This is a genomic window from Thalassomonas sp. RHCl1 (assembly GCF_947387555.1).
Lineage (GTDB): Bacteria > Pseudomonadota > Gammaproteobacteria > Enterobacterales > Alteromonadaceae > Thalassomonas.
On the sequence record NZ_CANDNZ010000011.1, the window covers coordinates 1 to 115,343 of the forward strand.

Genomic DNA, 115,343 nt, shown 5'->3' on the forward strand with positions numbered 1-115,343 from the left:
GTGGCTATAGCTCAGTTGGTAGAGCCCCGGATTGTGATTCCGGTTGTCGTGGGTTCAAGTCCCATTAGCCACCCCATCTTTCTTCTATAATCCTTTTAAATTTCCAATAAAAACTATCAGATGTAAAATAACAGGCTAATGCTGCTATAGCTTATGCTGTGTCATATATCATCAAAAAGAAGCAAATAATAAAGAACTGTCTGTTATTTTGCTTGTGCCTATTCCCGTTATTCACATCGACGAAAAAGAGGCTATTACTTGCCAAGTCGTCTTATATCCGGGAACATACCGCCGGTAAATATCAACCTCAAAGGAACCCGTTAGATGAAATGGCCTGTTGTAAGCTTAATTTTCCTTGTACTCGCCGGATGCGCAAACAACACGGTAGAACGTGTTGAACAGCCTGATTCGGTTGTCAAATACCAGGATGATGTAACTGAGCCCGCACGTTTTTCCAATTTATACCCGGGAAAGAAAACCTACCCGAAAACCTGCACGGAAAACTGTTATCAGCCATCGCCGTTACTCGCATGCGAGACACCCGCAGAAAATTGCCGTTTTACCGGCCAACAGACCCCGCCCGCGTTAAATACCGGTTTTGCTATTCGCTGGCTCGGGCATGCCAGCTTTTATATTGAAAACCCCGACGGCACCAGCTTATTGTTTGATCCCGTTAGCGAACAATTTGACTGGCCGGTGAACTGGGCGTTTCGTCTCAGCGAAGGATTCAACCGCCGGCCGGGCACCTGGCCGACAGAATCGGAAATCACCAACACCGATGCCGTCCTGTACTCCCATATCCACTATGATCATTTCAATAAAGATGATATCGCACAGGTGGGCAGCAAGGCCGAATACTTTGTGCCTCTGGGCTTTGCCGAGCATTTCCCCCAGGACGGTTACCGTATCAATGAAATGACCTGGTTCTCGTCAAAAGCACTGGGCGACTTGAACATTCACTTTGTCCCGGCGCATCATTTCAGCAGCCGTATCTGGGTGCCTTTCCTGTACGAAGACAACAATACCGCGCTATGGGGCGGCTGGGTTATCGAGTACCGGGGCCAGCGGCTGTTCTTTGCCGGCGACACCGGTTATTCCAAACACTTTAGCGATATCCAGCAACGTTACGGTGATATGGATGTCTGCCTGATGCCGATAGCCTCCTATTTTCACGAAGAAAACGGCGAATGGTACCGCTATGTCCATACCACCCCGGAAGACTCACTGCTGGCGGCCAAAGAGCTGAACTGTAAAGTGATGATCCCCTGGGGCTATGGCAACGCCAGTTGGAAAATGGGGGATCACAGCTCCCACTCTGCCCTGCTGCGGTTGTTGAATATGCATCAGGAAATGAAATCGGAAATCCCTTTGCATATCCTCAATGAAGGCGAAGCTGTAGTATTATAACAAGCCCCGGGCTTAGTCGCTGACTAAGCCCGGAGGCAGACTAAAAGGTGGGCATAATCGTTAAATGTTGCAATTTTTCTTGCCAATTGACCAGCACAGTTAATATCGGCTGAAGTTGCGGGTACAGGTAATAGCTTGCACCACAGACAATGATAAACTGGCTCAAGCTCGCCAGGGGATAACGAATTTCAAGCAGCTTCATCGCCGTGCCAAAAGATGATTTTAAGCGATTATTAGATAAATCAACGCTATAGCACTCATCCAGTAATAAATGTGTCATCGACCCTAAAATCACGAACAGCGCCACCAGTAAGGCCATATTCAATGAGGCGTTCAACTGCAGGCTGATGATAATGCCGAGCAACGCAAACATCATCACCGCCAAAATAGAATGTAAGCTGCCCCTGTGCACGGTAATTTTTTCAAATAAGGGTTTGATTATGTACCAGGTGGTCGCATAAATAGTGACGGCTGCCGCCCAGATCCCCAGCAGCGAAGACAGCGGATAAACCAACACAAAGCTGGCGGCAAGGGTAAAGCCCAAAATGGAGAACAGCCAGCCAATCGAAGTTGAATCGTCGGCATCAAGGTCGGGCAACAACCCCGACAGCGCACCGATCACTATCAGCAATAAGCTTTCCGGCATAGGGGCAATTTTCGTGGCCAGCACCACTGTACCTAATACCGAGCTGGTGATAATGCTTGCACTTATATGGGTAGAGAAATTAGCCAAAGAACATCCTAATCAATGGAAAAGTTAAATCAAAACAAGCCATTCTGGGGTAAATTATTTACTTTGACAATCTCTAATATTGTTAGAGCACAGCAACGACCCCGTGTTTAAGCTGATATCAGCCATAGTTATCATGCCCCGATATTTTATGCCCCGGCGTTTTAGCTAAAATAACAGCCTAAAACAGTGAGTTAACTGTTATTGCTTCCAGGGCTGCTGTGCAAACCTCTGTTTCAACAACTCAAGAAATTTACTGGTTCTGGCAGAGCGCGCGCGTAAGTCGGTGCCCAGTAAAGCCACGATATCGGCGCAAGGTAGTTCATAATCGCTTAATAACCTGACTAACTCACCACTTTTTAACTGCGCGGCTACATCCCACTCAGAACGCTGTATGATACCGCAACCCGCCAATGCCCATTGCTTGATGACCCGGCCGTCATTACTGGCCAGTTTAGGGTTGATACGCACCGCCTCCTGCTTATCGCTGCCGTTAGCCGTAAAACGCCACATAGTGACATCCTCGGCATTTTCCCTTAAAGCAATACAGGCATGTTGACGTAAGTCGGCCGGTGTTTCAGGCTGGCCATATTTGGCAATATAAGCCGGAGAAGCGCATAAAAAACGCCTGTTCGCTGCCAGTACAGACAGTTTCAACGACGAACTTCTCAACTCTCCGATATAGATCATAATGTCCCAGGCGTGACCGCTGGACCAGTCGGGATTATCCGAGAGTTCAAGCTCTACCGAAAGGCTCTGATGCCGGCCCTGAAACTCAGTGACTAAGGGGGCAATATATTCCTGGCCAAAGCCCAAAGGCGCCAATATTTTTAAACACCCGGAAATTTCATGCTGCTGGCTGTTAAGCACCTCATGTAAATCGTCCATTTCCGCCAAAATCAGCCGGGCACGCTCCGCCAGCAATAAACCTTCGTCGGTTAAGGTGATCTGTCTGGCATGTCGCTCAACCAGTTTAAGCTTAAGTTTTTGTTCTATTGTTTGCAGCCTTTGCGTAACCGTCGGCGGTGTTACATTTAACGCCCTTGCCGTGGCCGCCAAAGAGGAATGATTGGCAATAATGCGGAAAAAACGCAGATCATCACTGTTCAGCATTAAGGTTAGACCTAATCTTATAGTTAGTTTTGGTTAATTTTAATCTACATACCGCCCGGCTACAATCTTTTCACTGGCGAGATAAGCCGGGACGGATTAAATCGAACAAAACGAGACCACCAATGTTTACAAGACTATTAATAACAATAATGATTGGACTGTTAGCCTTGCCGCTGGCAGCAAAACCACTTAGTCAGTTACAGAGCAAACTACAACCTAAGCAAATACAGGAAGATCTGACATCCTGGCTACAATGGCTGGAAAAAACCCATCCTGATTTATCCTATACGGTTAAAGACCCGGAAAAGTTTTATCGGGATGTTGCCACCTTAAAAGCGAACAGTAAAAAGCCGGTTTCGGTCCAACAATTCTGGCGTCAGGTTACGGTATTAAATAGCCAGCTGGCCGATGGCCATACCGGGATCGCCTTTGCTGATACCCGCGCCTTAACCCGACAACATGTCGAAAATGGCGGCGCACTGTTTCCTTTTGCCCTGGTTTTCAACGAGTCCAAATTAGTGATCACCGGCAAAATTGACGGCCAGCCATCAAAGCTTAAAGGTTATGCCATTAGCAAGATCAACGGCATGCCGATTGATGAGGTGCTGCAGCCGTTATTAACACGCTTACACGGCGACAGTCTGCGTCATCGCCGGGCAATATTAGCCAGGCGTTTTGCCAGCTATTACTGGCTGTATTATGGCAATGCTGAAACCTTTACCCTTGATATAACTGATGAAAGTGATGAAAATAAAAAAACAGCCATCAACAATATCAGCATCGCTGCCAGTCATGCCGCTGTTAATATCGATAAGATCTTTGAAGATAACTTCCAATTTGAGATCTTAGACAACAAGAGTGCCAAGTTAACCATCAAGACCTTTAACTGGCCCGATAGAAAGCGTTATTTTTCCTTTATCGAAGCGGCGTTTAAAGAGCTAAAAAACCTTAACATACAAAGACTCATCATTGATATCAGGGAGAACGGCGGCGGTGATGATGATATGTGGAAAAAAGGCATAGTCTCTTATATTGCCACGCAACCCTGGCGCCACGCCTCTACCTATAAAGTTAAAGTGATTGAAGGCAGGCAAAGTGAAGACAAGCCCTTGGGCGAAGTAATAGCCGGTGAACTAAGCACCAACAACCCGGTAGAAAGTGAGAACCCCCTTAGGTTTGAAGGTGAAGTTTATCTGTTGATCGGCGCTTATACCTACTCATCATCAATATTACTTGCCAATACGGTACAAGATCACGGGTTTGCCACCTTAGTAGGAGAAACAACCGGCGGCAAAAGCGGCCAGACCGGCGGCATACAAAGATTTGTTTTACCGCATTCACAATTAAAGGTTTTTGCCCCGCGCTTTATGCTGACCCGCCCTAAAGGAGGCCACCAGATGGAGCCGGTAACACCGGATATTACTATCGCTTATGATAAAACCCGGCCGCAGCAACTGGTTAATAAATTAATGCAAACCTGGTAACCCCCCGAGGCCGGTCAGCTGCTGCCCGACTGGCCTTATAACCGTACTTTTTCGTTACTTTTCCAGCCACACAAGTAACCATTATTTTTAGGGAGCTTATTTTGGAACTCGCCCATTTCTCCATCGAGCTATTAGCCTTTTTGTTTTTTATCGCTATTGTCGCCGGTTTTCTTGATACCTTGGCCGGTGGCGGCGGCTTACTTACCGTACCGGCGTTAATGATGAGCGGCATACCGCCGGTCGCCGCCCTGGCAACCAACAAGTTACAGGCCAGTACCGGCACAGCAACGGCAAGCTACATGATGATAAAAAATAAAAAAGTGTGCTGGGATGAAATTAAACCGCTGATGTTATTTGCCTTTATCGGGGCAAGCGCAGGCACAGTTATGGTCCAGTTTGTTGATACCCGGATATTAAGTTTTGTTATTCCGCTGGTGATTCTTTTTATTGGTATTTATTTTCTTATATCCCCGGCCCTGGATAAACAAAACAAGCAGGCAAAAGTATCTGACAAAAACTACCAAAGATGGATTGTCCCTTCGATTGGCTGCTACGACGGTTTTTTTGGCCCGGGAACCGGTTCCTTTTTTGCACTCGCCGGGGTTTCTTTAAACGGGCGGGGCTTTATTGATGCAACCGCCATCGCCAAAACCCTGAATTTTTCCACCAATATGGCATCGCTGCTGGTTTTCCTTGTTGCCGGGCAGGTGATTTGGGCCCTGGGTTTCACCATGATCCTGGGACAGGTTATCGGCGCCTGGCTCGGCTCCCATTGCCTGTTTACCATTAAGGTGAAATACCTGAGATACCTTGTCGTGACTATGTGTTTTGCCATGTTGGTCAAGTACGGTTTTACCCTCTAAGTTATTGGCTCAACTTTTTGATCCGGTTAATAGCTTCTTAAAGCGGGTTTACGGTTTTGCTCCTGTGCTGTAACCTTGAAACCTGATAGTTATCCGTCACCTATTCAGATATAAGGCATAAGAAGGACAAGTGGTTAAAAAACATATTCTGGTCATCGAAGACGAATCCAGCATTGCCGACAACATCACCTATGCCCTGAAATCGGAAGGCTTTGCTGCTACCTGGGTCAGCCTGGGAGAAGAAGCCCTGCAGCGGTTAGCCGCCAGTCATGTCGATCTGGTTATTCTCGATGTCGGCCTGCCGGACATCAACGGCTTTGAAGTGTGTAAAACCATCCGCAAAAACTCAGAAGTGCCCATCATCTTTTTAACCGCCCGTGGTGAAGAAATCGACCGCGTGGTCGGCCTGGAAATTGGCGGTGATGATTATGTGGTGAAACCTTTCAGCCCCCGCGAACTGGTTGCCCGGGTGAAAGTCATTTTAAAGCGCCAACGCCCCCAGACAAGCCAGGTTGCAGCCCCAAAGCAAACCTTCACCTTAGATGAAGAAAAACGGCAAATCAGCTATTGCAACAGCCAGCTTGAACTTACCGCGTATGAATACGGCATCTTAAAGCTGCTGCTGAGCCAGCCGGAGCGGGTATTTACCCGGGAACAGCTGATGAATGCGGTGTGGCCGACCCCGGAAGAAAGCTTTGATCGCGCCGTCGATACCCATATCAAAACCATACGCGCCAAACTGAGAGCCATAGACCCCAATGACTCTTCATTAGTGACCCACAGGGGTGTCGGTTACAGCATTCAGTTGCGACAGGTCCATCACGAGTGAGCCTCAACTTACGGATATTTCTTGCTTATTTCCTGATCCTCGGTGTAGCCGCCTACCTGTTGCTGGATGTTTTTATGTCAGAATTAAAACCCGGCATGCGCCAGTCGACAGAAGATGCCCTGGTAGACATGTCGAATTTACTGGCAGAAATGGTCACCCGGGAATACATCGCCTCCCCGGATGATCTGCGCCACCTTACTGCCGACATGGACAGCTTTCTGCAACGCTCACACAAGGCAAAAATCTCTTCGATAGACAAGCAAACCAGCGATATCCGCATTTATATTACCGACGCCAAAGGCATAGTAAAATATGATTCCGCCAGGCAGGATGTCGGCAAAGATTACTCCCGGTGGAATGATGTTTACCTGACCTTACGGGGCCAATACGGCGCAAGAAGTACCAAATCAGATCCCGATAACGAATTCAGTACCGTGATGCATGTTGCCGCGCCGATCAAACACAAACAACAGATCATCGGCGTATTAACGGTCGCCAAACCAAATGTTACCGTACAGCCTTTCATTGAAATGGCGCGCGCCAACATCCAAAAACGTGGCCTCTCCCTGGTATTGTTGTCGTTAATCGCCGCCTTAACCCTGTCTTTCTGGCTGACCCGTTCCATCCGCAAACTGGTCAATTACACCGGCGCCATCCGGCGCGGGCAACAGCTAAAGGTACCGGATCTTCGGGAAACGGAATTGGCCAAACTGGCCACCGCCATCGATGATATGCGCCGCGAACTTGAAGGCAAGGACTATGTGGAAAAATATGTCCATGCCCTCACCCACGAACTTAAAAGCCCGATATCCGCCATCAAAGGCGCCAGCGAGATCTTAAGCCCGCAAATGGCGGAGGCAGATCAAAGGCGCTTTATCGGCAATATTCAATATGAAGCACAACGTATCGATGAAATGATCAACCGCTTACTGGCCCTGGTGACGGTGGAAAAACAGGATGCACTAGAAAAAGTAGAGCGCCTGGATTTGATCCCGGTGATCAATCAGGTCATCGGCAGCAAACAAACCCGGGCGGCTAAATGTTCGGTCACCATCACCAGCGAGATGCCGTCACAATTATTTATTTCGGGAGACAGCTTCCTGCTGGCACAAGCGATAGATAACCTGCTGCAAAACGCCCTGGATTTCAGTCCCGAAGGCGGCGCCATCTCAATTAAGGTATCCCCGGGAGTTCAAACCAGCATCTTTATCCGGGATCAGGGCTGCGGTATCCCCGCTTATGCTTTAGATAAAATTTTTCAGCGCTTTTACTCCCTGCCACGTCCTGGTTCACAAAAGAAAAGCTCGGGGCTCGGCTTGTGTTTTGTCAAACAAATTGCCGAATTACACCTGGGCTCTATCGAACTTGATAACAACAAGGAAAAAGGGATCTGTGCCCGGTTAACCCTTAACCTTACATAACCGGAGCGCCGGTAAATAAGTTGGTTGTTTTTATCAAGCACACACAAAACACATAATCCGCCCACACAAGGTATTTATCCTGAGCAAAAAAACCGTCAGGAGTGCCTTATGCAAAAAAACTTATCCATTAAACTCGCCATCATCGGCTTTGTAACCCTGTTGTTGCTGATCCCACTTGGCATGATTTCCGATAAAATCAGCGAAAGATCGCAATTCTTAGACCAGGCCAAACAGGATGTCAGTGAAAGCTGGACCGGCCAGCAGACAGTCATGACCGCCATGGTGGTTTTTCCCTATGAGGTCAACCAGGAAACCACCCTGGTGGATAAGATAAGCCAAAAGAAAACCCTGCACATCAGCAAACTTGCCAAACGTAAGTTTCTGATCCCCGACAACATCAAGATCAACGCCCGAATAACCAACGACATGCGCCACAAAGGCATTTACCAGATCCCGGTTTATACCACCCGTTTGGATATCAGCGGGCAGATCAATAATGACAGCTGGCAGGCGATGTTAAAAGAGATCAAAAATGAAGCACGCGGCGGCCGTTTGGGACGACCTTATATTACCACCACAGTCTCAGATCCCAGGGGCATCAACAGTATCCCGACCCTGATGTGGCAGGATAAAAAAATTCCCTTCCAGCCGGGCAGCAAGCTGTTGGAAAATAACAGGGGCCTGCATGCTTACTTACCTGAAATGCCGCCAATATCAGACAAGCCCGGCGCAAATGTTTCAGCCGGCAGTCTGAGCGAAGCTATCAAGTTTACTTTTCAACTGGAACTTCGGGGTATGGAAGCCATCTCCTTTATCCCGGTTGGCCAGGCGGCAAATGTCCAGGCAAGTTCGACCTGGCCCCACCCGCAATTTATCGGCGAGTTCTTACCTGTATCCCGTAACATCAGCCAGGACGGTTACCAGGCGAGCTGGAAAATCACTTCATTTGCCAGCAATATCAGCGACAAAATCGCCCAATGTGAAAACAAGGTTTGTCAGCCGTTATTTACCAGCGACTTTGGCATCAAACATATCGAAGCAGTCGATATTTATCTGCAATCCGAACGTTCGGTAAAATACGGCATGTTATTTATTGGCCTAAGTTTTATCAGCTTTTTTATCTTTGAAGTGATCATGAAGTTGCCGATACACCCGATCCAATACACCCTGGTGGGGTTTGCCATCGCGATCTTTTACTTATTGCTGATCTCCCTGTCCGAGCATATTGCTTTTTTACTGGCCTACCTGATAGCCTCCCTTGCCTGTACCGCGTTGCTGCTTTCGTATTTACGTTATGTGCTGGCGGGCTTTAAGCAGGCATTTGCCTTTGCCGCTCTATTACTGCTGCTTTATGGCACGCTTTATATCATCATCAGCGCCGAAGATCTGGCCCTGGCTATGGGGGCACTGCTAACCTTTGTTTGCCTGGCGATTGTAATGTTCACCACCCGGCACATCGACTGGTACCAGGTCGGCGAGCAATTAAACAGCAAGCACAATGCCGCCTTAACTGCCAAAGAAGAGCCATAAGATGTTACGTATCATACCGGCGCTGCTGCTCCTACTGTTTATAACCTGGAATATCATTGCCGCCAACAATGGCAATAGCAATATCTTTTTCGAACTGGTGCGCTCACTGCCATATGGCGATAAAGTAGGGCACCTGGTGTTATACGGCACCCTGAGCCAGTTAACCGTGATCGCCTTTAACTACAAATGTCTGATGGTTAAAGGTTATCATTTGCCACTGGGCGCCCTGCTGGTGTTATCCCTGGCCGCTATTGAGGAAATGAGCCAGTTATTTTTAGCCAACAGAACCTTTGACTTTGCCGACATCAGCGCAGATATCGCAGGCATTATTCTCTTTACTGTGCTCTTCAATAGGCAAAAGGCAGACGTTAGCTGAGTTCGCCGACGGCACCTGGCTAGATAACCCGGGGGCTCAGCAAAATTTTGCTGAGCCCCCGGCCCCTGCCACAGTGAAGATAGATAATACAGATCTCAGCAAGCGGAGGCTGCTCTATTTAAATGATGTGCGCGGCAAAAAAGAGAGCGTAATGTTTCATTTAAAAAATAAAACCTCAATCAAAAGCACTGATGGTCTGCAACCGTTCAGCCAAGCCCGGATGAGTGCTCAGCCAGCTATTTTCCTGTTCGCTGTCTTCCTGGCCGCTATCCTCATGCAGCAATTCCATCGCCTGTTTCAAGGCAGAAACATCACCGTAAAGGGTGCGCATACTTGAGGCCGAAAAGGCATCAGCTTCATTTTCAAATGCCCGGGAATAGCTCAGGTTTACCCCCATCACCGAGGCTTCGATCAAGAGATCCGCCACCAGGCTCAGGTCGCCGAAAATAACCGACAAGGTAATATAAAACAAAGAGGTCCGTATCATATTTTGCATGTTATGGTTTTGTTCTATATGACCGACTTCATGCAGGATAATGGCGGTCAACTGCTCATTATTCTGCATTTTTTCAACTAAAACGTCGGTGAGGATAATAGTCCCGCCAGGCAAGGCAAAGGCATTGGCCGTCTCTTCCCAGCTGCGAAATTCCAGCTGATACGATGCCGGCTCCAGTTGCAACTTTTCGACAACCGAGCTGAATAACTCGCTGATTTCCTGCTTTTTATCAGCAGACAGCTCAGAAGCGGAAAAGGTCGATTCATCCATGGACTTCAAACCATGCTCGCCTATTTGCTGATAAATGCTCTGCGGGATTTTTTCCGCCAGGTATTGCGCAGACATAGGGATGATTGAGCTATAAAGTTTATAACCGGCAACCACACACACCAGCAATACCGCCAGGCCGATAACCAGCCATGGCTGCTGTTTTTTTGTTGCTTTAGCTGGCCAGTGGCTGGGATTCGACATCTTTAAGAGTTTGCCTCATAACATTATTGTTGTACTGATAGACAATACGCTGGCTTCTGAATAACTGCGGCAATTCAATGACGATAATGGCGAGAAAAATGAAAATACCGAAAGTCTCGATGAAAAGCAGGCCGATCAGCATACCGAGCAGATTTAAGAAACCAAACAGGGTTTTCCCCAGGTAGAAATGATGTAGGCCGGCGACGAAAAAGTAGTTCAATACCGCATAGTTATCGGGATCTTTTATGCGTTTTTTTTCCAGGGCGTAATAGGCTTTGCGTTTTTCCGGCGGTAATGCGGTGACCCTTTCTCTGAGAGCATCCTCTTCTTGCTTGAGTTCATCCATATTCATAATTACCTCTTTATAACTATCGATTTACAACAAAGGATCCTGGTGCTTTTTAACGCAATCGGGATCGTTACAGCGGGTAATTCTGTTCCAGCCCAGCTTTACTCCTTTCACCAGGCCATATTTGTCGATCGCCTGATAGGTGTATTCTGAGCATGAAGGTTCAAAATTACATTCAAGATTAAAATATTTGAGAGAGCCGCCACCGCGCTGATATTTTCGGATGGCAGCTAAAGCAAGGCCTTTAACCAAGTTTACGCCCTAAAGTGACCAGTAAGGCTTCCCGGGTCCAGAACAGCAAAAAGCGCTTTTTCTCGATAACCTGAAACACTACCTGCCAACCGTCGGCAGCTTCTTCATTTAAGGTTGATTCTATTTTTTTGATCGGAAGTCCGCTGGCTCCTAACAATAAGGTACCGCAGCCGCCTTCAACTATATGTATAACTTTAAATTCGTCGTAATTAGACATCCAGAACATCACCTTTTAAAAAATAAATGGATAACACTTTAAAGCAATATTTTAATTAACTTCAAAGTGTTAGCAATTAAATAGAATAACAGGTTTTTTGTCAATTACACGGCATTTCACCGCAGCAATATTATCGACTTTTATAAAGGCGGATATTGCCTTCAATATGCTCTTTTACCGCAACCGATAATTCAAAACTGGCATTAACATCATAATTCCAGATAAACCTGCCACGCTTAATCAGCTTAGCCGTTAAATCATTAAGGTGATATTGCCAGATAAAATCCTGGTGCTCATAACGGCTTTTCCAGTACATACGGTCACCAAGCATACGGATATCGGAAATTTTACTGCCTTGCTGGCCACTCAATATCAGCTGCTCGGTCAATTGCGCGGCATTTAATAACTCGCCGTCAACCGAATATAATCGGTGGTTCTTAAACAGCCACCACCTTTTTTGCTCCGCCTGGTAAAATAAATTGTCGGCATCAATTTGAAATTCAGCCACTTTCTGCCCCGATAACTGATAGTACCTGAGGTAGTCGCCGTCAAAGCTAAAAATTTTATCTTTGCTGAGCCAACCGAAACTGACGGGTAAATGAGGGGTCACCAGGTCAAAACGGCTCACCAGACCGTTACGGTTATAGATATAGGCGCTGTCATCACGGTTGGTTAAAATCAGGCTTAAATCCGGGCTCCAGCGGACAAACTTTACCGCATCATAATTCTTAAATTGTGATAGCTGCGTTACTTTACCGTCTTCATGCAGGTAAATCTGACAAAAGCCGCCGCGACGTGACATAAAGGCGGTTTCCCCCAGGGCATTACTCACCGGCAGATAGTCCAGGCTGGTGCTGGAAAATACCGGCAGGTTATCTTTATCCCGGATATTGACCTGCCAGTTCTCTACTGTGGCATACAGGTTCCCCTGGTGATCGGCAGCGATGGCGGAAAAAATGCCCCGGGCGGTTTCGGCAATATTTTGCTGATGACCGTCAAGCGTGACACTGCTCAGCCCCTGGTGTTTGGATTTATCGTTAATCAATAATTTCTGGTTTTTTCTGTCGAAAGCGGCAAACTTGACCGGATAATCCCAGCTTAAATAAGCCGTGCCGGATTTATCGATTAAACGGCTGTGATAATTGGCATCTGTGGTGATATAAAAAACCTTGTCCTGCCAGGCTTTTACGGCGGTTTTCAACCGCTCTCCCTTATTCAGTACCAGCGGTATTTCGGTAAAGACCTGCCCCGGTACATCATACTGAAATGCCCGGTACACCCCGGCTGTTCGATAAAGCGCGATCAAACGCTTGTCATCAAGCCAGAGCAGGCGCCCGACATAGTCGCACTCCACCAGGGGAGCGCGGGTGATATCATTGCCCAGCTCATCCTTAACAGTTAATAAACAGCTGCTATCTTTTAACTGCCACAAGGCTATGCTGTCCCCCTTTAATGACCAGGCAGGGTAAAACAGCCTGTCCGGGCTTTCGAATATCAGCTGTGCGTCGGTATTTTTCCCTTTACGCCACAACTGATGGGCGTCTTTGATATAAACAATACTCTCATCAAAAGGGTTAGGGGAAGGCCAGCTTTCCAGCCCGAGCGCCGTGGTCAGCTCTACCGAGGAGTAACTGACCGGCATTTCTTGCGGGGATTTAGCGGAAAAATAAGCGATAGCGGTAAAGCCCAACAACAGGAAAAAGACCGTAATCAAGGTCAGGCGAAGGCGCTTTTCCTGCTTTGGTCTAACCGGCGCCTGCACATTTTTTTCTTCGCCGCTTTTCGTCTCACCTTCCTCTGGCTCACAGCTCTCTACCTCGCACCTCTCTACCTCACACCTTTCTACCTCGCAGAGAAAGCAATAACCTTTTTTCGGAAAGGTTTTAATAATCTGTGCCTGCTTCGGCGGATCCCTGAGCACTTTACGTAATTTGGTCAGCAGCTGATAGACACTGTTTTCTTCCACAACCGTATCCGGCCATAAGGCCCGGCTCAATTCCTCTTTGGAAAAAACCTTTTCCCGGTTCTCGATCAGCAGCAGTAATAGTGCCGCTACCTGGGGTTCGAGTTTTTGTGCAACCTGCTCCTCGACATGCCACAGGCTGTCCTGCAGAGAATCAAATTCCCAGTGTAAAAAACGATATTTTTTAACGGCAGCAGACATCAAAATTCAACATAAAGCAGGCAAAGAAAAACAAAAGCTGAACATAACCCTTTTAAGCTTTAAGTCAATAAAAATCAGCTTTAGAAAGTTTTTTTCAGAAAACCTTCAGAAAAATGTCGGACAAAATACGGTTAAATAACACCAGGTTTGCAAACTTCAACGATCGCTTAAAACACCAGTAGCCAAAAGCACAACACAAACTAGCAGCATCACCGGATAAAGGAATCAGTATGAAACTTATTTACACCGTCAGTTTAATCATAATGACATCATTGCCCCTAAACGCCGCCCCTTTGCCGGATATGGAAGCAGCGGCTGAAGCCGACCGCCAGGCAATAGAAACTGTGGCAAGCAATTATATAGTTTCCCAGCACATCAGCTCAAAAGAATTAATGGCGGGAGCTCTGCACCCGGCACTTGCCAAAAGAACCTATTGGAGCAAAGGCCAGCAACAAGAATTCATCATGGAAACCAGCCGGGAGACCATGCTGAAAGTTGCCGAAAGCTATAACAAAAGCGGAGATAAATTTCCCGAAAATCCCAGAGTGGAAATAACAATACTCGATCTCGATCAGCGTGCTGCCTCGGTAAAACTCAGCGCCGATGACTGGATTGACTATATGCACCTGATAAAAACCGCTCAGGGGCAGTGGAAAATCCTCAATGTTTTATGGCAATACCATGATATCGGCAGGCATAAATAACGGGACACGCCATGAAAAACATTAAGCTAAAATCTCTTATCCTGTCGGCTTTATTAGGCTTTTCAGCCCTGAGCCAGGCAGCAGCTAATTCTGCCGATAAGGCGGGGAAAAACACCGGCTGTTTTGACGATATTTCCCTGCCGGAAAATTTTATCGCTTTTCATAGCACCTTTGACAGTGAGCTGGCCGTCTGGTATCAACAGCTGTTCCAGCTAGAGACAGTAAAAACTTTTACTTTCCCCGACGGCAATACCAAAGGGGTGTTAATGAAACGGGGGAATTTCATCGTCGAGGTATTTAACAAAAAGGCACTCGCCGGCCCCGAAGAAAAAGCACAGGATAAGCCCGGTATAATGAAGTTTGGTATTTTTACCCGGGCCAGGTTACCTGAGCTGCAAGCCTGCCTGAAACAGCACGGCATAAAAGCGCCGAGGATATTTCAGGATACTAACCTGGCGGCAGACTTATTACTGGTCGTTGATCCCGAAGGCAATATGTTTGAGATCATTTCAGCGTACTAATTCCCTGTTAAAACCTATGCATACCTATTCACCGGTTTTTTCCCCGCTTTTGTCTTGTTATGATGTATAGTCATTGCTCAAAAAAATAACAACAGGGAATAGCTTAATGACCACACAAGTCTCTTCAGATAATACCGCCGATACCCTGCCGGCAACTGAAGACAGCCCAAGCTCGGTTTTATATGTCTTATTTATTTCTTCGGTGGCGGCAATCGGCGGCTTTCTCTTTGGTTTTGACTCGGGTGTGATCAACGGCACGGTCACCGCCTTAGGCAATGCCTTTAATTCCAATGACGTCACCACAGGTTTTAATGTCGCCTCGGTACTCTTAGGCTGCGCCATCGGCGCCCTGATGGCAGGGCCGCTGTCAGACCGCTTTGGCCGCAAACCCGTAATGATGCTCACCGCCATCATCTTTGCCGTCAGCGCTTTCGGCTCCGGCATATCAGCCTCTTCCGCAGAATTTATTTTTTACCGCCTGCTTGGCGGCCTGGGCATAGGCGCCGCCTCTGTATTGGCACCTGCCTATATTGCCGAAGTCGCCCCGCCGGCAATACGCGGACGCCTGGCAACCCTGCAGCAACTGGCCATAGTCTTAGGTTTGTTTGTCGCTTTTTTGAGCAACTACCTGATTGCCGTCACCGCAGGCGGCGCCGAAGCAAGTTTCCTGCTGGAGCTGCCCGCCTGGCGCTGGATGTTCTGGGTAGAGCTTATCCCCTCCTTGCTGTTTTTAGCCGGCATCATTTTTATTCCCGAGTCCCCCCGCTATTTAATCGCGCAAGGAAAAACCGAACAAGCCAAAGGCATATTTAAACGCATCAGCAAAGGCGCTGAAAACAACCAAATCGCCCAGGTAGAACAGTCACTGCGCGGCGATCATAAACCGGGATTAAAAGATCTCTTCCTTGAAGGGCAGAAAAAAATTCACCCGATTATCTGGGTGGGCATAGCCTTATCGGTATTCCAGCAATTTGTCGGTATCAATGTGGTCTTTTATTACGGCGCCGAACTTTGGCAGGCGGCAGGCTTTGACGAATCCCAGTCCCTGTTTATCAATGTCCTGACCGGCACCACCAATATCATTTCCACCTTTATTGCCATTGCCCTGATCGACAAAATCGGCCGCAAACCTTTGTTGCTCATCGGCAGCCTGGGCATGTTTGTCAGCCTGGCGGCGCTGACCTATATCTTTGGCGCCAGCGGTTTTGACCAGGCGGGTAAACTTGCCCTCAGTGAAGACATGGGTACCCTGGCCCTGATTATGGCCAATTTATTTGTGGTCTTTTTCGGCTTAAGCTGGGGGCCCGTCGTTTGGGTGTTACTGGGGGAAATCTTTAATAACCGTATCCGCGGCGCGGCACTGGCGGTGGCGGCGGGCGCACAATGGCTGGCCAACTTCGCCATTACCATGACCTTCCCGATTTTACTGGGCAGTGTCGGTTTATCGGGCGCCTATGGTTTATATGCCCTTTCCGCCTTTATCAGCATCTTCTTTGTGGTGAAATATATCAAGGAAACCCGGGGGAAATCCCTGGAAGCCATGTAATTGAACTATTAAAGACACTGGCCAACAGCCGAAAAAAGCTGTTGGCTAGTGTCCGCTTTTGATCACATAAAACAAACAGTCGTTAATGGCGATATCTTTTATGGTGGTCGCCATAAAAATCCGCATATCGGCCGCACACAGCAACTGGTGTCCGGATACGTAAAAATACTCGCCGATAATATCTTTCCCCTGTTCATCCGTTAACAGTAAATTATCCAGGCCTTTGTGATCCAGCCAACCCAACACCTCTCCCTTACGGGCACCGGTAAAATTATATTGCTCAATATCGGCTTTGAGTGTTACCCCGTGACAACCTGAATTTTGCCCGCCATAGGATAAGTTAATATCTTGCTTAAGCCGTAACCTGTGGGGTTGATACACGACTTCAACCTCTCTTTCCTGATGAAAGTAGCGGGTAGTTTCACAGGCTGAAATATGGCAAATACCTTCATAGGCAAGTTCATGGGCAAACTCGTCGTTGCAACCGCCGCATTCCACTGTGATGGTAGGACAGGAGAAGTCCTGCTCCAGCAGCGCCCCGAGGCGAATGGCAGATAAAATAATGGTTTCACAAAAAAATGACGATAACGACAGCACATTGGCGGTGATGCCATGGCAAACGGCAAAAGCGGGTCCGGAACCCGAAGTGTTGTGTAAGTCGACGACAACCTCGGGGGACACCTGATGGATGGCGTCGGCAATCAAGTTGGCCCTGAGGTAATAACCGCTATTTTCCCCGCTGCCGAAACAGCGGTTAAGATCTTTACCGCCAGGCAGATACCTGTGGCTTAGCAGCGGAGCCAGGCTGGCGGCTTCGGGAGAGCCGAGGATAAAACGGATATTGGTGGTCGGTTTCACCAGCTTATCAGCCGAGGTCAGCCAGCGGTGGATAGCAATAAAGCCCGACGGCTCATTGCCGTGTAATAAGCTGGTGATCACCCGACAGCGGCTGGTGTCTTGCCCGGAAATATCGATAACAGTCGGCCCCGCCAGGGATAACAAAAACCCCTGATAGTCCGGCGGTAAAGAACCGGGAGAAGGATCCTTAAAATAGCTGATTTCATTGAAAACTATTGCCATATGCGCTCCCAGGTCGCTACCGGACGACAACTTCGGCTATGTTCGATATATAATTGCACCAGTTTCTGACAGGCTCGATCTTTATCAAAATCCCGCTCCAGTGTCCGCAAGGTATTTTTTTGCCATACGGCGCCGGTAACTTTTTCTGCCAGCCTTTGCCGGATAATATTAATAAAAAAGCTGATTTCATCCGGCGCTATTCCTAGTGAAAACAAACCTTTTTCCGCCAGCGGCAACATTTGCCTGATGACATCGGTAATGGCAACTTCTTCCGGATAATAGTGATTATTCAAGGGCCACAAAATCCTGGCATCAAGGCCGTGCTGCGCCGCCCGGTAAAAGTTATATTCGGCAAAACGAAACGGGATAAAGGAAATCAAATCATCTATTTCGCCGTTTAATCCCAGTCCGCAAGCCAGGCCGATGGCAAAGGCGGCATTGGCCAGCATATCTAAACTGGTGGGGCCGGCGGGGATCGCCCTAAATTCGATACGGACATGGCCATTGCCCTGGTTGGAAAATACCGGCCTGTGCCAGGGCCAGATGGTGCCCATATGCATGGATAATTCTGCAAGCTCCGGCACTTTTCCCTCATCGGCTTCCTCCTTCATATAAGGCAAGATCACGGGATAAAGGGAAACCGCTTCGGCAAAAAGCTCCCACGCACCGGTACGCACCCAGCCATGGCCAAAATTCACCCGGGACGGCTGCTGCCACTGGAAAGCATCTGTCAGCCGGATATCAATAGACTGTTTAAACAGGGCAATCCGGGTTTCATCCCATAAACGGTTGCCCAAGAAAATACCGGAATTTCCGGCAATGGCGGTCACCAGGGGAGAGGTCAGCTGCGCGGCATTAAAGATGCGGACAAAACTGTCTTTAGGGGTCATTAAATGTACCTGGAAAGAGGTGTTTGCCCCTTCCGAGCCAATATCGGCAAAATTTACCGAGACCGGCTCTTCGCCATTGATATTAACCCTGAAGTTTTCCCCCCGCTGCTGGTACAAATGCCTGGACAGGCAATGGTAACGGGGTACATCCGTCATATAGGCGGTATTGAGATGTTCGGCCCTGAGGGTAGGCAATATACCCACAGGCACAATATTGATACCGTGACGGCGGGCCACCTTTTCTAAATAGCCGGTTTTATCAAGGATTTCCTGTCGCAGCGCGGTAAAAGGCTTGCCTATTTGCCGAACCGCATTGAGGTTCAGTTCCAGGTTGTACTGATTGAGTTCATGCTGGAACTGCGGATCGCCCAGCTCTTTTAATAACAACTGGTTGCTTAAACTGACCTGGGCCTCATCGTCCACCAGGTACATTTCCAACTCGGCCCCCAAGCTGAGCGGCCCGTCACCAAAAGACGGCTGTTTCATCAACTCCTTAAGCTGCTCCAGCTGCTGGTAGAGCGCCTGCTGAAAAAGAAAATAATCCTGTGGTGAATATTCCTGCTGATCTATATTGCGTCCCATAACATCCTGTACTCTTGGCAACCACTATCATAATTATAGAATGCCACAAGTACAGGAAAGACCTATTTGACCTTGCTCAAAAAACAGTCAGCAAATTCAACTAAAGCATGAGCGGCCGGTAGAACACCTTATTGCCAGTTTCCGTCGGCAAAATACTCAGGATAAGCGTGTAATGCCTTCATGATCTTGATCGCTCCGCCACGTGCGTTCTCATGAACCTTCATTTGTTCAACTCCCTGGATCATGCCGGAAAGCAGAATATGCAACTGGCCATCGGCAGCAGGAGGCAAGTTGCAATTTTTAAAAATATAATCCAGCTGTCCCTGCAACTCATCCGCCAGGTTCCGGTATTTTTCAACGGTAAATTTATGGTGATGAATATCACCGATGGCGGCCGACATCAGCTTTTTTATCCCGGACATCCCGGTATGCAAACTTTCATCAATCGGCCATTTCTTGCCTTGATCTAAGGTCATGGTTGATTCTTCATGGTGATGCGAATGTTCTGCCGCCAAAGCGGGCATTGCGACAGACAATACAAAAGAAAACATGGCAGCTGATATCGATGGTAATAAACTAGGTTTCATCATCCTTTTTCCTTAAGTTTTTCTGTAATTAAAATACAACATAATTAGCTAAAGCAAAGTAAAATAAAGTAAATATCTTGGTTACAGGTATAAGATGGCAGCTAATAAAATTGGGATAACCACAGCATAGGCAAGCAGGAAAAATCGCCAGTTAGCCGGGGCATGCCTTAATTCCATAAAGACATCGGTGATCTGCTGTCCCTTGATGACGGTTAACAATACCAGAGTAACGGTCAACCACCAGGAGGCCGGATAATAGCGACTCAGACCAATGCTCAACAGGGTTAATATCAGCAGCAAACTTGCCGAGATATGTATCCCGGTGGCTTCGGTGAATTTTGACAACATCAAGCTCCCCTTAATGGACGACATAAACAAGAAAAAATAATAGTATCCACACCAGATCCACCATATGCCAGTAGGTAGCGCCGGCTTCAAAACCCTGACAGTTGTGCTTTGAATAAACATTTTTTCCGGTTTTGGCCGCCATATAACCTAAAATAATCATGCCCAGCAGCACATGCATAAAGTGAAAGGCGGTGGTAAAAAAATACAAGGTATAAAAAGTGTTGGTGGACAAGTCATACCCCAGCTCGATTAACTGTTGATATTCCCAAAGTTTCACCCCCAGATAAACACAGGCAAACAATAACGCCAGTAACAACAGCTTTTTTGCCGCCGGGTTGTTATTTTCCCTCACCTTAACCACGGCAAGGGCGACAAAATAACTGCTGATCACTAAGGTCAAGGTACAAACCAGACCTACCCAGACATGCAGGCTTTCCCTGCCGCTGGTAAATAACTGGGGATTAAGGCGCTCAGCCACGGCAAAACCGATAAAAAAGATAGCAAAAACCGTCAGTTCCATCAGGATAAAAAACCACATCGCCAGATCCCCCGGCAAACGGGGTTGTTCAGCCTGCTTTAGCCGGGCATCGACCGCTATTTCATTTGTTGTCAGGCAAGTTGTCATTAAGATGGCCTTTTGTAAAAATCAAATAAAAACCGGCGCTATCCGCTACCAGGTCTACCGGGGTACATAACCACAGATGGCTATTATTCAGAATTTTCCGTTTGCTTACTTTGATTTTCATCAGCAATTACGCGAATTCCGGTCACTTTTACCTGATCACCCACAGCAAAAGTCTGATTGGGAGAGCGTATATATTGCGTGCTGCCATCCTCTGCCTTCACCAAATAACCGTTCTCACTCTTATCTGTTGCCTGTTGAATATTGCCCCCGGTCCAGGCACCGGCAATGCCGCCAACGATTGCACCTATCGGGCCGCCGACGGCCCCGCCGATCAAAAAGGAACTCCAGCCGCCAACAGCCTGGCCTATGGTGTTATCAGGCACGGCTTCAACAATTTCATCTGCCTGCACAGGTGCAGTTAACGCCAATAAACCGGTCAGTATTAATATTTTGCTTTTCATCTTGGTTACCCTCAATTGATCAAATCATCTGTAATTTGTCTTGATGAATAGCAACAAGTGAACCAAAAGAACAAATGCATTTATAAACAAATAGATAACAAGAAAAGCATAGTGAACAGTTAAAACTTTATCGTTGAAAACAGTGTCTAATTAACAGTTAAATGTCTGCTAAACAACTCAGTGTATTTATGACATCTCCTAAATAACTGTTTATCTTAACCTGGCGATCTTATATCCAGGTTTAAAACAGCACAAAATAAAAAACCTTAAAAACATAACGTTACTGTAAATTCTCTTGCAGAACTTGTAAAAATCGCCATTGGTCGCGAGGAAATTCTGCATATTGACAGGCAGGAGTGCACACAAGTGGAGCTCGTCAACCAGAACTTAGAGTTTGAGGAAAGCCGGCGGAGCTGTTAGATAGAATTGCTGATGAGGGGAAACCGCCAGATGTACCGTGACATCATAACCGGGTTTGAGGCACTACCGGCACAATAAGTGCCAGCGGCGGTATTTCCCCATGAAACTTTCAGCAGAGCTTAAACGGCCAATAAATGGCCATGTAAAATACACTTCACCACGGCCTGCTGGCGATTAATACTGTCGGTTTTAGCAATACAATTAGCCAGATGAAAATCAACCGTCCTTTGACTAATGGTAAGCAGCTGGCTAATTTCCCAAGAGGTTTTCCCCTCAGACGCCCATTTGATGCATTCCAGCTCTCTTTTGGTCATCTTGGTTACCTGCTCCATCACCTTTTTTCTATACCTTGAATAAATAAAAGGAGACAACATCACCCAGTACCAACCGAGTTTTTCCAGTATTTTTTCTTCCATCAGCTGCTGTGGCATAGAGAAGATCAAGCAGGCAAATTCGCTGCCCAATCCATTCACCGGGATAACCAACTGACATTCCTCCGGGGAAAAAATCCCCTCTGTCTCATTTGATGGTATTAAAGCCTTTTTTTCCAGCAAAAGCTTTCGATAATCAGCCGGCTTGCTTTCATTAAGGCAATAGCGCTTGATGTTGTCATCCTGACCAATAAAAGTACGTAGCCCGGCAGGAACATCACCAAAAAACTTCGGGATAAAATGCTTACTGGAGCTAGGTTCAAATACCACAAGACCTGACCAGGCATAATGAAAAGTTTTCCCGACTTCCTGAAAAAAGTCGTTTAAACCTTTTTTGGAATCGATTGACTCAATTTTCTCGATCATTTGCTCTATATGTTTCATGCTATTGCCTTTTTATCTTTAATACTCAAGCCAGAGGGTTGTAGCCCTATTCACATCTGGTCGGGCTGTCCGCACAGATAAAAGCACTGGACTGAGTTACAGGCTCCTGGTTGCTATATGTCTCAGACTGCTGGCTGTCATATTCGGCAGCAGCGGCTGCAGCGGCTAATTGCTCCTGAAGCTGAATTTCACATCTTGTCGGACTGTCCGCACAAATAAAGGAACTGGAAATGTTCGCTAACTCTTGACTGATATTTTCATTGGCTAGGGCTGACTGTCCGCTAGCTGCTAATAAAGCAAAAGATAAAGTGAATGTTTTGAATGTTGTTTTTATTGTTTTCATCACGACTGTTTCTTCCAGTTATTGATGCCAAATCGGCGTTGTTTAAAAGCAACTCCAATTTGAAAGTAACCAAGCTATTCACCAATAATGGCGCCGTGATTTAGCAGTTATTTCCTTATAATCTTCCCATAACTTCCTTTGGTTACAGAAAAGTCACAACAAAAACCCATACAAATCATAACGATACAAGCGAACATTAATTTTCAGCTAACAATGCATAATTTCGAAAAAAATGCTTTTTTTCTTGAACCTGAGCTTGCTATCAAGCACTGAAAGGCTTGCATTATTCCTGCCCGGCAGCGTTAGCATGGCTTTATGACGTTTTGCTGTACTCATGCTCAACATAGACTGCAGGCAACAAACCTATTTGAAGGAAAAATCATCAAGCCATGTCTTAGCCAATAAAAAAATTTTTAGCTGGGATAAGCATAACGGCCATAGAAATTCATTCCCGTTTGGAAAAAGGATTAATGACCAGAAAAATAACAGCAGGAGCGGCAGTGCAACTATACAATAGCAATAGCCTTATGACTTAGCCTCTTAACCCATTATCTGATGCCGGTGCAGACTGGCATAATCAATCGATAACAGCTAAGCAGGTAATAGTTAAAGATGAGGAAATTTAAAAAATATTCGAGGTTAAGGTTTACTGCGGCGTAGATTATATCTGGCAGGCGCAATTACCGGTTGCGGTCCCTGGCTTTTAGCATCAAGCATTGAACACCCGGAATAAGCACTTATGACAAGAATAAACAAACTCCAGGTTTATATTTTTCTTTCACATCTTGTCGGACTATCGGTACAAAGGTAGAAGGGAGCCCCCCTCCCGGGTCCTTGAGCGCCAAACTCACTGAGATAGGCCAACTCCTGAAGAGTAAACAATAAATTAAGGGTAAAAAGCAGTGCCTTGCAGGTTATTATTATTATTTTGAACACGACTGTTTTCTTCCTGAAACTAGTGCAAATATGCCATTGTCAGCTCCGCCTGGCAGGAACTTCCACAATAACTGCGTCGTCGTTGAATTATCACATCCTTATGAATTCAAAGAATTATTTTATGTCTATGTTTGATCGAGCCTTAACGTCAATATCTCAGATTTCCCCTTTTGCCGTACAGAATATAACAGGGATGAACCATCCTTTTTAACGGAAAAATAAGGCTTGATCTTATTATAATCAAAAGTCTTGCTTAGCTTTACCGGCTTATTGATATCGCTGATATCCAGCTGATAAAAAACGGTTTGTACCAGATCATGGCTACTCCAAAAAATGAAGTTGCCGTTAACATCCCAATGGGTATTGGGCTCGGTAGATAATTGGTTATCAAGTGCAACCTGTTCCCCGGTTTGGTCATTATGCCAGAACAACTCTCCTTCGGCCGTCCCCAGGATAAAACCATCACCATAGGGACGTATATAACGAAAGCCGCTCAACAACAAACTGGAAGTTTTACTCGCTATGTTATAACGGTAGACCTCCCACTGCTCATAACCTTTAACCGAAAATAAAATATGGTTCTCATCATCAGTAAAACTGGCATCCCCGACATAGTCATCCCCGGAAGTGATATAGGTTAAACTGCTGGTTTCGGTATTAAGCAAGGCAAAACGATGATTAATTTTAATTAATTCCTGTAACCCGGATGAAGCCGAAGCAATGGGAAGCAGGTTGTATTCGGTTTCAATGTAAGGCGTACTTTCATTGGTGACGGTGTGCAATTTACCCAGGGTGGCAATATTATCCCTATTCACCAAAATCGTCTTTGTTTTATCGTCAGCCTGATGCGCCATATAAAGGACATTAGGCTCAACATTATAAATTTTCCGGGTAGTCCAGTCGTTAAAAGGCAGTTCCTGTTCAAAAAACAAGTTCTTCGGCGCCGATTGCTGCGTAGAAACCGCTAATACTTGCTGTTGATCTACGTTCGCCAAAGCAATAAGGTTATGCTCCCGCCCCAGTACTTCAAGCGCGGCATCCTGCTTATAATCAAGCTTAAACAATTGTTCTTTATTAAGAATCAGTAAATTTTCATTATCAAACCAACGCAGATCATAAACAATATTGTTTTGCTGACGACGGTAAATAACCGTTTTACTGTCTAAATCGATGATCCTGATTTCATCGGCATTTTCAAATTCAGAATAACGAAGCACAGCCATCAATTTACCGTCCGGTGTGATAGTGCCTTTAATATCTAAATCTTTGATATTGGTGCTTGATGTCACCCTGACGGTTTGCTGCGTGCTGCGGTTATAGCGGTAAATATACCTGGGTTCGTTTGCCTTTTTTTGCCCGGAAAAATAAACCAATTGCGGGTCATTAGAGGTAAAGATATTGCCTATCTTAAAGTAGTTTTCCAATAAGGGCTGCGTTTGATAATCTGCACCGTCGCTAAGAGTTATGCTGTTTAATGATGAGCTGCCTTCTTTCATATCCGAATAAAACAGCGCATCGTTATTTACTGAAAAAGCTAACGAAATTGGCACATGAGCATTATGGGTCACAGGCAAAAAATCATGTCCGTTTTCCCGTTTAATATACACCTGATAACCGGTGTCTTCGCTGACCTGCCCGGAAAAAGCAAAATACTGCCGGTTCGGCGACTGTGCCAGGGCTAATTTATCTCCGGGCAGAGAATGGAGTACTTCTGAGGAAACCGCTGACTCTTCCGGGGTTACCGCGTCATTGCCGGTAAAATAATAGATAAAACCGGCCAAAAATAAGATAACAAGAAAAAGCGCCGATAAAGTAAGGGGCTTGGCTGATTTTTTACCTTGAGTCCCGGCAACGGGAATTGAGTTTGCCTGGTGATTATCCGCAATCTGAGCGTTTGCCTTGTCGCCGGCAGCAGTCCGGCTTAGTGTTGCTTCTCCCTCAAGCTGAGCCTGAGACTCGCCTTCACCGCTAGTCGTTTCCGGTGCGCTATCACCTTGGTTATAGCTACCTGAAACAGGACAAATCAACTTATAGCCCCGTTTCGGCAATGACTTGATATAACGCGGCACTTTGTGATCGTCTTTAAATAACAGGCGCAGCTTACTTATGGTCCGGCGCACTGCAGCATCAGAAACCACCCGTCCCTGCCAGACTTTTTCATGCAACTCTTCCATGGAAATATAAGTGTCATGGTGCTGATAAAGATAAAGTAACACCGCTAACACTTTAGGTTCGAGTATGACCTCTACCCCGTCCCGGGTTAACGTCATTTCCTCTACATCCAAATTGTAACTACCTAATACAATCACTTGACCTGTCGTCCTTACTTCCTAATGCAACAGCTTACTCCTGTTAACAAGATAGTAACCTAATTAATTTCCAGATGCCAGACTTCATTATAAGTAACTGATAATAAAGAAAGTCACAGTTTGGTTACGCAAAAGTTACAGCCTACTTATTGCTCGATTTCGATGGGGACACTTACTTTGTTAGCCATAACAGACAGCAACACAGGGCCAATAATACTTGTTGCCATTGTCAGTAAAATGAAAGAGGAAATCATCAATGAAACACACAAAATTAACCTCCACTCAGGCGGACAGTTTCAAAGTAAATAAAGGGTTTATTGAACTTAGCAGCTTAGAACTGCTAAACGAGATGGTGGGCGGATTAATCGATCCACAGCCATCACTTTCTCAAGGGAATAAAACCTCTGCCGGCAAGGTCTTCATAACTGAAACGATATAAGGCAAGCGCAGATGCCGATGATTAACCTGTCAGATCTAACAGTTTTAAATTTATGTCATTTAATCATAATTAATAACGGCGGGACTTTCGGCATCAAGAGCTTCATCACCAGGCTAGAGGCATTTTCTCCCCCGATAGCAAACAAACGGCTTAGTCCCGGGGTTGGTAAACCCCGTTTAACTATCGACCATACCTTAAGAAGAAACAGGTTCTCCCTATGTCAGTTATTAAAAGATTCAGCGAACAAACAAATCAAGGCGCTGCCAAAAAAGCCTCCATTATTGGCAAATCAATATTGGCCCTGTGCTTCATTGCCTTTATTGCTGCCGTTGGCATTCAATTTATCACACTAACCCCCAAGCAAGACTACAAGGTGCAGGTCAGCATAGAAAATTACCAGCCAATGATGATGCAGGAAAAGGTGGTGATTAACGAACAACTGATCACCCAAGGTACTCAGGTCGATAAAGATCAGGCGGTTGCTAAACTGGATATTGTTGATCTGAGCGAGCAGCAGTCCGAAAGCCATTATTTGCGTGCAGAACAAGCCGGTTATTATTTCCAGTCTCCGGCAGGCTCTAAGGTTATTCCGGCACACCAGCCTATAGGTTACCTGTTAAACAACAGTTCCTCAGATGAATATTTATTCTGGCTGCAGGAACATCCCAAAAATCCACTCAAGGCGGGGGCGGATGTCACCATCAAACTCGGCGAACAAAGCATCACCGGACGTATCTCAATGATCTTCGGGCCATTTACTAAAGACAAAGGACAAAAAATTTCAATCCGTCTCAATGAAGCCCGCGATCTGTCGTTAATGTCGCCGGGATCAAAATTAATCCTCTCGGTAAAAGAGCACCCGAAAACACTCGCCCAGTTATTAAGTTGATTTAAAACATCAAGACCTGATAGTACTGCCAAAACAAACAATTTTTGGTAACGTTATCAATAATCAACTTATGCAGGCGGCCAGAAATAACAAAATAGCGCCCAGATATCCGCTGTCTCGTTAACACCGGCCTTATTAAAGCTATGAATAACAAGAATACACCCGGTCATAGCGGCAGTGAAATCCGGTATCTTTTACCGCCGCAATTATCCGCTCCCTTTTGCCTTGACCCGCTAACCTTGTGCGGCATCAATAGTGAGGATAACCATTGTTTTATGGTGACCCGGCTCGACGGTTATCTGTTATTCAACACCCGCTTGCCACAGCCATGCCGTTTTGGTGATGTCAAAGATGATATTTGCGTACTCACCGGCAGCAGCAGCCTCTTTTTCAGCACAGATAGCGGCTGTAGCTTTACCGAAATAGCAATCCCTCTGGAACAAGAGGAGCGCTTGGGCAAGGTCAAAATTGACCGCCGGGAAATCATTGTTCAGCTGTACCAAGCGAAAAAACACCCGACATTTGGTTTGCAACCGCGTTTGTTGCGCCTGTCTTTATCCGGCGATTTGATCTGGCAAACCCGGTTACCTGTGGTCAATGAAAAACGTATTCTTATTTGCTCACCGAATGTCTTACCCGAAGATCTGCCCCAGACAAGAGAGAAAGAACCACGTTATTGGGTACCTGGCGCTCAGGAACTGCTGATATCCGATCACATATTAATGCTCTCTTATGCCGACTACGGCACCAGTGGCCTGGGCGCCTGGTATGCAATCCATACAGGCAGCGGCCGGTTACTCTGGCAAAGCAGATCCGAACCCATAGCCCATACCACAGCCCTGAGCGGCGGCCGCTTTATTTTAGGCACCAGCGGTTATGGCGCCTTCGACAGTTATTTATTTGGCGCAGAAAACAATATCAGCAACCACTGGCCTGCAAATGGTCCTTGCTTTGAAACCGGGGAAGGAAAACTTATGTTGCTGCAAAGCGACGACAGCAATAATGATGGCCAACAGCTGGTTGAGCTTGCACCTGACAGCAGCTTAATGAACCACAATCTGTCCTTTCCTGACGGCAACCACCACATTGGCAAATTGCTGCAACTGGCAGGCGACAAGGTTTTCTTCTGGCGCAACCATGGTTTATGGAGCTGGCAAGCAGGCAAGGGACTTAGCAGGTTAATGCAAGTCAACACTCAGTCTTATCTGGTGAAATTATTAGCCTTATCGCCGAGCAGCTTCGCCTTCATTTACAACAAGGAACTTGGTGACAGCCCGAATATCCACATTTTTAACTATTAACAGGCTTTGCCATGTTAAGTTACCTTCGAAATAAATACGAAGAAATTCGTTTTATCTTGAGCAAGGAGGTAAACAGTGATATTAATAAATAATAACAATAATTTATTATGAAATAGAACACGCACGGGGAAAGCCGACATGAATGCAGCATTAAACGCTAATGTGGTAAAACCATCCTTGCTTAACAAACTTCTCCCGGGAAAATCAGCCAGAACCCGGTTACGCCACCTGACGCTGTTCCCAGGTATTGCCCTTGTTGCCGGCTTGATATTAACAACAGCGAACACAGTTATTAACAACCATCAAGAAGCACAACAAACTCAAGCTTATATAAACTCGCCAAAAGTTGATGATTTGTATTTTTTAGATTATCGCCTGCTCCCAGGGGTTACTCCCGAACAGTTACGACCCAATGAAAAATATCGCCTGGCAAAAGTTGTTGATATTACTGGGGATGTTGTCACCTTGCTTTACGGCAACTTTTTCTATCTCAGACAGCGCGCCATGGAAAAGAGTATCCGCTACGGGCATTTAAGGTACCCCGATTATTTCGAAACCAGGCGTTACGATTTCACCAGCAATGAATTAGCAACAATGAAAGACAGCGGCGCTATTTATATGGTAAAACGCCCGGTATTAAATACCCTGGACGGCAACCTGGTCGGCCCGTCAAAACCGGTTGATAAAAGCAGCGCTTTAATTCCCGGTAAAAAACAGAATTACTCGGGTATGGCTTTTCTACAACAAACTGCCCTGGAAACAAGTTTGCAATCGGCGTTTGAGCAATTTCAGGCCTCTGCCGAACTAGGTTATGCTGAGGGACAAGTGAATCTGGCACAGATGTATTTAAACGGCCAGCATGTACAGCAGGACTTCAGTCAGGCATTATTTTGGTTTAAACGTGCCGCACTGCAAAGCCATAAACCTGGGGTGCTAAAATACGGCATCGTCTGCAAGCAGGTGCCTGAGTGCAATATTGTCGATTTCTATGATGAATTGCTTGCCTCAGGAGTGAATATCAAAGTCAGGCAAGTGGACTTTTCCCTGAAGTAAACGGATAACGCCACCTGACCCGGCTGGCACCGGGTTCAGATGGACTAAACAGCAATTACAGGCGATAAATATTATCGGCGCTGTCCCTGTCTACCAGTTTCACGAAAGGATCAACACCGGCATATTCGGGTTTGCCTTTCACCCGGATGGTGATTTCATTGGTGCCGGTTTTAATGGCGTGCTTAGCCAGATAAAGCACATAATCCTGTGCACTTAAATCTTCGGGATCGGCATTAAACAAGCCGATATCCACCAGGTCGCTGAATTCAACATCGGTTTCTTTGCCCTGGCCGTCCGCCTGTTTCAGCGCCGCCTCTATGGTCAGGGTGACATCAAACAGCGTATTTTCCCCCTCGCTGCCCTCATCCACGGCCACCACCTTAACGTCTGTGGTTTTCAGATCATAAAGGCTGATATGCTCGAACAGGTTGCTGACAAAGGCCTGCTCCTGCTCATCGGCTTCACGGTTAATATAAGCCATCAAATCCAATGTGGTCGGGTAAGGACTGCTCTGATATTTAAACTCGGCCAAAAACCCTTTCAACGCCCGGTTTAACTTTAATTCACCCAGACGGTCCTTCAAGGACATCATCACCACCGAGCCCTTGCGGTAATGGATATAACTCTGGCTCTCACTGCGAAACAGCGGCATTTCCTCAAGAAACTCCTCGCTGCGGCCACGTAGATAACGGTCCAGTTCATATTTTAAGAACTTACGGATTTTTTCCTGGCCGTATTTCTTCTCCATCACCATAAGCGCGCCGTATTGCGACAGGGTTTCGGAAATAATGGCGCTGCCCTGAACATTGGCGGCCCCCACCTGGTGCCCCCACCACTGATGGGCCACCTCATGGGCGGTAACATAATAGGCAGGGTCGATATTTTCCGCATCACGCAAATCACTGATAAAACCGATGCGCTCCGAATAAGGCACGGTATTGGCAAAACTCTGGGCAAAAGTGCGGTAACCCGGATATTCGATAATCCGCATTTGCCTGTGCTGATACGGGCCAAAGTGCTCGGTGAAATAATCTATGCTGTCCTGTACCGAGGCAATCATGGTATCGACGTTCATGCCGTGATCCGGATGATAATAGACCTCGATATTGATGCCTTTATACTCATGTTTTTTCGCCGTTAACCGGGCGGACATAATCGAGTAAAAATTCACCATAGGAGCATCCATCTTATAGTGGTAAATGCGGCGATCTCCCTCAAGCTTTTCACTTTGCAGGTAACCCGGAGCAATGGCGAACTGGTCTGCCGAAGTAGAAACCCTGGCTTCAAAGTCAATAAAGCCGACCCCTTTACCAAAGAAACTCTCATTGTAGAAGTTAGTATCTTCGAGTTTATTGGCGCGCTGCAGTGGCTCCAAGCCATATTTACGGCGCATATGACGGTCGCTTAACTGCTGATCTTGCCGGTAACCAAAGGTGGGGAAAAGCTCATAGTTATTGATAAAGCTGCCGTTTTTCACCAGAGTAAAATCATTGTTGCCGTCGCTAAAACCCTGATGGGCCCGGTGGGCTAAAAGTTTACCCTTGCGGCTTTCTCCCGGCATCAGCGGCTGTTCAAATTCAAACCAGGCAAGATCAAAGGTCTTATCCAGCAAACCTAAATGCCCGCCGGCAATTTCTACTCCCCACTCCCCGGTGAATTCCGGCTTGGAGACCAGGAAGCGGCTGATAGGCTCATTACCGCTATTGGTGACGCTGATTTCGGCTTCCGCCTCAATCCTGCGCTGTGCCGGATACATATCCACCTTGGCAAAAGTTTTGATGATGGTCGGAATATTGGCCTCTTTATATTGCACATACTGCTTTTCATATTCCGCCTGCAAGGCTTCCCTGTCGTCCTGGATCACAAACTCATTTAACACCCGGGTATTGTAGTGGATATAACTACCGGCACCGATAAAGACCAGCAAGCCCATGGCTAATGCCGACTTTCCGGGAGTCCCGAGATAATAACCGACATTTTTCACCCGTACCTTAAGCGGCTGCACCGGTCCCCTGTGCCATAGGGCATGAGTTAATGCCGCCAATATCAGGCAGAAGCCGCCCCAATACAACATATACCAGAAATGACTGTCCAAAAAGCCGCCGTAACCATTGATATCCGAATAAAACAACCGCGGGGAATCGGCAAACTGGAACATCTTGTGGCTAAAACCAAAATTGCTCAACACGATAGAGCTGATGATAAAGAGTACAAACAACAACATACCCACATACTTATTCGGGCTGATCACTTGCAGGAAAAACGCCAGTATTGCCGTCATCATCAAAGGCAAGACATTGAGATAACCTAAACGTATCAGGTATTGGGAAATTTCCAGGTTGCTATAACCTTGTATCAACTGATTGGCTATGGTCACCGCCATGGCAAAAACAAACAACAGGGCAACCACTAAGGTGATGGCCACCATTTTCGAGAGCCAGAAAGTGATATTATTCACCGGCAGGGAATCAACGATATCCCCCATCCCCGAATTACGCTCACGCCAGACAATTTCCGCACTGTAATAGGCCAGCACGATAAACATAAACAAACGGGTAGAACCGACAATCAGATCAACCATGATCTGGGTTAGCGGCCAGTTCGGCGTGCCAAACATGCCGCTTGGGTCCACTAACGGGGCGACCAGGAAAAAGACCGTCATCAGCATCAGTACCACAAAAGGGGCGCTGAAGATCACCTGCTTGATTTCAAATTTAGTACGCAGGGCCAGATGTGCCCAGGTTTGGATACCGCTGCTTTTAAAAGAAATATCATTATTAAGCAAAGCGCTGAAATCATTGCCCGTTTGTGCGGAAGGCTTTTTAGCCGCTTTCACTTTAGGCAAACGTATACCCGAGCGGAAACCACCAAACAAGGCCATGATCGCCACAGCCACCGCCAGCCATAACAAGCGGTTTTGCAATAAAATCCCGGATAACTCTATCCCGCTGTTATTTTTATCAAACATGGTCCAGTAGCGGGTCACTTCCATAAAAGTATTGGAAGCAAAAGGATCGAGCAAGGCTGCCAATGTCCGGTACTCTGGCTCTGACGCAAACTGCCCGGCAATAACATAAAGAATAAAAACCGCCACCGCAGCCAGGTACACCGCCATCATAGAGCGGAAACGGATCGCCACCGCATAAAAAAAGCAGGACAGTACCAGTAAGGTCGGCAGGGAAAGGTAGAAAAAGGCGCTGAAATAATGGCTAAGCACAGTCGGCCCCAAGCGTTCGGGATCAACCCAGCCGGTCATACTACCGATAAAACAACCCAGCAAGATGCCCAGCGGCACAAAAGCAAATACCGTCAGCACCACGGCAAATGCCCCGAGGAAACGCCCCAACTGATAACTCGCCGGGTTGATGGGTTTAGAATAAAGCAGCTCGGACATCTGGCTGCTTTCATTACGGGTTGCCGTGCTGGCGACAAAATTCACCACCAAAAACATAGCAAATATACCCATGATCAGCAGGGTTTGGGCAATAGAAAACGGCCCGTTGTAGACCACATTACCGCCGCCGCCGATTTGCACGTTTTCACTGACGGTGGCAAAAAACGTCAGCAGGAAAAAAATTAACGCAGTGACATAAAAAGATGGCTGGCGGGTAAAATAGCGCCATTCAAAAGCAAACATTTTCAATAACATGACTTGCTCCCTAAGCGACGCGGCGGTGCTGGTTCAAGGTAGAGAAATAGACATCTTCAAGGTTGGCGGGCGCCACTTCAAAACCTTCCGGTGCCTGCTCCGCCATCACATGGATAATGGTTTGTCCGGCAAACAGACGTTTTGAGATCACCGTCAGCTCTTTCTCTATTGCCAACGCCTCCTGTTGCGATACCGCTTTACGCCAGATTTGCCCTTTTACTTTTTCCGTCAGCAATACCGGATTGCCCTCGAGAATAATTTTGCCCGAGGCCAGCACCGCCATATTGGGACAAAGCTCGGAGACATCTTCAACGATATGGGTAGAGAGGATAATGACTTTTTCTTCCCCCAGGCTCACCAGCAAATTATGGAAACGGTTACGCTCCTCCGGGTCTAAACCCGCCGTGGGCTCATCAACAATTAATAAATCCGGATTTCCCAATAACGCCTGGGCAATACCAAAACGCTGACGCATACCACCGGAAAAACCGCTGACGGCTTTTTTCTTATGCTGGTATAAGTTGGTTTGCGCCAGTAAACCTTCCACCGCTTCTTTGCGCTCCCCCTTGTTTTGAATGCCTTTTAAAATGGCAAGATGATCCAGCAGATCATAAGCGCTGATACGGGGGTAAACACCAAAGTCCTGGGGCAGATAACCTAAACGTTGCCTTAAGGCCTGGGGATCATTAAAGACATCCACTTCATCAAAGAAAATCGACCCGGCATCGGCATTTTGTAAGGTGGCTATGGTGCGCATCAGGGAAGACTTGCCTGCACCGTTGGGACCGAGCAGACCAAACATGCCTTTGGGAATATCCAGGACCACGTTATCGAGGGCTTTGACGCCATTGTCGTACGTTTTCGATAAACCTTTTATGGATAACATCATTATTCCTCTTTTTGATTTTAATTATTGTTTTTTGAATAAATGAAATAAGGCCATCATTTATTATTCCCTTAACCCTAATTCATTGTTAATTTTATGTAAAACCCATTGGCGGACAATAATGTAAATAAATGTAGCAGGCAGCCCTTGGACTGCCTGCTAAGGATGGAAGTGTCATTAGACAGGTACATTTGCAAGAGGCTTTACCGGGCAGCCTCAGACTGGATAACCTCATCGCTGATATCAATATTTTCGTCTGCGACTTTGCTGTCCCTGGTATTTTTTTGCACTACCACGGCGGCAAATAAACTTAAGGTATAGGCCATGGCATAAAAGCCTTTCTCGCTTAACATTAACTCGGCGTTATACAAACCGATCACCAACAGAGCTATGGCAATGGCGGATGAAAGCCAGCATAAATTCACATAGATAGTCGAGGTGGCGATGCCCTCTTTCTGGTCCCGCACCGACTTTTGCAAAGAAACCATAGAAAACAGGCCGTACAGCAAGATGATCAAATAGTAGCCTTTTTCATTTAATGCCATTTCTGCATTGAACAGGCCCAAGACATAAGCCCCGGCGCCGATGGCCAGAGCGGCAATAGATGCCAAGACAAAAGACCGGGTAGGTGTAGCCGTGTGTTGAGCTGTAGTTTTTGTTGATTCCATTATCTTGTTTCCTCATTTCATTTGATGGCCACACTATGGAACAAAGCCTACCCGGGGTAAACCTTTATGACAAAAGTTGAAATATAGTCACCTTAAGTATCACTTTCCTATACCTGAGGATGTTTCCGTCATAAATTCGCGCATCAAATCCAGCATCTGATAATAATAAGGATTAAAGGTTAACCGCTGCAGGGGAAGTGTTTTATTAAGATTTTCTTCGGTTTTTTCCCCCAGGATCACCTGCTTGCCGGTTTTACATAAGCGGTAACTTTCAATATCACCCAAATAATGGCTGCAATTGCGGTATAACCCCGCCAACCCGTAATGGGGGTTGTCCGGCGCATTGGTGGGCGCGGTATGGGCAATATCAGCAATTCCCTGGCAGAGCTGGTTTTGACCGCATTCCGGCACGACTATATTCACCGAAGCCGGTAGCGCATCCGCCGCTTTTTTCTTGTCGCCAAAATACATCAGGGTATCGGCGACGGCTTTATGCTTGCTGCCCTGTTGCCACGAACCGATAATATCCAAAGTTGCCCGGGTATCTATGGTACGGTCATGTTCACTCGCCACCACAAACAGCGGAATATCATGAACTCTGTTTTGAGACTTTGGCTTTACCTTGGACAAGCCCTGCATCAGGCGGTTCACCTGGGCGGCGGCGTTATAGGGAAACGACTCATACTTGGCAAAATCAATATCGGCATCAAGATCCAGCCAGTCGAGCATAGGCACATAATCCAGATATTGCGCCAGCCAGGCCAGCTCGCTATAGGCTTTGGAGGCAGGAGACCACATAAACAGCCCCTTGATCTTTTCATCCGGCGCCTGTTGCCGCTGCAGGTAATCTAAAATCAGCGCCCCGCCGGTGGAAAAGCCGCCAAGATAGACCTGATCAAAATCTTTCAACATACGGGTAATGCCATAACCAGCCGCCTGCTGCCATTGTGCCAATTCCACTTCCAGCAGATCCGAGGCGGCGGTGCCGTGCCCCGGTAACAATAAGGTCCTGACGGTAAATCCCTGCCGGTAATAGAAATTCGCCAGATCATGAAACATAAACGGCGAATCCGTTAATCCGTGGATCAACAAGATGGCTTTCGCCGTTTTTTCCTGCCTGAGCTCAAACGGTGCCACCAACTGGCTCACCACCGGGGTAGCGGACCAGTTATTCTGCTGTGCCAGCAGCTTATAGGTATCGGTGAGCACAGGGCATGGCAGCTGAGCCCGGGGATGGGCACTTTCGACAAGCTTAGCGGCATATTTGAGGTACAGGGAAAACTCCTGCCCGTCTTGATAGGAAAATTCAGGCAATTGCTGCTCAGATACCGCCCGGCTATAGCGGTAACGGCCATCGTCGATCATTTGCTTGATAGCGGTGTAGTCCTGATGAACAGCTATACAGTTACCGGCTTTATCCGCCGCCAATACCAGAGGGTTATATGCCAACACAAAAATCAGGCAAACAAACAGCCAGTTGATTATCCTTTGAAACATCTTACTTCTCTTATCGATTGTTATTATTAAGCTTATTTACGCAATTGGGCAAAACGGGAGAGCTCCCACGGCCTCATGGCCACCAGCAAACCTATATGTTCCCGGCTGTCCAGGGATAACTTGGCATCCTCCTGGTTCAGCAGCGCCGCTTCCTTGGTCAGCTGGTTAAGTTTCCTTTGGATGATTTCAATGGAAGAGCGGGAGTAGGTGCCGCGCAAGTAAAAACGAAAGCTATGCTCGCTGTTAAAACCCGAGGCCATAAACTGGGAAATGACTTCACTGGCCATATATTGCTCTAACGGCCCGTCGGGGATCCAGCGAAAATCCTGGGCGATTAGCAGCTTATATTCATTATTTGGCAACAGCTGGATCATTTTTAATTTATCCAGTCTCGCCAGCAAGCGAATACATTCAAACTCGGTTATCTGGTAATGGCGGATAATTTCCTGAAACGGCCAGGCATCACGTACACATACCGCTACCAAAAAAAGCTTGGTATCCGAGACCAGCTCCTGTTCCTGCTCTATCGTCAGCTGGGTTAACTGATCCTGCTGCTTTTGTGCGATTAAGAATAAATCCGACAAACTGATATTGATGATATTGCATATCTCCTCCAGCCTTTCCAAGGAAAAACTATGGGTGGAAAAAATACGTTTGATATTGGCTTCACTCATGGACAGGTGCCGGGCAATCTCTTTATAAGTAATATTTTGCTGGCGTAATAATTTTTTTAAGGTACTGCTGATCTGCTTAATCTGGCTCATAGTTTATTATTTCTATACTTTTAGTCCAGCTGCAGTATACATGAATCAAGTTCGTTTACATTGATTATCCTCATCTTTATCTTTGTCGCCAGTTAACGAGTTTTCTAAAATAAAAGGAAAAGATAATGAAATTACTAACAAGCTTTTTTACAACAACCATTGCCCTGACCCTTGCCCTGAGCAGCACACCAATTTATGCCCAAGACTCAGCACAGCACACCAGCAAGGCCGGTAAGCATTCCGCCTTAGCCGTATCCCATGGAGCGGCATCCAGTGCCAAGGTCGCCAGCGCGGCGGTGGCTGTGCCTTTACTTGTTGTTGGCAGCGCCGGGGTTGCCAGTGTTGCCGGCGGCAGCGCCCTGATTGACAGCGCCACTAAGCCAAAACCCCTGACCGTTACCGAAGTAACCATCACCGCAGACCCCGCCCCCAACCAGGCGATGCAAACAAAAAGACAAACCACCATCGAAATCAAACAGGAGCATTAATCATGAGTCGTTTACTCCTGTTAATCGCTTTACTTGGCCTGGCGAGCAGCTCGCTGGTTTTTGCCGGCAGCCAGGCGGGGAGGAAAGCCCAATTTGCTCCCGGGGAAATCACAGGTTTTGCCAAGAAGGTTGAAAAGTATGCCGCCGCACAGGGCGCCAGGATGTTTATTATTGGCCGTATCGGCAGACCGAAAAAAGATCTGCCCAAAGGCATTAAGTTTACCCATACCGCCATTGCAGTATATTCGGCTATCACCCTCAAAGACGGCAGCACAGTGAACGGTTATGCCATCCACAACCTGTACCAGGAGGCGGGAAAACCCGATGTCAGCTCATTGGTGGTGGATTATCCGGTGGATTTTTTCTGGGGGGTTAATGAATTAACCGCCGGTATTATTATTCCCACCCCGGATCTGCAGCAAAGGATCATTGCCGCCATCAGCAGCGGCAAAAATAAAGAAGTCCATAACCCGGCTTATTCGGTTATTGCCAGCCCTTACAACAACGAACTGCAAAACTGTACCGAACATACCCTGAATATTATCAATGCCTCGATATACCAAACCACAGACATGCAGCAACTGAAAGCAAATGCCAAGGCGCATTTTAAAGGGCAAAGGATCCGCAGCAATCCGTTGAAGCTGATGTTAGGCAGTATTTTTATGGATGATGTCGCCACCCGGGATCACCAAGGTAAAATTGTCACCACCACCTTCAGCACCATAGGTCGCTATCTGGAGGAAAATGATCTGGTTCAGCATATGGCCGTCTTTAATCGCGATGGCAGCAGCGGGGAGTTATTATAAATTTGCAGGTTAATACCAGAGCCCCGGTTTTGACCAGCATAAAAACCGGGCTCCCTAATCCACGCAAACAATTCTCTTCATTCAGCTCGCTCAAGGAAAACGTTTAAAAATCAGCGAAGTATTTAATCCGCCAAAAGCGAAGGAGTTGCTCATCACCTGGTCTATTTCCGCCTGGCAACTGACATTAGCGACATAATCGAGATCGCATTCACTGTCTGGCGCCAGATAGTTTTTCGTTGCGGGGATCCTTTGTTGCTGTAACGCCAATATCGCGGCTATGCTTTCCAGCGCACCACCGGCCCCGAGCACGTGACCGTGCACCGACTTGGTGGAGGATACCTTTAATGATCCCGCATGCCCGCCGAAAACATTATGTATCGCCCGGGTTTCAACCCTGTCATTCTGCACTGTGCCCGAGCCGTGGGCATTAATATATTGGATATCTTCACCCTTAATGCCGGCATCCGTCAACGCCGCCTGCATGGCCATTTCCGCCCCTTCCGACAGAGGCTGCACGATATTGTGGGCATCGGAACTCATACCTATGCCGGTAAGTTCCGCATAAATCGTCGCTTTTCTGGCAAGGGCATGGTCGAGTGTTTCCAACACTAAGGTCGCCCCGCCTTCCCCTATCACCAGGCCGCTGCGCTTGGCTGAAAACGGTCGGCAACTGTCCGGCGACAATACCCGCAAGCCTTCCCAGGCCTGAAAATTTCCTTTGGTGATACAGGCTTCCGCCCCGCCGGCAATTGCCACTTCCGCCATATTTGAGCGTAACATCAACACCGCCATGGCGATGGCATGCCCGGAAGAGGCGCAGGCAGAGGCGGTAGCAAATGCCGGTCCTTTAATACCGTATTTCATCGAAATAAAACTGCCGGCAGCGCTGGGCAATAGTTTAGGTACGGTATAGGGATGAGGCCTTTTCTGGCCTTCCTGGTAAAATTGCCGATAGGCGTTTTCTATGGTTTCCTGCCCGCCGATACTGGTACCGTGGACGACGCAGGTGCGTTTGCTTAAGTTTTCATCAAATGCCAATCCGGCGTCTTTAATGGCTTCATCCGCCGATAACAGGGCAAACTGGCTAAACCTGTCGTATTGTTTGAGCTCGGCGACAGAAAAAAAATCCCCGGGCGCATAGTTTTTCACCTCGGCGGCAATTTGCGTCATATGCTTGTCGGGGGTAAACAAAGAAATAGGCAAAATGGTCTTGCTTGGCCCGTCGCTGAAAATACTGTGATTAAATTCACCAACATTTTTTCCGGCCCCGGAAATGCAGCCCAGGCCGGTCACCACTATCCTGGCGGCCATCAGCTTTGCCGCTCCTGATATAGGCAAGTAACCAGATGCAGCAAGTCCGCCAGGGAATCAAGGGAAAACCCCCGCTGTTCCAGCTCGGCTTCATGGGGGATCTTAATATCAAACTGCTCTTCAATATCAAAAATAATCTCCACCAGGGACAGGGAATCAATGCCGATATCCGCCAGGTTTTCATCCCCGGACAGGGACTTTAGCTCTGCAGTTGTGTATTCGCTTAAGATGGTCTCCAGCTCTTGTTTAATTTCACACATTCTTTTTTCTCATTCCCGTTATCAGGGCATAACCCAAAAACAACAAACAAATATATTTAACAACATCCGGGTTGGCCTGGTAGAAGCTGCCGATGTCAGCGACTTTAACCTCTGCCACAGAAAAACCGGCTTGATAAGGTATTATTTGTGACTCGGGTATTACCTTCCCCCCGGGATCAATAATCGCCGTGATACCGGTATTGGTAGCGCGCACTAAAGGCAGACGATATTCCACCGCCCGAAACAGCGACAGGGCAAGATGCACCTTACCCCCCGGACTTTGGCCAAACCAGGCATCATTTACGGTATTGACCAGTAGGTTACCGCCAAGCCCGACCCCGGCACCGACAAAATCACTAAACACCGCCTCGTAACAAATCAAGGGCAGGATATTAATCATTCCCTGATTCAAAGCCAGCGGCAACAGCTGAAACTCCTGCCCGGATTGATAGTTAGCGGCGCCGGGAAACCAGGCACGTAAAAACGGCAACTCTTGTTCAAAGGGTAAGTATTCCCCCAAAGGTAACAACTTCTGTTTAAAATACTGGTGACTGACCTGCTGTCCGCTGACAAGTTCCATGGTATTAAAATACCCGGGCGCGCTTGCCGTGCTGTTTTCAAGCCCCTGGATCGCCGTCAGCAGCAAATTGCCCTCGCCGTTCACCTCATCAAAAAACCTTTGATCTTCAATATAATTTTTATAAGAAAGCGGTACCGGCAGTTCGGGGATCACCATAAGATCTATTGGCGCTTGCTTTGCCGCCTCCCGCATCAAGACCCGCATCCCCTCCCGATTCTGTAACCAGGCCTCGCGCGTACGCAGGGTAATATCAAGATTGGGCTGTATCATGGCCAAGGTCAAACTGGTATTCGCCCGGGAAAGCTGATCGGCAACCTTCCCGGACTTGATCATGCCATAACCCAGGTTAGCCAGGAAAATCGCCGCCGCCAATATCAGGCAGCCGAGACTTTTTCGCCTTTGACTGCGCCACAGCAACAACCCGGCAGCCAGTAAAAAATTAACACAATGCACGACAAAAAAGACCAGGGGCACACCGCCGATATCCGCCAGCTGAATCTGCAACGGCGTTAAATATAAGGCATGGGCAAGATTACCCGGCAGCAGTTGCGGTACAAAATTGACTAACACCGTCAGTGCCAGCGCAGACTTGATGGCTCCGGAAATGGAACGTCCCCAGCGGCAGCGGCTATGGAGCCAGGTCACCAGGGCATAGGGCAACGCCGAGTACAGGCAATAGATAAAAATCACCGGCACCACCAGGTTCGCCGGAATAGCGCTTATCCTGGCGATCCCCTCTACCGCCCACCAGATACTCACCATCCAGCCAAGGGTGGCGGCAAGCAATCCCAACATAAAGGCATATCTTTTGTGACTTTTATCCAGGGCAATAATGACCGGGATAATGGCAAACCAGGCAAGCACAGCTATGCCGCCGCCAGGAAACGCCAGATAAAATAACAGCACGGTAGATAACAGCAACAGCAAGTCAAACAGCTGTTTTTTTCTGACGGGAAATGCCGCGACCGGGGCGTGCCCGGCAACAGGGATCATTTTTTCGTTTTTTTCAGGTACCAGGCCATGCCAAGTACCAGCAACAGATATAAAAGCGGATGTAAAACCGGCACACTGGCACCTTCGGCAACACCACCACCTCCCCCGCCACCTCCGGCATGAACGCCGGCAGATAAGCATAACAGGGGCAAAAACATGAAAATCAGTTTACGGCCAAACAAGTTAAAGTTCCTTTTTTTGAAAAGCTTTGTCTAAAAAAAAGAAAACACTGATAGCAGTTAAAAAATTTATCACTTGCCAGAAATACAAATGATAAAACTCAAACTGGTTGACCACCTTTCCTATTTCATAATACAAATGCATAATTCTAAAAGCATTTTCCAGCTGTATTATAACCATGGCAATTAACGCCATCATTATTTTTTTCTGCCACCTATGCGACAGTGAAAAAATCCCCGCCCAAACCGTTGCCACCAGCGCCAATGCCGTGCATTGCTGATCAACCACCACATAAGCCCCGCTGCCCTCATGGCTCAACCGGTTAGCAGCAATGACAATGTCACCAAAAAACAAACGGTAAATTTCACCGGCACATGTAGCAATAGCCTGCTCAATAGCGGCGGCGATCACCGGCAGCTGGCCGGCCTGCCAAACCAAGAGTTGCAATATCAGCACCCAGGCTAAAAAGCGCGGGAAAAAGTAAGACAGGATAAGGCTATTAACCGCTACGTTATCCTCACGACAATATGGCGACATCAATATAACTTCATTTGCGCTTGATACAATGCCGGTTCACCGTCGAGTTCGCTAAACAATAAACTCAGGGTATAGTTATCCGCCGTGATCTCAACTTCATCCCCCAACTCAAAAGCATCATCGGGGAAATATGCCCTGAGTTGCTCAAGCCTTGCCCCCTGTTTAAAACTGCCAAAATGCCAAGGTTTTACCTTGTTTTTCGGGAACTTGTCTGACAAAAATGCTTGTTCGATAAACGCAACCGAGGTTAATTCCAGATCTTTTATCGTCACCAGCAAATGATGGTTATAAATATTCAAACGTGAGTCTACCGACAGGATAATACTGCCTGCAGGTTCCCCCAAGCGGGCACTGAGCCATTGCCAGCGGTCCTCTTGTTCTGGCTCCTGCTTCAGTTGCTTATAAATATCGGCGATAGCCTGGTATTGTCCTTGCTGCTGTTCAAACAGGCTCAGCGCCTGTGCCTGATAGCCATTTTCCTGTAAAGAAAAACCTTTCAAGGTATAACTTTTTGCTGATGTCTGGCTATTCTTATTGCTAAGAAAATCTAAGATCAGGGTATTGTTTGCCCCCCGGATGATCAACTGATTTTTTTTATCCAAAGACCCGCTAATATTCAAGCTCGCTTTAACCTGTTGTAACGGGGCCTTATAACCGAGCTTATCCGCTAATTTCCAGGCAAAATCGTCGAAAAAATCCCGCAAGGGTATTTCATTCAGGACCTCGGCGGATAACAACGGTGAATCTGTTTGCACCTTAACCAGGCGCCCCGATTGAAAGTGCAGCCAATGACGCCGGCCGTAGCCGAGCACGACTTCATCCTGGTGCGCCCTTAACTCCACACTCGGGTCGCCAAAAAGCTCCCGCACCTGCTGATAACTGCTGCCAATATTGATGCCGTAAATCCCGGACAGGGACAGGCCGTTGTTCAGGACTTTTGGATGATGGAGGCGTTTTTGAGCAAAAGAAAATTGCATGCTTTTCTTTTCCATCTTCACTGTCTGCGGTTTTGTGCTTAGCCTTCTTTTTCCCTCACCGTCAATCTTTGTCGGTGTTAATGCACCGCGGCCTTTGGACTCACAGTTGCGAATCAACTCGGCCTTAATGGCAACAGAAAACGGAAACTGCTTACGCCCGTGATTAACGGCTTTATGGCCGGCCTGCTGTAGTTTTTTATCCGTCAGGATCAGGGCATCGGCGCCAACTTCCAGAGCTTCACGCCGCAGTCTTTTTAATATCCAATCCAGGGTTTCTTGCGAGTGTTGTTGGCGCGTTTGCTTTTTGGCGCTGAAAGTTTTCACGATTTGATAAGCACAATCCGGGTAGTATTCCAGAATAGGCGGCAGATTTTCTGTTTCTTGGGCGGACAAAGTCGCCATCGGCAGCAAAAAAACCAACATCAGGGTGAATTGCCGGGAAAAAACCTTTTTCATGATATTTCCTTATTATTATTTTATTTAAATATCGCTTCAGCCTTAAACAGCTAATCAGGACTTCAGCCCGGGCTGCCTAAGTATAAAAGTGTCTTATCTTGGGTAAGTTTGTCAACAAGTTCACTGATCTTCGGGTATTCATGATTAAAACTCGTGATATCAGCAAAGCCGCCTCCCCATTCGGGCACCTGCTGTTTGTTATTGGCAATTAACGCTTTAAGCTGCCGGCTTCGCTTGTCGGCAAGTTGCGGATAACGGGAAAAAGGCTGCTGCTGTTGGAGTACCTGCTCAGCCAGGACCTGCCAGCGCTGATACCAGGGAGCGTGTATATCCCTTTTGCTGAGTGACAAGGCCAGAGAAACATTCTCCAGCAGCTCGCCATAAGGCCGGTACTTTTGTTGCGCTTTGAAAAAAGCAGGATACAAGGTCTTTTGCGCCACCTCATCACGTACATAGGACAATAGCGAAGTACTTTCCCCGGTTAACAACACATTCAGCTCCAGCAATATCAAAGCATTGCGGTAACGTACCTCTCCCACCAGGTAATCTCTTGCTGCAGTGAGTGCCGCCAAGCGGTTATTGATACCGGTTAACAAGGCGGATATTTCCGGGTCTAATGCTTCAAGCTTATGCTCATGGATGAGCTTAATGGCATTTTCCAGCGCCAACATGCCTTGAGTTAATTGTCCCAGCAGGGTATTAAGTGCAAGCTGGTCCCAGTCTTCAACTCCCTGGTTCGCATAGCCCTGTAATTTTTCCGCCATGGATTCAGGCAATACCTGATAAGAGCGCTTGATTTCCTCCTGTATTCTCATCAGCGGTATCAGCTTTTTTCCACTGGCCACCAACAGCACTTTATTATTCTCGGTGGCTAACGCACGATAAGAGGCATGACTGGCTAGGTATGCCGCCCGGTAATTTCCCTGTGCCATAGAGACCTGTGCTTGCTGATATTGCTTTTGTGCCTCACTGGCAAGGAAAAATTGCTCCAGATATTGACCGGGCTCCAGCCTGGACAGTGTTTTTAATGCCAACACCAGGGGCTGCAACTGATTATCGGCCCGGGCTCGCTCATATACCTTGAGCGCTTGCTGATATTCGCTTGAACAGGAAAAAAGCAGGAAAGTGAACATGACGACGGTGATTTTTCCAACGCAACTCAAATTCATCTGACCTCCCACAATCAATAGCGATATTTACTTAAAAATAAATAAGTTAAAAAATTCAGAACAGCAAAATGCCAATACACCTCCACAAAAAATAACAACAAGTTAACATAAACACAATGCCAGCTATTTTTGAAAATACGAAAATCCCTGTAGTTAGAGGTCCGTCCTCTTGATTTGGCGCGGCAAAGCTTTATATTATTGAAAATACCACTTGAATATTAAAACAAAATAGCTGCCGCCTATGATTAAGCTCAGAGACCTGCAATACCTGGATGCGATTGATAATTTCCGCCACTTTGGTCGGGCGGCACAATCCTGTTTTGTCAGCCAGCCCACCCTGAGCGGCCAGATCATCAAACTGGAGCAACAGCTGGGCTTGCAGTTGGTCGAGCGGCAAACCCGCCAGGTGATGCTGACGCCGGCAGGTGAACAGCTGGTGTTGGAAGCACGCAAAGTACTCAGGGCCGCCAGCGCCTTTGAAGAATCCGCCCAGGCTTTGCTCGATCCTTTATCCGGCGATTTACACCTGGGACTGATCCCGACACTGGCGCCTTATGTGTTGCCCCATATCATGGCGGGACTCAATCACCGTCTGCCGAAAATCAATTTTTTCCTGCATGAAGATAAAACCCGGCATTTGCTCCAGGCCTTGGATGAAGGAAAACTGGATGTGCTGGTATTACCCTGGCTTGATGATATGGATAAATTCGAACGTTATGATCTGTTTGAAGAGCCGCTGGTATTGGCCTGCTCCCCCCAACATGTCCTCGCGGAGAAAAAATCCCTGGTATTGAACGATCTGAAAGACCAGCAAATCCTGACCCTGGAGGACGGCCATTGCCTGAGGGATCAGGCAATGGGTTACTGTTTTACCGCCGGCGCCAATGAAGATCACAGCTTTAAAGCCACCAGTTTGGAAACCCTGCGCCATATGGTCGCCAGCAATATGGGCATTACCCTGTTACCCCAGCTGGCAACCCTTAACCTGGTGCCGGGCAATGCCATACGTTATATCCCGTTTGCCGCACCGCCGCCGGTGCGGCTGATCTCTTTGCTGGTCCGGCCCGGCTATTCACGACTGGCCTGTATCCGGGAAGTGGTCAGCTCGATCAGGAACTCGGTTGGCGGCCTTTTTAACAAGCTTGAGGAAGACGCCGATTAAGCGGCATCTTCTGCTATGGTTACCGTTAATTCCGGCTGCGGTGCCCGCATCAGGTAATCAAAGGCTCCCAAAGCCGCGGTGGCGCCGCTGCCCATGGCAATAATAATTTGCTTATAGGCACTGTCGGTGACATCACCGGCAGCATAAATACCGGGTAAGTTGGTCTGGCCGCCACTGCCGGTTATGATTTCTCCGCGGTTATTCAGCGCCAGCTCCTCAGGCAAAAACTGACTGTTGGGCACTAGACCGATTTGCACAAAAATCCCCGCGACATCCAGCTGTTTTTCCGCACCGCTGCTACGGCAGGTATAATGTAAACCGCTGACTTTCTGCCCGTCGCCGGTTACTTGTGTGGTCTGGGCATTAAGGATAATGTCGATATTGCCCATAGAGCGTGCTTTTTGCTGCAGCACCTCATCCGCCCTGAGCTTGCTGTCAAATTCCAGTACCGTTACCCGGCTGACAATACCCGCCAGGTCAATAGCCGCTTCGATGCCGGAATTACCGCCGCCGATCACCGCCACCGCTTTGCCTTTAAATAAAGGGCCGTCACAATGGGGACAATAAGCCACCCCTTTACCTTTATATTCCTGCTCGCCGGGCACATTCATTTCGCGCCAGCGGGCGCCGGTAGCCAGCAATAAGGCTTTGGTTTGCAGCTTGGCACCGTTTTCCAGTTCGATGGTGATATTACCGCCGGGCTGATCAGCAGGTACCAGCTTGCTGGCTTTTTGGTTGTCCATGATATCAACTTCATAATCACGGACATGCTCTTCCAGGCTGGCCACCAGCTTGGGGCCCTGGGTAGCTTTGACAGAAATGAAGTTTTCTATCGCCATGGTATCCATCACCTGGCCGCCGAACCTGTCGGCCACTATGCCGGTTTTGATACCTTTGCGGGCGCCGTAAATGGCAGCAGAAGCCCCTGCCGGACCGCCGCCGACGACCAAAAGATCAAAAGCTTCTTTGTCGTTGATGGCTTGTGCCTGGCGCTCTCCTGCCTTGCTGTCCAGCTTATTTAAAATTTCTGTTAAGGTAATGCGACCCTGGGCAAACAGCTCACCGTTTAAATACACCGAAGGCACCGCCATAATGTTACGTTCGCTCACCTCAGCCGGAAACAGGGCGCCGTCGATCATCACATTGCTGATGGCGGGATTAATTGCCGCCATCATATTCAACGCCTGCACCACATCCGGGCAGTTCTGGCAGCTAAGGGAAACATAAGTTTCAAACTGATATTGCCCGGATAATTGACGAATTTGTTCGATCACCTCCGCTTCCAGTTTTATCGGATGGTCACCGCTGTGCAGCAATGCCAGCACCAGGGAGGTAAATTCGTGCCCCATGGGCACACCGGCAAACCGTATACTGGTTTGTTTTGCTTTGGAGCGTACCAATAAAGAAGGCGCTCTTTCCCCTTCATCCGCTAAAGTTATCACCTCAACCAAGGGAGACATGGCTGCGATTTCCTTAACCAGGGCATCAAGCTCTTTTGCTTTATCGCTGCTGTCGAGAAATACCGCCAGTTCAACCGGGGATTTCAGGTGTTGTAAATACGTTTGTAACTGCTGTTTAATTTGTGGATCTAACATCTGATGCTACCTGCTAAAAGATTGGCAATAACCTTGTCTGCCCCTTAGGCAATAAAAGGAATGAGGAAAGTGGCAAGCATGCCCCGATTGGGGCATGTTTAATCGGGACTGGCCTTAGATTTTACCAACTAAGTCTAATGAAGGAGCCAGGGTTTCTTCACCCGGCTGCCAGGCCGCCGGACAAACTTCACCGTCATGCTCGGCCACATATTGTGCCGCCTGGATTTTACGAACCAGCTCTTTGGCAGAACGGCCGATGCCTAAATCGTTAATTTCCGCAACCTTGATTTCACCTTCTGGGTTAATCACGAAAGTACCGCGCAGTGCCAGCCCTTCTTCTTCAATCATCACGTTAAAGTTACGTGAGATAGTGCCGGTCGGATCGCCAATCATAGGGAACTGGATTTTACCGATAGTATCGGACGTATCATGCCAGGCCTTGTGGGTGAAATGGGTATCAGTAGAAACCGAGTAAACTTCAACACCCATGGTTTTAAGCTGCTCGTAATGATCCGCCATATCGCCTAACTCGGTCGGACAAACGAAAGTAAAGTCCGCCGGGTAGAAAAATACCACAGACCACTTGCCTAACAGATCTGCTTCGCTGACATCGATGAAGTCACCGTTTTGAAAAGCCGTGGCTTTGAAAGGAAGAAGTTTAGTGTTGATAATTGATTGCGTCATGTGCTCTCTCCGTTAAGTTAAAAAGTAAAGCTAAAAATTGTCTTGTGCTAGTTCTGTTGTCTAGAAGCAGCTGTTCTGAAATCTGGGTTCATCATACGGGCAGGAGAAAAACAAAGATAATCGATAGTGTTTATGATATTGATAGGTTTTACCTATCAAATAGCATAATCCTGGCCCCGCTTCCGGGCTTATCAATAATCATCAACTATAATTAACCGTAAGCTTTCTACTTAGGACGAGTGCCAGCACCAATAATTATTCATTAACAGCCGGACATCAAAATGCGTAACTTACACAGGTTATGGTCATTTTCACTTTTCCTCCTTTGCTTACTGTCAGGCCTGTGCCTGCTGCTTTTCTCCCCTTCGCTACAACCGCAACAGCAAACAGATATAACGTCCGCTCAACAAAACCAACAGCCGCTGCTGATATCTGCGCTAGAAGAGCGCAGGCTGAAAAAAAAGCTCATAGATAGCAAGCGCATCAGGGTGATCGCCCGGTTAAAACAGCAAAGTAATGGCAGTAGCGTCAAACAGAAACTCAGCCTGGATGCACAACAGCAAAAATTTGCCCGCTCCCTGAAAAGTCCAAACAGCCGCTATCTTGCTAAAACCAAAGTACTGCCGCTGGTGGTCATGGAAGTAGACGCCTCCGGCTTCAAAGAGCTATTGTCACATCCGCAGATCCTTTCGGTGGAAGAGGACCGTTTACTCAGCCCCTTGCTGAGTTCATCTTTGCCTCTAATTGGCGCGAATACCCTGCATAACGCAGATATTACCGGCAATAACCAAACCCTGGCGATTCTTGATACCGGCGTGGATGCCGATCATGAATTTTTATCCGGCAAGGTAGTGGCACAAGCCTGCTTTTCTTCCACTTATGCCCCACATTCCGCCACCTCGGTATGCCCCTTTACTGATATTTATGCCCCGGGATCGGCAGCCCCCTGCTCCCTCAGTAGTTGTGATCACGGTACCCATGTTGCCGGTATCGCCGCCGGCAACAGCAGCGGCAACGGTGCTCCCGGTAACGGGGTCGCGAAAGACGCCAATTTGATTGCGGTCCAGGTTTTCTCGCGCTTTGACGACTCAGGCATGTGCGGCTCGGCCAGCACCACCCCCTGCATTCTTGCCTACACCAGTGATATTATCGCCGGCCTGGAATATGTCTATTCCCAGCGAAACAACTTTACCATAGCTGCGGCTAACCTGAGCCTGGGGGGCGGCAGCTATAACCGTATGTTCACCTGTGATGCCGTCAACACCAGCACCAAAAACATTATTGATTTATTGCGCACCGCCGGTATTGCCACAGTGATCAGTGCCGGCAACGACGGCAACAACACCGCACTGAACAGCCCGGGATGTATCTCCAGCGCCATCAGCACAGGCTCAAGCACCGACAGCGACAACTTATCCGGTTTCAGCAATGCCGCTTCCTGGCTGCCGTTAGTCGCTCCGGGTTCGGGCATCATTTCTTCTGTGCCCGGCGGCTACCAAAACAAGAGCGGTACTTCGATGGCGGCGCCTCATGTCGCGGGGGCCTTCGCCCTGCTGGCACAGGCCCAGCCGACATCCACCATGGAACAGCGCCTGGCGGCCCTGACCTCAACCGGCGTCGACATCACCTTGCCCGGCTCGGGTTTTATCAAGCCCAGAATTAACCTCACCGATGCCGTCAACGCCTTACAGGCAAGTAATTTACCGCCGGTAGACCTGATACTGGATGATGATTATCACGGCGCCCCGCTCTCGGGTACGTTTTCCGGCGAACTTGCCACTTTGGCTTACGGCGGCTCGCAACGAAACTCAACCGGTACTGACAGCAGCTATCGTTTTACCCCGAAAATTCCCGTCTCCGGAGTCTACCGGCTTTCTGCCTGGTGGCAGGCAAAACCCGGGGCTAACCAGGCCAGTTTCCATATCAACCATGCCCTGGGACTCTCCACGGTGGAGCTGGATCAAAGTAGCGGGGGCGGCAACTGGTTTCCTATCGGCAACTATTCCTTTACTGCCGGCAACAGCCACAACATAGATCTGAGTGCCAGCTTATCTCCGCTTGTGCTTGATGCCCTGCGCCTGGAGCTGATCGATCCACCGCCATTAGCCATCAGTACCCAATTACTGCCGGATGCGATAACAGGAGAAGATTACCAACTAAGTCTGACGGCAACCGGGGGCCTGCCGCCATATAGCTGGAGTGCACTGGATCCCTTACCTGGCGGACTCAACCTGAGCCAGCAAGGATTGATCTCGGGCATACCCGAAACAAGCGGTAATTTCAGTTTTCAGGTTCAGGTCAGCGATCAAGTCTCCAGCATCAGTAAAAGCTTTGACCTGGTGATCAGCCAGGCGAATCAAGCGATAGAAATCATCATAGATAATAACGACAGCAATACCGCCAGTTCAGGTACCTGGCTGGTATCCGGCGGCCAAAATCCCTGGGGCAGCAATTCATTGTACAGCAACAGTAACAGCAGTTTTTCCTGGTTGGCAGATATCACTACCGGCGGCAGTTACCAGGTATACGCCTGGTGGACTTATTATTCCACCCGCTCAACCAATGTTCCCTATACCATAGCCCACGACGGCGGCAGCACCAGCGTAGAGGTCAACCAGAGAAATCAGGCGCTGGCTTCCCAGTGGGTATTGCTGGGCAGTTTTGATTTCAGCGCCGGCAGCAGCTACAGCATTTCGGTAGACAGCAGCAACGGCCAGGCCAATGCCGATGCCATTAAACTCGTCACCAATGCCGCCCCGCAAACTTTGACCATTACCCCTTTTACCCTGCCGACCGGCCAGGTGGGCAGTGATTATCATGCCGCTTTCTCTGCCAGCGGCGGCAATGCTCCCTATAGCTGGAACAGCACCAGTGCCTTGCCGTCCGGCTTAACCCTGGAAAGTTCTGGAGTCCTGACCGGGCTCCCGTTAGAATCGGGAAGCTGGCCCCTGACAATCCAGGTGCTGGATCAGCAGGCCAATAGCAGTCAGGCGGACTTTACCCTGGAGATAATGCCTGCGCCTTTGCTGGAGATCACCACAACTCAATTACCCGATGCCCTGACGGGCCAGCAATATAACGCACTCTTGTCCGGTAGCGGCGGCCTACCTCCCTATAGCTGGAGCCATAACGGCGACCTGCCTCCGGACTTGATATTAAGCGATAACGGCCAGATTTCGGGTGTGCCCTTACTCACAGGTTTATGGAATTTTGACATTATTGTCACCGACAATATCGGCCAGCAAAGCCAGCTTCCCCTGAGCATAACAGTCAATGAAGCCCAGGCAGCCACAGAAATCATTATCGACAACGGCGATAGCGGCACCAGCTTTACCGGCAACTGGCTCAATTCCAGCGGCGCCAATCCCTGGGGCACAGGCTCCCTGTACAACAACGCCGGCTCCAGCTACCGCTGGACACCGGATATCACACAGGCAAACAGTTATATGGTCTATGCCTGGTGGACTTATCATAGCAACCGTTCCGCCACCGTACCTTACAGCGTCAGCCATGATAACGGTGTGACGGTGATCACCACAGCGCAAAATAACAGCGCCCTGGCAGGACAATGGTATCTGTTGGGTGAATTTGATTTCTCCCCCGGCAACGATAACTATATCCAGGTATCGAGTGAAAATGGCCAGGCCTGTGCCGACGCCGTAAAACTGGTGCCGGTAGCCAATACTGAGCTGGCCATCACCAGTTTGCTTTTCCCCGAAGGCAATCCCGGACAAGAGTACCAGGCCAGTTTAACCGCCGCGGGAGGCCAGCCTCCGTATGTATGGAGCATCACCGGCGTACTGCCAAACGGCCTGACCTTTGACGATAGCGGCTTTATTTCCGGCATCCCGCAACTGGGCGGTACCTTCAACTTCACCCTGACCGTCACCGACCAGCTGGCGGCCCAGGTGTCGGCAGCATTAAGCATTACCATTTCTGAACCCGCCCCCCTGACCATAGACAACCAGAGCCTGAATGATGCCACCGTCAATGAAAGCTATCAGGTGCAATTAACGGCCAGCGGCGGTTACCCCCCTTACAGCTGGGGAGTGGCCGGCACCTTGCCCGATGGTTTAACCCTGAATAACAGCGGTTTAATATCCGGCATCCCGACCCAGGCCGGCAGCTGGAATTTCGACATCTTTGTCAGCGACCAGCAAACCGGAACAGATCAGCTCTCCCTTGGGCTAACCGTCTTGGAACAGGCCCCGGCGGAAATGATTATCGACAACCTGGACACCAATACCGGCCAAACCGGCAGCTGGACAACATCCAGCGGCCCCCAGCCCTGGCAGGGCAATTCGGTATACAGCAACAGTTCCGGCGTCTTTAGCTGGTATCCGCAAATAACTTCAAGCGGCAACTACCGGGTTTATGCCTGGTGGACCTACCATAGTAACCGCGCTGAAAATGTCCCCTATACCGTCTCTTATCAGGGAGGCAGTACCACAGTGGAGGTGAACCAACATGACAGCCAGTTGGGAGGGCAATGGAATTTACTGGGAGAATTTCCTTTCAACGCCGGCGACCCATATGCCATAGAAGTTTCCAGCAGCAATGGCCAGGCGAGCGCGGACGCGGTACGCCTGGTAAAAGTCAGCAATTAACAACAAGGTGCTTCAAAGGCTTAATATTCCTGCGGCGGCTGTGCTTGCCACAACGCCAGTTGTTCATTGCCTTGTTTTTGCATAAAACCGGCAATGGTGCTGTGATAATCGCTGGATTTTCTTTGCCCCAGTTTAAACCGCCCCCCGGTTGCACAAATATTCAGCCGGAACACACAAATAGCATTTAACATCTGTTGCAACTGCTTGGCAAATTCCGGCGCCATTATCTCTGCCATCGACCAGTCGGGATCAAAAAAGCGGCTCATCTCATTCACCAGATGAAGCTTGTCCTCCACATCCGTAAGCATCACCGGGGTGCAGACAAGCTCTAAGCTGGCATAATTCCAGGTCGGTACTTTTTGCTCCTGGTGCCACCGGGGAGAAATATATTGGTGGCCGCCGTCAAAAAGCGCCAATACCTGGCTTTGTCGGCTGATAGCCGCCGTTGCCGGGTTGTTTCTTGCCAGGTGGCCATAAAGGCATTGCTGCTGCTCATCCAGCAGTAAAGGCAGCTGAGTGATCACCGGCAACTCCCCCGTTTGCGGCGGTACAATCAAACGGGCGAAGGCATTGTTTTGCATCAGGACCAACTGATGGGGTTTTAGCAAGTTACCCCTATCCGCCAAAGTTTCATTCAGGCCATTGTTATTCATCGTAACTTCTCGCCATTTTTTCTTCCAAAGCCGCTTTACATGCCGGCCATTCCGCCTCAATCACACTGAACATGGCGCTGTTACGGTAAGAGCCGTCGGATAAAATCCGGTTATTACGTAATATGCCTTCAAATTTGGCGCCGATCCTGGCAATAGCAGTGCGGGACTGGTGGTTTTTTTCATGGGTTCTCAGCTCAACCCGGATCGCTCCCAACTGCTCAAAGGCATGACGCAACAATAAATATTTCGCCTGGGTATTGACATAAGAGCGCTGAAATTCAGGGTTAATAAAGGTAAAGCCTATCTCCACATTGCGGTCTTCCCGGCGGATAGAACAATACCGGGTAGAGCCGATAATAAGGGAGCTGCGATTATCAATAATCACAAAAGGCACATGATTGCCCAGGGTTTGCTGCTGCAGCGAATACTCTATCCAGCTGCGGGTCGTATCCACCGACAGACACTGGTTGGGCAGCACCCATTGCCACAATATCGGATCTTTACCCGCCTGATAAAAACCTTCAACATCTTCTAACGATAACGGCCTTAGGGTTACGTCTTCCCCTTGTAAACACACGGGGGCCGGTTCAAAAGATAAAGGGGCTAAACTTGCTTGGGCTGATGTCATTTTTACTTCCTGCTTGTTGTAAAGTGGTTTTATCTTGCCCCGGAAGCTGGTATAAAATAAATAACCAGTTTGATAATTCTTGCTATACCAGAAGATAAATAATGAAAGACTTAGTGCTCACCCTGAACCCGGAAATTAAACCCGCTTTTTTACGTATTGCCGCCGCAATCCGTGAAACCATCACCTCAGGACAAATACGGGCCAGTGAAGGCCTGCCGTCGGCAAGAAAGCTGGCTGAGCAGCTCAAAACCAATCGCCACACCATCATGGCCGCCTATCAGGAGTTGATTGCCCAAGGCTGGGTAAGCTCAAGGCAAAGACAAGGTTATCGGGTAGCGGCAGATTTACCGGTACAGGGCAGCCGAAAAGTTGCCGGCGCCGGGGATGTAGCAAACAAGACTTTTCACTGGCATATCAACAACACCCCGCAAGTGCCCACGGGCAGCATGAAAGCACTGGACTTTCACTATAACTTTGCCGGCGGTTTACCCGATATCGAAAACTTTCCCTTTCAGGAATTTAAATCCTATATGGGCGATAGCCTGACCCGACCCGATATCTTCGGCTTAGGTTACGGCAACAATAACGGCGACGACCTCTTTATTGAACAGGTCACCACCTACCTGAGAAGGGTACGCGGTATCACAGACAAAGAAATTATCGCCGTCAATGGCTCCCAGGAAGCCCTGTACCTGATCTCCCGGTTATTGCTTAAACCCGGCGACAAGGTTGCGGTAGAATCCCTGGGTTATCGCCCCGCCTGGAACGCCTTTAAAACCGCCGGAGCAGAGCTGCTTGCCATCAGGCAACATAAGACAGGTATCGATATCAAGCAGCTGGAGTCTTTGTTTAAGCAGCATCAGGTACGATTGATCTACCTGACCCCCCTGCACCAGTACCCAACGACGGTCACCTTGCCCATCACCGAGCGCCTGGCCATTTACCGCCTGGCGGCACAATATAATGTCGCCATCATAGAAGATGATTATGATCATGAATACCATTACCAGAGCCAGCCGCTAACCCCGATGGCGGCCAACGATCCTTTAGGTTTAGTGGTCTACCTGTCGACTTTTTCCAAAATCATGTTTCCCGGCGCCCGCATCGGTTTTATTGCCGTCGATAAATCCCTGGCGGCAGACTTTTTAAATTACCGCAGTATCGTCAACCACAAACCCAATGTACTGATGCAATCGGCCATTGGTCGCTGGATGGAAGACGGGGCTTTTGAGCGCCACCTCAGGCGCACCGGCAAAAAATATCAACAAAGACGGGATAACCTGGTAAAGCAATTAAAGCGCTACCGCCAGCAAGGCATAGCACTGGATTTTCATCAACCGGCAGGGGGCATGGCCCTGTGGCTGGATATCAAGCAAGGTGCCGCTGAAATTGAAGCCTACGCCAAAGCCCGTGACGTATTCCTGCTCGGGGAAAGCCACTTTCATTTATTGCCAAAAAATGATGAAAACCGTTATATCCGCCTCGGCTTTGCCGCCATGGATGAAGAAAAGCTTAACCAGGGACTGGAAAGGGTTTTTGGTTATTTTAGCTGACGGTTGCAGTCAAGACTCACCCGAGCCATTTCCAGGCAAACAATGCCAACAGCCAGCTTTACCTCAATTAGTCTATAATTAAACATTGAGGTATACATATGTCGATAGCGAACCCTTTGACCGCAGGCACTGAAATTCAACGTGTTGCGGTTGCCAGTACCACAGAAGTAAAAACAACAGAAACCCCGGAAAAAAGCTTCGGTGTTTTTGCCGAAGACGTATTGGAAATATCCAGTTTAGGCCGGGAAAAATTACAACAAGAAAACCAGCTCGATGCCGCCAACCGGCAAATTGAACAAATTGCCAGAGAGTTTATCCGGGTCAGTTCCAGCATAGGCAAAAGTAAGGTTGCCAATAACCTCAGCCATGAACAAGCCACCACCCTATACAAGGCCATCGCCGCCTTATTGTGATGTTAATCAAAAAATCTTATCCGTTTTCGCGATAAACTAGTGTAAGCTCCACCCATGCCAGATGATGTAACAGGTTGTAGTTGTGAAATTTATCCCTCATGGCAAGCTCAGTGCCAGTATAGAAAATAATATTTTTATTATTGATGGTACAGGTCCCTGGAATAAAGAAGCCCTTGAACAGGCTAGCCGGGAGTTTTCCGCCTTACACCAACAATTATACGGTACAAAGTGGGGAGTCTTGGTACTGACCCACGGCGATCCCATTCATACTCCCGATGCCAGTCACTTACTGATAGACGCCATCAAAACCGATAAGCGGCATGGCCGGATAAGCACCGCTTTAGTGGTCAAAGACTGTGACGATGTTAAGTTCGCTAAAATACATATCAGGGATATTTATCATAAGGCCGGAGAAAACCTGCAATTCTTCGAGAACGAACAAAGTGCAAAACATTGGTTGCAGACACAATTAAGCGCCGCTCAGTAAGCTGATTTTTCAACATTAAAGCGCAACAGAACCGCTAGCCGAGTTCAGGATCATAAACTACACTCAGATCTTACTGGCTTTCGGGAGCAAGACTTTGAAAAAATGGATTTTCCCCTTTCAACTCATCCTCTTTTTTGTCTTACTCACGGCTTGCGAACAAACTACACAGCCCGGCGGGCAAGATCAAAAGCCGCAACTCCCTCCCGGCATTAACTTTATCGAAGCCGTTAGCGCGCAACCGGGAAAAATCCTTATCCCCTATCAAAAGTATCAACTGGACAACGGCTTAACCCTGATCCTGCACCAGGATAATTCCGATCCCCTGGTCCATGTTGATGTTACCTATCATGTCGGCTCTGCCAGGGAAGAGCCGGGAAAATCGGGTTTTGCCCACTTTTTTGAACACATGATGTTCCAGGGCTCGGAGCATGTCGGTGACGAACAACATTTTAAAATCGTCACCGAAGCCGGCGGCACCATGAACGGCACCACAAATTCAGATCGCACCAACTATTTTCAAACCGTACCCGCCAACCAGCTGGAAAAAATATTATGGCTCGAAGCCGACCGCATGGGCTTTTTGCTTAATGCCGTTACCCGGGAGAAATTTGAAGTACAAAGGGAGACGGTTAAAAATGAACGGGGACAAAGAATAGATAACCGCCCCTATGGCCGTTTATATGAAAGGGTTTCCCAGGCCCTGTATCCGCCGGGGCATCCCTATTCCTGGCCGGTTATAGGTTATATGGAAGATCTCAACCGGGTCAATGTTAACGATCTCAAAGCTTTTTTCCTGCGCTGGTACGGCCCCAACAATGCCACCTTGACCATAGGGGGAGATATCGATCCCGGGCAAACCCTGGCACTGGTGGCCAAATACTTTGCCGCTATCCCAAGCGGCCCCGAAGTCAAAATGCCGGAAAAGCCCAAAGTCACCCTGGACAGCGACAGGTACATCTCGATGCAGGACAATGTTCATTTACCGCTGTTATATATGACCTACCCTACGGTATATGTTCGCCATGAAGATGAAGCCCCGCTGGATTTACTGTCCACTATCCTCGGCGGCGGCAAAACCTCCTTGCTTTATAAAAACCTGGTCAAAAACCAGTTGGCGGTACAGGCCTCCGTCAATCATCCCTGCAGCGAACTCGCCTGTACCTTTAATTTACTGGCGCTGCCGCATCCTGCCTCGGGCAAATCACTGGCAGATATTGAAAAAATCATCCGCGATACCCTGCTTGAATTCGAACAACGCGGGGTAGAAGATGACGACTTGATCAAGGCCAAAGCACAAATGGAAGCCGGTTTCATTTTCGGTCTGCAAAGTGTTGCCGGCAAGGTCAGCCAGCTCGCCGCCAACCAGACCTTTACCGGCGATGCCAACTATATCACCCGGGATATTGCCCGTTATGCCGGGGTCGGCAAAGCCGATGTCTTGCGCGTTTACCGCCAATATATCAAAGACAAGCATGCGGTGATCATGAGCATAGTGCCCCAAGGAAAGCCGGAGGCAATAGCCGCTGCCGATAATTTTCTCCCGGTTAAAAGAAACATAACCCCGGCCTCCGAGACTGCTGCCGCAGATTTGCAGCTAAGACAAGTATCGGACAGCTTAGATCGCAGCAAGATCCCCGTCAGTGGTGCCAACAAAGCCGTGCCTCTGCCAAAAATGTGGCAACAAAGCCTGGCAAACGGCATGAAGATTCTCGGCAGCCAAAGTTTAGAAACACCAACCACAAGTTTGTTGCTGAAAATTCCTGCCGGCCATTATTTTGAGCATAAAGAAAAAGCGGGCACAGCGGCAATATTGGCGCGTATGTTAAATGAATCGACCTTAAAGCGTAGCGCGGAAGACATGAGCAAGGCACTGCAAAAATTAGGCAGTTCAGTAGCCATCTCGGCGGGCAATCACTACTTGCGGGTCAACATTAATACCTTAACAAAAAACCTCGACGCCACCCTGGCCCTGGTGGATGAAAAAATCAGGCAACCGGCGTTTAAGGCCAGTGACTTTAACCGGGTAAAAAATAATGCCATAGAGCAAGTGATCAACAATAAAAAAGATCCCGGCTATCTTGCCAGCACCGCATATCGGCAATTGTTATACGGGGACAATATCGCCGCCGTCGGCAGAAGCGGCAATGAGGCAAGCCTGGGTTCGCTGGCATTACAAGATATTAAAGCCTTTTACCAGGAGCACCTTAAACCTTTTAATGCGCAGCTGATCATTGTTTCCGATCGGCCGAAAGCCCAACTGCTCACTTCCCTGCAATACCTGGCAAACTGGCAGGGAAAAGGAGCGGAGCTGGCATTAAGCCTACCCCTCCCGGAAACAAAAACCGGCGTTATCTACCTGGTACATAAAGACAATGCCCCGCAATCGGCGATCCGCATCGGCAAACGCGCCCTGAAACAGGATATCACCGGAGAATATTATCAATCCACCCTGATGAACTTTCCGCTGGGAGGCGCCTTTAACAGCCGCATCAATTTAAATTTAAGGGAAGATAAGGGATATACCTACGGTGCCCGCTCCGGATTTCACGGCGACAAATTATCCGGCAGCTTTACCGCCAGCGCCCAGGTACGGGGGGATGTTACCGACAAATCCATTATTGAACTGGTCAAAGAAATTCAAACCTATGCCAGGCAGGGCATCACGGCAGATGAGCTGGCCTTTATGCGCAATGCCATCAATCAAAAAGATGCCCTCAAGTATGAAACGCCCGGGGCCAAGTTAGCATTTCTGGCGCAAATACTCGAACATGATCTCACCCCGGATTTTGTCAGGCAAAGGGAAAAAATCGTCAGCGCCATCACCGCAGACGATATTAATGCCCTGGCAAAAAAACACCTGAACCTAAAAGAGATGATTATGGTGGTCGTGGGAAATTCCCATAAGCTTAAACCTGAACTGGAAGCCCTGGGTTATCAGGTGATCCCTTATAAAATATAAGCTGTTCCCTGACGTCCATGTCATCGCAGAATACTTTTCCTCCTGAACATAAAGCGCAATTTTGTACAAACTTTTCACCGATACTTAAGGTACACTGAAATTCCAGTGAGTCAGGCGGTAGAGCAATGCAGGAAAAAACCAAAGAACAGACCCGCTTCAGTTATCACCGTGAGCTCGGCGGCCTTGAAGTGGTGGATGCCCATTATTACCGAAAGAATTTTTCCCGCCACAGCCATGAAGGTTACACCATCAATGTGATCGATAAGGGAGTACAGAAATTTTACTATTCCGGTTGCGAACATTTTGCCCCCGAGCACAGCATCATTTTTGTCAACGCCGATGAGATCCATAACGGCCAGTCGGCCACGGACACCGGCTGGTCCTATCACGGCATGTCCCCGCTGGAATCCCAGTTCAGTAAACTTGCGGCCGACCTGGGCTTAGGTCCTAACTTTGCCCCTTATTTTCCCAATGCCGTCGTCAATGATCCCCACCTTGCCGGCCAGATGCGGCAAATGTTCAGCCTGCTGGCCAGCTCGGATAACAGCCTGCTCAGGGAAACCTTAGTATACGGTGTGATGAGCCAATTAATGATCAAACACGGTAAGCGCCGGATAGATCTCAGGAATTATCGCCAGGATCATGTGGGCCTGGACCGGGTGAAGGCCTTTATTCATGATCACTTGAGTGAGAATATCAGCCTGGAAACTTTGGCGTTACTTGCCGGTAACAGTCCCTTCTACCTGGTCAGGCAATTTCAGAAAAAGTTTGGCCTGCCGCCCCATGCCTACCAGATCCAGCAAAGGCTGAAAAAAGGCAAAGCTCTGCTGCGCCAGGGCATGAAAGTTGCCGCGGTTGCCAGCGAAGTCGGTTTTCACGATCAGAGCCATTTCCACCGGCATTTTAAAAGAGCCATGGGTTTTACCCCGGGTTATTATGCCCGCGAAGTTTCTTCCGGGAAGTAAGCTTCAAAAAGAGTACAATTTTGTACAAGCCGGCGGCCGCTGCCAATGCCATAATAATTCCCTTAATGAAGTAGTTGGTTAGATATTAATGTCACTTACAAAAAAACAAGCCGCCATGATCATGGCAAAAAAAGGCTGCCTGGATATGCTGCCCCTGAACCTGGCGGTACTGCCCTGGGGCATTTTATGCGGCTCCCTGGCAATACAGAGAGATTTCTCGGTACTGGAGGCGTTATTAATGCCAATGCTGGTGTTCGCCGGCGCTGCCCAGTTAGTCGCCACCGAACTTATTGCCAATAATACCCCTTTGGCGACAATTTTATTCACTACCTTCATTATCAGCTCCCGCCATTTCCTTTATGGCCTGGCATTAAGGGACAAATTAAAGCATCAACCGCTGCGCTGGCGCCTGGGCTTAGGTTTTTTATTAACGGATGAGTTATTTGCCTTTTCCGGTGAGCGTAAATCACTGAGAGGAAAATTAAGATTAATCTATGCCTTATTTACCGGCGGCAGTTTTTATCTTTCCTGGCTCCTGTGGAATATTATCGGCATTATCGCCGGCAGCTATTTACCGGACCTGACCACTTTAGGCTTAGACTTTGCCATCGCCGCCACTTTTATCGCCCTGGTGATCCCCAACATTATCAATATTCCGATAGCCGTTACTGTGGTCGTCGCGGCAGTCCTATCGGTTCTGTTTCATTTGCTGCACTGGCAACTGGATCTGGTGCTGGCTTCGGTCCTGGCCATGTACGCCGGTTATTTCACTTCCAGGAAAATAGAGCAAAACAAAAGCAGACTGATTAACAGGGAGCATAAACTATGACTTTATTGACCATCCTATTGCTGGCCGGCATCACTTTCCTGACCCGTTACCTGTTTCTGCACCCTTCACTGCCGGTCAAGTTAGGTCCGAAAATGGAGCACTTTTTAAGTTTCAGCGCACCGGCGGTACTCACCGCTATCTGGGTGCCCATCATCTTTGTCCGGGACGGGCAGCTGGCTATATCGCCGCAAAATCCCTACCTGATATCGGCAAGCATTGCCGTGCTGCTGGCATTAAAATTTAAAAATGTCTACCTGACCCTGGGGGCCAGCTTAACCGTCTTTGCCCTGCTCAAGATCACTTTCTGATCACCGTTAGCGGTGCCGAAAACTCCGGCACCGCATTGAAACCTTGAACAAAAGCCGCTAATCAGAATAAAAACGGGTTTCTTTTAACAGATGGATCTCGGCATTATTTTCCGCCTGGATCACAAACTGCAAATTAGTAACCTTATGCTTGATATGCTCCCTTGCCACCGTCAGGGTCACAGGTACGCTTAACATTTCACCCGCCGCCACTGTTATCGGCTTAGTCACACTGCTTTTCACCTCATCAACCCCGAGCACAGCCAATTGATAACGCTGCGCATGCTGTGATTTATTGATCAGCTTGAGCTGATAACTGTTTTCCACCTCATCCAGGTAGTTGGTACGGTACAGAACATTACGATCCCGCAGCACAGACACTTCCACCGGCACCCGGGCATACATGGTAATACCCATCAAAACCACGAAAAATATCGACAAGCTGCCATAACCTAAGATTTTCGGACGTAATAGCGGGGATTTCTTGCCTGCCAGGGCATTTTCACTGGTATAGGAAATCAGTCCTTTGGCATAACCGAATTTATCCATGGTTTGATCACAGGCATCAATACAGGCACCGCAGTTAATGCACTCATATTGCAGGCCGTTGCGGATATCAATCCCGGCGGGACACACTTCCACACATAAGTTACAGTCAACACAATCTCCCAGGCCCAGCTGACGGGGGTCTTCTTTACGTCGGCGGGCGCCGCGGTTTTCACCACGCTTTTTATCATAAGCCACCAGCAAGGTATCCTGATCAAACATCGCTGACTGGAACCTGGAATAAGGACAAAAATAAATACACATTTTCTCCCTGATCCAGCCGGCATTGCCATAGGTACATAAAGTAAAAAAGCTCACCCAAAACGTCACCAAACCGGACCATTCCAGTTCAAGCAGGCCGTTATACAAGCCGGTAGCCGGCACAAAATAAGTAATAAAAGTCGTGGCCGTCAGGAAAGACAGGGTTAACCAGATAGCGTGCTTAAGCAGTTTTTTCCCCGCTTTGCCTGCGCTCAGCGGGCTTTTATCCAGACGCATTCTTTGATTGCGGGTTCCTTCAATTTTTTCCTCGATCCAGATATAGGTAAAAGACCAAACCGTTTGCGGGCACAGGTAACCGCACCAGATACGCCCGAGCCAGGTAGTAATAAAAAACAGCAAAAAGGCCGCGATCATCAACAGCCAGGCCAGCAAAGTGAAATCTTGTGGAAACAGGGTAATGCTAAAAAAGTGAAACTGCTGCTTGCCGATATCCAGTAAAATAGCCTGCTTGCCCTGGTAAGTTATCCAGGGCAGCAAAACAAATAACAGCACAAAAATCACACCGGTATAACGCCGTATTTTTTGAAACAAGCCTTTTTGTTTGCGGATATAGACGGGCCCCTGGGTTTTATAGGGTTTAATGATGAGATCTTCTTCTTTAAAATCGAACTTCATGGTTTACTGCTTACATCAAACATTTTGCAGCCTAACAGCAATTTCAATGCCAGATAAAAAGAGAAAGCTATCTCATTGATTTAATAACAACAAATATAATGGCGCCCGGGTTAAGCTTATAAAAAAGCCACGATATCTCGCGGATACGCGACATATCGTGGCCTTATTCCCGGTGTAATGCTTATTTCTTCGGAATTAACCGGGACGTGCTATTGCCAGTTTTTTCATTTTGGAGCGCAGCGTACTGTCGGGCAAACCCAATACCCTGGCGGCACCATTATCGCCGCCAATCTGCCAGTGACAGGCTTCCAGCACCGCACAAATATGGCGCTTTTCCGCCATTGCCAGCGACTCGAATGCCTCTGCCTGACTACCCGGATCCGCAAGGAGCTTATGTTTAAAATCGAGAATATTTCCCCGGGTTAAAATCGCTTCCCGCTCCAACAGGTTCTGCAACTCCCGGATATTGCCAGGCCAATGGTACTGAGCCAGCATTTTCAAACTGCTGTTGCTGATCGCCTGGATATTTTTTCCCAGCTTGCTGTTGAGCTTGCCGATAATCACCTGGCATAAAGCCGGAATATCTTGCGGGCGCTTTCTTAACGCCGGAATATGGATCGGAAAGACATTTAACCTGTAGTATAAATCGATACGAAAGTCCCCCTGTTCAACCATTTGCAACAGGTCCCGGTTGGTGGCGGCAATAATACGGATATCCACCTTTATGGTTTCATTACCGCCAACCCGTTCAAATTCCTGCTCCTGTAACACCCTGAGCAGTTTACTTTGTGCCGCCATCGACAACTCGCCGATTTCATCCAGAAACAAGGTGCCTTTGTTGGCCAGTTCAAAACGTCCTTTGCGCCGCTCACTGGCGCCGGTGAAGGCGCCTTTTTCATGACCGAAAAGCTCAGACTCCAGCAGGCTCGAGGTAAAAGCGGCACAATTAACCCGCACTAAGGGAGACTTATTACGCAGGCTTAAACTATGGATATTACGCGCCACCAACTCCTTGCCGGTACCGTTCTCGCCGAGAATGAGTACCGTACTGTCGGTTTTAGCCACCAGCTCCAGTTGCTCCAGCATCTCCTTAAGCGGCGCACTTTCCCCCACCAGCCCCGCCGCCGACCATTCCTGGTGCAATTCATTTTGCAAATAGGTATTTTCCGCCTGTAACTGCTCCGTTAACTGCTGCACCTCTTGTAATGCTTTTCTCAGATCACTTTCAGTTTGTAATTGCTCACTGACATCACGAAACACGGCAACCGCGCCGATCACTTCATTATTTTTAAAAACCGGGGTCGTGGTATATTCCACCGGGAAGCTTGAGCCGTCTTTGCGCCAGAATACCTCCCCGGTCACATGACGGCTGATACCGTCTTGCAAGGTACCGTAAATTTTACATTCGGCAGCAGGATAAGGACTGTTATCGGCATAACTATGATGATGGTACTGGTGAATGTTTTTACCCAATAATTCCCCGGCACACCAGCCGGTCATATTCTCCGCTGCAGGATTGATAAACACGGCATTGCCTTCACGATCAAAACCATAAATGCCTTCACCAACGGCATTAAGCAGCAATTCTGAGTCTGCCAGATAATGTTTAATATTGTCTTTCATTATGTTCCCCGCCGGCCCCGCCACATGCCGGTTAAGTACATCAATACAGGCCACGATATTTCGAGGGATAATTTTAAGCTGTTCCCCTGCGCTAATACAAGTACTTAGTACCGGCGTTCAGCCGGAAGACGGGGCCTGACCGCCTTTGGGCAGGAAGATCACAAAACTGCTGCCCTGCCCGGGGGTACTGCGACACTCTATCCTGCCCTTAAGCTGTTGGGTGATCAGGTTATAGACAATATGCATGCCTAAACCACAGCTACCGCTTTTTCTCGAAGTGGTAAAAAAAGGATCAAAAATAAGCGCTACCGTCTCGGCAGACATGCCCAAGCCATCATCTGCTATCTGCATGATAATATCATCCCCGGTTTCACTGACACTCACTGTGATGTTGCCGGCCTGGTCTGAGGAAAAGGCATGCTCCAGGGCGTTGTCGACGATGTTGGTGATGATTTGCACCAAAACCCCGGGAATAGAGTAAATTTCCAAATTCCTGTTGCTGCATGCAAACTGGATATTATGGTGACTATGGGTAATTTTAGGTGACAAGGAGCTGATGATTTTATTGATGTAATTTTCCAGGTTAAAATAGCAAAATTCATCGGATGCCTGGTCCGCTGCTACCTGCTTGAAATTGGTGATCAAATTGGAAGCCCGTTTCAAATTGGCCAGCAACAGGGTGGCATTTTCTGCCAGCAGCTGTTTGCTTAAAGCGAAGTCGCTTTTACTGAGTTTGCCCGCTTCCAGTTCGTGGTAAGCCTGACGAATGCTTTCTTCCATATTCGACGCCGCCGTTACCGCTATGCCTAAAGGGGTATTGATTTCATGGGCAACGCCGGCAACCAGGCGCCCTAACCCGGCATGTTTTTCCTGTTCAATGAGTTGTTGCTGGGTATTTTTCAGTTGCTCCAGCGATTGCAGCGCTTCTTCGGTTTTTACCGCCAGCTGCTGTGTCCGGATCTTCACCTTATCTTCCAGTGCTTCATTGAGCTGATAGACTTCTTTTTTCGAACGGGATAGCTGCTCATTACTTTCGACAATTTCAGACATATAGGCGGTGATTTGATGATAAACATCGTCCAGCGCCTTGATAATCGGGGTAAACTCATTGGTTTGTTCATAATAGATCGGCTCGATCACCACCCCTTCACCGTCGCTTTTATGGGTAATGGATTGCTTGATCAGCGCCAGCACCTTATCAAAGGGAGAAAATAGAAAACGGATCAGGACGATCATAATGATGATAAATCCCGCCCCGATTGCGGTTCCAGCCAGTAAAGTCACCGTGGTAATGTTGTTAACTTCCTGCTCCATATCCGATACCGGACTCAGGGAACCAAAAATAAAGCCGTCTTGTGTCCGGTAAAAGTAGATATTGTATAAGACATTATCAATAACGAGATTTTCAAGGATAGAAAACTGTCCGCTTTGTTTGTTATCCAAAACCTGCTGTCCCCAGGGAAACAGCCGTGCACTTTGCATCGCCAGGGCAGGATCTTTTGGATAACTTAAAAATTGCTCTGACTGTACATGAATTAAAAAAGGAAACGAGTTCGCCGACACCCTGACGCTTTCCAAAAAATCGGTGAGCTCTTTTAATGACCAGTCGACGGTTGCCAGCCCTATTTCTTTATGCCGGTCATCATACATCACCGCATCTACCGTCATCATTAAACTGTAACTGCCGGCATCGTCATGATAAGGGGGAGTCCAGAAGATGGGCTTGACACGCTGTTGCTCACGCCCCCAGCCATGTTCGGACGCCAGGGTGTACCAGTCCTGATGATGGTAGTCATACTCAGGGGTATTAAGCTCCCAGCTAAATTCTACCTTTAAGCGTCCCTGGTAGGCGTAGGGACCGAAATAGCGGACGCTTTGCTCCAGGATATAAGGCTCATACCAGATGCCGCCACCTATGGCTTCGGGAAAACTGCTGAAATTATTTACCAGGATATCTTCCACCCTGGCCTCAATCACCTCCAGGGCAAATTTTTGCTGCTTTTTCAGTAAAAACAGGTTTTCGCCGGCAATGGCCAGGTCGGTGACATTACGTTCCATCAAGCGGGTCAGGTTATTGATCTTGGCGATGCTGGCGGCAAAGGTTTGCTCTATCGCCCGGTTATTGAGTAGCAGTAATTCGTTTTTATAGGTGTAATGATTAAACAGCTGAATGGTGCTGTAAGCGATAAGCTCAAAGAAGACAACAAAGACCAGGATACGGGTTTTAATATTGGATATCGCCATAAAGAGATAAGCCTTTATTCCCCTGCATGAAAACCAGGCATAGTTACATGAAATGCTCCCTATATAGTAGTCTATATGCTCCCGTTTATTTTCAATCCCGATATTATGGCATTCCGGCAGCCTTTTGCTGCCGAAATGCCAAGCTGGCGCTTATTTCCGACCAAAAGACTGTACCAGCTGATCCAGCTGCATTGCCAGCTCGGAGATGCGCAAACTCACCTGCGCCATATTATCCGACTCCGCCAGGTTTAAATTGGTTTGATCCTGGATATCGGTAATATTACGGTTAATATCGTTAGAAACCGCCGCTTGCTGCTCGGTTGCCGTAGCCACCTGGATATTGAGGTCGCGCATTTGCGTCACATTTTCCACGATATTGACCAGGGTCTGCTGGGATTTTTCCGCCGATTCGGCGCCGGAATGGGATTTCACTTCCGAATTTTTCATCGCCGTCACCGCCTTGGTGGCTTCGTTGCGCAGCTGATTGATATTTTCCTGGATTTCATTGGTGGAATCACTGGTACGCTGTGCCAGCACCCGGACCTCATCGGCAACCACAGCAAAACCGCGCCCCTGTTCGCCGGCCCGGGCTGCCTCTATCGCGGCATTTAACGCCAGCAAATTGGTTTGCTCGGAAATACTGCGGATCACATCCAGTACCGAACCGATAGACTCGGTTTTATCCGCCACATCTTTAACCACCTGGGAAGCAGACGACATTTCTTCAGATAACTCCAGGATACTGCCGCGGGTATCATCCACCACAGTGCGGCCGTGCTGTATGGTATTATCCAGGCTGTCCGCCGTGGATGATGCCTGCGAAGCATTATTGGCCACTTCGCTGATCGCCACCGACATTTGATGGATCGCCGTTGCCAGTTCAGTGGTTTTCCCCGATTGCGTCTGGCTGCTGGTCAGGGATTTGTCCGCAGACTCCGAGACCGCCAGGGCTTCTGCCCGCAGAGCCGTACTGGTGGTCGCCAGCTGCTCTACCGTATCGGCAATTTTCTCGACAAAATTATTAAAGCCCTGCTCAAGCCGCTGCAATTCCGGGGCTTTCTGGGTATTTAACCGCACCGACAAGTCGCCGTCCGCCTGTCCCAGCCGGGTAAATTCTTTCGCCAGCATATCTATCGGTTTGGTCATAGTGCCCGCCAGGAAGAAACCTAAGGCACCAAAGCCCGCCAGCGCCAGTAAAATGGTAATAATCGTGGTATTGGCCGCCGAATCTATTTTGGCAAAAACTTCATTCTTCGGTACCTCGGCCACCACATACCAGTCGGCGCTTTCAATATAGCTGGATGCCAGAATAACATCTTCACCCGCCACTTCCGCTTCGATCAGGGCAAAATCTTTTTTATTGATCAGCTCCCGGTTCACATCACTGCCATAAAGCTTTTTAATATCGGCTTTATCCAGCTTGCCGGTGTCTTTATGTATCTTCACTAAGCCCTGGCTGTCGGTTAAAAAAACAAAGCCGGACTGTTCAATTTTATTACGGTTAAGCAATTCCACCACTTCGGTGACAGGTTTACCTACCCCCGCCAGGCCCCGGCCATTTACCTGCTGAAAGTTAACAAATAACTTAGTGATACCGTCTTCGGTAAACAAACTTTTAGAGCTGGCATTACCCGAGGCGACGAAAGCAAAATACCAGTCATCCACAGGGCTGCTTAACACCCGCAAAAAGCCCTTATCATTCCAGTAACGGTCGGTTTGTTTATCGGCAAAAGAAGCATTGATCAGTTGGTGCTGAGTTTTAATTTTATCTAAATGCCTGACCAGCAGGTCTTCATTTTCTTTTAACTTCCCCTGATCCAATAACTCATGAATAAACAGATCATCGCCAATCTGATTGACCGTCGCCTGCATCAGACTGATTTCCTTATCCACCTGGTTGCGGATCCTTTTCAGGATATTGGGCAGCTCTTTACGCTCCATGCTGTCGATCAGCATATCTTTCGCACTTTGATGGCCGATATAGCCGACCAGGCTAGAGGTGAGTAATACCGCAATTAAGATGGCAAGAGAGAATTTCAATTTTATCGATAAATTCGCGAACTGCATCAATAGAGCTCCACTATAAATTTTTGATATCGCAAGCCGGGCTATAACTATAATAAACAAGCTACCATTTAGCTCTTATTTATAGCGGGCTTTCGCTGTTAACTAGCTGGTTAACGAACGAGTTAACGAACTAAAAACTGATAACGCTTCTTGCATTCTCAGCATCCAGATACTACAACAGATTTGAAAAGAAGCCCAAGAATGAATCAAAAAAAGATGACCAAATGGTCAATTAAATAGCGCCCCTTGTTAGGAAAAACGACTTATATCCTTGATTTTTATCTGATAGGCTAATAAAGGTAATGGCAATAAAGCAGCATCAACCGGGATCAGAAATATCCGCCATTTAATTACAAAACAATTAAAGTTTTGTAAATTTTTTTCCGCTTTGTATAAGTACTTTTAGCAATTAAAAAATGTCAGTGAATTATATTAATCAAAAACAGCATAGATGGTTACATAAGCTGATGCTTTATATGATTCTGGCTGATTATGTTTTGATCTTCATGTGCTTCAACGGCTTATCCGGGGTCAACCTGTCCGGCGGCATTTTAATGACCGCTTTTTTGATCCTTTATAATGTCTTGCTGGTGAAAATCGTGCTGCGTTTTACCCGGCGCAATAACGACAGTTATATTATTTATCCGGTGATCGGCTGCTGCTTTTTACTGGCGGTTTTTATCTTCCGCTTTTTCCTGCTGGTTTAATGCCCCCTTAAAAAGCAGGCAAGCGTTAACTTGCCTGCACTTGTTTGTTTAACCTAAGGTACCCACTACGTCCACCTGGATATGCTCAGGCACTTCATTATAAGAAAGCACAGACAAACCTTTGGCAAAAGAGCGGGCATATCTTGCCAGCAAAGGCCGCAACTGCGGTGTCACCAATAGCGCCGCCGGATGGCCGTCCTGCTGCAATTTTTCCTTCACCGCCGGCATACGCTGCTGCAGCTGGCTCAGCAAAGTAGGATCGATCGGGAAGCTGTCCAGCGACACTTTAACTTCCTGCTGCGACTGGTTAAGTGCCGACAGCAGGGTTTGCTCCAGCTCATCCGCCAGGGTAAAAGTCGTTAACCGGCTTCTATCCCCTATCGCCTGGGTAATAATGCTGCGCTTTAAAGTACAACGGATATCCGAACACAGCAGCACGGGATCTTTGGTGGTTTCCGCCGAATCGATAATGGTAGTGGCGATGTTGCGGATATCCGCCAGGGAAATCTGCTCCTGCAGCAACTGACGGAACACCTTTAACTGCTCGTTCGCCGTCAGCGCCTTGTCAAAGCTCTCCGCCAGCTTGGCGGATAAACTGCGTAACCTTTGTACTAAGGCTTCGTTTTCATTAAAGCCGAACATTTCTCCCAGGTTTTCCCGCATGATCTTACTGACATGGGTAGCGATCACCGTCGGGCAATCCACCACCGAATAACCCAGGTTTAATGCCTTAGGTTTATTGTCTGCCTCTATCCACACCGCTTCCATGTTATAGGCGGGATCCCGGGTGATTTCACCGTCGAGGCTGCCGAACACTTCACCGGATTTTATTGCCAGCAGGGCATCCATTTTCACCATACCGGCAGCGACTTTGGCGCCGCTGATCTTGATGCGGTATTCGTTAGGTTTAAGGGTTAAATTATCTTTCACCCTGACCTCGGGCAACAAAAAGCCCATTTTTTCCGACAGGGTTTTGCGCACCCCCTTGATGCGGCTGAGCAGCTCGGCTTCCTTACTTTCATCCACCAGGGAGATCAGCTGATAACCCAGCTCCACCGACATACAATCGATAAATGGCAGGTCTTCCCATTTCAGCGGTTCGTCTTTTTTAGTGAGCGCCTCCACCATTTCTTCCGCCTGCTCCAGCGGCTCATCCGCCACCACGCGATTTTTCTGGCGCCAGCCGACAAAAGCCAAAACAGCGGCAAAAGATAAAAACGCTATCATAGGCATGCCGGGTACCAGACCCAGCACCAGCATCACGGCGGCGGCGGTAAAGATCACCGCCGGGGTTGCCAGCAGCTGCTGCTGTACCTGGCTGGAAACATCACCGTCATCGCTATTGATACGGGTAACAATAATGGCGGCGGCGGTTGCCAATAATAATGACGGGATTTGGGCGACCAGGCCGTCACCTATGGTCAGCAGGGCAAAACGCTGGAACGCTTCACCGGCAGTGAGATCATGCTGGAATACCCCGATACTGAGACCGCCAAGTAAATTGATCACTAAGATCAATAAACCGGCTACCGCATCACCGCGGACAAATTTTGATGCACCGTCCATGGCCCCGTAAAAGTCCGCTTCTCCGGAAACTTCACTGCGGCGCTGTTTTGCCTGGTGCTGGTCGATAATACCGGCATTTAAGTCGGCATCGATCGCCATCTGCTTACCCGGCAAGGCATCCAAAGTAAAGCGGGCCGCCACCTCGGAAATACGCTCGCCCCCTTTAGTGATCACGACAAAGTTAATGATCATCAAGATCACAAACACCACCATACCGACCACATAATTGCCGCCGATCACCACTTCACCGAACGCCTGGATCACCTTACCGGCACTGTCTCCCCCTTCATGGCCGTGTAGCAGCACGATCCGGGTAGAAGCAATATTTAAAGTCAGACGCATCAAGGTGGCAATCAGCAACACGGTGGGGAATACCGAAAAGTCCAATGGCCTTTTTGCCGACACCGCCACCAGCAGCACCATAATGGATAAGACGATATTAAAGGTAAACAGGCTATCGAGCAGCCAGGGGGGCAAAGGCAAGATCACCATGGCCAGTATCGCCAGGAGTAAAATAGGAATACTTACTTTGGTATTCTTTAATGTGTTCCAGTTCACAATAAACCTCTTAATTAACGTCTTAAACTTTCGGGTATGGCAAAATCGGGCAAGGCATTGGGGGCCTTACCCCGGCCCTGACGATACGCCTTAAGCTGCATGATATAAGTTAAAATGTAAGCCACCGCGGTATACAGGGCGCCGGGAATTTCCTGATCTATCTGGGTGGAGTAATAAATGGCCCGGGTCAGCTCCGGCACTTCCAGTACTTCCAGTTCATGGCGATAGGCAATTTCCTTAATGCGCTGCGCCATATGATCAACCCCTTTGGCAATCACAAAAGGCGCAGCCGAGCGATCGGCATCATATTTCAGCGCCACCGCATAATGGGTCGGGTTGACGATCACCACATCGGCATCGGGGATCAGTTTTTCCATGCGCGCCTGACTCATTTGCCGCTGGATTTGTTTGATCTTTTGTTTAATTTCCGGGCGGCCTTCGCTGTTCTTATGCTCTTCCTTAACTTCCTGCTTACTCATGCGCAGCTTTTTCAGCATGGCAAATCTCTGGTAAGGCACATCTATCGCCGCCACCAGCAATAACGAGCTGCCCATGATGATAAAAGCCAGGGAAATGATTTTCATGCCGGTTTCTATCGAGCGGATCAAAGGCATTTGCGCCATAGCAAACAATTGCGACCAGTATTCGTTGAGGATACTGGCCATGGTCAGGGCAATCAGGCTGATTTTCAGGATAGATTTAAGCAACTCCATCAAAGAATCTTTGGAGAACATGCGCTTGAGCCCGCTAACAGGATTCATTTTGCTGAATTTCGGCATCACCGCCTTCAGTACAAAAATAAAGCCGCCGGGAAATAAACCCAGCAGAATCAGCACCAGGTTCAGAAAGAGGATAAAAGGCACCAGCACCATCAGCATATCGATAATGGCTTCGGCAAACATCGACGCCATCAAAGAAGGATCCCGGGTCGCCGCCCAGTTCAGCTGCATTTGTCTGGACATCAGCTTACTGAAAAACTCACTAAACAAAGGGGCAAACCAGAGGAAAGCGACGCCGCCGATCAGCAGCAAACCCGCGGTGGCCAGCTCCTTGGAGCGTGCCAGCTGGCCGTCTTTCCTCGCCCGGTCGATTTTTTGTTGCGAGGCCTGTTCCGACTTATCCTGGGTAGAATCTTCCGACATCTAAGCTCCGATCACGCTGCGCATTTGCGTTAATACATACACGGTTAAATCCAGAAAACGGTTGGGAATGGCGGAAAACACCAGCCCGAGGCAAAACAGGCCCATCAGCATGCCCATGGGAAAACCCAGGGAAAACACGTTTAACGACGGCGCACTGCGGTTCATGGCGCCGAAAGTCACATTCACCAGCAGCATGGCGATAATGGCCGGCATCGCCAGCATCAACCCGGAGGCGAACATCCAGGCCACCAGCTGCACCACCACTTCAATGTCCAGGGCAAAAATACTCTCCCCCACCGGCCAGGTACGGAAGCTTTCGACAATAATGTCCAGGGCGATCAAATGGCCGTTCAAACTCAAAAACAGCAAGGTGGCAAAAATGATCAACAGCTGGGAAATCAGCGGCGCACTGCCGCCGTTGGCGGGATCATTCATCACCGCCATCGACAGACCCATTTGCATCGACAGCAACTGGCCCACCAAAAACATCATAGTAAACAGTAAATTCAGACTCAGTCCGAGCAGAACTCCAAACAGGATCTGCTCGATTGCCAGCACCAGGGTTGAAACCGAAAAAGGATCAAAGGCCGGCATCATCGGCATCATAGGGGCGATAATGGCGGCCAGCACCAGGGAAAATAAAATGCGCACCAGCGGCGTCACCCGGGGATCGCCAAAAAACGGCATCAGCCAGAGTACCGCGGCAATGCGAAAAAACGGCCACCACAGCTTACCGAGCCAGGCCATCAATTCCGGGGTACTTAAGGTCAGCACGGCTAGCCGATCAAACCCGGGATATTATGAAACAGGCCGTCGAACAGCTCCTGCAGCTGTTTCAACAGCCAGTGACCGGCAAACATCAACATCAGCAAAGTCACCAGCAAACGGGGCAGGAAACTTAACGTCTGCTCCTGGATTTGCGTTGCCGCCTGGAAAATACTGACAATCAAACCCACGATCAAGCCCGGCACTATCAGCACACTGACCATAGCGATAATGGTCAAAATCGCCTGATTCATCAGTTCAACTATTTGCTCGGGACTCATCTTTGCCGCTCCACGTGTTTTTTCCTGTTATTCATCTTTGCCAACAAATCCCGTCAACCGCCGGAGAAACTGGCGGCCAAAGTGCCCACCGTCATCGACCAGCCGTCCACCAACACAAATACCATCAGCTTAAACGGCAGGGAAATAATCAGCGGTGATAACATCATCATACCCATGGCCATCAGCACACTGGCCACCACCAGATCTATCACCAGAAACGGAATAAACAGCATAAAACCGATTTGAAAGGCGGTTTTTAACTCACTGAGCACAAACGCCGGCATCAGCACAAAAAACGGAATATTGTCCGCCGAGGTCACCGGCGGTTCATCGGCAATTTTCATCATCTGCTCGAGATCCGTTTCCCGGGTTTGCGCCAGCATAAAGGCCTGCAGCGGCTGTTTTGCTCTTTCGATGGCCTGCTCCAGGCCAATCTCTTCCTGGTCGTAGGGAATAAAGGCCTGCTGATGAATTTCGCTCCATACCGGCTTCATGATCAATATCGTCAGGGTCAGGGCAATCCCCACCAGCACCCGGTTAGGCGGACTTTGCTGCAACCCCATGGCCTGGCGCAAAATCGCCAGTACCACGATGATGCGGGTGAAACTGGTAAGCATCAGCACCATGGCCGGCAACAGGCTTAACGCCGTCATCAGCAACAAGATTTGCAGCTTGATGCTGTATTCCTGCTTGACCCCGCCTTCGGTGACCGAAAATAACGTCAGTTCCGCCTGGGCGGGAAAAATACTGCCGGCCATCAATACCGCCAGCAATAAAAACCGCCATATCATAAACGGAATCCGTTTAAGACATCGTCAACAATATCAACAAGTTTGATACCATATTTACCGTTCACCACCACCACTTCGGCAGAGGCCAGCATCTGGCCGTTAACTTTGACATCCAGCGGCTCGCCGGCCACTTTTTCCAGCTCGATCACCGCCCCTGAGCTTAACTGCATCAAATCCCCCAGCATCAATTTGGTGCTGGCCACTTCCAGGGTGACATCTACCGGAATATTATGGAAAAAACTCAAGTCACGCGCCGGCGGCTTCTCTTCCATGGCAATGGCCTCTTCCATCAGCTGATCGTCGAGATCGTCCAGGCCATCGAGTTCCAAATCCATATTATCAACGTCAAATTCATTCATGCGATTCTCACTTCTATTCTTAATACTTAATTTTAAAAACTTGGCATATTAAACATGCTTGCAGAGCAAAGGATTAGTCTTGCGGTACATCCGTGACCTGCATCACTAACTGGCCGGACTTTTCCACCACCCGCCCCTGGGCGATCACCTGCTTTCCGGCATAGGCATTCACCACTTCGGGTAAATCCAGCATGATCAAATCATCTTTTCTGAGTCGGGTCAGCTGGGCGACGGTCAACCGGGTTTTGGCTAACACTAAATTAAGTGCGGTAGGAATTTTTTCGGCGGCATAAGCCAGCTTGGCCTCAAGCAACTCCTGGTCGGTGCCGGCATCTGTTTGTGCCACCCGGCTAGCAATAATGGATGGCTGGTACCAGATATCCCAGGTTGCCTGGTATTCTTTTATCGTCAAACAGCTACTGGCGGTAAGATATTCCTGAGCGGTTTCCGGTTTATTGATCGGTAAAATCTGCCACTGGTTATCCAAATCCAGCAATTGATCGGATGCTGTTAAGTGTATGTTTAATAAGGTTGTTAATAATCTGAGTTCGGAATCGCTGACCTTGATATCGCCGGCTTTCTTGGCGATTTTGGCCTGCTGTCCGCCGAGGAAAATTTCTGCAAGGTTATATAGCGTTGCATAATTAATCGCCAAAATAACATGTTCATTCGAGGCATTGGTGGCCTGCAGCCACAACAGGGTATCCTGTTCAATTGCAATCGCACCACCGGCAAACGGGCTTAATTCCAGCTTGCATTCATGATCGTTCAGTAAACGTATGAATTCGGTTTCCAGACGGGTGAGCAACTCATGATGGCATGAATTGATAAGGTTCAGGCAGGTTTGCCTGTGGCGTTTATCGCCAAGTAAATCATACAGTTCAACCCCAATAGCCTCATCTGCAGCTAAGATGCGCTTAGCTGCCGGTGGTAAACCAGGCATAGATAATTCTCCAATGAATCATTAATTAATGTCTAAGCGACTTTCTACCGTGTTTTATTAAGCCAGGGCTTAACTTGCACATAAGAAAATCATGACAATCTGCTTCTGAAACTTACGCTCAGAATAGATCCAAAGGGGGCATGTATTTTTAGAGTGTAATCAATTTCCGGATTAAATAGCAATGGCTTCTGTAAAAATATTTCACACTAATTTTACAGGTGTAATTATCAGAATTACTGACTTTTCGGGGCTTTCAACTGGTTTACCACTGATTTGCTATTAATGTACTAAAAAGTTTGCCCAAACGACGGCAAACTACAACTAACTAAGCTATAAGCGCTTTTTTTAAAATTTCTTTCGAAATAAGGTATTGTATGCAAATTTTTTATCTGCTAGTATCGCCTCGCAGTCAATTGGTAATAATATTTCAAATTTATCGCTAATTTACTGCTTAACTGAAAATTAACAAGATAATGGCAAACAGATCGCGAGGTCTGGACGCAAAGTCACCAGTCTGCTTTAGTGCTGAAACGCCCAGGGCAGATAGTGGGACCACCTAACGTTAGTTGACTCGATCGACCAGTTTTGGGCGATCGCTTCTCCATGGGGAAGATCTACCTTTTGTACGATCTCTGCCTCAGGGAGAGTGCTGTCTTCTTCGCTTGGGAGAAGATCACTCTTCTCCGTGTCCGCCTGTGCCTGTTTCCATCTTAATAATTTTTGCTGATATCACCTAGCGGTGTACCCGTAATGAATTTTTATTCAATCCGGGTGCGTATTAAGAGGATGACAGAAACCATGTTTCTCAGGCTTAGTATACTCACATTCAGTCTATTTTTTAGCATGCTGAAATTAAGTGCGGCGCCTATCGTGACTCCCCTTGACCGTGTCCACTGGTTATATCAAGGCGATAATTTCAACTGTCAGTTAAGCACCCAGGTGGATAATTTCGGCGGCATCTCGCTGGCGCAAAAAGCCGGTTACGCCTTAGAAATTCAACCCGATTCGGTGCTTTACCACGACGATATTGTCACTTATCGCTTAGGTCGCTCAGCGGCCCCCTGGAGCCGGAAATCACTACCACAAAGCCAGTGGTTCCATGGCTATCAGCAAGTCAGCAAGCAAACAAAACCGCAAGAAAAGCAATCGCAAAAATCGCACTTCACAACCGGGGTTACCGAGTTGCTACAGGCGCTACAACAAGGTGTATGGGGGCATATTAATCTTGTTTTCGCCGATAAGCAGCAGGTGCATCTGGTATTGCCTGCGGTCAGTCGCGGTACTTCTTTCGAGCAGTTTTATGCCTGTTTGACAGAGCTGGCGCCCTATTCGTACGAACAGGTCAGGGACAGGAACTTTTATTTTGACGCCAACGAGTATTTATTGTCTGAGCAGCAACAAGAGCAGATGAAACTTACCGCCCGCTACCTCGAAATGGCAGGAGATATCAGCAAGTTACTGATAGACGGTCATTCCGACAGCTCAGGCAGCATGGCAGAAAACCTGAGGTTATCACAACAAAGAGCCGATGATTTATACACACATCTGCTCGAAGCCGGGGTAAAGCCCGAGCTGATTGAAGTGAGATCCCACGGTGATCGCTATCCGCTGGCGGACAACTCAACGGCAAAGGGACGCCAACAAAACCGGCGTGTGAACTTGCGTATCATTCGACAAAAGGTTAATTAAGCATGGCAAATAACAGCTTGTTAATCGTTGAAACACCTTCAACGACATGTGTTGACAGTGAATACCTGGCCAGACAGCAATATGATATCCACCGCTGTCAAAGTGCTTCATCGGCTTTTACCACGGCGTCAACAGTTTCACCGGCTGTGGTGCTGGTCTCGGCTTTTTTGCCGGATATGCAACTCACCGATTTTGTCCGGGTCTTTTCCCGCACCCATAAAAGTACCGTGATCCTGGTCATGGTGGAAAGCCAGCAATGCCAGCTCGCCGCCGACGCCATAGGTGTGGGGGCATCCGATTATTTACTGAAACCTTTTACCGATCAGCAACTGGTGTCCGCCATAGATCAGGCCATCAGTTTGCATAACCCGGTGGCAGATCTCGTGGTCAGCTCCGCCGCCAGCCGCCAGGTGATTCAACTGGCACTGCGGGCGGCACAAACAGATGCCACGGTATTGATCAGCGGCGAATCCGGTACCGGCAAGGAACGTCTGGCGCAATACCTTCATGATAACTCTCCCCGTTCATCCGGGCCTTTTATTGCTTTTAACTGCGCCGCGATCCCGGAAACCATGATCGAATCCATGTTATTCGGCCACAGCAAAGGCGCTTATACCGGCGCGGTGTCGAGCCAGGCGGGTAAGTTCGAACTGGCCAACGGCGGCACCTTGATGCTAGATGAAATCTCGGAAATGCCGCTGCCGTTGCAGGCCAAGCTGCTGCGGGTGCTGCAGGAGCGGGAAGTCGAGCGCCTGGGCAGCAACCAAAAAGTCAAATTAGATATCCGTATTATTGCCGCCACCAATAAAAACCTGTCACAGCAAGTGGCGCAGGGATTGTTTCGCGAAGATCTTTATTACCGTCTCGATGTTTTACCCCTGAGCTGGCCGGCCCTTAGGGAGCGCCGCGACGATATTATTCCGCTGACAGAATACTTTATCGGCAAATACGCGCCCTCTCCCGGTTACTCCATTTGTAAAAGCGCCAAACTGGCGCTGCAGAGCCATCACTGGCCCGGCAATGTCAGGGAGCTGGAAAATGTTATCCAAAGGGCGCTGATCATGGCCCGGGGCATGGAACTCCAGGTGGCAGATCTTATGCTGCCGGCAGCAAGCCCGGTGCAAACCACTCCCCAAGTTGAACATAGCGCCCAGGGACTGGAGTCGAGTAAAAAACATGCCGAATATCAATATGTATTAGAGACACTAAAACAATTTAGCGGTCATAAAACCAAAACAGCAGCAGCATTAGGTGTCACGCCAAGGGCATTACGCTACAAGATGGCGGCAATGCGGGAACAGGGCATAGAAGTTTAAGGGAAATATTATGAAAGTAGAGAGCAGCTTACACCCGCTCAACTTACTCAACAAAATGGCACTGATAATGCGGGAACAGGGCATAGAGGTTTAAGGGGAAGACAATGAAAGTAGAGAACAACTTACACTCGCTCGACTTACTCAACAAAATGGAACTGATGCAGGTCAGGGCCAGTAAAGAAGTCGCGTTATCGTCAGATAATTCCGTCAACTCGGTTTCCTTCGGCCAGACCATGAAAACCATGGTCCAGGATATTAACCAGCAACAGCTTGAAGCCGGCAAGCTGATGACGGCGGTTGATGCCGGACGCAGCGATGATTTGGTCGGCGCCATGGTAATGAGCCAGAAAGCAGGCCTGAGTTTTTCTGTATTAATGCAGGTCAGAAACAAGCTGATGTCGGGTTTAGACGACATTATGCGTATGCCTTTATAAGTAGCCGGGAGTAGACTGTGGAGCTGGTATCTCAACAAGTAGCACCGGGGCAAGAACCCCAAAAAAATCAGGCCCTGGATAAAGCGAAATCTTTCTTTAGCCACTGGCGCACCCTGTCCGGCGACAACCGTGCGGTCTTGCAAATCGCCCTGCTTGCCGGTGTGATCGCCGCCACCATAGTAATTATTCTCTGGACCGCCAATGAAAACTATGTACCTTTATATGGCAAACAGGAACTTTACGACCAGGCCAGTATCCTGGAATTACTGGAGCAGGAAGAAACCCTGTACCGCTTAGATCAAAACTCGGGACAAATCCTGGTGCCGGAGCAGCATCTGGCGCAAATCCGCATGAGCCTGGCGGCCCGCGGCGTAAAAATGAATTTACCCAGCGGCATGGACGGCCTGGACGGTAAAACCGGTTTAGGCATCAGCCAGTTTATGGAATCGATGCGTTACCGCCATGCCCTGGAAGGGGAGCTGGCACGCTCGATTATTACCATGGACGCCATCCGCAGCGCCCGTGTACACCTTGCCCTGCCCAAACGCACCTTATTTATCGGCCGCAACGAAGAAAAACCCACCGCCTCGGTCATGCTGGATCTCCAGGCCGGGCGCCATTTGGAACAGGGCCAGGTAGAAGCCATAGTCAATTTAGTCGCCAACAGTTTACCCGGCATGAAACCTGAAGGGGTTTCCGTGGTTGATCAGTCGGGCCGGTTATTAAGCTTAGGCCTGGGGGATGCCCAAAGCAGCGGCCGGGTAGCGATGCAGCAGGTAGACTATAAACAGTCACTGGAAGCCAGGATCCAGCAAAGAGCCAGCGACATCATTTATCCGTTAGTAGGCGCTGACAACTTCAGGATCCAGGTCACCGCAGACTTGGATTTCAGCGAAATCGAAGAAACCGTGGAAACGGTAAGTCCCGATACCGTGGTCAGCAAGGAAAACATCCGCGAACAAACCACCAAAGACGTGCTCGCCTTTGGCGTCCCCGGCTCGCTAACCAACCAGCCGCCGATCAAACCGGATGCCGACAGTGAAACAGCAGAAACAAGCGAAAGCAAACAAGACAGCAACAGCATCAGCCAGCGCAACGAATCTTCAAAAGAATATCAGGTCGGCCGCTCTGTGGTGCATAAGAAACATCAACAGGGACGTATCGAGCAATTAAGCGTTTCCGTGATTTTAAATAACAAGGTTGCCAGCGGCGAAAACGGCTGGACCGATGCCGAGCTGGCACAAATCGCCAACAGTGTGGAAAAAGCCATCGGCATCAACAAGCAACGCGGCGATCAGTTTACCATCAGCGGTTTTAACTTTGTTGTTGAACCTCAGGTAGTCACAGCACCGGAAGTGCAGTGGTGGCAACAAAGCGTATGGCAGGAATATTTACGCTACCTGGTGGGCGCGATATTAGGTCTGGCACTGATCTTTATGGGGGTCCGTCCTCTGGTACGTCACCTGATCCAACTGCAATCAACACCGGCAGAGCGAGACGGCGATGTTTTCGAACAGCGTAAGGCCAGCCAGCAAGATCCTCAGCACTACCAGGAACATAGCGATGAGCAACCGGAGGATAGCAGCGTTGCCTTGATGGACGATACCAACATGGACGGCACCAGTGAGGCCAAGCCACAGGTGAAAGTACCGGAATTACCGGCACCGGGCAGCGAATTCAGCGTGCAGCTGGCACACCTGCAATTACTGGCGGATAAAGAAACCGTACGGGTGGCAGAAGTGCTTAAGAATTGGGTCAATACAGGCGATCGAGGTTTACATGAGTGAAGCACAGACAAAGATGATGTTTAACGACTGTGAAAAAGCGGCGATTTTACTGCTGAGCATGGGAGAAGAGTCCGCCGCCAAAATTTTACAGCGCATGGAAAGAAGCGAAGTACAAAGTGTTTCCAATGCCATGGCACGCCTGGGAAATGTTTCCACCTTGGAAGCACAAAATATCCTGCAGCACTTTTTTGAACAATATACCAAGCAAAGCGGTATCAGCGGCGCTTCGCGCGAATACCTGGAAAAGTCCCTGGATATGGCGCTGGGCAACAAACTTGCCCGCGGCATGCTCGATTCCATCTACGGCGATACCATCTCCAACGATATCCAGCGCCTGCAATGGCTGCCTGTAGATGTACTGGCGCGTTTTTTCCGCCACGAACACCCGCAAATGCAGGCGGTGATGCTGGCATTTTTACCGCCGGATACCGCCAATGCCGTACTCAACCATCTGCCACAGGAAAGCCATGATGAACTGTTGTACCGGGTCGCCAACCTCAAGGAGATCAGCGAGCATGTGATCAAGGACCTGCGTATCACCCTGGACCGCTGCATCGACTTTGTCGCCGAACAATCCGGCGCCCGCGTCAACGGCACCCGCCAGGCGGCGGATATCCTCAACCGCTATACCGGCGACAAGGCCAATATCATGGAACTGGTGAAGCTACACAACAGCGATACCGCCGACGCCATCAAGGACAACATGTTTGACTTTATGATCCTCTCGCGCCAGCCGCTGGAAGTGATACAGGATCTGATCGCCGAACTGCCGGAAGGCATGCTGGCCATTGCCTTAAAAGGGGTGGACTTTGCCATCAAGACCCAGATCTTCGATGCCCTGCCCAAACGTATGGCCCAGGCCCTGGAAGATGAAATTCAACGCCTGGGACCGACGCCGTTAAGCAAAATTGAACAGGCAAGAACCGAAATCATGGCCGTTGCCCGCCGCTTATATGAAGAAGGCGAATTACAACTGCAACTGTTTGAAGAGCAGGTAGTACGCTAATGAATACCAGCAGAATTGTAAAGTCCGCCGGCAGCGGTTACCGGCCCCATAAATTCCCGCCGTTTCGCAGCGAAAGCGAAGAACTGGCAACCCTGGGGGATGATGAGCAGCCCAGCTTTGAACAGGGCTTCCAGGAAGGACTGGAACTCGGTCATAAGGAAGGTCATCAGCAGGGTTTTCCCCAGGGAATAGAGCAAGGCAAAAAAGAAGGCCACCAGCAAGGGCTGGCCTCGGGTCTGGCGGAAGGCCAGAAAAAAGGCCAGGCCATTTTTCATTCCGCCACCGGCTTGCTGGCGACAATACAGGACAAGGTAGAACAACTGTCCCACCATAAACTCCAGGCACAGCAAACCCTGATAGGCGACTTGGTGACCCAGGTGGCCCGTAGCGTGATCCGGGCAGAGCTGACCCTAAACCCGAAACAAATTTTAACCCTGGCGGAAGAAGCCATGGCCTCCTTGTCTGACGATGTCGACAAGATCCGGATTTTTCTCAATAGCGAAGATCTGCAACGACTGAGCGCCCTGGGACTGACGGAATTAAACGGCTGGCCACTTGAAGCGGACGACCAGCTGGACATCGGCGATTGCCTGATACGCTCGGCGCAAATGGAAATTGCCGTCAATACCGAAGAGCGTTTCGCCGAGTGCATGGAAAACGTCAACAAATCAATCGCCTAAAGCTCCCCGGAGACAAACGAGTGCAGGATACCCTCGAACATAAACTGAAAAATGCCCTGGACACCCTGGACTCGGGCCCGGTGGCCAAGGTTTATGGCCGCCTGGTACGGCTCAACGGCTTAACGCTGGAAGTCACCGGCTGCCGTCTGATCATGGGACAACGCTGCCTGGTGGAAACCGCCCAGGACAAACCTTTAGCCGCGGAAGTGATCGGCTTTAACCGGGAAATCACTTATTTGATGCCGCTGCAAAATGCCGCCGGTTTATTCTCTGGCGCCCGGGTAACGCCGCTGGCGGGGGTAGAAAAAATTACCGCAGGCCAGCAACTGCTCGGCCGGGTGCTTGACGGTTTATTACAGCCGCTGGACGGCAAACCGGCGATTTCGGGCGAACAAATCCCGCTGTTTTCACCGCCGAACAACCCCCTGAGCCGCACCCCGATCACCGAGAGCATAGATGTCGGCATCCGCGCCATCAATGCCATGCTCACCCCGGGAAAAGGCCAGCGCCTGGGATTATTCGCCGGGTCCGGGGTCGGTAAAAGCGTACTGCTGGGCATGATGACCCAGTATACCCGGGCGGATATCGTGATTGTCGGCCTTATCGGCGAGCGCGGCCGGGAAGTGAGGGAATTTATCGAACACAGTTTGGGGGAGCAGGGACTGGCCCGCTCTATCGTCATTGCCGCCCCGGCTGATGCCACCCCGTTAATGCGGCTGCGCGCCGCCCAGGTTTGTCACCGGCTGGCAGAATATTACCGGGATCAGGGGCAGCATGTATTATTGTTAATGGACTCATTAACCCGTTACGCCCAGGCACAAAGGGAAATCGGCCTGGCCACGGGCGAGCCGCCGGCCACCAAAGGTTATCCCCCTTCGGTATTTAGTTTATTAACCCAGCTGGTGGAACGCGCCGGCAACGGTTTATCTGTCGGCAGCATGACCGCCATTTACACCGTACTGGCGGAAGGCGACAACCAGCAAGATCCGATAGTTGATGCCGCCAGGGCAATACTCGACGGCCATATAGTGTTAACCCGCGAGTTGGCGGAGCAGGGTCACTACCCCGCGATAGACATCTCCGCCTCCATCAGCCGGGTCATGCCGCAAGTAGTAACCCCGGAGCATTTACAGCAGGCGATGAAATTAAAGAAACTCTACAGCCGCTATCAACAAATCAGAGAGCTTATTCCCATGGGCGGATATCAACCGGGTAAAGATATTGAAATGGATCACGCGGTACAGGTTTTCCCCCGTATCAGCGCCTTTTTACAACAGGGATTTAACCAGCCAAGTGATCTTGAGACCAGCTGCCAACAGCTGGCTGAGCTAATGGCAGGTTAATCGCTTTTTAAGAGGGTCCTATGCTCGATAAATTTAAAGACTTGCAACAACAAAAGCTGGAACAACTGAGCAAGCAAAGATCCGAGCTTAACGACAAGCTCGTCGGGCAAGAGCAATACCTGGAGCAACTGGTACAATACCAGCAAGCCTTAACCGATGTCAGCAGCCATAACCATGCCCTGGCACTGCAAAATCAACACGGCATGCAGCAGCAAATCGCCAAAGTGGTGGATTTTCAGGAACAGCAAGTCTCATTAACACAAGTTGATTTACAACGGCAAAACCAGCTGATCAAACAACAATATTGTCATTATAAAGGCCTGGAAATCATCAGTAATAAACAGGCAAAACTGGCGCAGCAAAAAAAGCAGCAGCAAGAAGACTTTACCAACGATGACATTGCCACCCTGGCATTTATCAGAACAAATTACCAGCAAGAAAAATAACACAGAAAAACACCAAAAGTCCTGTAAAAACAATAGACAAACAAGCTTTACAAAACATTCATGTTAAAGGGTTAGCTAAGCCGCTAAAAGCATGCTAATCTGGTTTCAGGCCAGTTGCAGTGTGCGTAAAAATTGACAGACTTGTTAACTTTAACAGCGCCAGGGAGTCCGAGAAATGATGGATCAAAACCCCCTTTATGTTAGAATACAACTGCCCCCTTTGATAAACAGTTTTAATTCACTGTTTAATAAATCAATTTAAGTTTTAATGTAATTCTGCCGCTGGTATAGCCTTATGCCGCATAGCAGTTTATGCATTTTTAGGTGGTAGAAGTAAAATGTACGTTCTTATTTCGGTAACATTGCTGGTTATTTTTGTATTAGGTGTCCTGCTGGATTTTTTCCGCACCGCCCGACAAAGATCAATGGCCAGTCGCCACCGCAAAATCCTGAAATTCAAAGCCATCGTCATTAAGACCCAAAGGTTGTTGAACGGCCAGGCAATTTTACCCCTGACCGCCGTCAGCTCCATTGTCTGTCTAGAGCGGGCCCTGGTGGCATTAAAAGCCTTGGCAGATTTAGAAAACACCAAAAAGCGCCACGGATTAATTGCCAGCATGGAAAAAAAGCTGGAAAACTTCCGCGCCCTGACGGAAGCGGAGCCTTATTATTACGCCCTCTTGTCCATCCCCACAGACCTGAACGAACTCGGCCGCATCCTCAAGCAGGCCATGCTGTTGATGATCACCTTAAAGGTTGAGCATGCCAAAGGGAAACTGAGCGACGAGCAGCTTGAAGTGGAAAACCATCAACTGGATATCCTTATCGTGCGCTTAAAGGCTGAAATTTATAAAAACCAGTCTATGCGTTATGTTGAACAGAAAAAATATGCCAAAGCCCAGGCCCTCAACGATAAGGCAGTTGAAATACTCGGCGGCCTCACCTGTGAAAACGAAGAGGTAATGAAGTCAGTGACCGAAGCCATTGACAGCATTAATGTTCTCAATGTCGGGGTTACCGGGGTGATAGAAGAGCAAAACCACACCTTCTATGACAAATTCAAAAAAGAAGCCCATGAAAAAGAAGAAGAAAAGCCCTTTGAAGTGGATGATATGGAATTGATCTTCGGGAAAAAACGTAAGTATTAAGCTTTTTCACAAGCAAATTTTACTCATTTTTCCTGAGATATCAGAACAATATTAACAAAAGCAAGGTTCAAGGAAATCCGCAGCTTTCAAACTTATGCCTGACACCAGGCGATTTACTTGCCAACCCCTCGGCTTATCTAAGGAAAAATAAAATCCGCAATTATTAAAAGATAAGCAATTGAAATAAAAGGTGATCCATGGGAAGCTGCTCGCCATGAGCAAGTAACGCTCGCCGAGCCACCTGATTTGCCCCAGATAACTGCCGGTGCAAGCAGGCCCTCAAGCAATAACAATAAAATGGATCTATCATGCGACCACAATTTCTTTTCCTGATATTCATAATACTGCCCCTGATGTCCCAGGCGCAGCAAGTGACTAAATACGACTGGCTTACCTCGGGCGAAAAGTCCGGCTCGATGGAAGTCATCCATATCGATGACAAACATAGCATCACCACCTTCGAATTTAACGACCGGGGCCGGGGCCCTAAGCTGCGGGATGAAATCTGGCTCAACAGCCAGGGCATAATCAGTAAACAAATCGTCACCGGCCATGCCTATATGGGGGCAAAAACCGACGAACAATTCACTCTTAAGGGTAACGTTGCCCAATGGCAAAATACTCTGGAAGCCGATTCAAAAACCGTAAAGGACAAGGCTTTTTATAGTGCCGCCGGCGGCACCCTGTATTTTTATGAACTACTGGTCAAAGCCATCGACGCCAGCAAAACAAAACAAATAAAGATGTTGCCTTCCGGTACTGCCAGCTTCGAAAAAATTACCAGTACCCAGGTTTCCCTTGGCGAGCAGACAAAAACAGTCAATCTTCTGGCCATTAAAGGTTTTGGCTTTAGCCCTACTTACGGCTGGTTTGACGATAACTACCAGTTATTCGGCTTCAGCTTCGGCTGGATGGGTATGGTTCCACAAGGCTGGGGGGAAAGCCTGGCTAAATTAAAAGCACTGCAGGAAGCCGCCGAAGACAATTATTTCCGCCAGCAAGCCAAAACATTTGGTGAAGACCTTGCCGGAGTCACTTTAATCAAAAATATCAATGTTTTTACCGCAACAGACGCCGGATTAATCAAAGACACCCAGGTAGCCATAGAAAACGGCAAGATCATCGCTATCGGCAAACAAGCTAAGATTAAGGCAACAAGAACCATAGACGGCAAAGGCAATACCCTGATGCCGGGATTATGGGATATGCACAGCCATATTTCACTCCAGGGGGGCTATTTAAATATTGCTGCCGGTATCACCAGCGCCAGGGACCTGGCCAACGACCATGACCAGCTGATGGAAGCCACTAAACTGTTTAATCATAATGCCGCTATCGGCCCAACGGTCTACCGGGCAGGCTTTATCGACCAGCAAAGCCCCTACTCAGCCCCTACCGGCAAACTTGCCGAAAATTTACAGCAGGCGCTTGAATATATCGACTGGTATGGTGAACGCGGCTACCAGCAGATCAAAATCTACAGCTCCATTAATCCTGAATGGGTGCCTGAGCTGGCAAAACGAGTCCACAAAAACAACATGAAACTCAGCGGCCATATCCCGTCCTTTATGACTACGGAACAGGCGGTAAAAGACGGCTTCGACGAAATCCAGCATATCAATATGGTATTTTTAAACTTCCTGGCAGACAAAGACTCCGACACCCGGACCCCGGTGCGCTTTACCTTAGTAGGCGATAAGGCCGGAGAACTGGATCTGGACTCAAAAGAAGTAAACGACTTTATTGCCCTGCTGAAAAAAGAAGACGTCATAGTAGACCCGACCGTAACTATTTTCGAAGGCATGTTTTTAAATAAAGCCGGAGAAATCGATCCCAGCTACCGGGCAATAGCAGAGCATATGCCAGCCGATGTCAGACGCGGCTTTCTTTCGGCCGATCTTGATATCAACGCCGACAATGAAGCCGCCTACAAACGCTCATTCCAGGCATTGCTGAAGATGATCAAAAAGCTGCATGACGCCGGTATCCGCCTGGTTCCGGGTACCGATGCCCTTGAAGGTTTCACCCTGCACCGCGAACTGGAACTTTACGCCAAAGCTGGCATCAGCAATGAAGACGTTTTAAAAATTGCCACGGTAAATTCCGCCCGGATAGCCGGTCAGGAAAACATTGGTACAATTGCTAAGGGCCAAACCGCCGACTTTATTTTACTTGAAGGTAACCCGCTGGAAAACATCAGCGATATCCGCAAGGTTGCCCTGGTGTTCAAAGGAGAGAAATTATATAAACCGAATGAGCTGCACCAAGCTATCGGTATTAAACCTTTCAGCGCTTTTCACTAGCGCGGTTTAGTAGCTTTCCGGCGGTTGGGTTAATCGCCGGAAACAATGATCTAAAAACAGCTAAACTACTATCCAGGCATCACAATTTTCTCATAGACAAGGATGAATATGAGCACATTTTTTGAGAACAAAAACAAACACAAAACCAAGTTAAAATTTGCCTTAAAAACAACTTTGCTTTTATTCTTGATACTCTCAATCACTGTCTTAACCAAAGGAATGGCGGATATGTTTGGATTTTTCAAAAAATATGATGTGCACTTATGCCCACTAGTAAAAGGTCAAATACTCAAAGAAGGGAAAGCAGTAGCAGGAATAGAAGTTATCCGCAGCCTAACCTATGTCGACAACAAAGAGCGCATAGACAGCGTAAAAACTGATGATAAAGGTAATTTTATCCTCCCGAAAGTCAATATCCGCTCTAAAATGCCCGGTAACTTTATGGTAGAGCATAACACTCGACAAATTATCTATACCGAACAGAACAATAAAAAATATATATTGTGGAATACCAGCATGTGGGGCTTTAAACCTATTGCCGCCTTTAACCGTAAATTATCCTCTTTAAACTGTGATTTAACCTCCCCTAAGGTTAGTTTTGAATTTGCTAATGATAAACACCCACAGCGACCACATTATGCAGGAACCATTTGCCGATGGGATGAGGATTTTGAAATTTATTAAGCGGAGCAACCTAAGAAAAACAACTATTTTATTTCCATAACAAACAGCTGGCTAAAATTTCACCAAGACATTACAATATTACTTTTCTCATGATCATGGATGAATATGAGCATTTCTTTTACTACCGGTAAAAATAACAACAAGAATAGCAAGAAAAAAAAGCTAATCTTTCCTCTGGTAACTTGCCTGTTTTTGTTACTGCTCACCTTGTTTACTGTGATATTCCCAACAGAAGGAATGGCGGATATGTTTGGATTTTTCAAAAAGTATGATGTGCATTTATGCCCGGAAGTAAAAGGGCAGATACTTAATCAAGGTAAACCTTTAGTAGGGGAAAAAATCATACGTTACCTGAATTATGTCGACAGGAAAGAAAGGTTCGATCATGCCATAACCGATGAAAAAGGACGGTTTTTCCTGCCAGAAGTAAATATTCGTTCTAAAATGCCCGGTAATTTTATGGTGGAACATAATACTCTACAAATTATCTACATTGAGTTTAACAATGAAAAACACACCATTTGGAATTCCAGTCTGGAAGGGTACAAGCCTGTTGCCGCCTATAACCGTAAATTATCATCTTTGAACTGCGATTTAAGCTCACCAACTGTTAGTTTTGAATTTACGAATGATAAAAATCCACAGCGACCACATTACGCAGTAACAAATTGTCACTGGGATACAGATTTCTCTGTATATCACGTACATACAGATAAAGATTAATTCATGTAATAAAGGGAACTTATTATGTCAATGTTATCACCGAAAATAGCCGCTGAATTGGCAAATTTTGCCTATCGTTTTCGTACAGTAAACACAGCACCAAATATTAATGGCATACCAGCCTTACTCAGAAGCAACTTCGACTTTAATTTATCAAATGGCCCGGTACAAGGTATCAGCGGCGGCTTTTTTTCCCACTTATTTAACCGTAGTACTGGCTTTGCAGTTATGGGACAGGGTAAAAGTCCTGAATATAAAAACCACCAAGTAATTGCCATTCGCGGTACTGAATTTACCTCTGGACGTGATTGGTTAACCAACGCCAATATCGGTCTTAGTGGCAGCTCAAATGGCGCAATGGCACATGCTGGATTTAATAAAACTTTTAATTCCATGCGCCCAGCATTTCAAGAATATCTGGATAAAAATCGTAAAGGAGTACTGCATTGCGTAGGCCATAGTTTAGGAGGCGCCTTAGCTACTCTGACCGCCAACTGGGCCAAAAATGAATATGGTCGGGAGGTTCAACTCTATACCTTTGGTGCCCCCAGGGTAGGGATGGATGGCTTTTCCATCAAAACCAATGCCAATATCGAAAAAATTTATCGCTGCACTCATGGCGCAGATCCTGTCCCAAGCGTCCCGTTATGGCCATTTACCCATGCAGGTACTGAATACAGGTTAAACTCAGGCATTGGGATGAGCATAGATGCCCACTCTATGGCAGGCGATAATCCAGGCTATATCAATACCGCAGGAGCATATGATGATTTCGCCAAATTACAAAAAATTTCCGATCAGCGATTATCCCAGGCAGTGCGGTTGCAATATGAAGATCGCTATCAGGCTTTTTTCTCTCCCCACTGGAGTGAACGCATCAGCGCCGCCCTGATCACTTTATTAAAAGACTCCGGCTATTATGCCGCAGTAGCAGCCCAGGCAAGCTTCAGCGTCGGCCTGACGTTTTACGATATGCTGGCCAGAACACTCACCGAAGTGGCACAAGCCTCGGCCAAGTTTGCGGTACAAGCCACCGGCCTGCTGGGCCATATGCTGGTCTTTGCCGGTAAAGCCAGTGTAAAAGTCACCGAACTTACCTTTGAGTTCATTCGCTGGGTATTTTCTATTACCGTCAATGCGTTATATCGTATCGCACGGCAGGCTTTAGATAGCATTAACTAATAAAAAACAATGTCGCCAGCCAGCAGCATATTCTCGCAAAGCCACAACCACAATTGACAGTATCGGGGCAGCTAAGCCCTGTTGCTGTCAACATCTGAACAGGTATTTTCAATCAAGCCATAAAGACTTGTTAGCTAACAACAGATGTTATGCCATACGTCACATCCAGTTACATTTCTGGTTTGATTTTGAACAAAACCTTACGTAATTTGTTTATGCACAGGACGAGAAATTGTTAGTACGTACTGTATAAATAACAATAAATTACAAGGACATGTCTATGAAACTTAAATTAAACAAGAAAAAATTAAAAAACCTTTCAGACGACAAAAAAGCACTACCTGAAAATATGACACCTCAAGTGGGTGGCGGTTATACTAGCAGACCCTGGACCTGGTACTGCGAAGAGCCTACTAATCCTCTTATGTGTTAATCAATAACGTTAATAACAGATATTGAACCTAACCGTTAAGGTCAGCACTCAAGAAGGTACTGACCTTATTTCATTATTGCGGATATTTACAACGCCAAAAACACCCCGGCCAGACTGGCACTCATCAAGTTAGATAAAGACCCGGCAATCACGGCTTTTAATCCCAAACGGGCAAGGTCCGGACGTCGTTCCGGCGCTATCGCCCCCAGCCCCCCCAATAAAATGGCAATCGCCGATAAATTGGCAAAACCGCACAAGGCAAAGGTAATAATCACCTGGCTGTTTGCGGATAAGGTCTCTTTCGCCTGAACAAAATCAATATAAGCGACAAATTCATTCACCATGAATTTTTGCCCGATAAAGCTGCCTGCCTGTAATGCCTCTTCCCAGGGTGCACCTATCAGCAGAGCCAGCGGCGAGAACAGATATCCCAACAGCATTTCTATGGTAATGCCGTTAAAACCCATCCAGGAGGCAATACCGCCCACCGCACCATTCATAAGCGCAATCAGGCCGATAAAAGCCAGCAACATACCGCCAACATTAAAGGCGAGTTTCATGCCGTCAGCCGCACCTGTGGCGGCGGCATCAATAACATTAACCGGCTGGTTTTCATCATCACAGTTAATGCCAGCCAAGGAATCAATCGGCTTAGCGGTTTCCGGCATAATGATTTTTGCCATCAACAAACCACCGGGCGCTGCCATAAAGGAAGCCGCCACCAGGTATTTCAGCTCGATCCCCAAACTGGCATAACCCACCAATACCGAGCCTGCCACCGAGGCGGTACCGCCGACCATCACGGCAAATAACTGGGACTGGCTCATATGGGAAATAAAGGGACGCACCACCAGCGGCGCTTCGGTTAAACCGACAAAAATATTGGCGGTGGCCGACATTGCCTCCGGACGGCTGATGCCGAGCAACCTCTGCAAACCGCCGCCGAGCAGCTGGATAATTTTCTGCATGATACCTAAGTAATACAGCACTGAAATTAACGAGGAGAAGAAAATAATGATCGGCAGCACCCGCAGGGCAAAAATAAATCCGCTGCTGCCGAATACCTCAAACATTTTCTCCCCCACCAGGGCGCCAAAAATAAAATCCACGCCGTGCTGGCCGCTGTCGATCACCCACTGCACCCCGGCAGAAATACTGCTTAATGCCGCCTGGCCAAACGGCAGGTAAAGCACAAAAGCGGCAAAGCCCGCCTGTAAAAAAAACGCCCAACTGACAGTGCGCACATTAATGGCCTGGCGGTTATTGGACATTAATACCGCCAAAGTGATCAGGGTCACTATCCCTAAAATTCCCATGGGAAATTCCATAAAACTTCTCAACTCTTATTCTTTATTTTGCGCTGACGCTATACCCATACCCGGGTAGACGCAGCCTTTATTTTAATCGAACACAGCCGGGCAGTTTCGCACAGCTTAACACCAAGCGCTAATGTTTAAACCAGGCAATAGATTTGTACGGACAGTCAATAATCGCTAAACTCGGCCTAATCCTTTGCTTTTCGGCTTTTTATCGACCACAAGTAAGCAAAGAAAAAATTGACTTATCTTTTGGCAACCCAGGTGAAAGGCTAGCTTTGGAATCCTCACAACTGTCCCGTGTTAATATCAATTTACTGGTGACCCTGCAGGTCTTGCTAAAGGAGCGTAATGCCTCGGCAGCAGCCAACCAGCTTAACCTCAGCCAGTCGTCTGTCAGCAAGAACCTCGCCCAGTTGCGCCATTTATTTAATGACCCCTTATTTCACCGCTCAGCCCGGGGACTCATTCCCACCGCCTATGCCCTGGCGCTGGAGCCGAAATTAACCTCGGCGCTGTCGGCCATGAGCCAGCTGTTTTCCCCGGAAGAATTTGATCTCAGCTCCTACCAGGGCTGTATCCGCTTGTCGATGCAGGAAAGCGCCTTTGAATTTATCGCCGGCGCCTTTATCAGCAAAGTGCTGAGCAAAGCGCCAGGTATGAAATTAAATACCTGGTTTAAAGACAATATCAGCCTGGAACAACTCAACCAGGGCCAGCTGGATTTTGTCATCCTGCCCCACGATATCGGCCAGACACCAAATCTAGGTAACCTGTTAAATATCAGGGAATTATATCGGGATGAACTGGTGTGCCTGGTACAGGAAAATCATCCCGCTTTATCCCAGCCCTGGGATCAGGACGCCTACCTGGGCTGCCGCCATATCCATGTGCGCGATAATGAACTCGGTCAGCCGGTATTTGATAAAAACCTGGCCAAACAAGGCTTGCAGCGTGACATTGCCATCAACGTACCCGATTTTAACACCGCCGGCAGTTTATGCAGCCGCTCCGATCTGGTGTTTACCACCTCTTCGACCTGGGCCAAATTCGCCCTCAGCCACAAACCACTGCGACAGCTACCTATGCCCTGTCCGTCTTTGCCTGTGGTGTATTCCCTGATCTGGCATCAGCGCAGCGATCTCGACCCCGCGCATTTATGGTTAAAAAATCAGATTATCCAGGCTGCACAAAGTATTAACACTAAAGATGAATTAGCTGTTTCACAGGCCGATTAAGCACAGCTTTCAGGGAGTAAAGAAGAAAAATGAGCGCCTGGCGGGATTCACCGGCGAGGCTTGGTTGGGAGGCGTACACGAGTTATCCTTTAAAACCAAAGCGCTCAAAAAAGAAAATAAATTCTGTGTTTACTTAAGGTCAAAACCCCTGAGCGGCAACTCCCGGCTTTGCAGCCAATTCTCTTTAGCATATTCACATGCGCCATCGGTCACGTGTAAAGTGTACGCCTGGCGAGACTTACTGGAACGATTCGGTGCGCTGTAGTGAGGTAAAGTGCCCTGAAACACCACGATACTACCGGCTTTCACTTCCACCGACTGGCCATTTTCTTTCGGCCACGGGGTTTCATCCAAAGGTAACATAGTCGTGGTTCGGCCATCGAGGTTAAAACGCTCACGTAGCGGTCCTAAGTGTCCTTCCGGCTCAACCCATAAACAGCCGTTTTCCAACGTCGCATCTTCAATGGCAAACCAGTAAGTCACCACGCTTTGCGGCGTGGTATAGAAAAAGGTCGCATCCTGGTGCCAGTTGACTTCACCGCCGATCCTCGGCTGCTTGAAAATATACATGGACTGGCGAATTTCCGGCTGCTGCATGCCGATGTCTTGAGCGATCTGCCCCAGCATGGCCTGGTGGCTGAACTCAGAAAAAACCGGATCTAATTCATGCAGGGCGTGACCGATTTTATTGATACACAAGCTGCGATCCTGCACTAGCTTACCGTCTTCGCCGAAAGCTTCTTCTTCAAAAAAGCAGCGTATTTTTTCTGCCGACTCCAGAAAGTAATCATCGCCGCTGCGGTTATTGTCTTTGGTGGTAAAGGTGTGTGACGGACTGTCTTCCACCCATTGCTCTACCAGCAAGGCGGCACGGGCTTTTACCTGCTCCAACATGACCTGCGGGATAACCTGATCCAATACCACAAAACCTTGCTGCCGGTACTGCTGAATTTGTTCGCTGCTTAACATACTTACTCTGCTGTGAAAAAGAAGGGAGCCATCATTGATTATGGCGGTTAATAAGCAAACTATACCCCTGAGCGTAATGTGGGTAAATTGAATATCTTTCAAAAAAGATATTACTATTTGGAATATCACTATCCGTCAACTTGGGGTAAGCTTAGCGGCTTTTTTATCAGGCAGGATCATAAGCGTGCAGTTATCGTTTCATAAATCATTCTGGGAAGCCCAGTGCAACAACGAGCAAGAGTTAAACGGCTTATTAGCCAAGGTGAAGCAGGAAGGTTATCAGGGAACGGAATTATTTTTGCCTTTTTATCCCATCGGCTGCGCCGCTACCCTTAAAGCCCACCAGGAGCATGACTTAGCCATCATCACCGGCATAGGCACTGACGGGGATACCCCACAGCAGCACCAGGAAAGCCTTGAGCGCCAGGTAGAGCAAGCCATGGCCTTTAATCCCAAATTTATCAACTGCCACACCGGCCGGGATATTTTTTCACTGAGCGATAACCTGAAAATATTCAGCCGGGCATTAGAGCTTGAGCAGGAACACGGTATTAACATCACCCATGAAACCCACAGGTTCAGGCCCACCTTCAATACCCTGACCACGGAAGCGATTTTAAACGAATTGCCCCAGCTGAAACTGAACCTGGATATCAGCCACTGGATGGTGGTACACGAGTCTGACTTAAGCGATCAGCAAGCCCGGGTAGCTGCCCTGTTAAAAAGCGCCTTTCATGTTCATGCCAGGGTCGGTTATGAGGAAGGACCGCAAGTTACCGATCCGCAAGATGCCTGCTGGCAGGGACATCTGGATAACCATACCCGCCTATGGCAGTCGGTCGTCAACAATGCCGCTGAGCGCGAAGAAAAAGAGCTGACCATCACCCCGGAATTCGGCCCGTTTCCTTATGCCCATGTCAAACCCCACAGTGAACAAACACTGACGGATATCTGGCAGGCAAATCTCTTTATCAAACAGCATCTGGAAAAACAATTACAGATCCCGGCTTAAATGCCAAAATAAGGGAATTTTCAGGAAGCAGCAGAAATATTAACGTAACGATATTTCTGCTGGTTTAAAGTGCAGCAGGCGCATATTCGCCGCTGTCTTGCGGATGAATGAGTTTATTGAGTAATTCGTGTTGGGCAGCCAGTAAACGGCCGTTGATCTCATTTTGCTGCTGGCAATCCCGGGTCAGTTGCTCCAGCTGTTGCCACAACTCGTAAACCCGGCCTTTGGAGACATGGTTTAAGCTGTTAAACACAGTTTCTATGCCCGCGTTATCCGCCGTCACGCCGAATTTCAGCAAGATGGCCTTACGTTTTTTTGCCTGGGCTAAAATCAGCTGATACAGCTTTTCATGGCGCTGGTTCACCTTGACCAGTTTTTCACTGTCGTGGCGCTGCATGGCAACCTGTTGTTCTTTTAACAGGGCCTGAAAGCGGGTGTAGTAAATGATATCCTGCTTGATACCATTGACCAGTGCTCTAAGTCCCTGTTGAACATTATTCATCGTCTGTGCATTTCCAAAATGGCGTCGCTGAGCACATCCACGTCTAAGGTCAGATTACCCTCGGCGATCAGCTCGCGTACCTGGTTCACTTTTTCCATATCGACATCGGATGACGAAGCCAGTTGATTGTTGATATCCAGGAAGTTATCCACCTTAGTCGTCCTCTCGGGCACTGGGGCGCTTTCTTTACTCTCTTTACCGACTGGCTTGCTTGTTTGGCTGTTTAAACCCGCACTTACCAGCGGGTTATTGACTATTTTCATCATTCAGGGGCTTTCTATGTAATGCTGTTAATTGGATAAAGCGACCCCAGTTTAACAAAACTTAAATAGATTTTTTCAAAAAACCAAAAATGTTTAATTTTCTACCGGCAAGCCTGCCCCCTTTATAAGGGTAACACCCCGGCCTTGGCGTCATTGCGGACAGCGCCCAATGACGGCATATCGCTGCCGCTAAATTGCTGCACTTCAATATCGCCGCCAAAAATATCTTCCAGCATGGCTTGCATCTTGTCGCTGTCGGTATTACTCATCTCATCGTAACTGTAAAAAGCCTGCAAAGCTTCTCTGTCTATGCCCCTGGCATCCGCCTGTTCGAGAATATTGGCATTAATATCGACAAAGCCCTTTTCATTAAGGCTGCCGACTATACTGCCGCCCACTTTAAAGACAGCGGTTTGCGGCACCTGCTCGTATAAAATACGGCGTTTTTGCTCCGCATCATCCCTTTGCATACTGAGCATTTGTTCGTTGGCCAGCGCCGCCTTTCTGCCGCCGATTTCCGAATTGATAAAGTCGCTGTAACTGGCGCCGTTAAACAATTCAAAGGCTTCGGCATTGGTAGGGCCCGTGCCCGGGGCAAAGGTTTCTATCGACACATCGCTGCCGTATTTTTCTTTCAGCAGATCCATCAGGGCATTGAGATCACCATTGGCCTGTTTGATATCGCCGGCAATAAAATTCCTGGAGGTGCTCTGTCCCTGCTGATCGTACATGGCGACCATTTCGCCGTTCACCCAAACCAGGGCTTTGGTTTCCTGCAGCTGGCCGCTGGCTTCATAGGCAAGCCTGTCCTGCTCAATGCTTTCCAGTGTTTCCTTGGTATCTTCCCTGGTCAACATCCCGGCTTTAACGGACTCAGGCAACTCCTGCAGCGGCCCCATTTGATAAGCCAGGTTTACGGCTCCTGCTTGCGACAAAGATACGCCGGACTGCTTTTGCTGTTCGATGGCTGGCACCGGGGCAACCGACTGAAATTCATTGTTTTTGTTTTCTACAGATTTAACGCCGACGACATTTGTTTGACGATAGTGAATGGCGCCCGGGCCTGAATTCATTGAATTGATTGATGTCATTGTCTTCTTCCTTGCTGTTTCGCTGTTAACAAGTCTTGATTAAGCTTAACTAGCTCTATTTATTGACTTATTCTCACTAAAACTAAGCAAGAGACATACCATGGCGTTTCAGCAGTAAATTTGACGCCTTATACCGGAAAAAAGCCCTATAAACGCTGGCATAGCCATAAACCGGAAGCCCTCTCCCGGCAAGTTTTTACCTGTCTTGCCGCTTTAACCGGCAAAAACAGACTATACCGCGTCTTTTATTCTTCGATAAAAGAGCGGGCCAGCATATCGGTTACCGGTTGCAGGATATAATCGAGAAAGGTTTGCTGTCCGGTCTTGATCAGCACTTCCGCCGGCATACCGGGCAATAGGATCTTGCCCTCTCTTGCAAGCTCGTCGGCGCTTTCCCTGGTTAGGGCCACCCTGGCAAGATAATAGGCCCGCTCCGCTTCTTCATTCACCAGGCTGTCGGCGGAAATATTGACCACTTCACCGTAGGCGATCACTGTGGCCGCCTTCTTAAAAGTGTTGAACCTTAATTCCACCGCCTGTGCCAGTTCAAGGCGGCTGATATCCGCCGGCGATACCTGGGCGTCCAGCACCAGGTTATCGGCCTGCGGCACCACTTCCAAAATCGTCGCCCCCGGTTTGATCACCCCCCCCAGGGTATGCACCGACAAACCTAACACCTTGCCCGCCACCGGGGCATAAATACGGGTCCGTGCCAGTATGTCTTGCTGCGAGCGCAAACGCTCCTGCTTATCCAGCAGCAGCTGGTGCACCTGATCCAGCTGATCGGCGGTTTCCGTCTGAAAATTTTTCGTCAGCTGTAAAATCTCCAGCCGGGTTTCCCCCACCTGGATTTCAATACCGGCAATCTGCGAACTGTGCTCGGCAACTTCCCCTTCCAGCTCCGCCTGCTCCCGTTCCAGCTGGCGAATTTGTGCCTTATTGGCATAGCCCTGCTGCATTAACTTTCGTAGATCTGTCAGCTCTGCCTCATAAGAACGGATCCTTTTGTTCTTGCTGGCAATCAGACCGTGAAGCCCTTCAACCGAAGCAGTTAACTGTTTAATTTTATGGCGCAGGATCTCTTCTTCACCGTTTTTTACACTTAAGCGGGTAGCAAAAATATGCTGCTGTCCCTTACGTATTTTTCCGATCCTAGGGTCAGCATCATGCGACTTATCAAAGACAATTTCCGCCAGATTGTCCCGCTCGGCAAGCAAACGAGCCTGCTGGGCCCCCAGAGTCAGCAACTCCCCTTCCAGCAGCTGCATCTGCACTTTGATCTGGGTATCATCCAATTCCAGCAGCAACTGAGACGCCTGCACAAACTCCCCTTCGCGGGCATAAATCTTTTCTACTATACCGCCTTCAAGATGCTGTACCTGCTTCTTAAAAGACTCTACCGTTACCGTTGCCGGCGCAATCACCGCACTGTCGAGGGGGGCAAAAGCAGACCAGCCGCCAAAACCGGCAAAGATCACCGCAATAAAGGTATATCCCAGTTTATGATACCGGGTCGCATCAATATCCAGTTCATGTCCGCTCTCTCCGGCGGGTGACTCGGGAGCAGCATTAATTAAATTTTTCAGGTAAGAAATGACTTTCATCGGACTTTATATCGCCTTATTGATCTTGGCCGAAACAGGAGCCGCGGGCGCAGGGCCTGACGGCGCCGGCGTTTTCGTTGGCATAGGCACAGAGTTTAATTTTGCCAGCACCTGCTCCCTGGGTCCCCCGAGTGAAATCACCCCGGCATTCATCACAAATAACGTATCGACACAGGTAAACACATGCTTGCGGTGGGAAATAATGATCACTGTGGTTTTATTGGCTTTTAAGATCTGGATGGCTTTTTCCAGGGCGGCTTCCCCCTGTTCATCCAGGCTGGCATTCGGCTCGTCCAGCACCACCAGTGTCGGCTGGCCGTAAAGGGCACGGGCCAGACCGATGCGCTGCCTTTGCCCCCCGGATAAGAAGCTGCCGCCGCTGCCGATTTGCGTATCATACCCCTGGGGCAGGCGCAAAATCATATCATGCACCCCCGCCTGCCGGGCAGCCAGATGAACGGCCTCGGCATCCACATGGTTAAAACGGGCAATATTCTCGGCAATGGTGCCTTCAAATAACTCAACATCCTGGGGCAGATAGCCGATATGGCGGCCGAGCTCATCCGCCGGCCTTAAAAAAATATCGGCGCCGTCCAGCCTGACCTTACCGTTAGAGGCCGGCCATATGCCGAGTAATACCCGCGCCAGGGTCGATTTTCCGGCTGCGCTCGGACCGATAAGCCCCAGGATCTCCCCCGGCTTAAGACTAAAATTCAATCCCTTTAAAATCGGCGCTTTACTCCCGGGGGCTGCCACCACCAGGCGCTCAACCGTTATCCGGCCTTCAGGCACAGGCAAAGGAGTCTTTTCCGCTTCCACCGGCAGCTCATGCAGCAATTGGTTCAGGCGCTGATATTGGTTGCGGGCATTGATAAATTGTTTCCAGGTATTGATCAGCTGATCGATAGGCGCCAGCGCCCTGCCCAGCAGCAGCGAACCGCCTATCATCAAACCGGGAGTCATCTCCTGTTGGATCACCAGCAAGGCGCCGGCGCCTAAAATCGCTGACTGCAGGATAAAGCGCACGGTTTTGGAAAGGGAGACAAAAAACGCCGAACGGCTGCCGTTGATATCCTGATAATATAAGGCTTTGCTGGCATATAACTGCCAGCGGCGGCGGATATTTGCCAGCATGCCCATGGCCTGGACCACTTCGGCATTACGCAAACTGGCCATGGTATAGTTCACCGCCTGGGCGTTATGATGACTCGCCTCAAGCTGTACGCCCTTATTGAAATGCTCGTTAAGCAGGGCAAAGATCACCATGATCACAGCAGCAAATAAACCTATCCAGCCAAAAACCGGATGGATAAAAAACATCACCGCCAGATAAATCGGTACCCAGGGAGCATCAAAAAAGGAGGTTACCCCGTTGCCGGACAGGAACTGGCGTAAGCCGGTCAGATCCTGCATCGGCTGCAAATGATTCTGTACCTTACCGTCGAGTAACGTTTGCTTGAAGGCGCCGTCAAAAATCCTCTGGTTCAGCAATAAGCCTATTTTCACACTGACTTTGACCAAAATCACGCTGCGCAGCCAGTCCAGTAGCCCCATGCCGGCCAGCAAAAACAACATCACCAGGGTCAGCATCAGCAAGGTCGAGCCGCTGCCGCTGGTCACCACGCGGTCATACACCTGCAGCATGTAAAAAGCCGGCACCAGCATCAAAATATTAATGCCGCAGCTGAACAAACCAATAGCGAGGAAACTTTTGCGGCACTGCCTAAATGCCAGGATTAAATCAGACGGTTTACGCATAGATACTCCTTTTTTCTATTGCGGTAATGACTTGAACTCTTGCTTGCTGCTAACACCCGAGAAAAATCAGCAGCCCATGCTAGCAGTAATATTTTGAATTACAAATAAAAGAATTATCTCATACTAATTTTTCCGGGGAGGATGCTAAAGAACACAAGTTGATCATGATCAATAAATATTTTGCTCATAAAAAATACACAGCATTTCTCTTGCCAATAAAAAAATACAGTGCTAACTTGCTGTCGGCTATACAGATTATTGGGAAGTTGTCATGATAGCCAGGCTTACCATGAACTCCACATCTGTATAGGGCCAAATAAAAACAATTTAATTAAGGAGTATTAAATGGCATCTGCACAATTGACTAACGGAGACGATACCTACATCTCAACTTTAGTCCCTACCGGGAGTGAAACTGCAAATTCCATCAGCGGACTTGGTGGCAATGATCAGATTCAGGGTAATGGTTATGTAGATTTTATTGACGGCGGCTCAGGTAACGATACCCTTTGGGGTATGGGCAATAACGACACCCTGCTCGGCCAGTCAGGCGACGACACCCTTTTTGGCGGTGACGGCGATGACCTGCTGTTAGGTGGCGACGGCGCTGACCGTCTTGTCGGCCAAAACGGCAATGACCGTTTATGGGGCGCAACCGGAGATGATGTTTACTATTCGTCTGCAGGTTACAGTGGCTTCGACACTATCAACGACGACAAATCCCCGACAGGCCAAACCGGCTACGGCGGCGGCAACGACACCCTGGTAATGCAAGATATTACCGCGGCTGAACTGGCCATCTACCGCATTGGCGACGACCTCTATGTGACCTCGAAAGCCGATGCCGCCGACGGCAGCATAGACACGGGTGCAATCATCGAAGACTTCTTCCTCGGTGGCAACAACGTGGTTGAGTTTATTGCCGGTTCAGACGGCTTAGGTTACGACACTACTGGTTGGGTATAACCCGGCTGATTAAGCGTTACCATATAATGGGCGTCAAATCGGCGCCCTTTTTAAGGTGCCACACAAAACTCTGTCCCTGGTAAAAGAGCACAAAACTCTCCGCGTGATAGCTACACTTCAAAAAACCGTTTAAAGCGCAAATCTACAAACTCCATAATTTTTTAAAGGCCGAACTTTGCCTGCGGGACACTTCAACCTTAGTCTGATTGTTAAGGGTTAGTTCAATGCTGGCATCGACGTTAGTGGCAATGCTGCTGATAAAATTAATATTAATAATTTGATGCCGGTTGGCGCGGAAAAATACCTGCGAAGGTAGTCTGGCCTCCAAACGGTTACCACTAGCTTGATAAGTCATGATTAATCCTTAGTTATTTAAATTAACAAAAGGTTATCAAGCAGAAAAAGCTAACAGTCAAAATTTATGATAAGCGGTTTAATAAGCGTATAAGCGGTTTTGAAAAACGATTATTAACGCAGCTCCGGGCGGATTAGTCACAGAAAAAACTGAACGGCTAGCTAGAGTCCATTAAAAAATCGTTTCCACTATGCCGCTTTCAGTCACCCGCGCCTGTATTTTCTTTTTCGAGGAAGTATTTTCTACCTTGATTCTCTCCCCTAACATACCATTTTCCAGCGCCGCGCCTTTCATGGTGGCGATAAAGTTTCCCTGTTGCGCCCGGATCAGCACTTCTTCACCTTTCTTCACCAGGTAGATATTTTTTAACTGCCCGCCGTTAATGATCTTACCTGCACGTATCCGCCTGATACTGCGTTTGTTTTCTACTTTTTGCCCGGCGGTAAAAAACGCCCGGTTTAAGCGGCTGATTTCGATATTTTTCAGATAGACATCACCGCCGGTGATCACCTGATCAACGGCGATATCCTTTCTCGCATGCCAGACATCCAACCATACTTTAATTTTTGCCTGCGCCCTGATCTGCCATTTAGGACTGGCACAGGAGATCAGATAATGCACCCGCCCGAGCGGCGGCCTGCTCTGATTGGCCAAATCAAATTGAACCGGCTGCTCACAGGCCGGCAACTGTTTGGCTTTCCCCGGCAGCCAGGTATTAATCTCATCCCGATATGCCGGCCATGCCATCTGCTCTGCATAAATTTGCAGATCATTTTTTACTTGCTGCTCAAATTCTCCCGCCCGGACAAAACCCGAGATAAATAAAAGTATTATCAGTAACAAACCTGGGGAAAAATATTGTTTCCGCATACAAAAGCACCGCTTCCCCTGCGGAAAAACACCTTCCGCTTCCGCTTTCCCTTTTTTGCTAAAAACAAAGTAAACCATTGAAATACAAAACCTTTAATTAGTGGCACAGCTTTTGATACCTAAGTGCAGAGTTATGATAACAGAACCACAGGACTTTTCAGGTAATGGCGATAAATTTTGATAAAGCCTTGGGCATTCATCCCTATGCCTTACAAGCAAGAGTGCAGCGCAGCGAAATTCTCGCCAGCAACTTAGCCAATGTTGATACCCCGGGTTATCTGGCCCGGGATTATGACTTTAAAGCCGCGATGGCGGATGTCGAGTCACAGTTCAACAACTCAGGCGCTGGCTTTATACCGCAATTGTCCATGGAAGCCCAGTATCGCGTGCCTTACCAGCCTGCGCTGGACGGCAATACCGCAGAAATGGGCGTGGAACAAAGCAAGTTTAATAACAATGCCATGGATTTTCAGAGCAGCCTTACCTTCCTGAACATGAGAATACAGGGTCTACAAAAAGTAATAGACGGACGCTAATTATGTCATTTAACAATATCTATGAAATTGCCGGCAGTGCCATGCGCAGCCAGACACTGAGGTTAAATACCGTAGCCTCCAACCTGGCCAATGCCGATGCCGCCGCCGGCAGCGAACAGGAAGCCTACCGCGCGTTAAAGCCGGTATTCTCCTCGATTTACCAAACCAGCCAGGAAGAAATGCAGGTCACCGGCGCCAGCGTACAAATGCTGGGGGTAACCCAGTCGCAGCAGGCCATCGAACGCCGCTATGAGCCGCAAAACAGCCTGGCCGATGAAAACGGTTATGTCTATTACTCCAACGTTAATGCCGTGGATGAAATGGCAGATATGATGTCGGCTTCACGCAGTTTCGAGGGCTCGGTGGAAGTGATGCGCCGGGTCAACAGCATGCAGCAAAGTTTATTACGCTTAGGAAAAGGATAACAACATGTCAGAGATCTCCAGTGTCAGCAGCAGCGCCTCTGGCCTGACTTCAGGTACCAGCACCAACTCGGCTTTCGGTTTAAAAAACGAATTCCTGGAAATGATGGTTGCCCAGATACAAAACCAGGATCCGCTAAATCCCCTCGACGGTACCGAATATGTCAGCCAGCTGGCGGAATTTTCCATGGTGGAAGGCATAGAATATCTGCGCAGCGGCCAGACGGAACAGGCTGATTTAATGTACACCCAGCAGGTGCTGCAAAGTACTTCGCTGATCGGCAAAGACGTTCTGGTACCGGCTTCATCGCTTGCGGCGCAGCAGGGGGAAAAACCCCAGGGGGTGATCAAACTCGACGGCAGTGCCGACAAGGTCGTACTAACAGTCAAAGATTTAAACGGCCAGGTGATCCAGGAGCATGACTGGCAGTACGTCAGTCAGGGCGAGATCGCCTTTGAACTCGATGAACTTGATGAAAACTCTTATGTCTTTGAAGTTGAAGTACATAACGGAGAAAACATCAGCAGCCAGACCCCCTGGCTACAGCGCAACGTGGAAAAAGTCAGCCTGCCGTCCAGCGGCGGCGATATCCAGCTTGCACTTACCGGAATGGGGAGTGTTTCCCTGTTCTCTGTCTCAGAATTTAGCCAGAATAACAGTTAAGGAACCGCCATGTCTTTTAGTATAGGTTTATCAGGACTTCGCTCCACCAATGAACAGCTGAACGTGATCTCACAAAATATCGCCAACGTGGATACTTCCGGCTTTAAATCTGGCCGGGCGGAATTTTCTGCCATCTACAGCGGCGGCTTACCCGGTGGTGTTGAAGTGGCGGATGTGTCCAGCAACTTTGACCGCGACGGTTCAGTGATCAATACCGGCCGCTCCATGGATATGGCCATCAGCGGCCGCGGTTTCTTCGTATTGAACAACAACGGTGAAACCGCCTATACCCGTGCCGGTACTTTTAACCGCGACGCCAGCAACTATATTGTCAGCAACAGCGGCGCCAAATTGCAGGGCTACCCGGTAGACAGCACAGGCGCTTTACTCGACGGTGTGGTCACAGATCTGCAGGTGGCAACCGGCACTTTGCAGGCCAGCGAATCGAGCATAGTCAATTTTGCCGCCAACTTAAAAGCCGATTCGGCGATACCGGCAACCGCCTGGAACCCTGCCAGTATTCAACCGGATATGTATAACTATTCCCAGTCCAGCACGGTTTATGATTCCTTGGGTACAGAGCACGTCCTGACCCAATACTTTGTTAAAACCGGTACCAGCACCTGGGACGCCCATTATTTTGTTGACGGCACGGCGGCCGGTACTACCCCGACCCAGTCATTAACTTTTGATGCCAGCGGCAACCTGCTAACTCCGGCAGCAGCGGTAAACCTTAGCCATACCGTCTCCAATGGTGCCAACAACCTGGCCATTGATCTTTCTCTGACGGATATGACCCAGAACAACGCCGATTTTAGCTTAAGCCGCAACGAAACCGACGGCTACGGCGCCGGTGAACTGAAAAATATCCGCGTGGATGACGACGGCTCGGTTTACGGCGTTTATACCAATGGTCAGGATATGCTACAGGGTAAAGTGATCCTGGCAGACTTTGCCAACCCCGACGGCCTGAGCAATAGCGATAACACTACCTGGACCCAGACCTTTGCCTCCGGCGCACCTATGCTGGGTGTCCCCGACAGCGGTACTTTGGGCAGCTTAAGCTCAGGCGCCTATGAAGGTTCCAATGTCGATTTAACCGGCGAATTGGTGAACCTGATGACGGCACAGCGCAACTATCAGGCCAATGCCAAGACCATAAGTGCCGCCGAGCAGATGACGCAAGTCCTATTCAGCTCATTCTAAGCCGATTTTTTTAATTAAGTAATTAAGCAGTAGCAGGTCGAAACCTATGGAACTCTTATATACCGCACTTTCCGGAGCAAAACAGGCACAAACCGCCATGACGATACGCGCCAATAACCTGGCCAATGTCAATACCACAGGCTTTCGCGCCGACTTAGAGCGCACCGCCGCCTATCAGGTTGACGGTTATGGTTTTGAAACCCGGTATATGAGCCAGTCGGAGCAGGCGGGCACCAACTTTACCAGCGGCCAGTTACAAGAAACCGGCCGCACTTTGGATGTCGCCATCCAGGGTGAAGGTTATCTGGCGGTACAAGCGCCATCAGGCCAGGAAGCCTATACCCGGGCGGGTAATATCATGGTCGACGGCGACGGCCTGGCGTTTATCAACGGCAACCCGGTACTCTCCGACGGCGGCCAGTTGGTATTGCCGGAATACCAGCAGATCACCATAGGCAGAGACGGCACCGTCAGCGTTATCCCTTTAGGGGGCGGCGCACAAATCGAAGCGGGACAGATCACTTTGGTCAAACCGGACAATAGCGCCATGACCAAAGGCCAGGACGGCCTGCTTTACCTGAAAAACGGCGCCCAGGCCCAAGTCAGCGATGAAGTAGAGCTGGTCTCCGGCTTTTTGGAAAGCTCAAACGTCAACGCCGTCACCGAGCTGGTGTCATCCATGGCGGTCAACCGCCAGTTTGAATTGCAAATCAAGATGATGAAAACAGCAGACACCTTGGCCCAAAGCGGCAACAAACTTATCAGCGGCTCGTAGCGCTTAGCATTAAGAATTAAGGAATCATTATGAACTCAGCATTATGGGTCAGCAAAACCGGTTTGGCGGCACAAGATGCCAAGATGACCTCTATCTCCAACAACCTGGCCAACGTTAATACCACAGGTTTTAAACGTGACCGGGTTGCTTTCTCCGATTTGTTTTATGACATCCAGCGCCAGCCGGGCGCCCAGGCAGATCAACAAAATGAAGTCCCCACCGGCATCCAGGTGGGTAACGGTGTCCGTATCCTGGGCACGCAAAAAGTTTTTACGTCCGGCACTTTTTCCAATACCGGACAAGAGCTGGATATGGCCATCGTCGGTAAAGGTTTCTTTCAGGTAGAGCAATTAACCGGTGAAATCGCCTACACCCGCAACGGCCAGTTTAATTTGAATTCAGACGGCGAAATCGTCAACGGCGACGGCCTGCCGCTGGTGCCGAATATCCAGATCCCGGAAAATACCGTCAGCATTACCGTCGGCAGCGACGGTATCGTCAGCGCCCTGCAGGCAGGTGAAGTCAACCCGCAGGAAATCGGCCAGATCACTCTAGTGAATTTCGCCAACCCCGCCGGCATGGAAGCTATCGGCAGCAACCTGTATGTCGCCACCGGTTCTACCGGCGAACCGATTGAAGGGGTGGCCGGAGAAGACTCCCTCGGCCAGCTGAAACAGGGAACTCTGGAAGGTTCAAACGTCAGTGTGGTAGAAGAAATGGTCGATATGATCTCCACCCAGCGCGCCTATGAAATGAATGCCAAGGTGGTTTCCGCCTCGGATCAGATGCTGAAATTCATCAGCCAGGCGTTATAAAAGGGGTTTTTGATGCTGGCTAAACGTTTCACTCTCACCATCGGCGTACTTTTCCTGTCCGGGTGCGCCACCAGCTATCACCCGGCACAGCCGCAGCCGGGGGAAAGGCAATGGCAACCTACGGTCACCAAGGCGCTGCCAACTACGGCGCCCAAGGCAAAAGACGGCAGCTTATTGCAAAACGCCCGTTTGCTCAATATGTTCCAGGACAGGCGCGCCTACGGTGTCGGCGATATCCTGACCGTGATGTTAGATGAAGAAACCCAGTCCAGCAAAAGGGCCGATACCGATATCGGCAAAAGCAGCGATACCAGCGGCACCTACAGCGCCGTTTTCCCCAACACCAATGAAAGCGGCAGCTTTGGTTTTGGCAGCAACCGCAGCTTTAACGGCAGCTCCAGCGCCAGCCAACAAAATACCCTGACCGGCGCCATTACCGTCACCATAGCCGAGGTATTGGACACAGGCGCTTTGCGCATCAACGGCGAAAAATGGATCAAGCTCAACCAGGGAGATGAATATATCCGCCTGACCGGCCTTATCCGGGTAGAAGATGTTGACCGCGCCAACCGGATCAGTTCACAACGCATAGCCGATGCCCGCATCACCTATGCCGGACGCGGCGCCCTGGCGGAAGCCAACCAGCAGGGCTGGCTGTCGCGTTTCTTCAACAGCGGTTGGTTCCCTTTTTAGGTTTGATAAGTGAAAATTAACATGAAAAAAATCTGCGCTTTTCTCCTGCTGTTCTCCGGCTTATTGCTGCTGTCGCAAGTAAAAGTGGCCCATGCCAAACCGGCACGTATGTTACTGGATATCACGGATATCCAGGGACTGAGAAAAAACCAGCTGGTGGGTTACGGCCTGGTGGTAGGTCTGGACGGCACCGGCGACAAGAACCAGGTAAAATTTACCAGCCAGTCCATGGTCAACATGCTGCAGCAATTCGGCGTCACCCTGGACGACAGAACCGATCCCAAACTGAAAAATGTCGCCGCGGTCACAGTAACCGCCGACATCATGCCCCAGGCGGGTAAAGGTCAGCTGGTGAATGTCACCGTTTCTTCCATCGGCGATGCCAAAAGCCTGCGCGGCGGCACCTTGCTGTTAACGCCGCTAAAAGGCATAGACGGCCAGATTTATGCGACCGCCCAGGGCAACCTGGTAGTCGGCGGCATCAAGGCCCAGGGCAATTCCGGCTCCTCCATTACCGTCAATACCCCGACCACAGGCACTATCCCCAACGGCGCGGTGATCGAGCAGGAAATCCAGTCGGACTTTATCGAACAAAAAGACGTGATCCTCAATTTAAAGCGGCCGAACTTTAAAACCGCCCGCAATATCGAAGTGGCCATCAACGACCTGTTCGGCCCGGATGTCGCCCGCGCCCAGGGCCAGCACAGGATAGCGGTCGCCGCGCCGACCGATGCCAGACAAAGGGTCACCTTTATGTCCATGCTCGAAGAAATCGAAGTCGAGCTCGGCCGCACTAAACAAAGGGTGGTGTTTAACAGCCGCACCGGCACTGTGGTGATGGGGGCCAATGTCAAGGTCAGAAAAGCCGCCGTCAGCCACGGCAATTTAACCGTGACCATCACCGAAAGCAGCAATGTCAGCCAGCCTAACGCCTTCGGCCAGGGCAATACCGTGACCACGCCGGAATCCTCGATTTATATCGAAAAGGGGGAAAACCCCATGTTTGTCTGGCCCGAAGGCACCTCGCTTGATGTGATTGTCAAAGCCATCAACAGCTTAGGCGCTGCGCCGGATGACCTGATGTCCATTTTACAGTCCCTGCATGAAGCGGGCTCCCTGGAAGCCGAGCTAGTGGTAATTTAATGACAAAGATACCGGACGACTCAATGTCCTCATATTATCAGCAATCCCTGCATCAAGCAGGATCCCTGAAAGCAAAATTGGTAGTTATTTAATGACTAAAATAACCGACGCCGGGCTTTATTTAGATCCCAAGGCAATCAACAGTATCAAGGAAAACACCAACAAAACCGAAGGGCTGGAACAGGCAGCAGATCAGTTCGAAACCCTGTTTTTGCAGATGGTGTTAAAAAGCATGCGCGATGCCAGCGATGCCCTCAGCGATGAAGAATCACTGGGCTCGAGCAAACAGGAGCGCATGTACCGGGATATGTACGACGGACAGCTGACCATGGCAATGATCAATAAAGGTTCGATCGGCATCGCCGATGCTATGGTGAAACAGCTGTCACCGGCAGAAAATACCGGGGAAATAACCCCATCAGCGACACCGGAGCAAAATAAAAGCGACGATGCATTAAAGTCTGCTGCCAATACGGTCGCTAATCAGGAAGTAAGCCATGACGCGTTTCGTCAGTCGCTTATTACCATGAACAAGATTAATAAATCCGGAGCCTCATAAGCTATGAGTATGTTGAGTAATGGTTTATCAGGGTTAACCGCCTCGCAAATCGCCTTAAATGTTGTCAGTAACAACATCGCCAACAGCAATGTTGCCGGTTATACCCGGCAGCAAACCGTCAGCAGCGCGCTGATCAGCAACAGCAATAATTCCCTGTCCAGCGGCTCCGGGGTGGAAGTGTCCGCCATCAACCGGATCACCGACGATTATCTCAACAATAACTTATGGCGCAGCAACTCCAGTTACGGCTTTAACCAGGCCTACAGCGATTATCTCGGCGTGACCGAGCAGCTGCTGGCCAACGAAAATCTCAGCCTGGCGGTCGGCATGGACGATATGTTCAATGCCTTTAATTCCGCTTCCGCCGAACCCAGCAGTATCGCGCCGCGGCAATTGATCATTTCTTCCGCTGAAGCGTTAACGCAAAAATTTAATTCCCTGGCCGCCAACCTGGATATCCAGCGGGTGCAAATTGAAGAACAGGCGGACGGCATGCTGGAAATGGCCAACAGTTTGTTTGTCGAGGTCGCCACCTTGAACCAGGAAATTGTCGACGGCACCGCCCAGGGGGCCAATGTCTCCGCCCTACTCGACCAAAGAGATGAAACCGTCAACTCCCTGTCCAAGTTGATGGATGTCGAAGTGGCGCGTATGGATGACGGCTCCTTCACCCTGTCCATGACCGGCGGTCAGCCGCTGGTATTGGGGTCGAGCGCCGCCAGCCTAAGCCGGGTCGGCAACAACTACCAGGTCAACCTCGCGGGACAGCCCTTTTCCTTCAGCGGCGATATCGGCGGGGAACTCGGCGGTATTCTGTCTTATGAAAGCAATATTCTCGACACCACGGAAGCCAGTTTAAACCAGCTGGCGCAAGATCTGGCGGACGATGTCAATAACCAGCTGGCCTTAGGGCAGGACATCAATACCATAGCCGGCGCAGGCGCACCGCTGTTTGACTACAACCCGTTAGATCCCGCCGGCAGCCTCAGTATTTCTGCCGGTTTTGAACCGGAAGATCTTGCCCTGGGGGCAATCGGGGCAGGCCCGGGGGATAACAGCAACTTATCCCAGATCATCGCCCTCAAAGACAACCATTACGATACCTATAACTCCCTGGTAGGCACTTTGGCGATCAAAAGCGGCCAGGCGGGGGCAGAAGCCCAGGCCAGTAAGAGCATCGCCGACGACGCCCTGGCACAAAGAGACAGCGTCAGCGCCGTCAACCTCGATGAAGAGGCGATGTCGCTGATCCAGTACCAGCAATCCTACCAGGCCAATGCCAAAGTGGTCAGCGCCTCGCAGCAATTATTCAATACCCTGCTGTCGATGTTTTAGCCCGGCATATGGCAATGAAAGCATTTTTTAATTTTTATTTTTTAGCGAAAGCACAGTATTAAGGAAACATCATGAGAGTCAGCACAGGTCAGTTACAACAACTTATGATGAACGGCTTCCAGCGGGGCGCGGTAGACTTTGCCAACATCAGCCAGCAAATGGCCACGGGCAAAAAAATCCTTAAACCCTCTGACGATGCCCTGGGCACGGTACAGCTGATGGCGCTGAAAAAAGAACAGGCCAATATCGAGCAGTTCAACAGCAATATCAGCAACGCCCGCCGCCAGCTGGGCAGCGCCGAAACCTATATCTCCAGTATGTCCGATACCCTGCTTAAACTCAGGGATCTCACCCTGGAAGCCGGTAACGGCGCCTATGGCCTGTCGGAGCGCCAGGCGCTGGCGGCAGAAATGCAATCCCTTAAAGACGCGTTAATGGACACCGCCAATGCCAAAGGCAGTAACGGCAAATACCTGTTTTCCGGCTCAGAAGTCGAAACCGCACCGATTTCCGGTCCGGTTGCCGGGGCCTATTCCTATGACGGCGATAACCTGGGGCGCCAGATCAGCGTTTCCTCCGGGGTGCAGGTCACTTCCAATTTTGATGTCGAAAAGGTCTTTTTTAACGGCGGCGATTTTTTCCAGGATCTCGATGACTTTATCGATGTCCTCAATACCCAGACCGGCAGTGTAGGCAATGATGTCAGCAACATGCTCGACAGCCTGGATACCAGTATTACCGGCAACCTGAAATTGCTGACCGAGGTCGGTAGCCGTATCAACAGCCTGGACAAGGTAGAAAACACCAATAACGATATCGAACTCTACGGCCAGACCCTGCAGCTGGAGCTGGAATCCCTGGATTACGGCCAGGCCTCGATGCAGCTGACCCAGGCGGAGCTGGCATTGCAGGCCACCCAGCAGGTTTATATCAAGGTCAACCAGCTTAACCTGTTTGATCAGCTCTAATTATGAAGTTATTACAGCAACTTAACCTGACAGGTACCAAGGAAAGAGCAGGTAGCAACATACTGCCGACGGCAAACAATAAAGCCGCCGCCCTAAGTCAGGTCAACAACAAAGACAGCCAAGCCAGGGCGGGAACCAGATCAACACTGGCCAAGGTTGATACCAACCGCTTTCAAATGTGGTCAACGATCGGCCAGTTACAACATAAACACAGCCAGGCCCAGGGCGCAGAGCGCAGCCTGACCCAGGTCTACCGGGGACTGCTCAATGTCGGCCAAACCAGCAAAACCAATGTCCGCCATCCCCAGCAAACCGCCGATCAAATCCGCCAGCTTGAAGCCAAAGTCAGTCATAACCTCAGTGGCAGCTTGCAGCCGAAATTACTCAATCCCCAGGGAGAGCAAAAAGAATATCAGCTGGGAAATATCGACCTGTTGACGCCAAAAGCAGCGGAAACCGTTAACCTGGTGATCCCTGCCGCCGGCAAGTCCGTCAGTTTTCATTTACCCGCTTATGGCCAGCCTAAAGAAATGCTCGACAATATTAACCGGGCACTGTCGCCGTTAAAAATCTCCGCCCATACCACCACCGGACAAAAACTGGTGTTAAGCTTGCCGGCTGAGCAGCAGCGTATGCTGGAAGAGCCGGTATTATTTTCCGGTGAAGGCATCAGGATCCCGGCGGGCAACCCGGTACCGGTAAAATTACAACCTCAGGGCAGCGACTTAAGCGAACTGGCAAAAATCATAGAAAACGACCAGCCGGATGAAATCCTCAGCGCGGTGAAACAGCTCAAAACCAAGACCAAAAATACCATCGCCCAGGTGCGTCATTTTATCGGACAAATCAACCAGGACGCACAAACAGCCATGCCCAGTGTCGATATCAGCTCGGTAGAGCAGCAAGTCGGCCAGGCGTTACAGCAGGGAGATTTTGGCAGCCGCCTGACCGCCCTGCTGGCCCAGGCCAATGTTTCCCGCGACACCACAGTGGCCTTGCTTAAGAAAAAAACTTAAACTAAAAACACATACCCGCGCTATTCACAGCGCGGAAGTAACGATACTTAACCCAAAAGGCAGCCCCCAGCCGCTGAAAATCAACAGGCAATCACCGGACGTGCTCAGCTGCAGCGACGGCTAGCAGGATCATACATTATTAACCGACACCCTGACCTTGGGCAGCTATGCCGGTAAAACCGCCGACAGTGGCAACCAGTTTTATTTATATAAAAGCGATGAAGTAACTCAATTGGGGTCGATTGCTTTTTTCAGGGATGATACAGAAAAAGCAGTATCGCCTATCTTGCTAATGAAGGAGATAACCGACTTGATCATGCCGGATATCAATCAACCTAAGGCACCTCATATTTATTTCACCGAGCCAGGTTGCCAAGGCACGGCTTTGCTGGCATCTAATACCAATCCAATTGAGGTATTTACCTCCCACGATTTTAATAACGACTTATATTTTTCTAGGGGGAGTTATATGGAGAAGCAAGAGTCCAATCTAATTATAATGCCTCTTACTACAGGTGAATGCCGCTCGGGTTACTACACTCAAGATTTTTATGAGCTTAATACATCACCCGGTTTGTGGTGAAGGTTTTTGCCAAATAAAACAGAATAAGTCAAAGATCCCGGAGTGATGATTATATGTTTCACTCCGGTTTATGTCTTTCCTCAAATATTCCCTGACTTACGCCAGTTATTCTTAATGCACTACCGGCTTCCCAATTAACTTCGTCTTGATTAATACATTATTCAGTGGCAACACGGTTCTGGTCGCTTCAAGAAACTGGCTTTCATCCTCAGGATAACGGTTGCCGTTTTGATCCCGGCACCACCACTGGGTAACATACACTCCGGCTTCCTGGTAAAGAAATTCAGCAGTCATACCTTGCGGTTCACGTTCCAGCGATGCGCCTTCACCATGAGTTTCGGCATAGCAAGTTTGCGCATTCGAAATATTCCAGTAAAAAGCCGCTTTTTCGCCTACCTTGATCACCGCAGGCTGCCATTCAAATTGCAGGGTTACCATTTTCTGGCTGACAGTATCGCTCCAATGCCCGGCGCCATCACAATAAGAGGCTCCATTTCCCGGGTCAGTAACGCAGCCCACGACCCTAAATTCATAGTTGCTGTCGGAACGGTCAGGCAAGCTATAAGAAGTCGATGTGATATTATCCGCTGCCAGTGTCCAGCTGCCGCCATTTAAGCGCTCTTCGATACGATAGCCCAGGGCATGATCCACGCCCTGCCAGGAAAGCAGCTGTGCCCCATTTTCTCCGGTAGTCACTTGCAGATTCTGCGGTGCGTCAAGCTTTTCAACGGTTAACACCGGCTCAAGATAACTGCCTTCAATTTCAGGAATGCGGTTACCGTCACGCCCCTGGCAAAACCATTGCTCTTTATAGCTGGTTTCAGGCGGATAAAATGCGGGGGTGGTCGTAGAGCCATTGCCATTATAGCGCGGGGAGATAAGACCTCCCGGGATATTCGCCCGCTCACAGTACCTGACTTCATCGGCAACACGTTTCAATATGGCGGTTTGGCCATATTTAATACTACCAGGTTGCCAGCTGATATCTATAGTGCCCGGAATATCCGTTAGCGCCCCTCCCACGATAAAATTAACTTGCGCGGTAAGAAATTCATCGCTGCTTTCCGGCAAACGGTTGCCGTATTTATCTTCACAGTACCAGCTTACTTTTACCGTTTTAATTCGATCGGTAGAACCATGAACAATCTTACCCGAAGGAGGAAATTCAACGCCAGTTTCATCGTCTATCGGCCCTCCGGTATTAAAGCAGATTTCGGCATTCTTCACATTCCAGTGAAAAGTGGCATGTTCCTCAACAAAGACTTCTTCCGGGCGCCAGGTAAAAGTTTCAACAGACATAGGCTCCCCGCGAAAAACATAATGTTCACTGACGATTTCACTTTGCAAATTCCAGCCGCTATTGTTAGGCCTGACCACCTGCTTTTCGGTCCAAGTTTCTATGGTGGAAG

Annotated in this window: 109 protein-coding genes, 1 tRNA gene and 1 riboswitch (1 of these 111 running past the window's edge); of the genes, 57 read left to right on the plus strand and 53 right to left on the minus strand. The window is 48.7% G+C overall.

Annotated elements, in window-relative coordinates:
- A tRNA-His gene (locus tag QL234_RS24025) sits at window positions 1-76 on the plus strand.
- Between the two features lie 248 nt (window positions 77-324).
- On the plus strand, window positions 325-1,407 hold the full coding sequence (locus QL234_RS24030) for an MBL fold metallo-hydrolase (protein ID WP_281560298.1): 1,083 nt from the start codon (window positions 325-327) through the stop codon (window positions 1,405-1,407).
- 40 nt (window positions 1,408-1,447) lie between these two features.
- Here the strand turns inward: QL234_RS24030 and QL234_RS24035 are convergent, their stop codons facing one another.
- Window positions 1,448-2,140: a metal-dependent hydrolase gene (locus tag QL234_RS24035; protein ID WP_281560299.1), complete on the minus strand. Its 693-nt coding sequence runs from the start codon at window positions 2,138-2,140 to the stop codon at window positions 1,448-1,450.
- Window positions 2,141-2,338: 198 nt separating this feature from the next.
- On the minus strand, window positions 2,339-3,250 hold the full coding sequence (locus tag QL234_RS24040; RefSeq protein ID WP_281560300.1) for a LysR family transcriptional regulator: 912 nt from the start codon (window positions 3,248-3,250) through the stop codon (window positions 2,339-2,341).
- A gap of 149 nt (window positions 3,251-3,399) precedes the next feature.
- Here QL234_RS24040 and QL234_RS24045 point away from each other — a divergent pair, with 149 nt between their 5' ends.
- From QL234_RS24045 to QL234_RS24070, 6 genes are all read left to right on the plus strand, one after another.
- On the plus strand, window positions 3,400-4,734 hold the full coding sequence (locus QL234_RS24045) for a S41 family peptidase (RefSeq protein WP_281560301.1): 1,335 nt from the start codon (window positions 3,400-3,402) through the stop codon (window positions 4,732-4,734).
- Window positions 4,735-4,835: 101 nt separating this feature from the next.
- The gene (locus QL234_RS24050; protein ID WP_281560302.1) at window positions 4,836-5,597 is read left to right on the plus strand and encodes a TSUP family transporter; all 762 of its coding nucleotides are present in this window, start codon (window positions 4,836-4,838) and stop codon (window positions 5,595-5,597) included.
- Between the two features lie 130 nt (window positions 5,598-5,727).
- On the plus strand, window positions 5,728-6,426 hold the full coding sequence (gene creB / locus QL234_RS24055) for a two-component system response regulator CreB (protein ID WP_281560303.1): 699 nt from the start codon (window positions 5,728-5,730) through the stop codon (window positions 6,424-6,426).
- The gene (gene creC / locus QL234_RS24060) at window positions 6,423-7,847 is read left to right on the plus strand and encodes a two-component system sensor histidine kinase CreC (RefSeq protein WP_281560304.1); all 1,425 of its coding nucleotides are present in this window, start codon (window positions 6,423-6,425) and stop codon (window positions 7,845-7,847) included. Before creB ends, creC begins: the two co-directional genes overlap by 4 nt.
- 108 nt (window positions 7,848-7,955) lie before the next feature.
- On the plus strand, window positions 7,956-9,377 hold the full coding sequence (gene creD, locus QL234_RS24065; RefSeq protein ID WP_281560305.1) for a cell envelope integrity protein CreD: 1,422 nt from the start codon (window positions 7,956-7,958) through the stop codon (window positions 9,375-9,377).
- A gap of 1 nt (window position 9,378) precedes the next feature.
- Window positions 9,379-9,753: a VanZ family protein gene (locus QL234_RS24070; protein WP_281560306.1), complete on the plus strand. Its 375-nt coding sequence runs from the start codon at window positions 9,379-9,381 to the stop codon at window positions 9,751-9,753.
- A gap of 175 nt (window positions 9,754-9,928) precedes the next feature.
- On the opposite strand, the gene QL234_RS24075 is transcribed toward QL234_RS24070, so the two are convergent.
- The 5 genes from QL234_RS24075 to QL234_RS24095 all read right to left on the minus strand — a co-directional run bounded on the left by QL234_RS24075 (window position 9,929) and on the right by QL234_RS24095 (window position 13,702).
- Window positions 9,929-10,720, minus strand: coding sequence for a M48 family metallopeptidase (locus tag QL234_RS24075; protein WP_281560307.1), 792 nt, complete (start codon window positions 10,718-10,720; stop codon window positions 9,929-9,931).
- Entirely contained in the window at window positions 10,692-11,072 is a 381-nt protein-coding gene (locus QL234_RS24080) for a TM2 domain-containing protein (protein ID WP_281560308.1), read from the minus strand. The genes QL234_RS24075 and QL234_RS24080 overlap by 29 nt, the downstream gene beginning before the upstream one ends.
- 24 nt (window positions 11,073-11,096) lie before the next feature.
- Window positions 11,097-11,321, minus strand: coding sequence for a membrane protein insertion efficiency factor YidD (yidD, locus tag QL234_RS24085; RefSeq protein WP_044834030.1), 225 nt, complete (start codon window positions 11,319-11,321; stop codon window positions 11,097-11,099).
- On the minus strand, window positions 11,314-11,538 hold the full coding sequence (locus QL234_RS24090; RefSeq protein ID WP_044834029.1) for a DUF4177 domain-containing protein: 225 nt from the start codon (window positions 11,536-11,538) through the stop codon (window positions 11,314-11,316). The genes yidD and QL234_RS24090 overlap by 8 nt, the downstream gene beginning before the upstream one ends.
- Window positions 11,539-11,668: 130 nt before the next feature.
- Window positions 11,669-13,702, minus strand: coding sequence for a transcriptional regulator (locus QL234_RS24095; protein ID WP_281560309.1), 2,034 nt, complete (start codon window positions 13,700-13,702; stop codon window positions 11,669-11,671).
- A gap of 230 nt (window positions 13,703-13,932) precedes the next feature.
- On the opposite strand from QL234_RS24095, the gene QL234_RS24100 reads away from it, so the two are divergent.
- The 3 genes from QL234_RS24100 (at window position 13,933) to QL234_RS24110 (ending at window position 16,473) form a co-directional block, all read left to right on the plus strand.
- A complete protein-coding gene (locus QL234_RS24100; RefSeq protein ID WP_281560310.1) occupies window positions 13,933-14,406 on the plus strand; it encodes a nuclear transport factor 2 family protein in 474 nt (157 codons plus the stop codon).
- 11 nt (window positions 14,407-14,417) lie between these two features.
- Window positions 14,418-14,927 (plus strand): VOC family protein, encoded by a 510-nt coding sequence (locus QL234_RS24105; RefSeq protein WP_281560311.1) that lies wholly within the window; start codon window positions 14,418-14,420, stop codon window positions 14,925-14,927.
- Between the two features lie 106 nt (window positions 14,928-15,033).
- Window positions 15,034-16,473: a sugar porter family MFS transporter gene (locus QL234_RS24110; protein WP_281560312.1), complete on the plus strand. Its 1,440-nt coding sequence runs from the start codon at window positions 15,034-15,036 to the stop codon at window positions 16,471-16,473.
- Window positions 16,474-16,518: 45 nt separating this feature from the next.
- On the opposite strand, the gene QL234_RS24115 is transcribed toward QL234_RS24110, so the two are convergent.
- The 9 genes from QL234_RS24115 to QL234_RS24155 all read right to left on the minus strand — a co-directional run bounded on the left by QL234_RS24115 (window position 16,519) and on the right by QL234_RS24155 (window position 25,845).
- Window positions 16,519-17,553 carry a succinylglutamate desuccinylase/aspartoacylase family protein gene (locus QL234_RS24115; RefSeq protein ID WP_281560313.1) on the minus strand — a complete coding sequence of 345 codons (1,035 nt, stop codon included), beginning with the start codon at window positions 17,551-17,553 and terminating at the stop codon, window positions 16,519-16,521.
- A complete protein-coding gene (locus QL234_RS24120) occupies window positions 17,544-19,025 on the minus strand; it encodes a hypothetical protein (protein ID WP_281560314.1) in 1,482 nt (493 codons plus the stop codon). The genes QL234_RS24115 and QL234_RS24120 overlap by 10 nt, the downstream gene beginning before the upstream one ends.
- A 128-nt stretch (window positions 19,026-19,153) precedes the next feature.
- Entirely contained in the window at window positions 19,154-19,615 is a 462-nt protein-coding gene (locus tag QL234_RS24125) for a hypothetical protein (protein ID WP_281560315.1), read from the minus strand.
- Window positions 19,616-19,693: 78 nt separating this feature from the next.
- Window positions 19,694-19,960: a cytochrome C oxidase subunit IV family protein gene (locus QL234_RS24130; protein ID WP_281560316.1), complete on the minus strand. Its 267-nt coding sequence runs from the start codon at window positions 19,958-19,960 to the stop codon at window positions 19,694-19,696.
- Between the two features lie 10 nt (window positions 19,961-19,970).
- Complete coding sequence (locus QL234_RS24135) at window positions 19,971-20,585, minus strand: cytochrome c oxidase subunit 3 family protein (RefSeq protein WP_281560317.1); 615 nt, start codon at window positions 20,583-20,585, stop codon at window positions 19,971-19,973.
- An 83-nt stretch (window positions 20,586-20,668) separates the two neighbouring features.
- Window positions 20,669-21,046: a hypothetical protein gene (locus QL234_RS24140; protein ID WP_281560318.1), complete on the minus strand. Its 378-nt coding sequence runs from the start codon at window positions 21,044-21,046 to the stop codon at window positions 20,669-20,671.
- A 539-nt stretch (window positions 21,047-21,585) separates the two neighbouring features.
- Window positions 21,586-22,281 (minus strand): helix-turn-helix transcriptional regulator, encoded by a 696-nt coding sequence (locus QL234_RS24145; protein ID WP_281560319.1) that lies wholly within the window; start codon window positions 22,279-22,281, stop codon window positions 21,586-21,588.
- Between the two features lie 46 nt (window positions 22,282-22,327).
- Window positions 22,328-22,624 carry a hypothetical protein gene (locus QL234_RS24150; protein ID WP_281560320.1) on the minus strand — a complete coding sequence of 99 codons (297 nt, stop codon included), beginning with the start codon at window positions 22,622-22,624 and terminating at the stop codon, window positions 22,328-22,330.
- Between the two features lie 1,061 nt (window positions 22,625-23,685).
- A complete protein-coding gene (locus QL234_RS24155; RefSeq protein ID WP_281560321.1) occupies window positions 23,686-25,845 on the minus strand; it encodes a winged helix-turn-helix domain-containing protein in 2,160 nt (719 codons plus the stop codon).
- A 280-nt stretch (window positions 25,846-26,125) separates the two neighbouring features.
- On the opposite strand from QL234_RS24155, the gene QL234_RS24160 reads away from it, so the two are divergent.
- From QL234_RS24160 to QL234_RS24175, 4 genes are all read left to right on the plus strand, one after another.
- Window positions 26,126-26,308 (plus strand): hypothetical protein, encoded by a 183-nt coding sequence (locus QL234_RS24160; protein ID WP_281560322.1) that lies wholly within the window; start codon window positions 26,126-26,128, stop codon window positions 26,306-26,308.
- A gap of 217 nt (window positions 26,309-26,525) precedes the next feature.
- Complete coding sequence (locus QL234_RS24165) at window positions 26,526-27,197, plus strand: hypothetical protein (RefSeq protein ID WP_281560323.1); 672 nt, start codon at window positions 26,526-26,528, stop codon at window positions 27,195-27,197.
- 143 nt (window positions 27,198-27,340) lie between these two features.
- Window positions 27,341-28,498, plus strand: a complete 1,158-nt coding sequence (locus QL234_RS24170) for a hypothetical protein (protein WP_281560324.1) — start codon at window positions 27,341-27,343, stop codon at window positions 28,496-28,498.
- 138 nt (window positions 28,499-28,636) lie between these two features.
- Window positions 28,637-29,551: a tetratricopeptide repeat protein gene (locus tag QL234_RS24175; RefSeq protein WP_281560325.1), complete on the plus strand. Its 915-nt coding sequence runs from the start codon at window positions 28,637-28,639 to the stop codon at window positions 29,549-29,551.
- A gap of 55 nt (window positions 29,552-29,606) precedes the next feature.
- Here QL234_RS24175 and QL234_RS24180 read toward each other — a convergent pair whose 3' ends face one another.
- From QL234_RS24180 to QL234_RS24200, 5 genes are all read right to left on the minus strand, one after another.
- A complete protein-coding gene (locus QL234_RS24180; RefSeq protein ID WP_281560326.1) occupies window positions 29,607-33,200 on the minus strand; it encodes a M1 family aminopeptidase in 3,594 nt (1,197 codons plus the stop codon).
- Window positions 33,201-33,210: 10 nt separating this feature from the next.
- The gene (locus QL234_RS24185) at window positions 33,211-34,086 is read right to left on the minus strand and encodes an ABC transporter ATP-binding protein (RefSeq protein WP_281560465.1); all 876 of its coding nucleotides are present in this window, start codon (window positions 34,084-34,086) and stop codon (window positions 33,211-33,213) included.
- Between the two features lie 203 nt (window positions 34,087-34,289).
- Window positions 34,290-34,754 (minus strand): inner membrane protein YiaA, encoded by a 465-nt coding sequence (gene yiaA, locus QL234_RS24190; RefSeq protein WP_281560327.1) that lies wholly within the window; start codon window positions 34,752-34,754, stop codon window positions 34,290-34,292.
- Between the two features lie 99 nt (window positions 34,755-34,853).
- On the minus strand, window positions 34,854-36,251 hold the full coding sequence (locus QL234_RS24195; RefSeq protein WP_281560328.1) for an alpha/beta fold hydrolase: 1,398 nt from the start codon (window positions 36,249-36,251) through the stop codon (window positions 34,854-34,856).
- A gap of 32 nt (window positions 36,252-36,283) precedes the next feature.
- A complete protein-coding gene (locus QL234_RS24200) occupies window positions 36,284-37,015 on the minus strand; it encodes a helix-turn-helix transcriptional regulator (RefSeq protein ID WP_281560329.1) in 732 nt (243 codons plus the stop codon).
- A gap of 125 nt (window positions 37,016-37,140) precedes the next feature.
- Between QL234_RS24200 and QL234_RS24205 the strand changes: the two genes are divergently transcribed.
- Both QL234_RS24205 and QL234_RS24210 read left to right on the plus strand, forming a co-directional pair.
- Window positions 37,141-37,503 (plus strand): hypothetical protein, encoded by a 363-nt coding sequence (locus QL234_RS24205; RefSeq protein WP_281560330.1) that lies wholly within the window; start codon window positions 37,141-37,143, stop codon window positions 37,501-37,503.
- Window positions 37,504-37,505: 2 nt separating this feature from the next.
- Window positions 37,506-38,309 (plus strand): DUF2145 domain-containing protein, encoded by an 804-nt coding sequence (locus QL234_RS24210; RefSeq protein WP_281560331.1) that lies wholly within the window; start codon window positions 37,506-37,508, stop codon window positions 38,307-38,309.
- Window positions 38,310-38,399: 90 nt separating this feature from the next.
- Here the strand turns inward: QL234_RS24210 and QL234_RS24215 are convergent, their stop codons facing one another.
- The 7 genes from QL234_RS24215 to QL234_RS24245 form a co-directional block, all read right to left on the minus strand.
- A complete protein-coding gene (locus tag QL234_RS24215; RefSeq protein WP_281560332.1) occupies window positions 38,400-39,620 on the minus strand; it encodes a beta-ketoacyl-[acyl-carrier-protein] synthase family protein in 1,221 nt (406 codons plus the stop codon).
- Window positions 39,620-39,880, minus strand: coding sequence for an acyl carrier protein (locus tag QL234_RS24220; RefSeq protein WP_281560333.1), 261 nt, complete (start codon window positions 39,878-39,880; stop codon window positions 39,620-39,622). Before QL234_RS24220 ends, QL234_RS24215 begins: the two co-directional genes overlap by 1 nt.
- Window positions 39,873-41,453 (minus strand): apolipoprotein N-acyltransferase, encoded by a 1,581-nt coding sequence (gene lnt, locus QL234_RS24225; protein WP_281560334.1) that lies wholly within the window; start codon window positions 41,451-41,453, stop codon window positions 39,873-39,875. Before lnt ends, QL234_RS24220 begins: the two co-directional genes overlap by 8 nt.
- Entirely contained in the window at window positions 41,450-41,635 is a 186-nt protein-coding gene (locus QL234_RS24230; RefSeq protein ID WP_281560335.1) for a hypothetical protein, read from the minus strand. The genes lnt and QL234_RS24230 overlap by 4 nt, the downstream gene beginning before the upstream one ends.
- 1 nt (window position 41,636) lies before the next feature.
- Complete coding sequence (locus QL234_RS24235; protein WP_281560336.1) at window positions 41,637-42,170, minus strand: hypothetical protein; 534 nt, start codon at window positions 42,168-42,170, stop codon at window positions 41,637-41,639.
- Entirely contained in the window at window positions 42,170-43,603 is a 1,434-nt protein-coding gene (locus tag QL234_RS24240; protein ID WP_281560337.1) for a hypothetical protein, read from the minus strand. Before QL234_RS24240 ends, QL234_RS24235 begins: the two co-directional genes overlap by 1 nt.
- Before the next feature lie 62 nt (window positions 43,604-43,665).
- On the minus strand, window positions 43,666-44,772 hold the full coding sequence (locus tag QL234_RS24245) for a hypothetical protein (protein WP_281560338.1): 1,107 nt from the start codon (window positions 44,770-44,772) through the stop codon (window positions 43,666-43,668).
- Between the two features lie 241 nt (window positions 44,773-45,013).
- Between QL234_RS24245 and oxyR the strand changes: the two genes are divergently transcribed.
- Window positions 45,014-45,934: a DNA-binding transcriptional regulator OxyR gene (gene oxyR / locus QL234_RS24250; RefSeq protein ID WP_281560339.1), complete on the plus strand. Its 921-nt coding sequence runs from the start codon at window positions 45,014-45,016 to the stop codon at window positions 45,932-45,934.
- Here the strand turns inward: oxyR and ahpF are convergent.
- Both ahpF and ahpC read right to left on the minus strand, forming a co-directional pair.
- Window positions 45,931-47,529, minus strand: coding sequence for an alkyl hydroperoxide reductase subunit F (gene ahpF, locus QL234_RS24255; protein WP_281560340.1), 1,599 nt, complete (start codon window positions 47,527-47,529; stop codon window positions 45,931-45,933). The genes oxyR and ahpF overlap by 4 nt on opposite strands.
- A gap of 114 nt (window positions 47,530-47,643) precedes the next feature.
- The gene (gene ahpC / locus QL234_RS24260) at window positions 47,644-48,213 is read right to left on the minus strand and encodes an alkyl hydroperoxide reductase subunit C (RefSeq protein WP_281560341.1); all 570 of its coding nucleotides are present in this window, start codon (window positions 48,211-48,213) and stop codon (window positions 47,644-47,646) included.
- 281 nt (window positions 48,214-48,494) lie between these two features.
- Here ahpC and QL234_RS24265 point away from each other — a divergent pair, with 281 nt between their 5' ends.
- On the plus strand, window positions 48,495-52,820 hold the full coding sequence (locus QL234_RS24265) for a putative Ig domain-containing protein (RefSeq protein ID WP_281560342.1): 4,326 nt from the start codon (window positions 48,495-48,497) through the stop codon (window positions 52,818-52,820).
- Between the two features lie 20 nt (window positions 52,821-52,840).
- On the opposite strand, the gene QL234_RS24270 is transcribed toward QL234_RS24265, so the two are convergent.
- Together QL234_RS24270 and QL234_RS24275 are read right to left on the minus strand one after the other, a co-directional pair.
- On the minus strand, window positions 52,841-53,473 hold the full coding sequence (locus QL234_RS24270; protein ID WP_281560343.1) for an FMN-binding negative transcriptional regulator: 633 nt from the start codon (window positions 53,471-53,473) through the stop codon (window positions 52,841-52,843).
- Window positions 53,466-54,101, minus strand: coding sequence for a GNAT family N-acetyltransferase (locus tag QL234_RS24275; RefSeq protein ID WP_281560344.1), 636 nt, complete (start codon window positions 54,099-54,101; stop codon window positions 53,466-53,468). The genes QL234_RS24270 and QL234_RS24275 overlap by 8 nt, the downstream gene beginning before the upstream one ends.
- 101 nt (window positions 54,102-54,202) lie before the next feature.
- Here QL234_RS24275 and QL234_RS24280 point away from each other — a divergent pair, with 101 nt between their 5' ends.
- From QL234_RS24280 to QL234_RS24310, 7 genes are all read left to right on the plus strand, one after another.
- Window positions 54,203-55,654, plus strand: a complete 1,452-nt coding sequence (locus QL234_RS24280) for a PLP-dependent aminotransferase family protein (RefSeq protein WP_281560345.1) — start codon at window positions 54,203-54,205, stop codon at window positions 55,652-55,654.
- Window positions 55,655-55,752: 98 nt separating this feature from the next.
- Window positions 55,753-56,067 carry a hypothetical protein gene (locus QL234_RS24285; protein ID WP_281560346.1) on the plus strand — a complete coding sequence of 105 codons (315 nt, stop codon included), beginning with the start codon at window positions 55,753-55,755 and terminating at the stop codon, window positions 56,065-56,067.
- Between the two features lie 82 nt (window positions 56,068-56,149).
- Window positions 56,150-56,554 (plus strand): hypothetical protein, encoded by a 405-nt coding sequence (locus tag QL234_RS24290; protein ID WP_281560347.1) that lies wholly within the window; start codon window positions 56,150-56,152, stop codon window positions 56,552-56,554.
- Between the two features lie 94 nt (window positions 56,555-56,648).
- Entirely contained in the window at window positions 56,649-59,513 is a 2,865-nt protein-coding gene (locus tag QL234_RS24295) for a pitrilysin family protein (RefSeq protein WP_281560348.1), read from the plus strand.
- Window positions 59,514-59,638: 125 nt separating this feature from the next.
- Window positions 59,639-60,478 carry an AraC family transcriptional regulator gene (locus QL234_RS24300; RefSeq protein WP_281560349.1) on the plus strand — a complete coding sequence of 280 codons (840 nt, stop codon included), beginning with the start codon at window positions 59,639-59,641 and terminating at the stop codon, window positions 60,476-60,478.
- A gap of 88 nt (window positions 60,479-60,566) precedes the next feature.
- Window positions 60,567-61,307 (plus strand): AzlC family ABC transporter permease, encoded by a 741-nt coding sequence (locus QL234_RS24305; RefSeq protein ID WP_281560350.1) that lies wholly within the window; start codon window positions 60,567-60,569, stop codon window positions 61,305-61,307.
- Entirely contained in the window at window positions 61,304-61,615 is a 312-nt protein-coding gene (locus tag QL234_RS24310; protein WP_281560351.1) for an AzlD domain-containing protein, read from the plus strand. Before QL234_RS24305 ends, QL234_RS24310 begins: the two co-directional genes overlap by 4 nt.
- A 57-nt stretch (window positions 61,616-61,672) precedes the next feature.
- Here QL234_RS24310 and ccoG read toward each other — a convergent pair whose 3' ends face one another.
- The 4 genes from ccoG to QL234_RS24330 form a co-directional block, all read right to left on the minus strand.
- On the minus strand, window positions 61,673-63,055 hold the full coding sequence (ccoG, locus tag QL234_RS24315; RefSeq protein ID WP_281560352.1) for a cytochrome c oxidase accessory protein CcoG: 1,383 nt from the start codon (window positions 63,053-63,055) through the stop codon (window positions 61,673-61,675).
- 195 nt (window positions 63,056-63,250) lie between these two features.
- A complete protein-coding gene (locus QL234_RS24320; RefSeq protein ID WP_281560353.1) occupies window positions 63,251-64,678 on the minus strand; it encodes a sigma 54-interacting transcriptional regulator in 1,428 nt (475 codons plus the stop codon).
- Window positions 64,679-64,795: 117 nt separating this feature from the next.
- Entirely contained in the window at window positions 64,796-66,922 is a 2,127-nt protein-coding gene (locus tag QL234_RS24325; RefSeq protein WP_281560354.1) for an ATP-binding protein, read from the minus strand.
- 150 nt (window positions 66,923-67,072) lie between these two features.
- On the minus strand, window positions 67,073-68,989 hold the full coding sequence (locus tag QL234_RS24330) for a methyl-accepting chemotaxis protein (protein WP_281560355.1): 1,917 nt from the start codon (window positions 68,987-68,989) through the stop codon (window positions 67,073-67,075).
- 467 nt (window positions 68,990-69,456) lie between these two features.
- Between QL234_RS24330 and QL234_RS24335 the strand changes: the two genes are divergently transcribed.
- Window positions 69,457-69,696, plus strand: coding sequence for a hypothetical protein (locus QL234_RS24335; protein ID WP_281560356.1), 240 nt, complete (start codon window positions 69,457-69,459; stop codon window positions 69,694-69,696).
- Between the two features lie 48 nt (window positions 69,697-69,744).
- Here QL234_RS24335 and flhA read toward each other — a convergent pair whose 3' ends face one another.
- From flhA to QL234_RS24370, 7 genes are all read right to left on the minus strand, one after another.
- Complete coding sequence (flhA, locus tag QL234_RS24340) at window positions 69,745-71,820, minus strand: flagellar biosynthesis protein FlhA (protein ID WP_281560357.1); 2,076 nt, start codon at window positions 71,818-71,820, stop codon at window positions 69,745-69,747.
- 14 nt (window positions 71,821-71,834) lie between these two features.
- Window positions 71,835-72,962, minus strand: coding sequence for a flagellar biosynthesis protein FlhB (flhB, locus tag QL234_RS24345; RefSeq protein ID WP_281560358.1), 1,128 nt, complete (start codon window positions 72,960-72,962; stop codon window positions 71,835-71,837).
- Window positions 72,963-73,736 (minus strand): flagellar biosynthetic protein FliR, encoded by a 774-nt coding sequence (gene fliR, locus QL234_RS24350; protein ID WP_281560359.1) that lies wholly within the window; start codon window positions 73,734-73,736, stop codon window positions 72,963-72,965.
- A gap of 2 nt (window positions 73,737-73,738) precedes the next feature.
- A complete protein-coding gene (fliQ, locus tag QL234_RS24355) occupies window positions 73,739-74,008 on the minus strand; it encodes a flagellar biosynthesis protein FliQ (RefSeq protein ID WP_044833696.1) in 270 nt (89 codons plus the stop codon).
- A 53-nt stretch (window positions 74,009-74,061) separates the two neighbouring features.
- Window positions 74,062-74,799, minus strand: coding sequence for a flagellar type III secretion system pore protein FliP (gene fliP, locus QL234_RS24360; protein ID WP_281560360.1), 738 nt, complete (start codon window positions 74,797-74,799; stop codon window positions 74,062-74,064).
- Window positions 74,796-75,158 carry a flagellar motor switch protein FliN gene (fliN, locus tag QL234_RS24365; RefSeq protein ID WP_044833697.1) on the minus strand — a complete coding sequence of 121 codons (363 nt, stop codon included), beginning with the start codon at window positions 75,156-75,158 and terminating at the stop codon, window positions 74,796-74,798. The genes fliP and fliN overlap by 4 nt, the downstream gene beginning before the upstream one ends.
- 73 nt (window positions 75,159-75,231) lie before the next feature.
- On the minus strand, window positions 75,232-76,101 hold the full coding sequence (locus tag QL234_RS24370; RefSeq protein ID WP_281560361.1) for a FliM/FliN family flagellar motor C-terminal domain-containing protein: 870 nt from the start codon (window positions 76,099-76,101) through the stop codon (window positions 75,232-75,234).
- Window positions 76,102-76,566: 465 nt separating this feature from the next.
- Window positions 76,567-76,661, plus strand: a riboswitch (cyclic di-GMP riboswitch).
- Window positions 76,662-76,944: 283 nt separating this feature from the next.
- Here QL234_RS24370 and QL234_RS24375 point away from each other — a divergent pair.
- The 14 genes from QL234_RS24375 (at window position 76,945) to QL234_RS24440 (ending at window position 91,275) form a co-directional block, all read left to right on the plus strand.
- Window positions 76,945-77,790 (plus strand): OmpA family protein, encoded by an 846-nt coding sequence (locus QL234_RS24375; RefSeq protein WP_281560362.1) that lies wholly within the window; start codon window positions 76,945-76,947, stop codon window positions 77,788-77,790.
- A 2-nt stretch (window positions 77,791-77,792) separates the two neighbouring features.
- Window positions 77,793-79,106, plus strand: coding sequence for a sigma-54 dependent transcriptional regulator (locus tag QL234_RS24380; RefSeq protein WP_281560363.1), 1,314 nt, complete (start codon window positions 77,793-77,795; stop codon window positions 79,104-79,106).
- Window positions 79,107-79,210: 104 nt separating this feature from the next.
- Entirely contained in the window at window positions 79,211-79,540 is a 330-nt protein-coding gene (locus QL234_RS24385) for a flagellar hook-basal body complex protein FliE (RefSeq protein WP_281560364.1), read from the plus strand.
- A gap of 17 nt (window positions 79,541-79,557) precedes the next feature.
- Window positions 79,558-81,327: a flagellar basal-body MS-ring/collar protein FliF gene (gene fliF, locus QL234_RS24390; RefSeq protein WP_281560365.1), complete on the plus strand. Its 1,770-nt coding sequence runs from the start codon at window positions 79,558-79,560 to the stop codon at window positions 81,325-81,327.
- Complete coding sequence (locus QL234_RS24395) at window positions 81,320-82,333, plus strand: FliG C-terminal domain-containing protein (protein ID WP_281560366.1); 1,014 nt, start codon at window positions 81,320-81,322, stop codon at window positions 82,331-82,333. Before fliF ends, QL234_RS24395 begins: the two co-directional genes overlap by 8 nt.
- Complete coding sequence (locus QL234_RS24400; protein ID WP_281560367.1) at window positions 82,333-83,013, plus strand: FliH/SctL family protein; 681 nt, start codon at window positions 82,333-82,335, stop codon at window positions 83,011-83,013. The genes QL234_RS24395 and QL234_RS24400 overlap by 1 nt, the downstream gene beginning before the upstream one ends.
- A gap of 20 nt (window positions 83,014-83,033) precedes the next feature.
- The gene (locus QL234_RS24405; RefSeq protein WP_281560368.1) at window positions 83,034-84,356 is read left to right on the plus strand and encodes a FliI/YscN family ATPase; all 1,323 of its coding nucleotides are present in this window, start codon (window positions 83,034-83,036) and stop codon (window positions 84,354-84,356) included.
- A 20-nt stretch (window positions 84,357-84,376) separates the two neighbouring features.
- The gene (locus tag QL234_RS24410) at window positions 84,377-84,802 is read left to right on the plus strand and encodes a hypothetical protein (protein ID WP_281560369.1); all 426 of its coding nucleotides are present in this window, start codon (window positions 84,377-84,379) and stop codon (window positions 84,800-84,802) included.
- 338 nt (window positions 84,803-85,140) lie between these two features.
- Window positions 85,141-85,950: a hypothetical protein gene (locus QL234_RS24415; protein WP_281560370.1), complete on the plus strand. Its 810-nt coding sequence runs from the start codon at window positions 85,141-85,143 to the stop codon at window positions 85,948-85,950.
- A 308-nt stretch (window positions 85,951-86,258) separates the two neighbouring features.
- Window positions 86,259-88,253 carry an amidohydrolase family protein gene (locus QL234_RS24420; protein ID WP_281560371.1) on the plus strand — a complete coding sequence of 665 codons (1,995 nt, stop codon included), beginning with the start codon at window positions 86,259-86,261 and terminating at the stop codon, window positions 88,251-88,253.
- A 108-nt stretch (window positions 88,254-88,361) separates the two neighbouring features.
- Complete coding sequence (locus tag QL234_RS24425) at window positions 88,362-88,937, plus strand: DUF6795 domain-containing protein (RefSeq protein WP_281560372.1); 576 nt, start codon at window positions 88,362-88,364, stop codon at window positions 88,935-88,937.
- Window positions 88,938-89,042: 105 nt separating this feature from the next.
- A complete protein-coding gene (locus tag QL234_RS24430; protein ID WP_281560373.1) occupies window positions 89,043-89,660 on the plus strand; it encodes a DUF6795 domain-containing protein in 618 nt (205 codons plus the stop codon).
- 24 nt (window positions 89,661-89,684) lie between these two features.
- Window positions 89,685-90,842, plus strand: coding sequence for a lipase family protein (locus QL234_RS24435; protein ID WP_281560374.1), 1,158 nt, complete (start codon window positions 89,685-89,687; stop codon window positions 90,840-90,842).
- Window positions 90,843-91,122: 280 nt separating this feature from the next.
- Window positions 91,123-91,275 carry a hypothetical protein gene (locus QL234_RS24440; RefSeq protein ID WP_169749412.1) on the plus strand — a complete coding sequence of 51 codons (153 nt, stop codon included), beginning with the start codon at window positions 91,123-91,125 and terminating at the stop codon, window positions 91,273-91,275.
- A gap of 86 nt (window positions 91,276-91,361) precedes the next feature.
- On the opposite strand, the gene QL234_RS24445 is transcribed toward QL234_RS24440, so the two are convergent.
- Window positions 91,362-92,603, minus strand: coding sequence for a NupC/NupG family nucleoside CNT transporter (locus QL234_RS24445; protein ID WP_281560375.1), 1,242 nt, complete (start codon window positions 92,601-92,603; stop codon window positions 91,362-91,364).
- Window positions 92,604-92,869: 266 nt separating this feature from the next.
- On the opposite strand from QL234_RS24445, the gene QL234_RS24450 reads away from it, so the two are divergent.
- Window positions 92,870-93,829 (plus strand): LysR family transcriptional regulator, encoded by a 960-nt coding sequence (locus tag QL234_RS24450; protein WP_281560376.1) that lies wholly within the window; start codon window positions 92,870-92,872, stop codon window positions 93,827-93,829.
- 129 nt (window positions 93,830-93,958) lie between these two features.
- Here QL234_RS24450 and QL234_RS24455 read toward each other — a convergent pair whose 3' ends face one another.
- Window positions 93,959-94,798 carry a phytanoyl-CoA dioxygenase family protein gene (locus QL234_RS24455; protein WP_281560377.1) on the minus strand — a complete coding sequence of 280 codons (840 nt, stop codon included), beginning with the start codon at window positions 94,796-94,798 and terminating at the stop codon, window positions 93,959-93,961.
- A gap of 184 nt (window positions 94,799-94,982) precedes the next feature.
- Between QL234_RS24455 and QL234_RS24460 the strand changes: the two genes are divergently transcribed.
- The gene (locus QL234_RS24460) at window positions 94,983-95,810 is read left to right on the plus strand and encodes a TIM barrel protein (protein WP_281560378.1); all 828 of its coding nucleotides are present in this window, start codon (window positions 94,983-94,985) and stop codon (window positions 95,808-95,810) included.
- A 64-nt stretch (window positions 95,811-95,874) separates the two neighbouring features.
- Here the strand turns inward: QL234_RS24460 and QL234_RS24465 are convergent, their stop codons facing one another.
- The 5 genes from QL234_RS24465 to QL234_RS24485 form a co-directional block, all read right to left on the minus strand.
- Window positions 95,875-96,312 carry a flagellar protein FlgN gene (locus tag QL234_RS24465; RefSeq protein ID WP_281560379.1) on the minus strand — a complete coding sequence of 146 codons (438 nt, stop codon included), beginning with the start codon at window positions 96,310-96,312 and terminating at the stop codon, window positions 95,875-95,877.
- Complete coding sequence (gene flgM, locus QL234_RS24470) at window positions 96,309-96,578, minus strand: flagellar biosynthesis anti-sigma factor FlgM (protein ID WP_281560380.1); 270 nt, start codon at window positions 96,576-96,578, stop codon at window positions 96,309-96,311. The genes QL234_RS24465 and flgM overlap by 4 nt, the downstream gene beginning before the upstream one ends.
- Window positions 96,579-96,697: 119 nt before the next feature.
- The gene (locus QL234_RS24475) at window positions 96,698-97,666 is read right to left on the minus strand and encodes a hypothetical protein (protein WP_281560381.1); all 969 of its coding nucleotides are present in this window, start codon (window positions 97,664-97,666) and stop codon (window positions 96,698-96,700) included.
- A gap of 245 nt (window positions 97,667-97,911) precedes the next feature.
- A complete protein-coding gene (locus QL234_RS24480; RefSeq protein WP_281560382.1) occupies window positions 97,912-99,270 on the minus strand; it encodes an HlyD family type I secretion periplasmic adaptor subunit in 1,359 nt (452 codons plus the stop codon).
- Window positions 99,271-99,276: 6 nt separating this feature from the next.
- Complete coding sequence (locus tag QL234_RS24485; protein WP_281560383.1) at window positions 99,277-101,028, minus strand: type I secretion system permease/ATPase; 1,752 nt, start codon at window positions 101,026-101,028, stop codon at window positions 99,277-99,279.
- A 345-nt stretch (window positions 101,029-101,373) separates the two neighbouring features.
- Here QL234_RS24485 and QL234_RS24490 point away from each other — a divergent pair, with 345 nt between their 5' ends.
- Complete coding sequence (locus QL234_RS24490; protein ID WP_281560384.1) at window positions 101,374-101,994, plus strand: hypothetical protein; 621 nt, start codon at window positions 101,374-101,376, stop codon at window positions 101,992-101,994.
- Between the two features lie 142 nt (window positions 101,995-102,136).
- Here the strand turns inward: QL234_RS24490 and QL234_RS24495 are convergent, their stop codons facing one another.
- Entirely contained in the window at window positions 102,137-102,349 is a 213-nt protein-coding gene (locus QL234_RS24495) for a LytTR family transcriptional regulator DNA-binding domain-containing protein (RefSeq protein ID WP_281560385.1), read from the minus strand.
- Between the two features lie 171 nt (window positions 102,350-102,520).
- Complete coding sequence (gene flgA / locus QL234_RS24500) at window positions 102,521-103,219, minus strand: flagellar basal body P-ring formation chaperone FlgA (protein WP_281560386.1); 699 nt, start codon at window positions 103,217-103,219, stop codon at window positions 102,521-102,523.
- A 164-nt stretch (window positions 103,220-103,383) separates the two neighbouring features.
- On the opposite strand from flgA, the gene flgB reads away from it, so the two are divergent.
- From flgB to QL234_RS24565, 13 genes are all read left to right on the plus strand, one after another.
- Window positions 103,384-103,755 carry a flagellar basal body rod protein FlgB gene (gene flgB / locus QL234_RS24505; RefSeq protein WP_281560387.1) on the plus strand — a complete coding sequence of 124 codons (372 nt, stop codon included), beginning with the start codon at window positions 103,384-103,386 and terminating at the stop codon, window positions 103,753-103,755.
- A gap of 2 nt (window positions 103,756-103,757) precedes the next feature.
- Window positions 103,758-104,180 carry a flagellar basal body rod protein FlgC gene (gene flgC / locus QL234_RS24510; protein WP_281560388.1) on the plus strand — a complete coding sequence of 141 codons (423 nt, stop codon included), beginning with the start codon at window positions 103,758-103,760 and terminating at the stop codon, window positions 104,178-104,180.
- 4 nt (window positions 104,181-104,184) lie between these two features.
- Window positions 104,185-104,841 (plus strand): flagellar hook capping FlgD N-terminal domain-containing protein, encoded by a 657-nt coding sequence (locus QL234_RS24515; protein ID WP_281560389.1) that lies wholly within the window; start codon window positions 104,185-104,187, stop codon window positions 104,839-104,841.
- A gap of 9 nt (window positions 104,842-104,850) precedes the next feature.
- Window positions 104,851-106,047, plus strand: a complete 1,197-nt coding sequence (gene flgE / locus QL234_RS24520; protein ID WP_281560390.1) for a flagellar hook protein FlgE — start codon at window positions 104,851-104,853, stop codon at window positions 106,045-106,047.
- 46 nt (window positions 106,048-106,093) lie between these two features.
- The gene (locus QL234_RS24525; protein WP_281560391.1) at window positions 106,094-106,822 is read left to right on the plus strand and encodes a flagellar basal body rod protein FlgF; all 729 of its coding nucleotides are present in this window, start codon (window positions 106,094-106,096) and stop codon (window positions 106,820-106,822) included.
- Window positions 106,823-106,851: 29 nt separating this feature from the next.
- Window positions 106,852-107,637, plus strand: coding sequence for a flagellar basal-body rod protein FlgG (gene flgG, locus QL234_RS24530; protein ID WP_044833722.1), 786 nt, complete (start codon window positions 106,852-106,854; stop codon window positions 107,635-107,637).
- Window positions 107,638-107,649: 12 nt separating this feature from the next.
- Window positions 107,650-108,330 (plus strand): flagellar basal body L-ring protein FlgH, encoded by a 681-nt coding sequence (gene flgH, locus QL234_RS24535; protein ID WP_281560392.1) that lies wholly within the window; start codon window positions 107,650-107,652, stop codon window positions 108,328-108,330.
- Window positions 108,331-108,351: 21 nt separating this feature from the next.
- The gene (locus QL234_RS24540) at window positions 108,352-109,473 is read left to right on the plus strand and encodes a flagellar basal body P-ring protein FlgI (protein ID WP_281560393.1); all 1,122 of its coding nucleotides are present in this window, start codon (window positions 108,352-108,354) and stop codon (window positions 109,471-109,473) included.
- 91 nt (window positions 109,474-109,564) lie between these two features.
- Window positions 109,565-110,032, plus strand: a complete 468-nt coding sequence (locus QL234_RS24545; RefSeq protein WP_281560394.1) for a rod-binding protein — start codon at window positions 109,565-109,567, stop codon at window positions 110,030-110,032.
- A 3-nt stretch (window positions 110,033-110,035) separates the two neighbouring features.
- A complete protein-coding gene (gene flgK, locus QL234_RS24550; protein ID WP_281560395.1) occupies window positions 110,036-111,367 on the plus strand; it encodes a flagellar hook-associated protein FlgK in 1,332 nt (443 codons plus the stop codon).
- A gap of 71 nt (window positions 111,368-111,438) precedes the next feature.
- Entirely contained in the window at window positions 111,439-112,335 is an 897-nt protein-coding gene (gene flgL, locus QL234_RS24555; RefSeq protein ID WP_281560396.1) for a flagellar hook-associated protein FlgL, read from the plus strand.
- A gap of 2 nt (window positions 112,336-112,337) precedes the next feature.
- Window positions 112,338-113,351, plus strand: coding sequence for a hypothetical protein (locus tag QL234_RS24560; protein WP_281560397.1), 1,014 nt, complete (start codon window positions 112,338-112,340; stop codon window positions 113,349-113,351).
- A 157-nt stretch (window positions 113,352-113,508) separates the two neighbouring features.
- A complete protein-coding gene (locus QL234_RS24565; protein ID WP_281560398.1) occupies window positions 113,509-113,934 on the plus strand; it encodes a hypothetical protein in 426 nt (141 codons plus the stop codon).
- A gap of 111 nt (window positions 113,935-114,045) precedes the next feature.
- On the opposite strand, the gene QL234_RS24570 is transcribed toward QL234_RS24565, so the two are convergent.
- On the minus strand, window positions 114,046-115,343 hold the final stretch of the coding sequence (locus tag QL234_RS24570) for a chitobiase/beta-hexosaminidase C-terminal domain-containing protein (RefSeq protein ID WP_281560399.1). The gene runs 1,831 nt beyond the window's last position; the window shows 1,298 of its 3,129 coding nt (coding positions 1,832-3,129); the start codon falls outside the window, past its right edge; the stop codon is at window positions 114,046-114,048.

Excerpts from the sequence above, each read along its gene's own strand:
- flgK (WP_281560395.1), top strand. The coding sequence starts at position 110,036 with ATGAGTATGTTGAGTAATGGTTTATCAGGGTTAACCGCCTCGCAAATC.
- QL234_RS24425 (WP_281560372.1), top strand. The coding sequence starts at position 88,362 with ATGAGCACATTTTTTGAGAACAAAAACAAACACAAAACCAAGTTAAAA.
- QL234_RS24185 (WP_281560465.1), bottom strand. The coding sequence starts at position 34,086 with ATGTTATCCATAAAAGGTTTATCGAAAACGTACGACAATGGCGTCAAA.
- QL234_RS24235 (WP_281560336.1), bottom strand. The coding sequence starts at position 42,170 with ATGTCGCCATATTGTCGTGAGGATAACGTAGCGGTTAATAGCCTTATC.
- QL234_RS24320 (WP_281560353.1), bottom strand. The coding sequence starts at position 64,678 with ATGAAAGACAATATTAAACATTATCTGGCAGACTCAGAATTGCTGCTT.
- QL234_RS24545 (WP_281560394.1), top strand. The coding sequence starts at position 109,565 with ATGACTAAAATAACCGACGCCGGGCTTTATTTAGATCCCAAGGCAATC.
- QL234_RS24195 (WP_281560328.1), bottom strand. The coding sequence starts at position 36,251 with ATGTTTCAAAGGATAATCAACTGGCTGTTTGTTTGCCTGATTTTTGTG.
- creD (WP_281560305.1), top strand. The coding sequence starts at position 7,956 with ATGCAAAAAAACTTATCCATTAAACTCGCCATCATCGGCTTTGTAACC.
- flgM (WP_281560380.1), bottom strand. The coding sequence starts at position 96,578 with ATGATGAAAATAGTCAATAACCCGCTGGTAAGTGCGGGTTTAAACAGC.
- QL234_RS24040 (WP_281560300.1), bottom strand. The coding sequence starts at position 3,250 with ATGCTGAACAGTGATGATCTGCGTTTTTTCCGCATTATTGCCAATCAT.
- QL234_RS24540 (WP_281560393.1), top strand. The coding sequence starts at position 108,352 with ATGAAAAAAATCTGCGCTTTTCTCCTGCTGTTCTCCGGCTTATTGCTG.
- oxyR (WP_281560339.1), top strand. The coding sequence starts at position 45,014 with ATGATTAAGCTCAGAGACCTGCAATACCTGGATGCGATTGATAATTTC.
- yiaA (WP_281560327.1), bottom strand. The coding sequence starts at position 34,754 with ATGGAATCAACAAAAACTACAGCTCAACACACGGCTACACCTACCCGG.
- QL234_RS24200 (WP_281560329.1), bottom strand. The coding sequence starts at position 37,015 with ATGAGCCAGATTAAGCAGATCAGCAGTACCTTAAAAAAATTATTACGC.
- QL234_RS24415 (WP_281560370.1), top strand. The coding sequence starts at position 85,141 with ATGTACGTTCTTATTTCGGTAACATTGCTGGTTATTTTTGTATTAGGT.
- flgE (WP_281560390.1), top strand. The coding sequence starts at position 104,851 with ATGTCTTTTAGTATAGGTTTATCAGGACTTCGCTCCACCAATGAACAG.
- QL234_RS24335 (WP_281560356.1), top strand. The coding sequence starts at position 69,457 with ATGCTTTATATGATTCTGGCTGATTATGTTTTGATCTTCATGTGCTTC.
- QL234_RS24075 (WP_281560307.1), bottom strand. The coding sequence starts at position 10,720 with ATGTCGAATCCCAGCCACTGGCCAGCTAAAGCAACAAAAAAACAGCAG.
- fliQ (WP_044833696.1), bottom strand. The coding sequence starts at position 74,008 with ATGAGTCCCGAGCAAATAGTTGAACTGATGAATCAGGCGATTTTGACC.
- QL234_RS24310 (WP_281560351.1), top strand. The coding sequence starts at position 61,304 with ATGACTTTATTGACCATCCTATTGCTGGCCGGCATCACTTTCCTGACC.
- QL234_RS24410 (WP_281560369.1), top strand. The coding sequence starts at position 84,377 with ATGCTCGATAAATTTAAAGACTTGCAACAACAAAAGCTGGAACAACTG.
- flgB (WP_281560387.1), top strand. The coding sequence starts at position 103,384 with ATGGCGATAAATTTTGATAAAGCCTTGGGCATTCATCCCTATGCCTTA.
- ccoG (WP_281560352.1), bottom strand. The coding sequence starts at position 63,055 with ATGAAGTTCGATTTTAAAGAAGAAGATCTCATCATTAAACCCTATAAA.
- QL234_RS24270 (WP_281560343.1), bottom strand. The coding sequence starts at position 53,473 with ATGAATAACAATGGCCTGAATGAAACTTTGGCGGATAGGGGTAACTTG.
- flgC (WP_281560388.1), top strand. The coding sequence starts at position 103,758 with ATGTCATTTAACAATATCTATGAAATTGCCGGCAGTGCCATGCGCAGC.
- QL234_RS24305 (WP_281560350.1), top strand. The coding sequence starts at position 60,567 with ATGTCACTTACAAAAAAACAAGCCGCCATGATCATGGCAAAAAAAGGC.
- QL234_RS24265 (WP_281560342.1), top strand. The coding sequence starts at position 48,495 with ATGCGTAACTTACACAGGTTATGGTCATTTTCACTTTTCCTCCTTTGC.
- QL234_RS24105 (WP_281560311.1), top strand. The coding sequence starts at position 14,418 with ATGAAAAACATTAAGCTAAAATCTCTTATCCTGTCGGCTTTATTAGGC.
- QL234_RS24180 (WP_281560326.1), bottom strand. The coding sequence starts at position 33,200 with ATGTTATTGAAAATGTTTGCTTTTGAATGGCGCTATTTTACCCGCCAG.
- QL234_RS24300 (WP_281560349.1), top strand. The coding sequence starts at position 59,639 with ATGCAGGAAAAAACCAAAGAACAGACCCGCTTCAGTTATCACCGTGAG.
- QL234_RS24240 (WP_281560337.1), bottom strand. The coding sequence starts at position 43,603 with ATGAAAAAGGTTTTTTCCCGGCAATTCACCCTGATGTTGGTTTTTTTG.
- QL234_RS24125 (WP_281560315.1), bottom strand. The coding sequence starts at position 19,615 with ATGATGAAACCTAGTTTATTACCATCGATATCAGCTGCCATGTTTTCT.
- QL234_RS24145 (WP_281560319.1), bottom strand. The coding sequence starts at position 22,281 with ATGAAACATATAGAGCAAATGATCGAGAAAATTGAGTCAATCGATTCC.
- flgG (WP_044833722.1), top strand. The coding sequence starts at position 106,852 with ATGAACTCAGCATTATGGGTCAGCAAAACCGGTTTGGCGGCACAAGAT.
- QL234_RS24130 (WP_281560316.1), bottom strand. The coding sequence starts at position 19,960 with ATGTTGTCAAAATTCACCGAAGCCACCGGGATACATATCTCGGCAAGT.
- QL234_RS24030 (WP_281560298.1), top strand. The coding sequence starts at position 325 with ATGAAATGGCCTGTTGTAAGCTTAATTTTCCTTGTACTCGCCGGATGC.
- QL234_RS24045 (WP_281560301.1), top strand. The coding sequence starts at position 3,400 with ATGATTGGACTGTTAGCCTTGCCGCTGGCAGCAAAACCACTTAGTCAG.
- QL234_RS24175 (WP_281560325.1), top strand. The coding sequence starts at position 28,637 with ATGAATGCAGCATTAAACGCTAATGTGGTAAAACCATCCTTGCTTAAC.
- QL234_RS24400 (WP_281560367.1), top strand. The coding sequence starts at position 82,333 with ATGAATACCAGCAGAATTGTAAAGTCCGCCGGCAGCGGTTACCGGCCC.
- QL234_RS24165 (WP_281560323.1), top strand. The coding sequence starts at position 26,526 with ATGTCAGTTATTAAAAGATTCAGCGAACAAACAAATCAAGGCGCTGCC.
- QL234_RS24070 (WP_281560306.1), top strand. The coding sequence starts at position 9,379 with ATGTTACGTATCATACCGGCGCTGCTGCTCCTACTGTTTATAACCTGG.
- QL234_RS24465 (WP_281560379.1), bottom strand. The coding sequence starts at position 96,312 with ATGAATAATGTTCAACAGGGACTTAGAGCACTGGTCAATGGTATCAAG.
- QL234_RS24110 (WP_281560312.1), top strand. The coding sequence starts at position 15,034 with ATGACCACACAAGTCTCTTCAGATAATACCGCCGATACCCTGCCGGCA.
- QL234_RS24245 (WP_281560338.1), bottom strand. The coding sequence starts at position 44,772 with ATGAATTTGAGTTGCGTTGGAAAAATCACCGTCGTCATGTTCACTTTC.
- QL234_RS24170 (WP_281560324.1), top strand. The coding sequence starts at position 27,341 with ATGAATAACAAGAATACACCCGGTCATAGCGGCAGTGAAATCCGGTAT.
- QL234_RS24560 (WP_281560397.1), top strand. The coding sequence starts at position 112,338 with ATGAAGTTATTACAGCAACTTAACCTGACAGGTACCAAGGAAAGAGCA.
- QL234_RS24140 (WP_281560318.1), bottom strand. The coding sequence starts at position 21,046 with ATGAAAAGCAAAATATTAATACTGACCGGTTTATTGGCGTTAACTGCA.
- fliP (WP_281560360.1), bottom strand. The coding sequence starts at position 74,799 with ATGATATGGCGGTTTTTATTGCTGGCGGTATTGATGGCCGGCAGTATT.
- QL234_RS24455 (WP_281560377.1), bottom strand. The coding sequence starts at position 94,798 with ATGTTAAGCAGCGAACAAATTCAGCAGTACCGGCAGCAAGGTTTTGTG.
- QL234_RS24095 (WP_281560309.1), bottom strand. The coding sequence starts at position 13,702 with ATGTCTGCTGCCGTTAAAAAATATCGTTTTTTACACTGGGAATTTGAT.
- QL234_RS24090 (WP_044834029.1), bottom strand. The coding sequence starts at position 11,538 with ATGTCTAATTACGACGAATTTAAAGTTATACATATAGTTGAAGGCGGC.
- QL234_RS24275 (WP_281560344.1), bottom strand. The coding sequence starts at position 54,101 with ATGACATCAGCCCAAGCAAGTTTAGCCCCTTTATCTTTTGAACCGGCC.
- QL234_RS24285 (WP_281560346.1), top strand. The coding sequence starts at position 55,753 with ATGTCGATAGCGAACCCTTTGACCGCAGGCACTGAAATTCAACGTGTT.
- QL234_RS24485 (WP_281560383.1), bottom strand. The coding sequence starts at position 101,028 with ATGCGTAAACCGTCTGATTTAATCCTGGCATTTAGGCAGTGCCGCAAA.
- QL234_RS24490 (WP_281560384.1), top strand. The coding sequence starts at position 101,374 with ATGGCATCTGCACAATTGACTAACGGAGACGATACCTACATCTCAACT.
- QL234_RS24420 (WP_281560371.1), top strand. The coding sequence starts at position 86,259 with ATGCGACCACAATTTCTTTTCCTGATATTCATAATACTGCCCCTGATG.
- QL234_RS24220 (WP_281560333.1), bottom strand. The coding sequence starts at position 39,880 with ATGTGTGAAATTAAACAAGAGCTGGAGACCATCTTAAGCGAATACACA.
- QL234_RS24325 (WP_281560354.1), bottom strand. The coding sequence starts at position 66,922 with ATGGCGATATCCAATATTAAAACCCGTATCCTGGTCTTTGTTGTCTTC.
- QL234_RS24135 (WP_281560317.1), bottom strand. The coding sequence starts at position 20,585 with ATGACAACTTGCCTGACAACAAATGAAATAGCGGTCGATGCCCGGCTA.
- ahpC (WP_281560341.1), bottom strand. The coding sequence starts at position 48,213 with ATGACGCAATCAATTATCAACACTAAACTTCTTCCTTTCAAAGCCACG.
- QL234_RS24370 (WP_281560361.1), bottom strand. The coding sequence starts at position 76,101 with ATGCCTGGTTTACCACCGGCAGCTAAGCGCATCTTAGCTGCAGATGAG.
- QL234_RS24210 (WP_281560331.1), top strand. The coding sequence starts at position 37,506 with ATGAGTCGTTTACTCCTGTTAATCGCTTTACTTGGCCTGGCGAGCAGC.
- QL234_RS24330 (WP_281560355.1), bottom strand. The coding sequence starts at position 68,989 with ATGCAGTTCGCGAATTTATCGATAAAATTGAAATTCTCTCTTGCCATC.
- flhB (WP_281560358.1), bottom strand. The coding sequence starts at position 72,962 with ATGTCGGAAGATTCTACCCAGGATAAGTCGGAACAGGCCTCGCAACAA.
- QL234_RS24380 (WP_281560363.1), top strand. The coding sequence starts at position 77,793 with ATGGCAAATAACAGCTTGTTAATCGTTGAAACACCTTCAACGACATGT.
- flgL (WP_281560396.1), top strand. The coding sequence starts at position 111,439 with ATGAGAGTCAGCACAGGTCAGTTACAACAACTTATGATGAACGGCTTC.
- fliN (WP_044833697.1), bottom strand. The coding sequence starts at position 75,158 with ATGAATGAATTTGACGTTGATAATATGGATTTGGAACTCGATGGCCTG.
- QL234_RS24445 (WP_281560375.1), bottom strand. The coding sequence starts at position 92,603 with ATGGAATTTCCCATGGGAATTTTAGGGATAGTGACCCTGATCACTTTG.
- QL234_RS24375 (WP_281560362.1), top strand. The coding sequence starts at position 76,945 with ATGCTGAAATTAAGTGCGGCGCCTATCGTGACTCCCCTTGACCGTGTC.
- QL234_RS24120 (WP_281560314.1), bottom strand. The coding sequence starts at position 19,025 with ATGGGACGCAATATAGATCAGCAGGAATATTCACCACAGGATTATTTT.
- QL234_RS24115 (WP_281560313.1), bottom strand. The coding sequence starts at position 17,553 with ATGGCAATAGTTTTCAATGAAATCAGCTATTTTAAGGATCCTTCTCCC.
- QL234_RS24215 (WP_281560332.1), bottom strand. The coding sequence starts at position 39,620 with ATGGCCGCCAGGATAGTGGTGACCGGCCTGGGCTGCATTTCCGGGGCC.
- QL234_RS24430 (WP_281560373.1), top strand. The coding sequence starts at position 89,043 with ATGAGCATTTCTTTTACTACCGGTAAAAATAACAACAAGAATAGCAAG.
- QL234_RS24480 (WP_281560382.1), bottom strand. The coding sequence starts at position 99,270 with ATGAAAGTCATTTCTTACCTGAAAAATTTAATTAATGCTGCTCCCGAG.
- QL234_RS24440 (WP_169749412.1), top strand. The coding sequence starts at position 91,123 with ATGAAACTTAAATTAAACAAGAAAAAATTAAAAAACCTTTCAGACGAC.
- flgH (WP_281560392.1), top strand. The coding sequence starts at position 107,650 with ATGCTGGCTAAACGTTTCACTCTCACCATCGGCGTACTTTTCCTGTCC.
- ahpF (WP_281560340.1), bottom strand. The coding sequence starts at position 47,529 with ATGTTAGATCCACAAATTAAACAGCAGTTACAAACGTATTTACAACAC.
- QL234_RS24475 (WP_281560381.1), bottom strand. The coding sequence starts at position 97,666 with ATGACATCAATCAATTCAATGAATTCAGGCCCGGGCGCCATTCACTAT.
- QL234_RS24515 (WP_281560389.1), top strand. The coding sequence starts at position 104,185 with ATGTCAGAGATCTCCAGTGTCAGCAGCAGCGCCTCTGGCCTGACTTCA.
- QL234_RS24150 (WP_281560320.1), bottom strand. The coding sequence starts at position 22,624 with ATGAAAACAATAAAAACAACATTCAAAACATTCACTTTATCTTTTGCT.
- flgA (WP_281560386.1), bottom strand. The coding sequence starts at position 103,219 with ATGCGGAAACAATATTTTTCCCCAGGTTTGTTACTGATAATACTTTTA.
- QL234_RS24080 (WP_281560308.1), bottom strand. The coding sequence starts at position 11,072 with ATGAATATGGATGAACTCAAGCAAGAAGAGGATGCTCTCAGAGAAAGG.
- QL234_RS24435 (WP_281560374.1), top strand. The coding sequence starts at position 89,685 with ATGTCAATGTTATCACCGAAAATAGCCGCTGAATTGGCAAATTTTGCC.
- QL234_RS24395 (WP_281560366.1), top strand. The coding sequence starts at position 81,320 with ATGAGTGAAGCACAGACAAAGATGATGTTTAACGACTGTGAAAAAGCG.
- QL234_RS24280 (WP_281560345.1), top strand. The coding sequence starts at position 54,203 with ATGAAAGACTTAGTGCTCACCCTGAACCCGGAAATTAAACCCGCTTTT.
- QL234_RS24385 (WP_281560364.1), top strand. The coding sequence starts at position 79,211 with ATGAAAGTAGAGAACAACTTACACTCGCTCGACTTACTCAACAAAATG.
- QL234_RS24495 (WP_281560385.1), bottom strand. The coding sequence starts at position 102,349 with ATGACTTATCAAGCTAGTGGTAACCGTTTGGAGGCCAGACTACCTTCG.
- QL234_RS24525 (WP_281560391.1), top strand. The coding sequence starts at position 106,094 with ATGGAACTCTTATATACCGCACTTTCCGGAGCAAAACAGGCACAAACC.
- QL234_RS24160 (WP_281560322.1), top strand. The coding sequence starts at position 26,126 with ATGAAACACACAAAATTAACCTCCACTCAGGCGGACAGTTTCAAAGTA.
- QL234_RS24100 (WP_281560310.1), top strand. The coding sequence starts at position 13,933 with ATGAAACTTATTTACACCGTCAGTTTAATCATAATGACATCATTGCCC.
- QL234_RS24205 (WP_281560330.1), top strand. The coding sequence starts at position 37,141 with ATGAAATTACTAACAAGCTTTTTTACAACAACCATTGCCCTGACCCTT.
- lnt (WP_281560334.1), bottom strand. The coding sequence starts at position 41,453 with ATGATCCCTGTTGCCGGGCACGCCCCGGTCGCGGCATTTCCCGTCAGA.